Source organism: Treponema parvum (genome assembly GCF_017893965.1).
GTDB lineage: Bacteria > Spirochaetota > Spirochaetia > Treponematales > Treponemataceae > Treponema_D > Treponema_D parvum.
Genome location: NZ_CP054142.1, coordinates 230,687 through 345,315, shown reverse-complemented (window position 1 = coordinate 345,315; position 114,629 = coordinate 230,687). Strand labels below are relative to the sequence as shown.

114 protein-coding genes, 2 tRNA genes and 4 pseudogenes (2 of these 120 running past the window's edge) are annotated in these 114,629 nt (G+C 43.6%); 52 read left to right on the top strand and 68 right to left on the bottom strand.

Going from position 1 to position 114,629, the window contains the following annotated elements:
* The 22 genes from rplB to HRQ91_RS01480 all read right to left on the bottom strand — a co-directional run.
* Positions 1-123 carry the 5' portion of a 50S ribosomal protein L2 gene (rplB, locus tag HRQ91_RS01585; protein ID WP_210117235.1) on the bottom strand. The gene continues 702 nt to the left of window position 1, outside the view, so only the first 123 of its 825 coding nucleotides appear in the window; its start codon is at positions 121-123; its stop codon lies off the left edge, out of view.
* A gap of 31 nt (positions 124-154) precedes the next feature.
* On the bottom strand, positions 155-439 hold the full coding sequence (locus HRQ91_RS01580) for a 50S ribosomal protein L23 (RefSeq protein WP_210117236.1): 285 nt from the start codon (positions 437-439) through the stop codon (positions 155-157).
* On the bottom strand, positions 439-1,080 hold the full coding sequence (gene rplD / locus HRQ91_RS01575) for a 50S ribosomal protein L4 (RefSeq protein ID WP_210117237.1): 642 nt from the start codon (positions 1,078-1,080) through the stop codon (positions 439-441). The genes HRQ91_RS01580 and rplD overlap by 1 nt, the downstream gene beginning before the upstream one ends.
* Positions 1,081-1,098: 18 nt before the next feature.
* The gene (rplC, locus tag HRQ91_RS01570) at positions 1,099-1,719 is read right to left on the bottom strand and encodes a 50S ribosomal protein L3 (RefSeq protein WP_210119963.1); all 621 of its coding nucleotides are present in this window, start codon (positions 1,717-1,719) and stop codon (positions 1,099-1,101) included.
* A gap of 76 nt (positions 1,720-1,795) precedes the next feature.
* Positions 1,796-2,104, bottom strand: coding sequence for a 30S ribosomal protein S10 (gene rpsJ, locus HRQ91_RS01565; protein ID WP_210119962.1), 309 nt, complete (start codon positions 2,102-2,104; stop codon positions 1,796-1,798).
* A gap of 71 nt (positions 2,105-2,175) precedes the next feature.
* On the bottom strand, positions 2,176-3,363 hold the full coding sequence (gene tuf / locus HRQ91_RS01560) for an elongation factor Tu (RefSeq protein ID WP_210117240.1): 1,188 nt from the start codon (positions 3,361-3,363) through the stop codon (positions 2,176-2,178).
* Positions 3,364-3,995: 632 nt separating this feature from the next.
* Positions 3,996-4,466, bottom strand: coding sequence for a 30S ribosomal protein S7 (gene rpsG, locus HRQ91_RS01555; protein WP_210119961.1), 471 nt, complete (start codon positions 4,464-4,466; stop codon positions 3,996-3,998).
* Between the two features lie 12 nt (positions 4,467-4,478).
* Complete coding sequence (gene rpsL / locus HRQ91_RS01550; protein ID WP_210117242.1) at positions 4,479-4,853, bottom strand: 30S ribosomal protein S12; 375 nt, start codon at positions 4,851-4,853, stop codon at positions 4,479-4,481.
* A 418-nt stretch (positions 4,854-5,271) separates the two neighbouring features.
* On the bottom strand, positions 5,272-9,525 hold the full coding sequence (rpoC, locus tag HRQ91_RS01545) for a DNA-directed RNA polymerase subunit beta' (RefSeq protein WP_210119960.1): 4,254 nt from the start codon (positions 9,523-9,525) through the stop codon (positions 5,272-5,274).
* On the bottom strand, positions 9,518-13,078 hold the full coding sequence (rpoB, locus tag HRQ91_RS01540; RefSeq protein ID WP_210119959.1) for a DNA-directed RNA polymerase subunit beta: 3,561 nt from the start codon (positions 13,076-13,078) through the stop codon (positions 9,518-9,520). The genes rpoC and rpoB overlap by 8 nt, the downstream gene beginning before the upstream one ends.
* Positions 13,079-13,366: 288 nt before the next feature.
* Positions 13,367-13,750, bottom strand: coding sequence for a 50S ribosomal protein L7/L12 (rplL, locus tag HRQ91_RS01535; protein ID WP_210117244.1), 384 nt, complete (start codon positions 13,748-13,750; stop codon positions 13,367-13,369).
* A gap of 258 nt (positions 13,751-14,008) precedes the next feature.
* Positions 14,009-14,683, bottom strand: a complete 675-nt coding sequence (gene rplJ, locus HRQ91_RS01530) for a 50S ribosomal protein L10 (RefSeq protein WP_210119958.1) — start codon at positions 14,681-14,683, stop codon at positions 14,009-14,011.
* A 2-nt stretch (positions 14,684-14,685) separates the two neighbouring features.
* Positions 14,686-15,366, bottom strand: a complete 681-nt coding sequence (gene rplA / locus HRQ91_RS01525; protein WP_210117246.1) for a 50S ribosomal protein L1 — start codon at positions 15,364-15,366, stop codon at positions 14,686-14,688.
* Between the two features lies 1 nt (position 15,367).
* Complete coding sequence (gene rplK / locus HRQ91_RS01520) at positions 15,368-15,799, bottom strand: 50S ribosomal protein L11 (protein ID WP_210117247.1); 432 nt, start codon at positions 15,797-15,799, stop codon at positions 15,368-15,370.
* Positions 15,800-15,948: 149 nt separating this feature from the next.
* Positions 15,949-16,506 carry a transcription termination/antitermination protein NusG gene (nusG, locus tag HRQ91_RS01515; RefSeq protein ID WP_210117248.1) on the bottom strand — a complete coding sequence of 186 codons (558 nt, stop codon included), beginning with the start codon at positions 16,504-16,506 and terminating at the stop codon, positions 15,949-15,951.
* A gap of 8 nt (positions 16,507-16,514) precedes the next feature.
* Positions 16,515-16,700, bottom strand: a complete 186-nt coding sequence (gene secE, locus HRQ91_RS01510) for a preprotein translocase subunit SecE (RefSeq protein WP_210119957.1) — start codon at positions 16,698-16,700, stop codon at positions 16,515-16,517.
* A 26-nt stretch (positions 16,701-16,726) separates the two neighbouring features.
* Positions 16,727-16,799, bottom strand: a tRNA-Trp gene (locus HRQ91_RS01505).
* A 54-nt stretch (positions 16,800-16,853) separates the two neighbouring features.
* Positions 16,854-17,030, bottom strand: a complete 177-nt coding sequence (rpmG, locus tag HRQ91_RS01500) for a 50S ribosomal protein L33 (RefSeq protein ID WP_210117250.1) — start codon at positions 17,028-17,030, stop codon at positions 16,854-16,856.
* A gap of 33 nt (positions 17,031-17,063) precedes the next feature.
* Positions 17,064-17,136: transfer RNA gene (locus HRQ91_RS01495), tRNA-Thr, on the bottom strand.
* Positions 17,137-17,243: 107 nt separating this feature from the next.
* Entirely contained in the window at positions 17,244-18,095 is an 852-nt protein-coding gene (locus HRQ91_RS01490; protein ID WP_210119956.1) for a FecR family protein, read from the bottom strand.
* A 15-nt stretch (positions 18,096-18,110) separates the two neighbouring features.
* A complete protein-coding gene (locus HRQ91_RS01485) occupies positions 18,111-19,271 on the bottom strand; it encodes a hypothetical protein (protein WP_210119955.1) in 1,161 nt (386 codons plus the stop codon).
* Positions 19,268-19,729, bottom strand: a complete 462-nt coding sequence (locus tag HRQ91_RS01480; RefSeq protein WP_210119954.1) for a hypothetical protein — start codon at positions 19,727-19,729, stop codon at positions 19,268-19,270. Before HRQ91_RS01480 ends, HRQ91_RS01485 begins: the two co-directional genes overlap by 4 nt.
* A 91-nt stretch (positions 19,730-19,820) precedes the next feature.
* Here HRQ91_RS01480 and HRQ91_RS01475 point away from each other — a divergent pair, with 91 nt between their 5' ends.
* On the top strand, positions 19,821-22,670 hold the full coding sequence (locus HRQ91_RS01475) for a CHASE2 domain-containing protein (protein WP_210119953.1): 2,850 nt from the start codon (positions 19,821-19,823) through the stop codon (positions 22,668-22,670).
* Between the two features lie 91 nt (positions 22,671-22,761).
* Here the strand turns inward: HRQ91_RS01475 and HRQ91_RS01470 are convergent, their stop codons facing one another.
* Positions 22,762-23,790 (bottom strand): glycosyltransferase family 2 protein, encoded by a 1,029-nt coding sequence (locus HRQ91_RS01470; protein ID WP_210119952.1) that lies wholly within the window; start codon positions 23,788-23,790, stop codon positions 22,762-22,764.
* Positions 23,791-24,451: 661 nt separating this feature from the next.
* Between HRQ91_RS01470 and epsC the strand changes: the two genes are divergently transcribed.
* From epsC to radA, 3 genes are all read left to right on the top strand, one after another.
* On the top strand, positions 24,452-25,312 hold the full coding sequence (gene epsC / locus HRQ91_RS01465; protein ID WP_210119951.1) for a serine O-acetyltransferase EpsC: 861 nt from the start codon (positions 24,452-24,454) through the stop codon (positions 25,310-25,312).
* Between the two features lie 108 nt (positions 25,313-25,420).
* Positions 25,421-25,924: a NusG domain II-containing protein gene (locus HRQ91_RS01460; RefSeq protein WP_210119950.1), complete on the top strand. Its 504-nt coding sequence runs from the start codon at positions 25,421-25,423 to the stop codon at positions 25,922-25,924.
* 124 nt (positions 25,925-26,048) lie between these two features.
* On the top strand, positions 26,049-27,404 hold the full coding sequence (radA, locus tag HRQ91_RS01455) for a DNA repair protein RadA (RefSeq protein WP_210119949.1): 1,356 nt from the start codon (positions 26,049-26,051) through the stop codon (positions 27,402-27,404).
* Here the strand turns inward: radA and HRQ91_RS01450 are convergent.
* Both HRQ91_RS01450 and HRQ91_RS01445 read right to left on the bottom strand, forming a co-directional pair.
* Entirely contained in the window at positions 27,390-28,607 is a 1,218-nt protein-coding gene (locus HRQ91_RS01450; protein WP_210119948.1) for a TraB/GumN family protein, read from the bottom strand. The genes radA and HRQ91_RS01450 overlap by 15 nt on opposite strands.
* Positions 28,604-30,019, bottom strand: coding sequence for a tetratricopeptide repeat protein (locus HRQ91_RS01445; RefSeq protein WP_210119947.1), 1,416 nt, complete (start codon positions 30,017-30,019; stop codon positions 28,604-28,606). The genes HRQ91_RS01450 and HRQ91_RS01445 overlap by 4 nt, the downstream gene beginning before the upstream one ends.
* Positions 30,020-30,058: 39 nt before the next feature.
* Between HRQ91_RS01445 and HRQ91_RS01440 the strand changes: the two genes are divergently transcribed.
* The 4 genes from HRQ91_RS01440 (at position 30,059) to ppk1 (ending at position 37,184) form a co-directional block, all read left to right on the top strand.
* Positions 30,059-31,951 carry a hypothetical protein gene (locus HRQ91_RS01440; protein ID WP_210119946.1) on the top strand — a complete coding sequence of 631 codons (1,893 nt, stop codon included), beginning with the start codon at positions 30,059-30,061 and terminating at the stop codon, positions 31,949-31,951.
* A gap of 70 nt (positions 31,952-32,021) precedes the next feature.
* Positions 32,022-33,452 carry an MGH1-like glycoside hydrolase domain-containing protein gene (locus HRQ91_RS01435; RefSeq protein WP_210119945.1) on the top strand — a complete coding sequence of 477 codons (1,431 nt, stop codon included), beginning with the start codon at positions 32,022-32,024 and terminating at the stop codon, positions 33,450-33,452.
* 15 nt (positions 33,453-33,467) lie between these two features.
* Positions 33,468-34,994: a Ppx/GppA phosphatase family protein gene (locus HRQ91_RS01430; protein WP_210119944.1), complete on the top strand. Its 1,527-nt coding sequence runs from the start codon at positions 33,468-33,470 to the stop codon at positions 34,992-34,994.
* Between the two features lie 63 nt (positions 34,995-35,057).
* On the top strand, positions 35,058-37,184 hold the full coding sequence (ppk1, locus tag HRQ91_RS01425) for a polyphosphate kinase 1 (protein ID WP_210119943.1): 2,127 nt from the start codon (positions 35,058-35,060) through the stop codon (positions 37,182-37,184).
* A gap of 151 nt (positions 37,185-37,335) precedes the next feature.
* Here ppk1 and HRQ91_RS01420 read toward each other — a convergent pair whose 3' ends face one another.
* The 3 genes from HRQ91_RS01420 to HRQ91_RS01410 form a co-directional block, all read right to left on the bottom strand.
* Positions 37,336-38,190 carry a methyl-accepting chemotaxis protein gene (locus tag HRQ91_RS01420; RefSeq protein WP_210119942.1) on the bottom strand — a complete coding sequence of 285 codons (855 nt, stop codon included), beginning with the start codon at positions 38,188-38,190 and terminating at the stop codon, positions 37,336-37,338.
* A gap of 7 nt (positions 38,191-38,197) precedes the next feature.
* Positions 38,198-38,956, bottom strand: coding sequence for an oxygen-binding di-iron domain-containing protein (locus HRQ91_RS01415; RefSeq protein ID WP_210120699.1), 759 nt, complete (start codon positions 38,954-38,956; stop codon positions 38,198-38,200).
* Between the two features lie 217 nt (positions 38,957-39,173).
* The gene (locus tag HRQ91_RS01410; RefSeq protein ID WP_210119941.1) at positions 39,174-40,571 is read right to left on the bottom strand and encodes an ATP-dependent 6-phosphofructokinase; all 1,398 of its coding nucleotides are present in this window, start codon (positions 40,569-40,571) and stop codon (positions 39,174-39,176) included.
* A gap of 268 nt (positions 40,572-40,839) precedes the next feature.
* On the opposite strand from HRQ91_RS01410, the gene HRQ91_RS01405 reads away from it, so the two are divergent.
* The 10 genes from HRQ91_RS01405 to HRQ91_RS01360 all read left to right on the top strand — a co-directional run bounded on the left by HRQ91_RS01405 (position 40,840) and on the right by HRQ91_RS01360 (position 49,505).
* Positions 40,840-41,790: a TAXI family TRAP transporter solute-binding subunit gene (locus HRQ91_RS01405; protein ID WP_210119940.1), complete on the top strand. Its 951-nt coding sequence runs from the start codon at positions 40,840-40,842 to the stop codon at positions 41,788-41,790.
* 2 nt (positions 41,791-41,792) lie between these two features.
* Complete coding sequence (locus HRQ91_RS01400) at positions 41,793-43,658, top strand: TRAP transporter permease (RefSeq protein WP_210119939.1); 1,866 nt, start codon at positions 41,793-41,795, stop codon at positions 43,656-43,658.
* On the top strand, positions 43,658-44,671 hold the full coding sequence (locus tag HRQ91_RS01395) for an amidohydrolase family protein (protein ID WP_210119938.1): 1,014 nt from the start codon (positions 43,658-43,660) through the stop codon (positions 44,669-44,671). Before HRQ91_RS01400 ends, HRQ91_RS01395 begins: the two co-directional genes overlap by 1 nt.
* A 20-nt stretch (positions 44,672-44,691) precedes the next feature.
* Complete coding sequence (locus HRQ91_RS01390; RefSeq protein WP_210119937.1) at positions 44,692-45,696, top strand: LacI family DNA-binding transcriptional regulator; 1,005 nt, start codon at positions 44,692-44,694, stop codon at positions 45,694-45,696.
* A gap of 133 nt (positions 45,697-45,829) precedes the next feature.
* Positions 45,830-46,156: a hypothetical protein gene (locus HRQ91_RS01385; RefSeq protein WP_210119936.1), complete on the top strand. Its 327-nt coding sequence runs from the start codon at positions 45,830-45,832 to the stop codon at positions 46,154-46,156.
* Positions 46,157-46,316: 160 nt separating this feature from the next.
* On the top strand, positions 46,317-47,264 hold the full coding sequence (locus HRQ91_RS01380; RefSeq protein WP_210119935.1) for an L-lactate dehydrogenase: 948 nt from the start codon (positions 46,317-46,319) through the stop codon (positions 47,262-47,264).
* Positions 47,248-47,625 (top strand): carboxymuconolactone decarboxylase family protein, encoded by a 378-nt coding sequence (locus tag HRQ91_RS01375; protein WP_246473252.1) that lies wholly within the window; start codon positions 47,248-47,250, stop codon positions 47,623-47,625. The genes HRQ91_RS01380 and HRQ91_RS01375 overlap by 17 nt, the downstream gene beginning before the upstream one ends.
* Positions 47,591-47,701 (top strand): MerR family DNA-binding transcriptional regulator, encoded by a 111-nt coding sequence (locus HRQ91_RS11830; protein ID WP_210119934.1) that lies wholly within the window; start codon positions 47,591-47,593, stop codon positions 47,699-47,701. Before HRQ91_RS01375 ends, HRQ91_RS11830 begins: the two co-directional genes overlap by 35 nt.
* Before the next feature lie 66 nt (positions 47,702-47,767).
* Positions 47,768-48,259, top strand: coding sequence for an aminoacyl-tRNA deacylase (locus tag HRQ91_RS01365; RefSeq protein WP_210119933.1), 492 nt, complete (start codon positions 47,768-47,770; stop codon positions 48,257-48,259).
* Between the two features lie 211 nt (positions 48,260-48,470).
* The gene (locus tag HRQ91_RS01360; RefSeq protein ID WP_210119932.1) at positions 48,471-49,505 is read left to right on the top strand and encodes an NAD(P)H-dependent amine dehydrogenase family protein; all 1,035 of its coding nucleotides are present in this window, start codon (positions 48,471-48,473) and stop codon (positions 49,503-49,505) included.
* A gap of 94 nt (positions 49,506-49,599) precedes the next feature.
* Here the strand turns inward: HRQ91_RS01360 and HRQ91_RS01355 are convergent, their stop codons facing one another.
* From HRQ91_RS01355 to HRQ91_RS01345, 3 genes are all read right to left on the bottom strand, one after another.
* The gene (locus HRQ91_RS01355; RefSeq protein ID WP_210119931.1) at positions 49,600-51,693 is read right to left on the bottom strand and encodes a methyl-accepting chemotaxis protein; all 2,094 of its coding nucleotides are present in this window, start codon (positions 51,691-51,693) and stop codon (positions 49,600-49,602) included.
* A gap of 507 nt (positions 51,694-52,200) precedes the next feature.
* Positions 52,201-52,521, bottom strand: coding sequence for a BrnA antitoxin family protein (locus HRQ91_RS01350; RefSeq protein WP_246473251.1), 321 nt, complete (start codon positions 52,519-52,521; stop codon positions 52,201-52,203).
* A gap of 19 nt (positions 52,522-52,540) precedes the next feature.
* A complete protein-coding gene (locus HRQ91_RS01345; protein ID WP_210119930.1) occupies positions 52,541-53,887 on the bottom strand; it encodes an FAD-dependent oxidoreductase in 1,347 nt (448 codons plus the stop codon).
* Between the two features lie 96 nt (positions 53,888-53,983).
* Between HRQ91_RS01345 and HRQ91_RS01340 the strand changes: the two genes are divergently transcribed.
* The 8 genes from HRQ91_RS01340 (at position 53,984) to HRQ91_RS01305 (ending at position 61,803) form a co-directional block, all read left to right on the top strand.
* The gene (locus tag HRQ91_RS01340) at positions 53,984-54,763 is read left to right on the top strand and encodes an MATE family efflux transporter (protein ID WP_210119929.1); all 780 of its coding nucleotides are present in this window, start codon (positions 53,984-53,986) and stop codon (positions 54,761-54,763) included.
* Between the two features lie 62 nt (positions 54,764-54,825).
* Complete coding sequence (locus HRQ91_RS01335; RefSeq protein ID WP_210119928.1) at positions 54,826-55,278, top strand: NfeD family protein; 453 nt, start codon at positions 54,826-54,828, stop codon at positions 55,276-55,278.
* Positions 55,275-56,195, top strand: a complete 921-nt coding sequence (locus HRQ91_RS01330; RefSeq protein ID WP_210119927.1) for an SPFH domain-containing protein — start codon at positions 55,275-55,277, stop codon at positions 56,193-56,195. Before HRQ91_RS01335 ends, HRQ91_RS01330 begins: the two co-directional genes overlap by 4 nt.
* Positions 56,196-56,204: 9 nt before the next feature.
* Entirely contained in the window at positions 56,205-57,392 is a 1,188-nt protein-coding gene (locus HRQ91_RS01325) for an HD domain-containing protein (protein WP_210119926.1), read from the top strand.
* A gap of 79 nt (positions 57,393-57,471) precedes the next feature.
* Positions 57,472-58,314: a MerR family transcriptional regulator gene (locus tag HRQ91_RS01320; protein ID WP_210119925.1), complete on the top strand. Its 843-nt coding sequence runs from the start codon at positions 57,472-57,474 to the stop codon at positions 58,312-58,314.
* Positions 58,315-58,624: 310 nt separating this feature from the next.
* The gene (locus HRQ91_RS01315) at positions 58,625-59,293 is read left to right on the top strand and encodes a GntR family transcriptional regulator (RefSeq protein WP_210119924.1); all 669 of its coding nucleotides are present in this window, start codon (positions 58,625-58,627) and stop codon (positions 59,291-59,293) included.
* A gap of 40 nt (positions 59,294-59,333) precedes the next feature.
* A complete protein-coding gene (locus tag HRQ91_RS01310) occupies positions 59,334-60,941 on the top strand; it encodes a mannitol dehydrogenase family protein (protein ID WP_210119923.1) in 1,608 nt (535 codons plus the stop codon).
* A 154-nt stretch (positions 60,942-61,095) separates the two neighbouring features.
* Entirely contained in the window at positions 61,096-61,803 is a 708-nt protein-coding gene (locus HRQ91_RS01305; RefSeq protein WP_210119922.1) for an SAM-dependent methyltransferase, read from the top strand.
* Between the two features lie 100 nt (positions 61,804-61,903).
* Here HRQ91_RS01305 and HRQ91_RS01300 read toward each other — a convergent pair whose 3' ends face one another.
* The 9 genes and pseudogenes from HRQ91_RS01300 to HRQ91_RS01265 all read right to left on the bottom strand — a co-directional run bounded on the left by HRQ91_RS01300 (position 61,904) and on the right by HRQ91_RS01265 (position 66,493).
* On the bottom strand, positions 61,904-63,583 hold the full coding sequence (locus HRQ91_RS01300; RefSeq protein WP_210119921.1) for a hypothetical protein: 1,680 nt from the start codon (positions 63,581-63,583) through the stop codon (positions 61,904-61,906).
* 132 nt (positions 63,584-63,715) lie between these two features.
* Positions 63,716-63,955: pseudogene (locus tag HRQ91_RS11825) on the bottom strand (hypothetical protein); the annotation flags it as partial.
* Positions 63,916-64,221, bottom strand: a complete 306-nt coding sequence (locus tag HRQ91_RS11820; protein ID WP_420832851.1) for a hypothetical protein — start codon at positions 64,219-64,221, stop codon at positions 63,916-63,918. The gene HRQ91_RS11820 and the pseudogene HRQ91_RS11825, both read right to left, overlap by 40 nt.
* Before the next feature lie 60 nt (positions 64,222-64,281).
* The gene (locus HRQ91_RS01290; protein ID WP_210119920.1) at positions 64,282-64,692 is read right to left on the bottom strand and encodes a type II toxin-antitoxin system VapC family toxin; all 411 of its coding nucleotides are present in this window, start codon (positions 64,690-64,692) and stop codon (positions 64,282-64,284) included.
* Positions 64,676-64,954: an antitoxin gene (locus HRQ91_RS01285; protein ID WP_210117292.1), complete on the bottom strand. Its 279-nt coding sequence runs from the start codon at positions 64,952-64,954 to the stop codon at positions 64,676-64,678. Before HRQ91_RS01285 ends, HRQ91_RS01290 begins: the two co-directional genes overlap by 17 nt.
* Positions 64,955-64,996: 42 nt before the next feature.
* A pseudogene (locus HRQ91_RS01280) lies at positions 64,997-65,167 on the bottom strand (TfoX/Sxy family protein); the annotation flags it as partial.
* Between the two features lie 38 nt (positions 65,168-65,205).
* Positions 65,206-65,805, bottom strand: a complete 600-nt coding sequence (locus HRQ91_RS01275; protein WP_210119919.1) for a Type 1 glutamine amidotransferase-like domain-containing protein — start codon at positions 65,803-65,805, stop codon at positions 65,206-65,208.
* Between the two features lie 56 nt (positions 65,806-65,861).
* Positions 65,862-66,257 carry a type II toxin-antitoxin system VapC family toxin gene (locus HRQ91_RS01270; RefSeq protein ID WP_210119918.1) on the bottom strand — a complete coding sequence of 132 codons (396 nt, stop codon included), beginning with the start codon at positions 66,255-66,257 and terminating at the stop codon, positions 65,862-65,864.
* A complete protein-coding gene (locus tag HRQ91_RS01265) occupies positions 66,254-66,493 on the bottom strand; it encodes a type II toxin-antitoxin system Phd/YefM family antitoxin (protein WP_210117294.1) in 240 nt (79 codons plus the stop codon). The genes HRQ91_RS01270 and HRQ91_RS01265 overlap by 4 nt, the downstream gene beginning before the upstream one ends.
* Before the next feature lie 550 nt (positions 66,494-67,043).
* Between HRQ91_RS01265 and HRQ91_RS01260 the strand changes: the two genes are divergently transcribed.
* The 5 genes from HRQ91_RS01260 (at position 67,044) to HRQ91_RS01240 (ending at position 69,646) form a co-directional block, all read left to right on the top strand.
* Positions 67,044-67,364 (top strand): type II toxin-antitoxin system Phd/YefM family antitoxin, encoded by a 321-nt coding sequence (locus tag HRQ91_RS01260; protein WP_210119917.1) that lies wholly within the window; start codon positions 67,044-67,046, stop codon positions 67,362-67,364.
* A gap of 3 nt (positions 67,365-67,367) precedes the next feature.
* On the top strand, positions 67,368-67,691 hold the full coding sequence (locus HRQ91_RS01255) for a type II toxin-antitoxin system RelE family toxin (protein WP_210119916.1): 324 nt from the start codon (positions 67,368-67,370) through the stop codon (positions 67,689-67,691).
* Positions 67,692-67,727: 36 nt separating this feature from the next.
* Positions 67,728-67,976: a hypothetical protein gene (locus HRQ91_RS01250; RefSeq protein ID WP_210119915.1), complete on the top strand. Its 249-nt coding sequence runs from the start codon at positions 67,728-67,730 to the stop codon at positions 67,974-67,976.
* 79 nt (positions 67,977-68,055) lie between these two features.
* Positions 68,056-69,249 carry an IS256 family transposase gene (locus HRQ91_RS01245; protein ID WP_210119914.1) on the top strand — a complete coding sequence of 398 codons (1,194 nt, stop codon included), beginning with the start codon at positions 68,056-68,058 and terminating at the stop codon, positions 69,247-69,249.
* Between the two features lie 130 nt (positions 69,250-69,379).
* Positions 69,380-69,646, top strand: coding sequence for a hypothetical protein (locus HRQ91_RS01240; protein ID WP_210119913.1), 267 nt, complete (start codon positions 69,380-69,382; stop codon positions 69,644-69,646).
* A gap of 189 nt (positions 69,647-69,835) precedes the next feature.
* Here HRQ91_RS01240 and HRQ91_RS01235 read toward each other — a convergent pair whose 3' ends face one another.
* The 8 genes from HRQ91_RS01235 to HRQ91_RS01200 form a co-directional block, all read right to left on the bottom strand.
* Positions 69,836-70,156: a TfoX/Sxy family protein gene (locus HRQ91_RS01235; RefSeq protein ID WP_210119912.1), complete on the bottom strand. Its 321-nt coding sequence runs from the start codon at positions 70,154-70,156 to the stop codon at positions 69,836-69,838.
* Positions 70,143-70,784: an alpha/beta hydrolase gene (locus tag HRQ91_RS01230; RefSeq protein WP_210119911.1), complete on the bottom strand. Its 642-nt coding sequence runs from the start codon at positions 70,782-70,784 to the stop codon at positions 70,143-70,145. Before HRQ91_RS01230 ends, HRQ91_RS01235 begins: the two co-directional genes overlap by 14 nt.
* A gap of 25 nt (positions 70,785-70,809) precedes the next feature.
* Positions 70,810-71,091: a type II toxin-antitoxin system YafQ family toxin gene (locus HRQ91_RS01225; RefSeq protein ID WP_210117298.1), complete on the bottom strand. Its 282-nt coding sequence runs from the start codon at positions 71,089-71,091 to the stop codon at positions 70,810-70,812.
* Positions 71,088-71,360, bottom strand: coding sequence for a type II toxin-antitoxin system RelB/DinJ family antitoxin (locus tag HRQ91_RS01220; RefSeq protein WP_210117299.1), 273 nt, complete (start codon positions 71,358-71,360; stop codon positions 71,088-71,090). The genes HRQ91_RS01225 and HRQ91_RS01220 overlap by 4 nt, the downstream gene beginning before the upstream one ends.
* A 371-nt stretch (positions 71,361-71,731) precedes the next feature.
* Complete coding sequence (locus HRQ91_RS01215; RefSeq protein ID WP_210119910.1) at positions 71,732-72,664, bottom strand: ABC transporter substrate-binding protein; 933 nt, start codon at positions 72,662-72,664, stop codon at positions 71,732-71,734.
* A gap of 26 nt (positions 72,665-72,690) precedes the next feature.
* The gene (locus HRQ91_RS01210) at positions 72,691-73,404 is read right to left on the bottom strand and encodes an ABC transporter ATP-binding protein (RefSeq protein ID WP_210117301.1); all 714 of its coding nucleotides are present in this window, start codon (positions 73,402-73,404) and stop codon (positions 72,691-72,693) included.
* Complete coding sequence (locus HRQ91_RS01205; protein WP_210119909.1) at positions 73,391-74,170, bottom strand: ABC transporter permease; 780 nt, start codon at positions 74,168-74,170, stop codon at positions 73,391-73,393. Before HRQ91_RS01205 ends, HRQ91_RS01210 begins: the two co-directional genes overlap by 14 nt.
* On the bottom strand, positions 74,167-74,775 hold the full coding sequence (locus HRQ91_RS01200; protein WP_210119908.1) for a hypothetical protein: 609 nt from the start codon (positions 74,773-74,775) through the stop codon (positions 74,167-74,169). Before HRQ91_RS01200 ends, HRQ91_RS01205 begins: the two co-directional genes overlap by 4 nt.
* A gap of 362 nt (positions 74,776-75,137) precedes the next feature.
* Here HRQ91_RS01200 and HRQ91_RS01195 point away from each other — a divergent pair, with 362 nt between their 5' ends.
* The 3 genes from HRQ91_RS01195 to HRQ91_RS01190 are packed head-to-tail and all read left to right on the top strand — an operon-like array spanning position 75,138 to position 78,745.
* Complete coding sequence (locus tag HRQ91_RS01195; protein WP_210119907.1) at positions 75,138-76,895, top strand: ABC transporter ATP-binding protein; 1,758 nt, start codon at positions 75,138-75,140, stop codon at positions 76,893-76,895.
* Positions 76,888-77,010 carry a hypothetical protein gene (locus HRQ91_RS11780; RefSeq protein WP_275946235.1) on the top strand — a complete coding sequence of 41 codons (123 nt, stop codon included), beginning with the start codon at positions 76,888-76,890 and terminating at the stop codon, positions 77,008-77,010. The genes HRQ91_RS01195 and HRQ91_RS11780 overlap by 8 nt, the downstream gene beginning before the upstream one ends.
* Positions 76,994-78,745, top strand: a complete 1,752-nt coding sequence (locus HRQ91_RS01190; protein ID WP_210119906.1) for an ABC transporter ATP-binding protein — start codon at positions 76,994-76,996, stop codon at positions 78,743-78,745. The genes HRQ91_RS11780 and HRQ91_RS01190 overlap by 17 nt, the downstream gene beginning before the upstream one ends.
* 96 nt (positions 78,746-78,841) lie before the next feature.
* On the opposite strand, the gene HRQ91_RS01185 is transcribed toward HRQ91_RS01190, so the two are convergent.
* From HRQ91_RS01185 to HRQ91_RS01130, 12 genes are all read right to left on the bottom strand, one after another.
* Entirely contained in the window at positions 78,842-80,518 is a 1,677-nt protein-coding gene (locus HRQ91_RS01185; RefSeq protein WP_210119905.1) for a DNA adenine methylase, read from the bottom strand.
* The gene (locus HRQ91_RS01180) at positions 80,505-82,067 is read right to left on the bottom strand and encodes a hypothetical protein (protein ID WP_210119904.1); all 1,563 of its coding nucleotides are present in this window, start codon (positions 82,065-82,067) and stop codon (positions 80,505-80,507) included. The genes HRQ91_RS01185 and HRQ91_RS01180 overlap by 14 nt, the downstream gene beginning before the upstream one ends.
* Before the next feature lie 268 nt (positions 82,068-82,335).
* A complete protein-coding gene (locus HRQ91_RS01175; RefSeq protein ID WP_210119903.1) occupies positions 82,336-82,494 on the bottom strand; it encodes a hypothetical protein in 159 nt (52 codons plus the stop codon).
* Positions 82,495-82,518: 24 nt separating this feature from the next.
* Positions 82,519-83,772, bottom strand: a complete 1,254-nt coding sequence (gene uvsE / locus HRQ91_RS01170) for a UV DNA damage repair endonuclease UvsE (protein WP_210119902.1) — start codon at positions 83,770-83,772, stop codon at positions 82,519-82,521.
* A gap of 128 nt (positions 83,773-83,900) precedes the next feature.
* Positions 83,901-84,203 (bottom strand): BrnA antitoxin family protein, encoded by a 303-nt coding sequence (locus HRQ91_RS01165; RefSeq protein WP_210119901.1) that lies wholly within the window; start codon positions 84,201-84,203, stop codon positions 83,901-83,903.
* Positions 84,181-84,462, bottom strand: a complete 282-nt coding sequence (locus HRQ91_RS01160) for a BrnT family toxin (RefSeq protein WP_210119900.1) — start codon at positions 84,460-84,462, stop codon at positions 84,181-84,183. The genes HRQ91_RS01165 and HRQ91_RS01160 overlap by 23 nt, the downstream gene beginning before the upstream one ends.
* Before the next feature lie 517 nt (positions 84,463-84,979).
* Entirely contained in the window at positions 84,980-86,116 is a 1,137-nt protein-coding gene (locus tag HRQ91_RS01155) for an ABC transporter substrate-binding protein (protein ID WP_210119899.1), read from the bottom strand.
* A 31-nt stretch (positions 86,117-86,147) separates the two neighbouring features.
* A complete protein-coding gene (locus tag HRQ91_RS01150) occupies positions 86,148-86,936 on the bottom strand; it encodes an ABC transporter ATP-binding protein (protein WP_210119898.1) in 789 nt (262 codons plus the stop codon).
* Positions 86,933-87,991 carry a FecCD family ABC transporter permease gene (locus tag HRQ91_RS01145; RefSeq protein WP_210119897.1) on the bottom strand — a complete coding sequence of 353 codons (1,059 nt, stop codon included), beginning with the start codon at positions 87,989-87,991 and terminating at the stop codon, positions 86,933-86,935. Before HRQ91_RS01145 ends, HRQ91_RS01150 begins: the two co-directional genes overlap by 4 nt.
* An 86-nt stretch (positions 87,992-88,077) precedes the next feature.
* The gene (locus HRQ91_RS01140; RefSeq protein WP_210119896.1) at positions 88,078-88,791 is read right to left on the bottom strand and encodes an MmcQ/YjbR family DNA-binding protein; all 714 of its coding nucleotides are present in this window, start codon (positions 88,789-88,791) and stop codon (positions 88,078-88,080) included.
* A gap of 134 nt (positions 88,792-88,925) precedes the next feature.
* Entirely contained in the window at positions 88,926-89,096 is a 171-nt protein-coding gene (locus tag HRQ91_RS01135; RefSeq protein WP_210119895.1) for a hypothetical protein, read from the bottom strand.
* Positions 89,097-89,349: 253 nt separating this feature from the next.
* Positions 89,350-89,862, bottom strand: a complete 513-nt coding sequence (locus HRQ91_RS01130; RefSeq protein ID WP_210119894.1) for a ClbS/DfsB family four-helix bundle protein — start codon at positions 89,860-89,862, stop codon at positions 89,350-89,352.
* A 228-nt stretch (positions 89,863-90,090) separates the two neighbouring features.
* Between HRQ91_RS01130 and HRQ91_RS01125 the strand changes: the two genes are divergently transcribed.
* From HRQ91_RS01125 to HRQ91_RS01100, 7 genes and pseudogenes are all read left to right on the top strand, one after another.
* On the top strand, positions 90,091-90,324 hold the full coding sequence (locus HRQ91_RS01125) for an AbrB/MazE/SpoVT family DNA-binding domain-containing protein (protein WP_210119893.1): 234 nt from the start codon (positions 90,091-90,093) through the stop codon (positions 90,322-90,324).
* Entirely contained in the window at positions 90,318-90,656 is a 339-nt protein-coding gene (gene mazF / locus HRQ91_RS01120) for an endoribonuclease MazF (RefSeq protein ID WP_210119892.1), read from the top strand. The genes HRQ91_RS01125 and mazF overlap by 7 nt, the downstream gene beginning before the upstream one ends.
* Before the next feature lie 12 nt (positions 90,657-90,668).
* A pseudogene (locus HRQ91_RS11815) lies at positions 90,669-90,794 on the top strand (type II toxin-antitoxin system RelB/DinJ family antitoxin); the annotation flags it as partial.
* A pseudogene (locus HRQ91_RS01115) lies at positions 90,790-90,936 on the top strand (Txe/YoeB family addiction module toxin); the annotation flags it as partial. The pseudogenes HRQ91_RS11815 and HRQ91_RS01115, both read left to right, overlap by 5 nt.
* Positions 90,937-91,141: 205 nt before the next feature.
* Complete coding sequence (locus HRQ91_RS01110; protein ID WP_210119891.1) at positions 91,142-92,263, top strand: ABC transporter ATP-binding protein; 1,122 nt, start codon at positions 91,142-91,144, stop codon at positions 92,261-92,263.
* A gap of 89 nt (positions 92,264-92,352) precedes the next feature.
* Entirely contained in the window at positions 92,353-94,026 is a 1,674-nt protein-coding gene (locus HRQ91_RS01105) for an ABC transporter permease (protein ID WP_210119890.1), read from the top strand.
* Positions 94,027-94,133: 107 nt separating this feature from the next.
* Entirely contained in the window at positions 94,134-95,189 is a 1,056-nt protein-coding gene (locus HRQ91_RS01100) for an extracellular solute-binding protein (RefSeq protein ID WP_210119889.1), read from the top strand.
* A 162-nt stretch (positions 95,190-95,351) separates the two neighbouring features.
* Here the strand turns inward: HRQ91_RS01100 and HRQ91_RS01095 are convergent, their stop codons facing one another.
* Both HRQ91_RS01095 and HRQ91_RS01090 read right to left on the bottom strand, forming a co-directional pair.
* Positions 95,352-96,656 carry a sn-glycerol-1-phosphate dehydrogenase gene (locus HRQ91_RS01095; protein WP_210119888.1) on the bottom strand — a complete coding sequence of 435 codons (1,305 nt, stop codon included), beginning with the start codon at positions 96,654-96,656 and terminating at the stop codon, positions 95,352-95,354.
* Between the two features lie 270 nt (positions 96,657-96,926).
* Entirely contained in the window at positions 96,927-97,703 is a 777-nt protein-coding gene (locus HRQ91_RS01090; RefSeq protein ID WP_210119887.1) for an SDR family NAD(P)-dependent oxidoreductase, read from the bottom strand.
* Positions 97,704-97,857: 154 nt separating this feature from the next.
* Between HRQ91_RS01090 and HRQ91_RS01085 the strand changes: the two genes are divergently transcribed.
* Entirely contained in the window at positions 97,858-98,736 is an 879-nt protein-coding gene (locus tag HRQ91_RS01085) for a PfkB family carbohydrate kinase (RefSeq protein ID WP_210119886.1), read from the top strand.
* A 143-nt stretch (positions 98,737-98,879) separates the two neighbouring features.
* Positions 98,880-99,293 carry a large conductance mechanosensitive channel protein MscL gene (mscL, locus tag HRQ91_RS01080; protein ID WP_210119885.1) on the top strand — a complete coding sequence of 138 codons (414 nt, stop codon included), beginning with the start codon at positions 98,880-98,882 and terminating at the stop codon, positions 99,291-99,293.
* Between the two features lie 86 nt (positions 99,294-99,379).
* Here the strand turns inward: mscL and HRQ91_RS01075 are convergent, their stop codons facing one another.
* The 5 genes from HRQ91_RS01075 to HRQ91_RS01055 all read right to left on the bottom strand — a co-directional run bounded on the left by HRQ91_RS01075 (position 99,380) and on the right by HRQ91_RS01055 (position 104,449).
* Positions 99,380-100,846 carry a sulfatase gene (locus tag HRQ91_RS01075; protein ID WP_210119884.1) on the bottom strand — a complete coding sequence of 489 codons (1,467 nt, stop codon included), beginning with the start codon at positions 100,844-100,846 and terminating at the stop codon, positions 99,380-99,382.
* A 22-nt stretch (positions 100,847-100,868) separates the two neighbouring features.
* Positions 100,869-102,374, bottom strand: a complete 1,506-nt coding sequence (locus HRQ91_RS01070; RefSeq protein WP_210119883.1) for a tripartite tricarboxylate transporter permease — start codon at positions 102,372-102,374, stop codon at positions 100,869-100,871.
* Positions 102,375-102,389: 15 nt separating this feature from the next.
* Positions 102,390-102,857, bottom strand: a complete 468-nt coding sequence (locus HRQ91_RS01065; RefSeq protein WP_210119882.1) for a tripartite tricarboxylate transporter TctB family protein — start codon at positions 102,855-102,857, stop codon at positions 102,390-102,392.
* Positions 102,858-103,046: 189 nt separating this feature from the next.
* Positions 103,047-104,015, bottom strand: coding sequence for a tripartite tricarboxylate transporter substrate binding protein (locus HRQ91_RS01060; RefSeq protein ID WP_210119881.1), 969 nt, complete (start codon positions 104,013-104,015; stop codon positions 103,047-103,049).
* Positions 104,016-104,290: 275 nt separating this feature from the next.
* Positions 104,291-104,449 (bottom strand): hypothetical protein, encoded by a 159-nt coding sequence (locus tag HRQ91_RS01055; protein WP_210119880.1) that lies wholly within the window; start codon positions 104,447-104,449, stop codon positions 104,291-104,293.
* A 112-nt stretch (positions 104,450-104,561) separates the two neighbouring features.
* Between HRQ91_RS01055 and HRQ91_RS01050 the strand changes: the two genes are divergently transcribed.
* The 9 genes from HRQ91_RS01050 (at position 104,562) to HRQ91_RS01010 (ending at position 113,627) form a co-directional block, all read left to right on the top strand.
* A complete protein-coding gene (locus HRQ91_RS01050; protein WP_210119879.1) occupies positions 104,562-105,713 on the top strand; it encodes an ABC transporter substrate-binding protein in 1,152 nt (383 codons plus the stop codon).
* 162 nt (positions 105,714-105,875) lie between these two features.
* A complete protein-coding gene (locus HRQ91_RS01045) occupies positions 105,876-106,748 on the top strand; it encodes a branched-chain amino acid ABC transporter permease (RefSeq protein ID WP_210119878.1) in 873 nt (290 codons plus the stop codon).
* A 9-nt stretch (positions 106,749-106,757) separates the two neighbouring features.
* Positions 106,758-107,627, top strand: a complete 870-nt coding sequence (locus HRQ91_RS01040) for a branched-chain amino acid ABC transporter permease (RefSeq protein ID WP_210119877.1) — start codon at positions 106,758-106,760, stop codon at positions 107,625-107,627.
* Complete coding sequence (locus tag HRQ91_RS01035; protein WP_210119876.1) at positions 107,628-108,392, top strand: ABC transporter ATP-binding protein; 765 nt, start codon at positions 107,628-107,630, stop codon at positions 108,390-108,392.
* Entirely contained in the window at positions 108,389-109,102 is a 714-nt protein-coding gene (locus HRQ91_RS01030) for an ABC transporter ATP-binding protein (protein WP_246473250.1), read from the top strand. The genes HRQ91_RS01035 and HRQ91_RS01030 overlap by 4 nt, the downstream gene beginning before the upstream one ends.
* A gap of 69 nt (positions 109,103-109,171) precedes the next feature.
* Entirely contained in the window at positions 109,172-109,540 is a 369-nt protein-coding gene (locus HRQ91_RS01025) for a cupin domain-containing protein (RefSeq protein ID WP_210119875.1), read from the top strand.
* A 19-nt stretch (positions 109,541-109,559) separates the two neighbouring features.
* Positions 109,560-110,912 carry an oxidoreductase gene (locus HRQ91_RS01020; protein ID WP_210119874.1) on the top strand — a complete coding sequence of 451 codons (1,353 nt, stop codon included), beginning with the start codon at positions 109,560-109,562 and terminating at the stop codon, positions 110,910-110,912.
* A gap of 9 nt (positions 110,913-110,921) precedes the next feature.
* Positions 110,922-111,689: a 3-ketoacyl-ACP reductase gene (locus tag HRQ91_RS01015; protein ID WP_210119873.1), complete on the top strand. Its 768-nt coding sequence runs from the start codon at positions 110,922-110,924 to the stop codon at positions 111,687-111,689.
* Positions 111,690-113,627 carry an FAD-dependent oxidoreductase gene (locus HRQ91_RS01010; protein ID WP_210119872.1) on the top strand — a complete coding sequence of 646 codons (1,938 nt, stop codon included), beginning with the start codon at positions 111,690-111,692 and terminating at the stop codon, positions 113,625-113,627.
* Positions 113,628-113,652: 25 nt separating this feature from the next.
* On the opposite strand, the gene HRQ91_RS01005 is transcribed toward HRQ91_RS01010, so the two are convergent.
* A protein-coding gene (locus HRQ91_RS01005) for a GntR family transcriptional regulator (RefSeq protein ID WP_210119871.1) crosses the window boundary here: on the bottom strand, positions 113,653-114,629 show its 3' portion. Its footprint extends 127 nt past the window's final position; the window shows 977 of its 1,104 coding nt (coding positions 128-1,104); the start codon falls outside the window, past its right edge; its stop codon occupies positions 113,653-113,655.

The window sequence follows — 114,629 nt, the reverse complement described above, 5'->3', positions numbered from 1 at the left end:
TCCGTAAGACTTTCTGCCCGACACCAGAGTTTTTTCCGGTTTGTCGGCAGTCAGTTCATCCTTTCGCAGGTCAACACGTGTTCGGGTCCCTGCGGTGACCGGCTTAAAAATTTTCAGAGCCATATCTGATTCCCCTTAATTCGCAGTCTAAGGCTTAAGCGCCTTCGAACACCTTAATCGTCTCGCCGTGTGCTATGCGCACTACGGCTTTTTTATAAGAAGACGTACGCCCGGGTCTGCCCCGAAGACGTTTAATCTTTCCCATCACATTCATCGTCGTACAGCCTATAACTTTTACACTGAAAAGTTTTGAAACCGCATCCTTAACCTGTGTTTTAGTAGCATCGGAACGCACAATAAATACATATTTATCCTGTTCGCGCAATGCATTTGCCTTTTCGGAAATAACAGGCTTTATAATAACGTCTTCGTTAAACATTATTCAGCCTCCTTTTCGTCAGCATTGTAAAACTGTGAAATATTTTTCGCAGCCGTTTCAAGCAAAATGACTTTGCGTCCGTAAAACAAGTCGTGCGCACGCAATCGGTTATAAGAAAGGAAGTATAAATTGGGAATATTGTTTCCGGCCTGCTTTATCTTTGCGTCATCATCTTTAAGGATGATAACAGTCCTTTCATTTTTGGCAAAATTATCAAGAATTTTTACCAAATCCTTTGTCTTTCCGCTTTCTACGGTAAAATCTTCCACCACGGTGAGCCTGTCGCTCTGCGCCTGAAGGCTCAAAATCGACTTCATCGCCAAGCGCTTTGCTTTTTTAGGGATGGAATAGCTGAAATCTCTCGGTTTCGGGCCAAATATAACGCCGCCGCCGACTAAAAGCGGAGATTTTTTATCGCCGCGCCGGGCACGTCCGGTACCTTTTTGTTTATACGGCTTTGCATTGCTGCCGTGCACTTCGGAACGGCCCTTCGTGCAAGCCGTACCCACGCGCTTATTTGCCAGTTCATTATTGATGGCATAGTAAATGACATCCTCATTCACAGGAAGACCGAACACTTTATCATCAAGCATAATAGTGCGCAGCTCTTTACCATCGACAGAATAGACTTTCTTTTCCATAGTTATCTTCCTCCGTCGTTATTTCTTTACCGCGGACTTGACGATCAGCGTACAGTCTTTATTCCCGGGGACTGCCCCGCGAACCATAATAACTTTCAATTCAGGATCAACTTTAATGATCTTAAGATTTTGCACCGTGACTTTTTCGGAACCCATACGGCCGGGGAGCTTCGTGTTCTTAAAACAATGCCCGGGTGTTGTGGAATGCCCTGTACCGCCCGGTTCGCGATGAAATTTGGAACCGTGCGTAGCGCGTCCGCCGTGGAAGCCCCACCGCTTCATTACGCCGGCAAAACCCTTGCCTTTAGAAGTTGCGCTCACGTCAAGAAAACGTGTTTTTTCAAAGAGCTCAAGACCTACGAGGTCTCCTACTTTTACGTCATTGTCAAAATCGCGAAATTCTTTTAAATAACGTTTCGGTGAAATATTTTCAGGAAACTGTCCGGCATATGCCTTGCTGGCCTTTGAAGGCTTAATATCTTCAAGACCCAAAACTACGGCATTGTACCCGTTGGTTTCTTTTGTCTTCGTGGAAACAACCACATTAGGTTCGACGTGGATCACGGTTACTGGTATAAGATTACCGCTTTCGTCAAAAACCTGGGTCATCCCCACTTTTTTTGCAATCAGACCTTTCATTCTGATGTTCTCCTTAAACAATTTACGGCCGTCATCCCAGATCCGGAGGACCGATACCGTTTAAAAGCAATAAAAACTACTGCTTGATTTCCACATCCACACCGGCAGGCAATTCCAGTTTCATCAACGAATCCATAACATCGGACGTCGGTTCAAGAATATCGATAAGGCGCTTGTGTGTACGCATTTCAAACTGCTCACGTGATTTTTTATTTACATGAGGAGAACGCAATACAGTCACCTTATTTATCCTAGTAGGCAGCGGTATGGGGCCTGAGACCTTTGCGCCCGCTTTCTGCACAGTCTGCACGATGGCTTTTGCACTCTGATCGATCAACTCAACATCAAAAGCGCGGAGTTTGACACGAATCTTTCCGTTAGCCATTATTCCTCCAATGGATTTGAAATAGAGCCTGCAGCTTAAAAGCCGCAGGCATTATCTATAACAAAACCGGACTATTCTATTACTTTAGTAACCTGACCGGAAGCGATCGTACGACCGCCTTCACGAATAGCAAGCTTAAGACCTTCATCCATAGCGATCGGGTGAATCAATTCGCCGATAATCTTTACATTATCGCCGGGCTTAACCATATCCGTTCCCGCTTCGAGGGTCACCGTTCCGGTAATATCCGTCGTGCGGAAATAGAACTGAGGCCGATAGCCTGAGAAGAACGGGCTGTGGCGTCCGCCTTCTTCCTTTGACAAAACGTAAATCTGCGCTTCGAATTTCGTGTGAGGATGAATGGAACCGGGCTTCGCAAGTACCTGACCACGTTCCACATCCTTCTTTTCAATACCGCGCAAAAGAACGCCAACATTGTCTCCTGCAATACCCTGATCGAGCGTCTTTTGGAACATTTCGATACCTGTTACGGTTGACTTCTGCGTCGGGCGGATACCTACGATTTCAACTTCGTCGTTCATATTTACAACGCCGCGCTCTACGCGTCCAGTTACAACGGTTCCTCGTCCGGAAATAGTGAAGATGTCTTCGATCGGCATAAGGAACGGTTTTGCTTCGTCACGAATCGGATCATCAAACCACGTGTCCATAGCCGTGAGCAGTTCTTCGATGCAGGCGGTGTTTTCAGCCTTGTCGCTTTCGTTCAAAGCCTTAAACGCGGAACCTTTTATGATCGGAGTTTCCGCGGCAAAGCCGTATTCTTTAAGAGTGTCTTTTACTTCTTCAACTACCAATTCAAGAAGATCCGGATCATCCACCTGATCAACCTTGTTCAGGAAAACAATGATCTTCGGAACGCCTACCTGACGAGCCAACAGCAAGTGTTCGCGCGTCTGGGGCATAACGGAATCGGGAGCGGAAACGACGAGAACAGCTCCGTCCATCTGAGCTGCACCGGTGATCATGTTTTTGATATAGTCGGCGTGTCCGGGACAGTCGATGTGCGCGTAGTGTCGTTTGTCCGACTGATATTCAAGGTGGCGCGTATTGATCGTAATACCGCGCTCTTTTTCTTCCGGAGCGTTATCAATTTCATCATACTTAAGCGCGTGATCACCGTATTTTTTTGCACAATACTGTGTGATTGCTGCAGACAAAGTAGTCTTACCATGGTCAACGTGACCGATGGTTCCAACGTTCATGTGGGGCTTAGTTCTAACGAACTTCTCCTTCGCCATGTTTTTCTCCTTGCCGGACTATCCTCTTTGCCGGCATACATAATTTTATGTGATGCACTTTAAGCCAGAACATGACGGTTTTCTGACGAAAACGCCATATTCGCATACACACTTAAATCGGTTAATGCCTGTGAGATGATTTTAGAGTTGGAAACGGAACAGAAATTAATCTCGCACGACATTCCATCTATTCGGAATATCAATGGCCGGCACCACCTATCACCATCAAACTTAACCGCCTGACGACTGGTCTGGCATCCATGAGCCTGACGTCCACATATTACGGACCTGTCAGAAACCCTTAATGTCATCAATCATCTTTACGGATCCCGCCGACGGCGGAATCAGCACATTAAAGGGTCGTACAAACCTGAAAATTGAAAAAACAATTAACTTTACGGCTGCACCGGGCTTAACACCCGCCTGACTCTCAAAGAACCCTGCTGCAATGTCATAAAATGAAATTTGCAGTGAAATTATTTATACACTTTTTATAATTAAATTGCAATAGCAAAGTTAAAAAATATCAAAAAAAGCACCTTTAAGAGTCAATTTTAAAATTCTCAAAGGTGCCGTATTACAAAAATAACTGAATTTTCAGGCGACGAACTTTTAGTCCTAATCGCCGAAAACTACCATCTGTAATGGGCAAAGGCCTTGTTAGCCTCAGCCATTTTATGAGTGTCTTCTTTTTTCTTAAACGCAGTGCCGGTGTTGTTAAAAGCGTCAAACAATTCAAGAGCTAACGTGTCGGCCATTCCGTGTCCGCTTCTTGAACGGGCAGCCGTGATCACCCAACGCATAGCCAATGCTTCACGTCTGGAATCACGGATTTCTACGGGAACCTGATACGTGGCGCCACCGACGCGGCGAGACTTTACTTCTACAACGGGCTTTACATTGTCTATTGCCTTTAAAAACACTTCCAAAGGCTCCGTTTCGGTCTTTGCCTTTAACTTATCCAAGGCTTCATACACGATTCTCGTACATGAAGCTTTTTTTCCGTCCAACATCATACGGCTTATAAATTTAGAAATAACTACGCTGTTGTATTTTGCATCCGGCAATATCGGACGGTCGATAGTTTTTTTATGTCTTCCCATCTTTACACTCCTTTATGCCTTAGGCTTTTTTGCGCCGTATTTCGAACGGCCGCGCTTGCGATCTTCAACGCCGAGAGCGTCTTTCGCACCGCGGATGATATGATAACGAACGCCCGGCAGATCCTTTACACGACCGCCGCGGATTAAAACCACAGAGTGTTCCTGCAGATTATGTCCGATTCCCGGGATATATGCAGTAACTTCTATTCCATTGCACAAACGAACACGGGCTACCTTGCGGAGAGCCGAATTCGGTTTTTTGGGCGTAACTGTCATAACACGGGTGCATACGCCGCGTTTTTGCGGACAGGACTCAAGCGCGGGAGATTTGGTTCTGTTTGCAGCAGTTCTACGTCCTTGACGAATTAATTGATTAATTGTAGGCATCGGCCTATTCTCCTCTATAATTGTTGCCGGTCAGCACTCCGGGCAAAATTTCAAACCATACAGGCTTTATATATTACAAAATTCACGAAACGTAAGTCAAGCCTTTTGAAAGGCAGGTTCCGCAAATACTTAAGGACATCTCGAAAAACTCACCTTCAGCGATTTCTTCGAGGTTTCGACGAGTTATAATATGCTTTCAGCGAGAACTCCGTTCGCTACGCTCACTTACGAGTTTGCATCGCAAACTCGCTGTGTATGCCGCGGTCGAGCTTTTAGAGCAGAATTCTCTAAGCATAACGCTCGAAGCGTCACGCGGCCGGAACCTCGCCTCCGCACCTCGTTTTCAAAACTTGCCATTCAGTTTACATACTAAAGGGTTGGAAAATTTCGAGTTTAATAAAACCCGAAATTTAGCCTATCAGTCCGCGTCGTCGGCCATCATTGCGCCGGCGGATTCTTCAAGCTGTTCCGCAAGAGCCTTTTCTTCCCTGCGGCGTTCGACAATCTCTTCCATTTGCACGTCAAGATCCTTGTCCGACTCGTCAAACAGCCTTACATTTTTATAATTTCTTATGCCGGTTCCGGCAGGTATCATGTGACCGATGGCCACATTTTCTTTTATACCGTGCAGACCGTCGGTAGCTCCGGAAATTGCCGCATTGGTAAGAACGCGCGTCGTCTCCTGGAAAGAGGCCGCAGATATAAAGGAATCTACGTTCAGCGAAGCCTTGGTTATTCCCTGGAACATAGGCTGGGCAATCGCAGGCTGTCCGCCTTCGGCAACTACGCGGCGGTTTTCATCATGGAATTTGTATTTATCCACCTGCTTGCCAAAGATAAAGTGTGTATCGCCTACGGCCATAACTTCCACCTTTCTGAGCATCTGACGAACGATAATACCGATGTGCTTGTCGTTTATGTCTACGCCCTGCGCGCGGTAAACTTGCTGGATTTCATCCATAAGATAGTTTTGGAGCGCGTTTTCACCGAGTATCGCAAGTATGTCATGCGGACTAGGAGATCCGTCGCACAAAGATTCTCCTGCAACGACGTGGTCGCCGTCGCGGACAAGCATGCGCTTTGTCATGGGAACAAGATGGTCGAATTTTCTGCCGTAGATATCTTCCACTATCACAAGGCGCTTTCCCTTTGTAACGCCGCCGAATTTCACGATTCCTGAAATCTTAGAAAGGACGGCAGGTTCTTTGGGTTTTCGCGCTTCAAACAGCTCCGAAACGCGCGGGAGACCGCCGGTGATATCGTTAGTCTTTGCAACTTCCTTGGCAAGTTTTGCAAGCGTTACGCCGGCTTCGACCTTCTGCTTATCTTCCACTTGAAGAATCGCTCCTGAAGGAAGGTGATAACTTCCCATTTCGTTGCCGGCTTCGTCCGTGATGAGAATGCGCGGCTGTTTTACGTCCAAATGCAGATCGCTTATGCGCCGTTCGACCGAACCGGTTTTCGCGTCGATCTTTTCTTCCAAAGTAGAGCCTATGATAACATCCTCAAAGTGAACGTAACCCGAATACTCGGCGATAATCGGCTCGCTGAAGGCGTCAAATTCGCCTATAACCGCGTTGGCTTTAACTACATCGCCCGGTTTGACATAGATAGTCGAACCGTTGCCGATTTCCACCCTTATGGAATTTGCAACGCCTATATACAGGGCGTCGCCTACGATTATTATGCGTCCCGACTCAGAAGCGGTTATATCCTTGCCTTTACGATTGATTATAGCCGTATCTTTCATGATGAGGCTTCCGTCGGAAACCAGCAGTTTATCGCCTTTTTCCATATCGTAATGCGCTAAAAGATGTGTGGTTTCCATATATCCTTTGCGCGTGAACAGCCAGTTTCCGTCTTTTGTGTCTACGCGGGAACCTTCCACAGCTCCAATGAGGGCGTCGTATTTAAGAGAAATACGGTTGTCTTCGGTAACCTTGGACGCGGTGCCTCCCACGTGGAAGGTGCGCATGGTAAGCTGGGTTCCCGGCTGACCGATGGACTGGGCGGCGATTATACCGACGGCCTCCCCGATTTCAACGATCTTGTTGCGCGCAAGGTTTTTACCATAGCACTTTACGCAAAGACCGTGCTGGGCTTCGCAGGTCAACACGGTGCGGAGCTTGACTTTTTCAACGCCGGCGTCTTCGATTTTCTTTGCCAAATCGTCGTCGATGTACTCGTTGACGTCGCATAAAAGTTCTCCGGTAATAGGATGAACTACGCGCTCAATGGTATAGTGCCCTACGATACGGGAAGAAAGGGTTTCAACGATTTCGTCGCCGTTCTTTATGGCCGCATAATCAATGCCGTTTATTGTTCCGCAGTCGTCCTCGTTTATTACTACATCCTGAGCAACGTCTACCAGACGGCGCGTCATGTAACCGGCATCCGCCGTTTTCAAAGCGGTGTCGGACAAACCTTTTCTGGCTCCGTTCGTAGAAATAAAGAACTCGATAACCGACAAACCTTCGTAGAAATTGGAACGTATGGGAAGCTCGATGATTTCGCCGTTAGGTTTAGCCATAAGGCCGCGCATAGCCGCCAGCTGAGAAATTTGCTTAGGCGAACCGCGCGCGCCCGACTTTGCCATCATGTAGATAGTGTTAAACCCGTCTTTGTCTTTGGCAAGATTTTCCATCATGACCTTTGTCAAAGATTCGTTGGTGCGCTGCCAAATATCGGTAACCTTATTGTATCTTTCCTTGTCCGAAATAAGACCGCTTGAATACTGTCCTACGATCTCTTCAACTTCCCTGTTGGCCTTGTCCATCATATCTTTCTTTTCTTTGGGAATGATAATATCATCCATCGAAAGAGTGGCGCCGTAGAACATTGCATTCCTATACCCTACGGACTTAATCGCATCGAGCATTTGAATGGTAAGCCAGGGCCCGTTGATATGATAAACTTTTTCGATCATCTTTCTTAGCTTTTTGTCGTCCATCTGCTCGTTGACATATTCGACCTCGTCCGGCATCGCTTCGTTAAACGCAAGCCGTCCGGCCGAAGTTTCTATGGTCGTACCGTTATAAGGACGCTTTTCTACGGGAACTTTGATTAACGACTGCCATTCAATGCTTCCGCCTTCGGCGGCAAGTCTTACCTCATCGGCCGACGAAAACCTTTTGCCGCTTCCTTTGCCGGAAGTTTTTATTGAAGTCATATAGTAAATACCCAAAACCATATCCTGAGATGGGTAAACTATCGTATTGCCGTTGGCCGGATCAAGCAGGTTTCTTGCCGAAAGCATGAGCGTCCAGCATTCCATCTGCGCAGCTTGAGTAAGCGGCACGTGGATAGCCATTTGGTCGCCGTCAAAGTCCGCGTTAAATGCCTTACACGCCAGAGGATGCAATTTTATAGCCTTTCCTTCTACAAGAACGGGCTCAAAAGCCTGTATACCCAACCTGTGAAGAGTGGGAGCGCGGTTAAGCATAACCGGATGTTCGCGGACAACTTCGTCAAGAATGGCATAAACTTCAGGCGATTCCTGTTCTACAAGCATCTTAGCCTTTTTGATGTTGAAAACGACGTCCTTGTCCACAAGCTTTTTCATTATAAAAGGTTTAAACAATTCCAAAGCCATCTTTGTAGGAAGACCGCACTGCCAAAGTTTCAATTCTGGACCGACGACGATCACGGAGCGGCCGGAATAGTCGACGCGTTTTCCTAGCAAATTCTGGCGGAAACGCCCCTGCTTTCCCTTTAACATATCGCTTATGGACTTTAGCGGGCGGTTCGAAGCTCCCTTTACGACGCGCTTTCTCTTACTGTTGTCAAACAGAGCGTCCACAGCTTCCTGGAGCATTCGTTTTTCGTTGCGGATAATGATGTCCGGCGCGGAAAGCTGCTGAAGTCTTTTAAGGCGGTTATTGCGATTTATCACGCGACGATACAAGTCGTTTAAGTCGGAAGTTGCAAAACGGCCGCCGTCAAGCTGAACCATAGGGCGAAGCTCGGGCGGAATTACGGGAATAACGTCGAGGATCATCCACGAAGCTTTGTTGTCCGAAGTGCGAAAACTCTCGACTATTTCAATGCGCTTTAAAAGACGCTTGTCGCTTTTTGCACCTTTTTCGATCATCTTTGTGCGGAGTTCCGCGGCGAGGGCGTCAAGATCAAGTCCTTCCAGTAAGGTTTTGATCGCTTCCGCTCCCATTCCGGCCGTAAACGCCTGACCGTAACGCTCCTGAGCTTCAATGTATTCTTCTTCGGTTAAAAGCTGCCTCTTTTTAAGATCCGTGTCGCCCGGATCGATTACTATGTACTTTTCGTAATACAAAACCGACCGCAATGCCGCAACCTGCAGGTCAAGAAGCAATCCCATTCTGCTTGGAACCGAACGATAATACCATATATGGCTCACGGGCGCGGCAAGTTCTATATGCCCCGTACGTTCGCGCCTTACTTTAAAATGCGTAACTTCAACGCCGCAACGGTCGCAAATGACGCCCTTATAGCGAATAGATTTAAATTTTCCGCAATAGCATTCCCATTCCTTTGTAGTACCGAAGATGCGCTCACAGAAAAGGCCGTCTTTTTCAGGGCGGAGCGTGCGGTAATTTATAGTCTCGGGTTTTTTAACTTCACCGTAGGACCATGCACGGATCGTATCGGGGGAAGCAAGCTTTATCTTAAGGCTCGCAAAATCTTGAATATCACGCATTGGTAGTCTCCTTGTCAAAACCGGAAGCCGCTTTGTCGATCAGCTCCTGATCCCGCTCCGTAAGAGCGATCTGTTTACCTTTGGCGTCGTAAATAGTGAAATCCAGCGCCAAACCGCGCATTTCCTGAACCAAAACATTAAAAGATTCCGGAACGCCGGCAGGAGTGGACGGGTCGCCCTTTACGATCGACTCGTAAATTTTCGATCGTCCGTTCATGTCGTCGGATTTGATCGTCATCATTTCCTGCAGAGTGTTGGCGGCGCCGTAAGCTTCAAGAGCCCATACTTCCATTTCACCAAGGCGCTGTCCGCCGAACTGCGCCTTTCCGCCGAGAGGCTGTTGCGTAACAAGAGAATACGGTCCGGTAGAGCGCGCATGCATCTTGTCGTCTACAAGGTGGTGCAGTTTAAGATAATATATGACGCCTACAAAAATAGGATTTACAAACGGTTCTCCCGTGCGCCCGTCGCGAACGATTTGTTTACAATCCTTTGAAAGCCCCGCTTCTTCAAGTTTTTTCGCAATCATTTCCTGCGACGGCGACTGGAATACCGGCAATTCGTAGAACTGATTCAAATACTTTCCGGCAATGCCGAGTTCCGATTCCATAATCTGGCCTATGTTCATACGGGAAGGAACGCCGAGAGGATTCAAGCACACGTCAAGAGGTGTTCCGTCTTCCAAATACGGCATATCTTCAACCGGAAGTATTCTTGAAACGACGCCCTTGTTTCCGTGGCGGCCGGCCATCTTATCGCCTTCGCGGAGTTTGCGCTTGTTCGCGATAAGAACTTTTACAACTTCATCAACGCCGGGACTTAAATCATCCCCTTCGGTACGGCGCAAACGCTGAACGTCTATGACGACCCCTTCCACACCGTGGGGAACGCGGAGCGACGAATCGCGAACTTCTTTTGCCTTTTCGCCGAAAATAGAATTGAGCAATTTGAATTCGGGAGTGGTTTCCGTTTCGCTTTTAGGAGTTACCTTTCCTACGAGAATATCTCCCGAGCGAACCTTCGCTCCCACACGGATAATACCTTCGCTGTCCAAGTTGTCGAGCGTCTTTTCGGCAGTATTCGGAATGTCGCGGATGATTTTTTCAGGACCGAGTTTTGTCTCGCGTATCTCCGTTGAAAACTCTTTTATATGAATGGAAGTGTACATGTCTTCTTTTACGACACGCTGAGAAATCAGAACCGCGTCTTCATAGTTATAACCGTTCCACGGCACAAAGCCGACCAGGAGGTTTCGCCCTAAAGCGAGCTCGCCGTTAAAGGTTGCAGGTCCGTCGGCAAGAATGTCGCCGGCTTTCACTTTTTCACCTACGTCGACCGTCGGTCTTTGATGATTGCACGTATCCTGATTAGTGCGCTGATATTTTAAAAGAGTGTATTCGTCAAGCTCTTTTTCGGAACCTCCGTCGGGTTTAACCTTAATGCAATCGCTTGAAACCCACACGACTTCTCCGGCTCTCTTTGCAGTAACCAGAACTCCCGAATCGTAAGCGCATTTTTGTTCCATACCCGTTCCTACGTACGGAGGTTCGGGGAACAAAAGAGGAACTGCCTGACGCTGCATATTACAGCCCATCAAGGCGCGGTTTGCGTCGTCGTGCTCAAGAAACGGAATAAGCGCGGCCGAAACGGAAATGACCTGACGCGGGGAAACGTCCATATACTGAACGTCTCTCGGCGAACGCTGAGTATAGTTGCCGCGGTGCCGGCAGGAAATAAGTTCCGTGCTGAAGGATCCGTCGGCCTTAAGATTTTCACTCACCTGTCCTATGTAATACTTGTCTTCGTCCATAGCCGACAGATATTCATAGTCCTTAGTAGCCTTTCCGTTTTCTATCTTCCGGTACGGAGCTTCAAGGAATCCGTATTCGTTTATGTGAGTATAAATAGCCAGCGAAACAATCAGACCGATATTCGGACCTTCGGGAGTTTCTATAGGGCACATACGCCCGTAATGCGAATAGTGTACGTCGCGAACTTCAAAGCCGGCACGATCTCGTGAAAGTCCTCCCGGTCCTAAAGCATTTAAACGCCTTTTATGCGTAAGTTCCGCAAGAGGATTTACCTGATCCATAAACTGCGACAACTGGCTCGAACCGAAGAATTCTTTAATGGACGCAACGATCGGTTTAATGGAAATAAGATCCTGCGGCTTCATGGTTTCGGTTTCTTTAAGGCTCATGCGCTCCTTCGCTATGCGCTCCATGCGGCTGAATGCGGTCTTAAGCTGATTTGTCATAAGCTCGCCTACGGAACGGATACGGCGGTTTCCCAAATGGTCTATGTCGTCGATCTGCTCTTCGCCTATGTAGACGTTCAAAAGAAATTTCATCGTCGCAACGATGTCTTGTTTAACGAGCGTATGTTCTTCAACGTTTTCCTTGTAATCGAATTTCTTATTCAGTTTATAGCGGCCTACGCGCCCCAAATCGTAACGGCGCAAAGAAAAGAACATGGAATTCAAATCTTTTTCCGCCGCGTCAACGGTAATAGGTTCGCTCGGCATAAGAACCGAATAAACGGCCGAAAGCGCGTCTTCCTTGGTAGGTTCTTCGTTTTCGGAGCCTTCTTTGGCAAAACGTATGTCTTCGCGTTCAAAACAGTTTATGATTATCTGGGAATTGAGCGACAGATTTTTTTCTTTATTGTTTTTATCGCCGGGATTTTTTCTGGTATCGAATTTAATTACCGAAATCGACTTAACTCCGTGAGCGATAAGCTCGTCTATGTCATGAAGATAGAGGCGAACGCCCGCTCGGTAAAGTTTTTTTTCTTCGCCCGAATCCTTGTCTTTTACTACTACAGGCTCGGCCAGAACCTTATCTACAAGAGCGTCTCTGTCTTCACGGGTGTCTTTAATTTTGACATTTTCCACTTCGTAAAAACAACGAATGATCTCTTCGCGGGTATTGTAACCTAGAGCCCGCAAAAAAATCGTTCCGAGAATTTTCTTTTTGCGGTCGATCTTAGCAAAAATCAGTTCTTTTTTTTGGTCTATTTCAAATTCAAGCCATGAACCGCGGTAGGGAATAATGCGGCTGCCGTAAACGCCCTTGTCGTGGCTGAATATAACGCCGGGAGAGCGGTGAATTTGAGAAACTACTACACGCTCGGCGCCGTTTATGATAAACGTTCCGCGGTCAGTCATGAGCGGAATGTCGCCCATGTATATATCTTTTTGCAAAATCGCGCCGGTCTGCAAAAAATTTAAATTTATCCTGGCTTTTAAAGGAACCGCGTATGTCAGACCCTTTTGCTTGCATTCAAATTCCGAAAATTTGATATTATGCATATCAAGATCGTAAAATTCATATTCGAGAGCCATGTCCCCGTTAGGGCTTTCAATAGGAAAGGTAGATGAAAAAACTTCCTGCAGCCCCTGTTCGTCAAGCGGCTCTTTTTTTTCAACTTTATTTTTCTGCAGGAAACTCTCATAAGATGACAACTGAATGTCGATTAGGTTGGGAACATCCATAAATTTTTGGATGTTTTTTCCAATGTACTGACGGTTAATCGTCCGGCTTTTTGCGAACATCAAAAACCTCGCTAAAAAAACATTGCAATCTTATTTTGCTACATGAAAGAAACTCCTTCACAGCACAAAATCATTGCACAAATATTTTATAATAGACAAATCGGGGCTGCCCTGAAAATTTTCAAGGAGCAGCCCGAAAATCAGTCAAGTTTCGCCGCAAACGGGAAAGACCGCAAACGACAAGAACCTGACCGGCTTTTAAACGGCTCGCAAGGAAGCTTCAAGACTCTTACGCCCTTGCAGGAGCCGAATTCAAGCACGATTTTTATAAGACGGTAATCATTCCGCTTATTTTTTGCTTGCCTTGCCTCCGGCTTCGGTGATCTTTTTGATCATCTCGTCGGCGTCGGCTTTGCTTACGCCTTCCTTAACGGTCTTCGGAGCGCCTTCAACGAGCGCCTTTGCTTCTCCAAGTCCGAGCCCCGTAATTTCACGCACAATCTTGATGACGGGGATTTTCTTTGCAGCGTCAAAAGAATCGAGAGTTACAGTGAACTCAGTCTGCTCTTCTCCGCCGCCTGCAGCAGCCGCACCGCCTGCAGGAGCCGCAGCAACGGCAACCGCCGCCGTTACGCCAAATTTCTCTTCCATAGCCTTTACAAGCTCCGAAGCCTCCAAAACCGTCATGTTTGCGATCGCGTCAAGAATTTGATCGTTTGTTAATGCTGCCATATTGTCTTCTCCAAAAATAAAAATTTTTAGCCGCCGCAAGGCATATTTTACCCCGCTTAAGCATTTTCTCGCCGCTTTAAGGCACTCAAATCGCCGTGCTGCGGCATTTTATAAAGGGCGCTAAAGCTTTTTACAAAAGTTTTACAACACCCCACAGCACGGACAGTCGACAGCGATGAAGCCTGACCGCGCTTAAAAACAAAAACAGAAGCTGAAAGGTCGCCCCTTAGAGCCGCCTCCACAGCCAGGCGCAAACCCTTAGGTCGCGGCCGTTTCCGCTGCAGGAGCTGCGCCTTCCGCTTTGGGAGCTTCGGCCGCAGGAGCTGCATTTTCTGCAGGCTCGGCCTTGGGAGCCGCCGCCTCGGAAGGAGCCGCACCGGAAGCCTCTTCAGGCGCGCCGCTTTTTGCAGCTTCAACAGCCGCTCCCCCGTCCTTTTCTTTTTTTTCTGCATACGCCTTCAATGTGGCGGCCAATTTACGCGCAGGCCCGTTGATCGCAGACATAAGCATTGCGATGAGTTCTTTTTTGCCCGGAATCTTCGAATAGGCTTCCATTTTAGCCACATCGTAGATTTCTTTTCCGATATACCCCGCCTTAACGCTCAAGGCCGGCACTTCTTTGGCAAAATCAAACAAAACTTTCGCGATATCGTTTGAATCCTCTTTAGCCATGGCGATAGCCGTAGGCCCTTTGAGGAATTCCGAAACATTTTCAATTTTAAGACTGTCAAACGCAATCTTTGCAAAATTATTTTTTACGACTTTGAACTGAGAATCTTTTTCACGGAGCTTACCGCGCAACGCTGAAATCTGTTCAACCGTAAGACCGCGATAATCCGTAAAAATAAAATCATTATAGCCTTCAAACGTCTTTTTTGCAGACTCGATCGCCTCAGTCTTTGCAGGCTGAACTTTCTTTGCCCTCATAGCCATAATCACTCTCCTTCCTTATAGTCGACCCATACACCGGGGCTCATAGTCGAACTTACGGAAACGCTCTGAATAAAACCGGCCTTTGCGTCAGAAGGCTTTTTGCGCCAGATTTCGCCTAAAAGCGCCGTGATGTTTTCCGCAAGCTTAGCCGTGTCCATAGAACTCTTACCTACGGCAATGTGAACTACGCCGCCCTTGTCGGCACGGTATTCGGTGCGGCCTTTTTTAAGTTCGCCGATCGCCTGAACGATGTCGTTCGTTACCGTTCCGGTCTTGGGATTAGGCATAAGCCCCTTGCGTCCGAGAACCATACCCAAGCGTCCCACATCTTTCATCATGTCGGGAGTAGCTACGGCAACGTCAAAATCGAGCCAGCCGTCCTTAACCTTATCGATATATTCCTGAGCTCCGGCGTAGGCCGCTCCTGCGTCCAAAGCTTCTTTGGCGCGGTCTTCTTTGCAGAACACAAGAACCTTTTTTTCGGCTTTAAACTGATTGGGGAAAACCAGCGTATCCCGAACTGTCTGACCTTTGCCCAAGCGAAGCGAAACGTGCGCCTCTACCGTTTCATCAAATTTTGCGTATCTCAACTCGCCGACTATCTTACAAGCATCGGAAACCGGATATTTTTTTGTAAGATCGTGCTTTGTAAGTGACGCGCGATATTTTTTTCCGTGTTTCATATCAGTGCTCCACCTCTACACCCATACTGCGGGCAGTACCGGCGATAATTTTTTTTGCCGCTTCGATATCGTTCGCATTGATGTCGGGCATCTTTGTTTTTGCGATCTCTTCAAGATCTTTTTTAGAAAGAGTTCCAACTTTGTCGCGAAGGGGATTACCTGAAGCCTTTTCCAGTTTTAACGCTCTTTTGATCAAAACCGCCGCCGGCGGAGTTTTCAAAATAAACGTAAAAGACTTGTCTTGATAGACGGTGATAACGACGGGAATCACAAGCCCTTTTTCCATGGACTTGGTTCTGTCATTAAATTCCTGTACGAATTTAGGCGCGTTCACACCGTGAGGGCCCAAAGCGGGACCGATCGGCGGAGCGGGCGTCGCAGAACCTGCAGGACACTGCAGTTTAATGACAGCCGTCACCTTTTTTACAGCCATATATAACTCCTTAAATTGGTATGAATGAATTTAAGATCCCTAACGGGATCCGTCCTTCACTCTAGCGAAACACCTATGTCCGACGGACTTGTGTTTCTCCCAAAATTCGGAAAACGGAACTGATTTTATTCCGTTCTTCAATTTTCAAATCAAACTTTTTCCGCCTGCAAAAGACTCACTTCAACCGGCGTAGCGCGCCCGAAGATCTGCACCATGACGCGAAGGCGGTCTTTTTCGGAATTTACTTCTTCAATCGTACCGGTAAAGGTGGCAAAAGGTCCGTCCGTAATTTTCACTTGGTCGCCCACGGCAAAGCTCTGCTTAACGTGAACGGGTTTTTCACCTTTGATTTCGCCGGCTTTTTGAAGCAGATTTTTTGCCTCGTCCCCTGAAATAGGTCTGGGACGCACATCTGGGGGCGTCCCGACAAAGCCGGTCACTCCCTGAACGCGGCGGATTTTGGAACATATGTTTTTCCAGCCGAGATCGGGCAAATCCATTTCCAGCATTATGTAGCCGGGTAAAAATTTATTACTGCGGGAACGTTTTTTACCGTCTTTTATTTCGACGATCTCTTCAACGGGAACTTTTACATTTGTAAGAACTGCAGGATCTATCTCTTTTGCTTCGAGCATGGATCTGAGCGTGCGTTCTATTTTTCCCTCATAGCCGGTATACGTATGAAGTATATACCACTGTTTAGACATTAATACCCCTATCTCATCACAGCGCGGAATGCGGCCGTAAACCCGGCATCAAGCACGCCCAATAATACTGCAATAATAATCGTAGAGATGATCACAACCTTTACAGAAGCGGTAACATCATCACGGCTGGGCCACACAACTTTTTTAAGCTCCGCGACGCACTCACGTAAAAAACCGCCTACCTTTGCTGCCATATTTTTCCTCAAAATAAAAAGAATAACAGGCCAGGAAGGACTCGAACCCTCGACACTCGGTTTTGGAGACCGATGCTCTACCAACTGAACTACTGACCTAGAATATATAATCCGCCTTTTGGAAAATCTCCGCTGTGCGAATAAATTCAATCTCTATCGTATTTTAACTTCTTTGTGCAAGGTGTGTTTACGCGTCGAAGGACAGTATTTCATCAATTCAAGTTTACCCTGCAAGTTTTTACGGTTTTTTGTTGTTGTATAATTGATCCTTTTGCAATCGGTGCACTGCAATCCTATGATCTCTACGGCACCTTTCTTTTTGCTAGCCATAAGCTTCTCCTAAAAAAAATTGATCCTGTGCTCAGCCCTCGTGCGGAATCGAACCGCAGACCTTAACCTTACCATGGTTACGCTCTACCGATTGAGCTACAAGGGCAATCTCTTTGGGGTTGTCTGAAAAATATACAAAAGACGCCCTCTTATGTCAAGGCATAAACCGCGCTGCACCATTACATAAAAAGGCTCTCAATCGAAAACGGGATATTATTCCCTAACGGAGACTGTGATGTTTAAACCTCCCTTAGTGGGAGCGGCGGGCGAAGAAGCCAAAGCGGCGCCTACTGAAGAACCGGCAGAAGAAGTTGTAGCCTTTGTTTCTCCTGACGACGCGGACGTTGTGGACCCGCCCACCGACACGGCGGCCGCGGCGGCGACCTGCGACGGAGGAGTGACTGTTCCCGCAGAAGAAACTTCGGCGCTGGTTCCCTCGCCTACGGCTACGGCCTTTACGCCGTCCGAAGGAGTTATGCTTACGGAACTCATAACGTCGCCGCCGCCTTCCCCTTCAGGCGCATCCGCAACTACGGAACTCTGCTGCTGAGATGGAGGAGTCGGCCACACAGCCCAAGTGCTTTTAGTGCTGTAAACCGTTCCGTCGGAAACCACTCTTCCTTCAGTACCGCGGACGGAAGCCGTTGCAACGGGACTGCGTACCGAAAAGCCCACTCGCTTGTTTTCAGCTGCCCTAACGTTCGCTCTGACGCTTCCCGTGTCGAGGAACATCTGAGATGCTTCGTTTCCGTCTTTTTCCGCAAGCTGTTCGATCGTTATGCGGGAAAGAGGCTCCACTACAAAAACGGAATTTCCGAATTTTATATTCGCTTCGGATTTAAATCCCGTAGAAATGACGTCGCCTTTTTTGATGGAATCTCCGGCCGCCAGAGATTTCCAAGCAGCGCCGTCTTTTACCTGAACTTTGCCGGTTGCGGAAATAACTTTTCCTTCCGTATTCTTGCCGGCGGCCGGAACTGCTTTAGTATCCGCCGCAAAGGCTGTTCCCGCAAAAAATATTCCCAAAACTACGGCAAAAACCGCATTAAAATTCGCTTTTAACATATTTTCCTCCTGGCATTAGAACGACAATGCCGTTTTAAACGTAAATTCAAACGTAGAATTTCCCGACTCCGGAACATACTGAGCTGCGGAACCTGAAAATTGCAAATCGCTTAGAGCCTGCCACAAAACCGTAAATTTCCACTGCGTGCCGTCATAATCGGCGCTCTTTGTCGCAATGAAAAACGAATCCAGAGATCCCGTTACAAGCAGAGAGTCCAGCGGTTTAACCGTAACCATAGGCCCTATTTTTAAAAGATCTTCCCATGTGTGCCCTGCGACGGAAGCAGTAGCGGGCGTAAAAGTTCTAAAGCTCCCCAAAGATCCCTTGTCGCCTGAAGCAAAAATTCCGTTCAAACTGACCGACGACGAATAAAATTCGGGATACATCATTAGAGAAAACTTTGACAGATTGGACGCTTCCCAATCCTTATCCGAATCGAGACGGCTCACCCCGAATGTCGATGATAGAATATAAAAAACCTTGCCTTTTACCGGACCGTTTGAAACCGCCGTAAAATACATACGGTTATAAGAATTTTCCATATCAAACGCGCCTAAAAATTCAAATGACAGAGTCTGCGACTTAAAAATATTCGGGAGTGTAACAGCGGTTTCGAAAACAGCATAAGGATCTTCAAGGACGTAAAAATCTTTTTTTCCTATTCCGTCGGAGGACTGCATGTTGTACAAGGTGGATTTGGCATTTAAAAGCCCCGTATATCCGCCGTAAAAGGTAATTTCCGCAGACGGAGTTTTTAAATTTGCCATTACGCCGTCCGCCGCCTGAGAAAACACCGTAGCCGATGCGTCTGAAAGCGCAAAGCGCCCGAAATCAAAAACCCCTGACTTAAAAATCCCGAAAAGCCTGTCGGGAAATTCTTTTACAAATTCTGCTTTAAACAGCGACAGATCCAGCACGTCGTCCGTCTTGTCGGTCGAATTGACCCACCTATAATTGTAATATCCCTCAGCTATAAAATAATTAAGACCGTCGTCCGACAAGGGGATTCTAAGCCATGCGGAAGTGTTGAAATCGTTTTTAAGACCGTCTTTAAATTTCTTATCTTCGGTAAACGTCGATTTTACTTCATCGGAAACAATAGCCCCGTAATCAATGGAAAACACACTTCCCGCTAAGAACGCAAACAAAGCGGCTGTAAAAATTCTTTTTTTCATAACGAGCCCTCACCTTCCGCTATTTCAGAGCAGCGCATAAAAATTCTAAGAGCTTCACGGCCGGAAACCTTTTTTTCAGGATCATCAGTCCTGGAAAGCAGTTTTCTGGCCTGCAATTCACGGAACGCATAGCGATCGGAATGAGTAAGAGAGTACAACAGTCCGCCTTTTATGTTCCACGCTTTAAGGCATAGAGCCGAAAACTGCTTCAGATTGACAGTGTCTTCGGGAGCCGCGGTTACAGACCAAATTCCTTCCTTTTCAAGCTGCAAAAGAGCTTCTTTTCCGGAAGCGTCGTCGTTTATGAGCCCCCGCCATGCAGCCGCAAAATAAGCGGCCTGTGAAAAAGTAATTTCTTTTGCAGAGATTGTTTCCGTCATTTTTTCGGCGGACTGTGCAAAAAGGGTAAAATATGCGCCGCAAAAAAGAACCGTAAAAAACAGCATAATCCTTTTCATGATCATCGCACTCCATACTAATTTATTCGCTTGCAAATGCAAACACAAAAGCCTCTTTCAGTTTGTACCTTTATGTATTATAGTAAAGAATATGAGTAAACGCAAGAATAGTTCAAATTTTAAATCACCTGATATCATCGTCGCACTTTGTACAATAATAGTAATAGGCTTTTTGACCCTTATCAACGTATTTGAAAAGATCGAATACAGACTTTACGACGTTATGCTTAAATTCAAGCCCGCGCCGCAAATGCAGGACAAGATGATGCTTGTAAACATTGACGACGAATCGCTTGAACAGATGGGCGCATGGCCGTGGACACGCGACGTTCTTGCAGACGCGCTTATAAGAATGAGGGAACTCGGAGCTTACAGCGCAACGTTCGATATCGAATATCTTTCTCCGTCTCAGATGGGAATAAATCCTTCCATAACTACGACTATACCTGAAAATTTTTCCGAAAACCGAAAAGAGCTTTTGTCGCTCATATACGAACTGTCCGATTCCGTTTCTAAGGGGAAAATTTCATTAAAGGAACTCCCCGATATGACGGACATGCTCGTAAACGAATACATAGATCCCCAACTTGAAACGCTTGAAAGGTCGGTCACGGAAGGCGTGTTCCGCGACAACGACGATTATTTTTCCAAAGCGATCCGCTTTTTCGGCAATACGTGGCTTACGATCAACGCGCGAGAAGTGCTTATACAAGTGGATGAAAAGTTGAAAGATTTTGCAAAGGAGCGCTTTCTGCTTTCGGACGTTACGGATCCTGACGGGCTCATAGCCGCAGGGAATAAATATCAGGAAAAAGAAGACGACCAAAAAGCGGGGTTTTCACCCGCTCTGTATGAATTTCTTAAAAACGCCCGCGGAGCAGGTTTTACTAACGTCGTCGTAGACTCCGACGGTTCGAGACGGCGGGTGGAATTGTTGCAGGAAAGAGACGGCAAATACATCGCCCAGCTTCTATTCGCTCCTATGCTCAACATGCTCGACACTCAGAGCCTTGTGCGCACAAAAAGGCATCTGATAATAAAAAACGCTCTTTTACCCGGAGAAACAAAACGGCGCGACATAAAGATTCCCTTGGACAAACACGGCCGCATGCTCATAAACTGGGTAAAGCAGCTTTTTAACGAAAGAGACGGCCACACAGGCGAGCTGGTATATTTTAAAGGCGAACCTGTATATTTTTTGAAATACCTTGACGACTTGGAAAAAAGCTTTACGAACAACCTCCGCACCCTTCTGGATTCTCCCCTTCGCTATGAAAACGGAAAATATTTGGACTATTACGACGGCGCAAAATATCTTTTACAGACATATTCGGAACTTGAACATCTAAAGGCTGAAATCTTTAACGAAACCACAGACGCTTCCGGAAAAGAGCTTACCGCCGAAGATTCTTTAGCCGATCCGAGAATTGAACAGCTTTTTGAAGGACGCAGAATTTTCTTTGAAGAATGCGGACAGTTATTCGACGGCTCATATGAAAAACAGATAATCGACTTTCTTGAAAGCTACCGGACTGAAAAAACAAGCGAAGCGATCGATCAAAACATAGACTGGTTCAAAAACACTTTTGAAGTTTTAAAAACCGATTACGACGAATATCAGCTTACGTTCAAACTTAAAAAAGAAAAATACAACGGAGCTTTTTGTCTCATAGGAAATTCGGCTTCGGGCACTACGGATCTCGGCGTTACGCCGTTCGAGCGGCTGTTCCCGAACGTAGGCACGCACGCAAACATATTCAATACGATAATGACCGGCCAGATGATAACGCCTTTCAGCTGGGGCTACGGATTTGCAATATCGGCGGTCTTGCTTATCATAATAATATTTGCAAGCCGCAAAGCGAAGGCTTTTATGCAGAGCCTCATAGGCATAGGCGGATGCATTATTTTTCCGCTTATCAGTTTTTCAATGTTTTCGTTAAAACTGTATTACATTCCCGTGCTCGCTCCGACTTTGGTCATGACAGCAGGGTACATAGCCATAACCATACAGCGATTTTTGCTTTCAGAAAAAGACAAGCGTTTTTTGCGCAATGCGTTTTCAACCTATCTGTCTGAAAGCGTCGTAAACGAAATCGTAAACGATCCTTCAAAGCTCACCCTCGGCGGCGAAGAAAAAAATCTTACCGCGATTTTTACGGACATAAAGGGTTTTTCTACCATTTCCGAACGGGTAACGCCGACCCAGCTTGTTTCGTTTCTAAACAAATATCTTACGCTGTTCAGCGACATTATCCTTGAGCATCAGGGCACGATAGACAAATACGAAGGAGACGCGATCGTAGGATTTTTCGGAGCGCCGATTTCATTTGAAGACCACGCATGGCGGGCTTGTTATTCCGCAATAAGAATGAAACAGGCGGAAAAAATCTTTAATAAAGAAATGACCGAAGCGGGAATAATCTCTTCCGAAATAAATACCCGCATAGGAATAAACACGGGCGCAATGGTCGTAGGCAATATGGGAACGGACAAAAAAATGAACTATACGATGATGGGAAACGCCGTAAACCTTGCCGCGCGGCTTGAAGGCGTAAACAAAGTGTATCACACTTGGATTTTAGTTTCGGAATCGACTTGGGACGCCGCAAATTCCGGAGAAAATTCGGGCAAGATGATTGCGCGAAGGCTCGACAAGGTGCGCGTAATAGGAATAAATACGCCCGTTCAGCTCTACAACATAGTGGGCTTTACCGAAGAACTTTCTAAAGAAGAAATCGATTCCGTAGAAATTTTCCACAAGGGTTTGGATCTATATCTGGCAAAGGATTTTGCAAACGCAAAGAAATTTTTTGATGAAGCGGATACGATGTTTCCCCAAGACGAAGTTTCAAAAATCTTTTCCGAAAGATGCGAAGAAAAGATCAAAACCGGCGTTCCCGACAACTGGGACGGCGTTATGAGCATGACGAGCAAGTAAGCTAAAAGCAGCCTGCATTGATTGATAATAGTCCTTCCGACCCAGTGTCCCGCAAAGGAGTAAAAAGACGCCTGCATCGATCGACAGGGTGCTATGTGTCAACGGATTCGCCTTTGTAATCGGCAAGCATCGATTCTACTCTTTTTACAAAAGATGAGCCCCAATACTCGCAGAGCGTCGAATAAGCCTTGTCATATAATTCGGGGACGACGCACGCGCGGAGCTGCTTGATATTATTGGCAAGATATGAAATACATACTTTTTGAACGGCGGCTCTGTGGCGATCTTCAGGCGGACTTTCTTTAAAAACCGAATACAAAACCGTAAACGCCGAAGCGACGGAGCAGACTCTTTTCCACCTGTCAAGACTTGAAATAAGAGTTTCCGAAGTTATGCCTGTGTCTATATCGTAGCGATATACTTTTTCGTTTATGCCGACATAGCGCTTTGCGTTCATGCAGATAAAATAATAAAGAAGAAAATCTTCACCGGTAGTGCAGTAAAAATTCGGCAGGAGGGCGTACGCGCTTTTAAGCGCTTCGGATCTGAAAAGTTTTCCACACAAAAAAAACGAATGTCCTCTATTGCAAAGAAAGTCGTCCGCTATTCTCTCCCCCTCAAGAACACCTTCGTGTATCAGCTCTATCTTTTTAAGAACCGAAAGCCGGCGGTTCTCCGGTAAATTTTCATCATGGATGATTTCGGCCTTGCCGTGCACAATATCCGCATCGCAAGACATGGCCGCTTCATAAAGTAAAGAAAGGCTTTGTTCTGTAAGAGCGTCGTCCGCATCCAAAAAACAGCAATACGCCCCGGAAGAATTTTCAAGAGCGGTGCGCCTTGCTTGAAAGGTGCCCTCATTTTTTTCATGTTCAATATAGCGTACGCAAAACTCTTTGCGGGAAGCATGTTTTTTAGAGAATTTTTCAATTATTCCATATATTTCATCTTCAGCGCAGGAAAAATGATCAGATTCTGAAAGTATTCCCTTACTGCCGTCGTTTAAAATCACCAGTTCTATTGACGGATATGTCTGAGCGGCGACGCTTTCAAGGCAGTTAAGAATAGTCTTTTCGGCCTTATAAAAAGGAACGATAACGCTTATTAAAGGCAAATTCAAAATATTTTCCTTAAAATTGCCCAGCGAGTAAATCTTCAGATTTAGGAGCTGGGCAATTCGTGCGCGGGAGCGCACAGTTAAATAAACGAGTTTTCCGAAGGAAAACTCGAAGTTAAAGTACCGCTACGGACGGCGGCAAAATATGTAAAAGCGATACTTTGGCCTTGTCAAAATTCGCCATAAGCTGATGTACACGGAGGTACATCGGTTTATAAAATTGCCCGGCGAAAGTTCCGTAAGCTTTTATGGCCGAACGATGTTCTCGCATAAAGCATAGCATTTTAGATGATATTTTCAAATCTTGATATTCGACCATAATGTAAGTTGAATTCCATTTTTATTCAACCGGTGACGCAAAGACAGCCGATAAGGCCGGACGTGGGCACAAAGCGGCGCCAAGAATGCTTCGAAAACGAAAGCACATGTCACCGGCGCGCTAGGTATGCGGCGCACAAGGGAGGCGCCATGGCGGCACGAGTACGACGCCATAAACGCCGGCAACGTGTCAGCGGTTACGCACAGCCGGCAATATCGTACGGCATCAGTCAGAGCCGATGCGACCTATTGCCTACAAAGGCTCTAAACGTTTAAAATGCATCATGCATGGGCAGCGCCGGGACGCTGTCTGGACGCTGTATTTTAAAATACTCAGAGGTCAATTTTGAATATCGATACTTTAGTGGAAAGAATTCTTGATTCTTACGATAAATACGGCGGCGTAAACCGCACGGAAACCGAAAATTTCCCGAACAGAGAAAACGTTGTTTTTATTCTTCACGACCTGCAGTGGCTTATTTTTCCGGGATTTAATACGGCGGATTTTATCGAAGGCGAAAATTTGTGTTACGCTGCCGGTCTTCGCGTAAACCGCGTAATTTCAATGCTCACGGCGGAAATAAAAAAAGCTATGGTATATGCGGCGGCAAATAAACGCTGCGAAGATTCCAAGCAGCCGCGCTGTTTTGAACTTGCAGAAAAAACCGCTTTGGCTCTTGTAGATGCCATTCCCGACATACGTAAAGCGATAAATCTTGACGCGCAGGCTATTTTAAACGGCGATCCGGCCGCAAAGAGCATCGAAGAAGTTATACTCTCATATCCAGGGCTTGAAGCAATCTTAATTTACCGATTGGCGCACTTCCTGTTCAAAAAAGAAATTCCCATCATTCCCAGAATAATGAGCGAATACGTACACGGGAAAACCGGCATAGACATACATCCCGCGGCGGAAATAGGAGAATCCTTCTTTATAGATCACGGCACAGGAATTGTAGTAGGCGAAACGACCGTAATAGGAAAAAACGTCAAACTTTATCAGGGAGTAACGCTCGGGGCCTTGAGCGTGAGCAAGTCACTGAAAAACAAAAAGCGGCATCCCACGATCGAAGACGACGTAACTATTTATTCGGGAGCGACGATTTTAGGAGGAGAGACAATCATAGGCAAGGGATGCACCATAGGCGGCAATACTTGGGTAACAAAATCCGTTCCGCCGGGGACAACTTTTTTACAGGAAAAATAGAGCCTCCAAGCAAAGCCGCTGCAAGGAAGCTCTATCGTCCAGCTAGGCTGAACGTTGGAGAGAGTTTATCAGCTTATTTACAAGCTAAGTTAAGGATAACCCCTAAATATGCATAAGTCAAGTTTTTTTAAATATATAAGGATTAGGCCTCTCGACGTCGTAATTTTGACAATTTTTGCGGCGGTTTTGTTTTTTTCGATACTCGCACTGCGCAATACACCTGAACGGGATCCCGTTTTAATAATAGATTCGCCATTCGGCCAATATATTTACGAACTTGACAAAGACAGGGAAGTTAAGATCAAGGGTTTGATCGGAATTTCAGTGATAAAAATTGAAAACGGAAAGGCAAAATTTGATTCGTCTCCGTGTCCCAATCAAACCTGCGTAAGCGGCGCTCCGATAAGTAAAAATTTCGAATGGCTGGCCTGCATGCCGAATCAGGTTTTTATTCACATAGAAGACAGGGACGTTCCGCACGCCGGCGGAGCCGGAAGGAAAAATAATTCCGGTTCCTCTTCGAACCGTACTGACGGCAAACTCGGCGCTAATGAAAACAAAAAGGCGGGAGACGTTAAAAGCGCGGACGGCGTAGACGCTATGTCGTTTTGAAGGCGGCCTACTGAAGGCGATCGAGCTATCCATACTAAGGGCGGCGGTGCGGCGCTTTGACTGCGGTGCGAATTCCGTCTATGCGCTGCGGCACGCTCGGAAAAAGTTAAAAGACAGGAGTAATATGGCAAAAAGATCAAATTCAATCATTTTTTGCTGTTCGTCATGCGGGTACATCCATCCCAAATGGCTCGGCCGCTGCCCGGAATGTGGAAGTTGGAACACGCTTGAAGAATATATCGAAAGTCCCTCTTCAATCTCCGCTTCGAACAAAGCGAGCTCTCCGTCGCCTAAAATCAAACCTGTTCCGCTTGAAAACATAAAAACCGAAGACAGAGGGCGGATTTTTACGGGCATAAGCGAATTTGACAGGGTTTTAGGCGGAGGGGCCGCAAAGAGGTCGGCGATTTTAATCGGCGGAGAACCGGGGATAGGAAAATCCACTCTTCTTTTGCAGGCGGCCGCAAAATACGCTGAAAGCTCGGGCGCCAAAACTCTCTATGTCAGCGGAGAGGAATCGGCGTCGCAGATAAAAGACAGAGCCGAAAGGCTCCGCCTAAGAGCTCCTACGGTGGAAATTCTTTGTTCCACAAGGCTTGAAGACATACTTTCCGCCCTTGACAGGACGTCTCCCGTATTCACAATCATAGATTCAATCCAGACCGTAAATTCCCTTGAAGCTGGCGCTATCCCCGGTACTGTAAATCAACTCAAATACTGTGCAAACGAGCTTATCAGCTGGATAAAGGAACGCGACGGCGTAATGATAATGACCGCGCATATCACAAAGGAAGGATCGATTGCGGGGCCGAAATCGCTTGAACACATGGTCGACACCGTGATTTCCTTTGAAGGAATAAACAACGAGTTCCGTTTTTTGCGCGCGCAAAAGAACAGGTTCGGTTCCGTCGACGAACTGGGAATACTTTCCATGACCGAAAAAGGCCTTGAAGCTGCGAGAGACCCTGAATCAATGTTTATTACGAAAAGGCAGGGAGAGCAGCCGGCAGGAGTGGCGACGGCAGCGGTATTTGAAGGCAGCCGAGTGTTTTTGGTTGAAATTCAGGCGTTGACAGTTCCCGCAAAAGCCGCAATCACGCGCGTATACAGCGAAAAGATAGATTCAGCACGGGTAAGCCGGATCGCGGCCGTGCTTGAAAAAAGATTGGGTATAAGATTCTCCGATCAGGACATTTATATAAACGTCGCAGGAGGAATACGGCTTTCCGAAAGCGCCATTGACGCGTCACTCGCGGCAGCGCTTTATTCGGCGCGCACCGACATAGCAGTTCCTGCAAACACCGCTTTATGCGGCGAGCTGAGCCTCGCAGGTGAAATACGCCCGGTAAACCGGCTCCGGCAAAGGATAAGGGCGGCACAGACGTTAGGTTATACAAAAATCTATGCGCCCGAAAAAGAGGAAGGCGCTGTTGTAGCGGCGACCGTAAAAGACATGGTAAAAGCCTTATTTGAAAAATAAGCCGCTCAGGCCCACAAAAGACGCGCCTGCGACAAATGTTCCGACCGAACTTCCCAAGCTCGATAAAAGGAAGACCAAAAGAACCCTTGAAATCCTATTTTTATAAATTCCTTTTAAACTCATTATATCGGTCTGAATACTTTCCATGTCGGAAACTTTGGGCTTTCGGACGATAGCCTGTACGAGGCCAGAAACCATTCCAGCTCCTATAAAAGGCGAAAGCGACGTTATGGGAGCGGCTACGCCTGCGCAAATTACGGTTAGAGGATGTCCGAACGCAAGAGCGGCGCCCAAGGCGGAAAGAAGAGCGTTCCACAGTATCCATGAGCCTACCATAGCTTTACCCGTATCTATGCCGCCGAATAAAAAACCTGCGACTATGAGAGCGACGATAACACAGGGAATTATCCAAGCTAAAACCTTTGCGCTTATCTTTTGTTCCGGAAGCGTTTCAATATCCGCCGTATTGGAAGTTTCCTTCCCTGCCGCAATAGCTTCAAGGTGTTTTTGTACCCCGACAAGATGTCCCGCTCCTATTACGACAAGAATTTTATTGCCGTCGGCAGTCCAAATGTGCGACGCCAAAAAACGATCTCTTTCGTCTATAAGAACTTCTTTTACGACCGGCATAAATTCCGCAAGTTCCGCCATCATTGAATCCATTTCATTCGATTTTTTTAACGATTCTATTTGTTCTGCAGAAACTTTTTCGTTTGAAAACGCGCTTGCCAAAAGAGCCGAAACGAGTTTGCTTTTTCCCCAAAACGAATTTTTAAGCCAGGCACGGCGCAATGTGATGTGTATTGGACGGTCGACCATCGCAACGGGAATATTCATTTCAGAGGCCTTTTCCACCGCAGCTTTCATTTCGTCCCCCGGACGTATACCTATGTTCTGCCCCATTCGGCGCTGAAAAGAAGAAAGAACCAAATTTGCCAAAAGAAGAAATCCTTCTTTCTTTTTTAAAACGCTCACTATGTCCAAGTTGCGCCACGAAGACGGATTTATCATTGCTTCATAACGTTTTTGATCCAATTCCACGGCCACACAATCGGGAGCAATTTTGCTCACGGCATTTTGCACTTCTTCAACGCTTTCGGGTGAAATATGCGCCGTTCCTATCAAAATAAATTCCCGGCCGTTAAGAAAGAGTCTTTTTTCCGTTCTGTTTGTTCCGCTTGCTCCGCTGTCGATTTCACTCATGATTGCATACTCCATTCCGCCAGCCTATATTCAAAAAACAAAGGCGCTTTCATAGCCAAAACTTGAGAATAAAGTTCCGCGGCGGCCGCATCGTTACCCTGCAAGTCGTAAAATAATCCCATATAATACAAAAATCTGCCGCGTTTGGTATTGTTATCTTCTTTTTTTATCTGCAAAAGAGCCGCGTTTTCGGCGTTTATTCCCTTTCCGTCATAAAAAAGGCGGACGACCGTATATTCCACGCTTGATCTATTGAGCTTTTTCATGTGCTTTTCAAGAAAATCCTTGAATTCACCGGTTTTTCCGAGTTTTTTATAGTTGGCGGCGATCATTAAGACATAGGAAATATTGTTTTGATTCATTGAAAGCGCTTTTTCGAACGCTTTTAGAGAGCCTTCGTAATCTTTTTCATGCCAGGCGAGCATACCGAGTGACTCGTATGCATAAAAATATTTAGGATTCGTTTCGACGACTTTTTTATAATCCGAATACGCTTTGCTGAGCTTATTCATTTCGTCGTATAAACTTGCTCTGTACGCATAGGCGAGAAAATAATCGGGTTCAAGCGAAATTGCTTTTGTCCACGCTTCTTCCGCGCCTTTAAGATCGAGCAGCTGTCGTCTATAAGTTCCCAAACTCAGATATATGTCGTAATTTTTGGCGTCATATTTTGCAGCTTCTTCAACATATGCGAGAGCTTCGCGGTAGCGGTCTTCGTCGGCCGATATTTTTCCAAGATACAAAAGCGCCCAAGGATCATGAGCGTTTTTTTCAAGGATGCGTTTAAAAGCGCTTTTTGCATCGTCCGTTTTGGACAAAAAATACGAACTCAGCCCCAGTCCGAACAGGGCGTCTTCGTTTTCGGAGTCGCTTAAAAGCGCCTTGTCGTAAAGAGTCTTTGCAAGATTGTAATTATTTACTTTCATTGCGTCGCTCGCAAGCTCAATGTTTGCCCGAACGTTATTTGGATCGGAAGCTATGATTTTTTTGATATACTCCTGCCGTTTGGAAGTGTTGTTAGACGTCTTTGCTATCATAAGCAAAAGTTCTAAAACTTCAATATTGCCGGGATCCCGCGCTAAAAGATCTTCCGCCAGATGAGACGCTTCGTCTATTCTTCCCGCGGATAACAAAAGCGAAGACTTTAATATTGAAATTTGTATATTATTTTCAAGCGACGGAGGAATGGTTTCAAAGAGCTTTAACGCTTCATCCGCCGAGCCGGCCTTTAATGCGGCTTTAAGTTTTTCTGCAAAGACAACTCCGTCGGATTTTTTTGCAGCTCCGCCGGCACCCGTTGCGGAAGCATCGCCGGCAGTATTTGCCGTAAGACATCCCGCACATAAAAATACGACAGTAAGAGCTAAAACAAGTCTTATTTTTAACTGTTCCTTTTTAATTTTTTCTTTCATCTGTTGAATTTCCTTGTTTCATTAAGTAAACTACGAACAATGTATTCACATCCTATAAAAAAAATCATAGGTCTCCTTGTCCTTTATACCGCTATTATTATCGGTATTTTTATCGTTCAATTTAAAAGCGAATCCGTTTTTTCGGAAAATATAGGAGCTCTCAGGTTCACATTCGCCCAAACGGGAACGCAGCAAAATCCAGTTTTAAAAAACAGCCTGCAAGCGCTGTTCAAGGGGCTGCTCATCTATTTTAACGATAAGGATCCGGTTACTGTACGAGAGGCCGGCTCAGATTCGGTAAAAAACATTACACTAATTTCATGGAGCAAGGCAAGTCCCCTTTCTTTCGCCCTTTACTTTACCGAAAATGTTTCGCTCCTGTTTTCCGTTACGGGAACGGGCGACGACGCCGGCATGACTATACAGGCGGATCTTCCGCGCAATATTGAGTCCGTAACGTTAAATTACAAACCCGCCGGCGGATACAACTTTTCAAGAGAATCCGGAGCCGGCGCGTACGGCGTAAAAATAGAAGCAAAAGGCAATAAGTATGTTTTAAGTGCATCGAATATTGGTGAAAATAAAATTTCGCTTAACAAAGGTCAATCGGCGGTAACTTACGCCGTAGTTAAGGACAAAAAGATCTTCTCCTTCGATTCCGTAGGAAAAACGGCGGCGGCAAGTTCGGCAGCTTATTTACAAAACATCAAAAAGCTTGAAAACAATATAATCACGCTTTTTAGAGATTCCGTACAGAACAATTCTCCTCTGCCTCTTACGGAACAGAGCGTCGTCGCATACGTTGCGGTTATGGCAAAAAACGGTCAATACAACGCAGCGATCGACGGCGTTCCCGACCTGTTCAAAAGAGGACAAAAACGCACATATGTTTCAGCCCCGTACTTTAACACGCTCGAAAGGATGTTCGCGACGCTTCAAATGCAGTTTGACAACACTTCCCGCATGGTAAGCGAGGCCGTTAAAGCAAATAGCTGTGAAATATTCTCTCTTCTCAATTTAAGCAACTTTATAATAAAGAATAACAAATTTCAGGATATCCGAGATCTTCTTTCCGTTCCTTCCACCGTTCTGTCTTCCGCAAACGGATCGTCCGCCGTCAGCACTTCTCAAGCGGCGGGAATTATTTACGTTTACATGAGCTTGATAGATAAATTTCCGGCCTTAGCCGACATGCTCGAAAATTCGATCGAACCGTGCCTTTCAATAATCGAACAATCCTGTTCATTGCAGACGCAGGCCAACGGAGAAAAACTCGTCGTATCAGAAAACGGGATTCCCCTTAAACCCGCAGGCGCCGTAAACATCGGTTCCGTCTTGCTCGGTTACGGAACTATGACAAACAACCGTTCTGTAATCGACACGGGATATTCGCTTATAAATTCTTCTTTTGAAGACATTGCGGCGACGGATCTGTACACATATTCGGAAATATATCCGATCCTTGTAAAAGACAATCCGTATTATCCGCATTTTATCTATCTGGGCGAAAACGACTCTCGAACCGTCTGGGCATGGACTTGTGCCGAAAACATTACATACAAAAAAGACGAAGACGGCACGTTTCTTATAGACATTGTTTTTCCGGAAGGACTCACGCATTACGTAATATTCGGCGGTATTCCGGATTTCAGAAAAATTCAAATATACGGTATGGATTTCCGAACCGATCCCAGATTTGAAACGTACAATTCTTCAGGTTACGTTCATTTAAAAGATACCGACATCCTGCTTCTTAAATCGCGGCACAGAAACAACTTGGAAAACGTCAGTATTTTTTACAATAATCCCGTACAAATCGTCCAACCGACGGCGGCAGAGAGAGTGAGCGCGGAAAACACCGAAGGGCAAAACGCAAAACCCGCAGACTCTTTTGAAAATTCGGAAGTCAAAGCGAATGAGGCTTCTTATTAAAAATTAAAAATTTAATACCGTTTTCGCTTTTTTTGTGATATACTTAAAGGTAGCTTTTAGAGGAGTACCTGTGAACAGACGTGATTTTCCCAAAATCCATTTTTACGATCAGGATTTTGTAGATATTTATGATAAATCTTGGTCTTGGCTTAACGATTATTGGATAAACCCGGCGACGGAAGAAAAAGATCCGGAAGGTTATTTTATTTATCCCCAGGGAAATTCCTTAATTATCGAACAATTCGAATCCATTTTTTCTTCATTTTTTTTGGTTTATTCGAACCGCAATTATCCTGCAAATCAAAACATAGATTATTTTTACGCCCGCCAGGAAGAAAACGGCGCCATTCGATGGAAGTACGATATAAGGACAAACAAACCCGTTACGGACGAGCAAAACCCTGAAGGCATAGGGATGCCTCTGTTTGCGTGGGCGGAATTTAACCTGTACCATAAATCGGCAAACAAGAGGCGTATCCGCGAAATTATGCCCGTCCTTCAAAAGTATATGGACTGGATAATCGGCGCTTTTAAAAAAGAAAACGGGCTTTTTTCCGTTCCGGCGGTTGCAGGCGGTATGTTTAACTCTCCCCGAGGGGGAGTTTTTTACCCTGTAGACTTTAATGCCGCAATGGCAATAAACGCCGCATACATGTCAGCTTTGGGCGATATCTTAAACGACAAGGATTTGAGCTTTCAGTACAAGCGCATGTATTTTTCGCTAAAGACGCGCATTAATTCAATGATGTGGGATAACGTTACCTTATTTTACCATGATCTGGACAGCGAAGAGCACCGCCTTCCTCAAAAGACCATCGCCGGTTTTTGGCCGCTTTTAGCCGAAATGCCCAATGCGGATAAGGCAAACGCTCTTATTTCGCATTTAAACGATCCTAAAACGTTCGGAACAAGCCACCCGTTTCCGTCGCTTTCGGCCGACAGTCCGGACTTTAAAGAATCCGGAGAAGGATTTTGCGGCAGCGTATTCCCTCCGCTGAATTTTATGATAATAAAGGGGCTTGAAAAATACCAAAGATACGACATGGCGCGCGAATGCGCGATCCGCCACCTTTACTATATTTTGGAAGCTCTTCTTCCGAACGATCAAAAAGAAAAAGGCGACGTGTTTGAAGCGTATCTGCCGTGCAAGGAAGGCAAGGCTGTTTTGACCGGTCATCCCGATTTTCCGCGCGCGCGTTACATGCCGTACGTAGGACTTTCTACCATAGCTTTGATGATAGAAAACATCATAGGGCTTTCGATAAGCCTGCCCAGAAAGACCGTAGACTGGATAATTCCGAATCTTGAAATAATGGGCATTGAAAAGCTTTCGCTCAAGAGAAATTTGATCACGATACTCAGCAACAAAAGTCTTCGCGGATGGGAAATTCAAATGGAGAGTGAAAAATTGTATTACTTTACCATAAATATTCTTGACCAAAAAAAGAAAACGTTGCCTATACCTTCGGGTAAGTGTTCAATGCTTATAGACAAGCTGTAGCTTTAAGGAGCAAATATGACATCCCTTGAAGCGGTAATAGAAATCGGCTCTACAGGGATAAGGCTCCTTGTTGCCGAAATAACCGACAGCGGGCAAAGAAACACATTGGACCGTTCCGAAATGCCGGTGTCGCTGGGGCACGATGTTTTTACATCCGGTTCGGTAAGCAGCGAAACGCTTTTACGCTGCATTCAAATTCTTTTAAGATTCCGTGAACAGCTTGTAAGCTGGAACATACAGCCGGATAAAACTTCCGTCATTGCAACTAACGCCGTAAGAGAAGCTAAAAACAGAGACCCCTTCGTAGACCGTATTCAGATAAGAACGGGATTCCATGTTCAGATAATAGACGGAATTGAAAATAATCGTCTTACGTATCTTGCCGTAACGGACTGCCTAAAGGGAAATGCCGCCGTAAATCTTAAAAAAGACGCGATAATTATTGAAGTGGGCGGAGGTTCTACCGAACTCATGCTCATTGAAAAAGGAAAAATGGCGGGCGCGCACAGCATGCGCATCGGAACGGTGATAGTAGGGCAGCAACTTCGTTCCATGCTGGGCACTATGGAAGATGCGTACCGCTACATAGAAGAATTTATATTTAACACAAAGGGTTCACTGGATACCGAGCTCGCTCTGCAAAAAATAAAGCAATTTATAGCCGTAGGCTCGGACGCCCGCATCGCAGCCGCAAATATCGGAGAAAAAATTTCGCCTTCCGTGTGGGAATTGGACAGACAGGTGTTCGACGATTTTGTTGACAAGCTTCAAACATGCACGATAGACGAATGCGCCGCGCAGCTTAGAATTTCTTACAGCGACGCGCAATCGTTGCAGATAAGCCTTTTGATATACAAGCTGTTTTTAAAATTCACAAATGTAAAAAAAATTCTCGTCGCGGAAACAAGCATACGCGAAGGTCTTATCATTTCAAAAACGGTTCCCGACACGTCCTTGCAGCAGGATTTTTATTCGCAGATTACGGCGTCGGCAAAAAATCTTCTCAGAAAATACAGGGGAGACGAACGGCACGCAGATTTTGTGCGAAAGATAAGTCTGAAATTTTATGACGCGCTTAAAGAGGAAATAGCTCTTCCCGACAAAGCCCGGCTTCTTTTGGAAATTTCAGCCATACTGCACGACATCGGCATGTTCATACGCGCTGAAAACCACAACCTGCATTCCCAATACATAATCGCAAATTCCGAAATTTTCGGTTTGGGAAGAGAAGATATAACTATAATCTCTTTGATCGCGCTCTACCACCGTGAAAATAAAAAGCCTCAGGACGATAAATATTTTCAAATGCTGCCGAGTTCCGAGCGCATGACGATCTTAAAACTTACGGCGATTTTGCGCATCGCGGACGCCTTGGACAGGAGCCATATGCAAAAATTTACCGATTTTTCCATAAAGACGGACGACGATACAATCACTATAATAACGTCCGGCGATCATAATACCACGCTTGAAAACGTTGCGCTCGCCCAAAAAGCGGATATGTTCGAATCTTTTTTCGGATATAAGATAATTATGATGTAAAATAATCAAAGGGCGACCTGTAAAAACCGCAATTTTTAGAAATTGCTAAACGGAAAACGATTTATGAAAAAAAAGCATAAAATTCCATTTTTTAACCGCGAACTTTCCTGGATAGAATTCAACGCAAGGGTTCTAAAAGAAGCGTGCAGAAAAGATATTCCCGTCATGGAAAAACTTCAGTTTTTAGCCATAGTCTCTTCAAACTTTAACGATTTTTTTCAAATAAGAGTGGCGGCAATAAAGCGGCTTTTAAAAGAAGCTCCCGACATAAAAGACAGCTCCGGTCTCAATCCCAGGGAACTTCTTAAAAAAATTTCACTACGGTGCCACGAAATTGTTCACGTGCAGCATGACTGTCTTGTAAACGACGTTCTTCCGAGCCTTAAACAAAACGGAATCGAATACGTTCCTCCGTCGGATTTTACTACTTATCAAAAAGCTTTTACAAAACATCTTTTTAACACGCAGATATTCCCTCTTTTAACGCCCTTACGCATAGACACGGAAAATTTTCCGAGCATAAGAAATTTGCAGCTGCACGCGGCTTTTTTGCTTAAACGCATGGAAGGTATTCCGCCTTTGGAAAATATGCCGCAGCAGGAAACGAGCGAACCTTTTATTTCCATCGTGCAAATTCCAAGCGTAATACAGCGCGTAATTCCCTTCGGCGGCAACGATAAGAAAAAATCTTTTTGTCTCTTGGATGATCTTGTGCTTCAATACGGAACTCAGCTGTTCCCCGGTTTTACAGTGGAACAGACCATGCTGTTTAAAATAACCCGCGACGCCGATCTTTCAGTAAACAGCGCGGACAACGATTTTATAGACGCTGTGGAAGAGGCAATCGCTCAAAGACAGTCTTCGTTTGCGGTAAGACTGCTTTGCACACAGTCAAGCCGCGACATTTTAAAAGTCCTTTCGGAAAAACTTGAAATAGAAGAAGACGATATATACCAGGTCGGAGGAATTATGGATCCTTCAACCTTGCTGGATATAACTAAAATAGAAAACACGGAAAAATTACACTACCCTGTGTGGCACCATTTTCATTCGGCCGACCTGCCTGCACAAGGCGCCTACTGGGATACTATAAAACAAAAAGATATCCTGCTGCATTTTCCGTATCAGTCGTATAATCCTGTCATAAAATTCATTTCGGATGCGGCGGACGATCCGGATGTACTTGCAATCAAGATGACTTTGTATCGGGCGGGTCATGAATCGCCTATAATAGACGCGCTCAAAAGAGCTGCCAACAACGGCAAGCAGGTAACCTGCTTTGTAGAACTTATGGCCCGCTTTGACGAAGAGCGCAATATTGCATGGGCTGAACAGCTTGAAAAGGCAAATGTGACTGTAATCTACGGAATAGTAAATTACAAGGTTCATTCGAAAATCCTCATGGTCATGCGCAGGGAAAATTCCGCAATAGTGCGATACGTTTATCTTTCAACGGGGAATTTCAATCCGAAAACCGCGCGCCAATATTCGGATTTGGGAATTTTGACGGCAAATCCTGAAATTGCCAACGACGCCACGCAATTTTTTAACATAGTTTCAGGGTACTCAGCTATACAAACCATGAACCACATGTCGATGGCGCCTATAAACCTAAAAACAAATATTCTGGCAATGATTCAAAGAGAAATCGATCGTTCTACGCCTGAAAATCCGGGCCTTATAATTGCAAAAATGAACAGTTTATCCCACGAAGAAGTCATAAAAGCCCTGTACAAAGCAAGTCAGGCGGGAGTAAAAATTCTTCTTAATGTACGGGGGATTTGTATGCTTGTGCCCGGCGTAAACAAGATAAGCGAAAACATTACGGTGGTTTCCATAGTGGACAGATATTTGGAGCATTCGCGCATATTCTATTTTAGAAATTCCGGCGCTGAAGAGATTTATATTTCAAGCGCAGATTGGATGCCTAGGAACCTCGACCGTCGTATAGAGCTGATGTTTCCCGTAACCGACAGAACATTGTTTAAAAACATATTCGAAATTTTAAACTTGTATTTTACGGATAACACTCATTCGCACACATTGCTTTCTTCGGGTAAATGGGTGGAAACGAAAAACGGCACTATTTTAAAACATGCGCAAAAAGAATTGTATTTAAAATATAAAAAGACAGCCGACACAAATACGAAAATTCCTGAAATAGAATTCAAGGCGCGAAGAAAAAATTAAATCTTCTTTAAAATGCGGCATTGCAGAAAATTTCGATTTTCGAAAATACCGCATTCGTGCGCTTTTGCGCACAGCTATAATCAGCGACGTTTGCGCGGCAAACTCGCCGTTTAACGAGGCGGCGCCATATAGCCGCCGAAATTAAACACTTTTATTTCTTTTTTATCTGAAACATCTTATCCAAAAAGCGGTGCACGGAATCTATCGCGCCCAAAATCGTATGAGTGTCTTTCATGGAACCGTTTACTTTTTCAAGTGCCGCGAGGCCTGCAGTGAGCGCCTGAGATTCTTCGCGCACGGCAGCCGTGATTTCAGAGAGGGTTTGTCCCGAAGTATTGATTGCGTTGTCGTTATTCGTAAAATTGGTCAAAACGGAATTCAACGAAACATTAAAACGCAAGATAAGAGAAGTAAATTGATTCATTTGCGTGTTTATTTTTTCCACGGTTTTTTCAAAGGCTTCCGTGCTTTCGGTTATCTGCTTTGCAAAATCCCCCGTCTGAGAAGCCAGGCTATGTACTTCGTTTGCGATAATCTTAAAACCCGCGCCGAAAGCCCCGGCATGTGCCGCTTCTATCGAAGCGTTTATTGCAAGAACGTTAGTTTTGTCAACTACATTTTGTATATCGCCGGTTATTTTTGCAATCTTTTTTGTCTGCTCTTCCAAATCTTTAAAGGAAGAGGAAAGAACTTCCGCGTCCTTTGAAGTGGATTCTATTTCCTGAATGCGGTCGCTTATGTCTTTTTTTAGAGCGTTGTTGGCGTTTAATATGCCGCCCATCATGGAATTTATCTGTTCTATATTGTTGGCGGTGCCCTTGCTCGAAGCCTGCATCTGCTCAAACGTGCTGACTATGGATTCCAAGCCGCCGCTCACAACCTCTATTGCGTAATTGAGAACTCCCAAAGAATTCATGGTGACGGCGGAAGTAGTAATTCCCTTATTGAATCCTATGGAAATGTTCTGCAACAAGTCTTCGTAATTTTGTATAATCTGTTCATCCATAAAAGCATCAATCCATTAAATCTATACCGCATTTGAGAACAGAAAGCCAGTCCAAAAACTCATTTATGGCGTCATCCTTATATATGGCGCCGTGCTGAGGAACAAGCATTTGCGGATCAAGCCGGCGCACTCTGTCGCACCAGTTTTTTACGACGGAATTCGACGCCATATAACGCTTATGAAATCCTTCGATCAAAGGAATATGAGAAACAAAATCTTCCACAAAAACGGTTTCGTGTCCTTCGTCAAATACGGCGGCTCCAATGTCTCCCGTAAATAAAATACGGGATTTTTTGTCGTAAAGATTAAAATTTCCCGGAGAATGCATAAAATGCGCAGGAATAAAATCGTATGACGCGCCGTTTTCGGTAGTTAAAGTCATTCCCTCATCATTTATAGGAATAATTCTCTCGGAATCCACTATACCAAAATGAGGAAGGAAACGCACCCAAAGAGACGAGATATACACTTTGGCGTGCGTAATGCCGAGCCACAAAGCTATTCCCGAAGAAACGTCGGGATCTTGGTGTGAATAAAAAATCGTATGTATATTATCCAAAGATATGTATCTGCTTATGGACGCAATTACACTTGCAAAAATGTGAACTCCGCCCGGATCAAGCACAATTCCCTTGCCGTGATCAATGATCAGATACTGCATAGTCTGTATTTCATCATTGTGATTGTTTTTGTCTATACCGAGCCATATGAATTTATGCGTTTCATCTTCATATAAAATACGGCCGTTGGCATCTTCGCTGTCTATCATCGTTAATTGCTTGTGTCAAAGTCGGTACGCGCACCTGCATAAAACCGTCCGCGTCTTCCTTCAACAGCACCTCCTTTCCTTAAAATTATTGCATAACCGGCATTATTTGTATACACAAACCGGTTACCTAAAAACTACGGGGCTAAAACCGGAGCGCCGCCGGTATAAACAAGTGCAAATCGTTCCGGCATACCAAAGCGCTTTCTACCCAGATCTATTCCCCCTTGGACATTCCTTCCATACTCATCTTTTCCATACGCTCAAGAGCGGATTTCATATTATTCACCATGAGTATGGGCTGCCCCGTTGCGTCCAGAGTATCGCGCCACATGGAGCCTTCGGGGTCTACTCTCTTTCTCTGCTTTGTTACCATTTTTATCGGCAAATGCACGTATTTGTCGTGAACAAGCCCTACTACCATCTTTGTTTTTCCGGCCATCGCCGCATGAACGGCATTGTTACCGAGTCGTTCGCAATAGATAGAATCGTTAGCATTTGTTACGGCGGCGCGGATCTGATAGCTGGGATCAATATACTTGAGATTTATGTGGATTTTTTTATTTGCAAAATATGAATTTATTTTATCCCTAAGGAATGTGCCGAAATCCGCCAGTTTCTTATTGCCCGAATCGTCTTTTTGGTTGGTCGCATTTAAAAGCTCTTGTCCCGCGCCTTCGGCAACCACGATCACCGCATGATGACGCCGTTCAAGACGTTTTTCAAGATTCATCAAAAATCCGTTGGGACCGTCAAGGTCGAAAGGTATTTCGGGAATAAGACAGAAATTTGTTTCATGGCTCGCAAGAGACGTCGCCATGGCAATAAAACCCGACTCCCTTCCCATGAGTTTTAAAAGGCCTATACCGTTTATTTGGGAATGCGCTTCCATGTGAATACTGCTCACCGCTTCTCTTGCCTTTTCGACGGCCGTTTCAAACCCGAACGAACGGTCTATAAATTCAATATCGTTGTCAACCGTCTTCGGAACTCCTATTACTGCAACTTTAAGACCGCGTTTTTCAATTTCGCAGGCAATATCGTAAGCACCGCGAAGCGTTCCGTCGCCGCCTATAACATAAAGCTGATTTATGTTCAGGCGCTCTATACAGTCTACAATATCTATTACACGGTTTCCGCCGCCCCGGCTGGTTCCCAAAAACGAACCGCCTATCTTATGGATTGTATCAACGTTTTCAGGAGTAAGGGGTATCGTGTTAAAAGCGTATTCGCTTAAAAAGCCCTTGTAGCCGAACTGAAAACCCATAATGCGACGCACTCCGTAGCGCATGTAAAGACAACGGACGACGGCGCGTATGACGTCATTCAATCCAGGACAAAGACCTCCGCAAGTGCATATAGCCGCATTTACGTGAACAGGATCAAAATAAATTTTTTCACGCGGGCCCGCTTTTTGCATAAGGTTATTCGAAGTAAGATCGTCTTCGACTTTGGAATCATAAAAAATATTTATATTCTGCCGTACAAAGGCGGAATCCTTTACATAGTTCGCTCTAAAATCGCCGTGCGTATGCGAAAGTTCGATCGGCGAAGGAACTTTGCATTGTCCCAACTGTTCAATTGTAAAATCATTAAAATGTATGATATCGGCCATCACTGTCTCCTTGGGAAATTTCAACAACAGGATACCCCTATTGCCCCAAATTTTCAATCGTTTGATGGAAATTTGACATAGTTTGGCGGAAATTTTATATCGGTCGACCGGAATTTTAGCATATCGACTTATATTTTATGGAATTCCGGCAAAAATTCTTAATTTTAGAATTGACAATTTTTAAAATGAGGGTATAAAATAAAGTATGTTATGCAAACGTTTGCATAACCCATTCCGGCCATCAGCCAAAATTTTCAGGAGAAAGATTATGAAAAAAAGAACAATTACGGTATTGTTGACAGCACTTTTTACACTCGCTGCCTTTGCAAACGGGAAACCCGACTCAGGTTCAGGTACGCCGAAATTCATCACAGTCGGTACTGGAGCGACAGGGGGAGCATTTTATCCCATAGGCGTAGCGGTTGCCTCCGTTATAACAAACAATTTGGATATTGACGCTACGGCGCAGGTTACCGGAGGCGCATTGGAAAATATCGAACTCGTACAAAACAAGACTATCGATCTTGGAATTACTATGGGAAATTCCGCACAGGAAGCCTATGAAAAAAACGGATATACAAATATAAACGCCTTATTCGGCGGGCTTTCAAAAGGTTTTTTCCAGATAGTGGTTATGAATGACAGCCCCATCAAGACAATGATGGATTTGATCGGACGAAAAGTATGCATGGGGCCTGCCGGTAACGGCGCGATTTCGGTTGCGGAAACCATATGGGGCGCACACGGCTTCAGCATTACCGATGTAAAAGCGACCTATCTTTCATATGACGACGGCATAAGACAGCTTACCGACGGAAACTGCGATGCGGTTGTAGTTCAGGCGGCAATTCCCTCAGCGGCCATACAAGAGCTGGCGGCGTCTTCAAAAGCATATCGTCTGATTCCTGTATCTGAAAACGTCGCAAAGACGCTTTCAGATAAGTACCAATACTTCGGTTACGGGAAATTGCCAAAAGCAATATATCAAAACAACCCTTCGGACACTATGACAATGTATATAATAAACATGATGATCGTCCGCGCAGACTTACCCGAAGATACGGTTTATAATATTACAAAGTCTTTGTTCGAAAATATTGAAACCATAAAAGCTTCTCACAAAGCTGCCAGCGGTATTACGCTAAAGGACGCTGCAAGAACCTCCGTTCCCCTGCATCCGGGTGCACAAAAATATTTTAATGAAATAAAAGTGAAATAATTATGTTTGACGATAAACTTAGAACAAAGCTCTGCCGTTACGTATTTATCGTTGCGGCGCTATTATACCTTTACACATCGGGCTTCGGTTCCTTTTCAGAAATGACGCATCGCGCTCTGCTTGTTGCGGTATGCGGTTTTTCAGTGTTTTTAAAAAAACCGTTTAAAATCGGTAAGGATAAAAAGCAAAACTTCTTTACAAGAATGCTTGACTGGCTGTTTTCCATAGGATTTACAACTGCATGCATATACATCATGTGTATCTGGAATTCCAGAACCAGCAAAATCGGAGGAGCCCCGCAAATCGACATATGGATGGGAATTTTAATGATTGTGCTGTTGCTCATTGCCTCTTACAAGACAACAGGCTTGCCGCTAGTGATTACCTGTATTGTATTTTTGCTATACGCAAAATTCGGTCCGTATTTACCCCGTGTAATTGCACATAGAGGAGAATCTTGGAGCCGGATAGCTCAATTTATGTATGTGTCCACAGGAAGTATTTTCGGTATTCCCGTAAGTATCGCCGCTACATACATAATAAGTTTTGTCATTTTTGGGGCTTTTTTGGAACGTTTCGGAGCAGGACAATGGTTTGTAGACATTTCCTACGCCGCAACGGGAAACTATCGCGGCGGCCCTGCAAAGACAAGCGTCATATCCAGCGCATTAATGGGCATGATCTCAGGTTCTCCTGCGGCAAACGTCGTCACCACCGGGGCTTTTACAATTCCGCTGATGAAACGCATGGGGTACAAGGATTATGAAGCGGCCGCAGTAGAATCTGTCGCGTCCACAGGGGGAATGTTTACTCCGCCTATAATGGGCGCTGCGGCATTTTTAATGGCGGAGTATTTGAATATCTCATATGCAAGCGTAGCGAAAGCTGCAATCCTTCCGGCTATCTTATACTACATATCAATCTTTTTAGTCGTTGACGCTATTGCGGTAAAAAGCAATCTTCTTGGAATTCCAAAAAATGAGCTTCCGAACGCAAAAAGCATCATGAAAGAAAGAGGACAACTTTGTCTTCCTATTGTTCTCGTAATCGCAGGTATAATAATCGGATGGAGCGCGATGAAAGTCGCCTTCTGGGGCACAGTCTCCGTGCTTTTGGTCGCCTGTATAAAAAGAGAAACCCGCCCGACTTTAAAAGGTATTCTTGAAGCCTTGGAAAGCAGCATAAAAAATGTCTCGGGTATTGTAATCTCTTGCGCGTCTGCAGGTATAATAGTCGGCGTAATTTCTATGACCGGCCTTGCTACAAAATTAAGTTATACTTTGATCAATATTGCGCATGGGAACATTTATATAGCAGCCGTCCTTGTCGCCTTTATTACAATAATTCTCGGCTGCGGCATGCCGCCTACGCCTACATACATAATCTTAGCCACAGTCTTAGTCGGTCCTCTTACAAAGATGGGAGCTTCCGCTATCTCTGCTCATATGTTTATATTTATGTTCGCTTCAATAGGAGCTCTTACTCCTCCGGTAGCTATTACAGCGTATACGGCGGCGGCAATTGCAAAATCAGATCCGAATAAGACCGGTTACCGCGCATTCCGCATGGGGCTTGTGGCCTACATAATCCCGTTCATTTTTCTTTTGAATCCTGCTTTGCTCCTTACAGGAAGCTTACCGATTGTAGTTATGGCTGTAATATCGTCAATCATAGGAATTTTTGCACTTACAGGCGCAATTGAAGGGTATATATTCCGCTCATGGATAACAGTGTCCAGAATACTTCTTGCTTTAGCCGCCGTACTCCTGTTGATTCCCGGAAGTATTACCGATATTATCGGAGCGATACTTATGCTTATCGCCTTTTTTCTGAGCAGAATCGCAGATACTAAAAAGAGGACATCCTGATGCGCTGTATAGATATGTTTAATCATTATCTTCCGAAGTGCTTTTACGAAAAAATAACGGCTTTGGGCGGTAACGCCCACATGATGACACGCGCTTCCCGTATGCCCGCAATGAGCGACCTGTCTTACCGCCTGCGTCTTATGGACACGTTTGAAGGTTATCAACAAATTCCGTGCATAGTAAGTCCGAGCGTAGAACAACTGGTGCCTGAAAACAAGACTGCAGAGCTGGCAAGAAGCGCGAACGAATCATTCTATGAACTTTGTCAAAAGTATCCGGATAAATTTCCGTCCTTTGTCGCCGTTCTGCCGTTGGACAATATGGATAAAGCGGCAAAGGAAGCCGAGTATGCAGTTACGCAGTTAGGCGCCGCAGGCGCGCAGATCTTTACAAACCAAGGCGGATCAGCGATCGACAGCGACGAATTCTACAAATTATATAAGGTTCTAGACGAATTGGAAGCAGCTTTATGGGTACATCCGGCTCGGACACAAAGTCAACCCTACTATAAAAATGAAACGGAAGAACGTTACGAATTATGGTGGACGATGATGTGGCCTATTGAAACAACTATGGCGGCATCGCGTCTTGTTTACTCAGGTATAAATCAAAGGTGTCCTCGCCTAAAAGTAATCCTACATCATGCAGGAGGAATGCTTCCCATGATGGAAGGCAGACTGGAAAACGGACTAAAGCTGTACGGAACTCGTACCGCACAGGACAAAAAGGATTTAACGGAATCCCCGATTAAAGAAAAATGTCAAATCGATGAATTCCGCAAACTTTACGCCGATTGCGCGACATTCGGCAGTAAGGCGGCGATACAATGCGGAATAAATTTCTTCGGGGCGGAACACATGGTATTTGCCAGCGACATGCCGTTTGATCCCGAAGACGGATTCGGGTATGTAAGAAGAACGTTAAACGACATAGCGAATCTGCCGATAAGTGAAAAAGAAAAAGACGCTCTTCGCTATACGAACGCACTTAAGATTTTAAAGCGTATTTTTTAAAAGGACGGTACGATGACACGATGAATAGAGCAAAAGACGTTGCCCAACTATGCGGCGTTTCCATAAGTACGGTATCCCGCGTGCTTTCAGGAAAAACTTACGTAAAAGAAAGCACGCGTAAAAGAATATTGGAAGCAGTAGAAAAAACCGGTTACAGACCGAATATCATGGCGCAAAACCTTAAACTGGGAAAAAACAGCGTCATTGCCATAATAGTACCGTCCATCGACAACCTTATTTATCCCCCGCTTGTCCGCGGCATTGAAGATGTAGTAAACGAACAAAACTATATAGTTACGATTTGTAACACGGATGAAGACGAAGAAAAAGAAACACATTTTATTAACAGGTTTCTTAACAGGGGGCTGGCAGGCCTGATAGTTGCGACGCTTCGTAAAAAAAGCACACAGATAAAAAAATTTAAAGATGAAAATTTTCCTATTGTGCTTACAAACCGCGCATATGACAAATCGTTCGATACTGTCATCGTAGACAATCATCAAGCGACTTACAAAATGATCAATGTGCTGATTTCCGGCGGCTGCAAACACATTGCCTACGCTTCGGCGGACCCCGATCTTTTTTTGTATGAGCAGCGTTTTTGCGGCTATAAAGACGCATTGCAGGACGCTCACATCCCGTTCAAAAAAGAATATATAATGGAAGACAACGGGGATCCCAACTCTCTTTACGGAAAAACCAAAAACCTGCTTAAAAATCACCCTGAAATTGACGCTGTCGCAGCTTCCAATGACTTTAGGGCATTCGTCATATCGCAAGCGGTGACGGATATGGGACTGCGCATCCCTCAGGATATTTCTGTGACGGGGTTCGACGGCATTGAAGTGGGCAAATACATGACGCCGTCTTTGACGACAGTATATCAGCCGCTGCGGGAAATGGGCGCATGCGCGGCAAAGAGGCTGCTTGAACAGATAAATCACAAAGAGCAGACGGGCTCGTTTCTTCCGCCCGAAACGATAGTTTTACCCACTGAGATCATATTGCGCCAGTCAACCAGATAAGAGTTCAGTTCCGCGAGCAGAAGAATTGCGCATTGCCTTATCGCAGCGCCTATTTTCGCTGAACATCGGCATATTTTACCGCGGAGCTGATAGGCGCATTTATTGCAGAATCGGAGCGGTTTGCCATTTCCCCTTGAAGCTAAGCTGCGACGCTTCAGTATACGACTGGATCGCCGATTGCGCAGGAACTTTTTCAGCCGCGCTTTTACGCAGGGGCCTTACGCGGCTCAAATCGATTGCGCTTTATGTGCTGCTTGTTCTTGTATGCGCTTACGGTCTTTATGCGTTTATTTCGCGCAGAGTGTGGCGCTACCTCATCCTGCAGCAGCAATTTTTCTTTTTGGATATGGGAAAAGGTTATGTTCTTTTCTTTACGGACAACCTTGCGATCGTTGTGCTGTTTGCCGCCTCGGCGCATTACGGGGAAAAGCGGCTGCAAGGAAGGAAAAAAGATTCCTAAATTCCTTTATCAACCGGCGTAAAGAGCGCACGGGTACATCGTCCTTCAATCATGAGCTTTCCGGGCCTAGGGCAACTCATTTTAATGGAAGTTTGTGCGAACCATTTCCCTTGTCTAAAAACACGCATATCAGTATGTTTTAGGCGGAGGTACTACCCTTATGGATGAAAAGAAACGCAAAGTTACCGTAGTGGGAGCGGGCGCTGTGGGTTCGACTTTTGCCTACGCACTGGCGCAAAGCGGTTACGCGGACGAAATTGCGATAACCGATATGAATAAAAATTTTGCCGAAGGACAAGCGCTCGATCTTGTTCAAGGTTTGCCTTTTTTGTCGCAGGTCGACATACACACGGGATACAAGGCCGACTATGCCGACAGCGACATTGTCGTGGTTACGGCGGGAGCGAAACAGCAGAGCGGCGAAACCCGTATTGATTTATTAAAACGCAATGCCGCTATTATAACCGGCATTGCAAAAGACATTGCCGAAAGCGGCTGCAAGGGCGTCATGCTTATTGTGAGCAACCCTGTGGATATTTTAACGCGGGCGGCGCTTTCGGCTTCGGGTTGGGAACGCGGCAGAGTTATAGGCTCCGGAACGGTTTTGGATACCGCCCGTTTTCGCTACACGCTCAGCAAAGAATGCGGCGTCGATGCCCGCAATATTCACGGCTACATTTTGGGCGAACACGGCGACAGTGAATTTGCCGCATGGTCAATGACATCCGTCGGAGGAAGGCGCATAGACGAATATTGCTCAGGCGGCGTATGCAGCTCAGGCCCGTATTTCGACAAAGCAAAAATTCTTGAAGAGGTCAGAAATTCAGCATATCACATTATTGACTACAAAGGTTCAACTTATTATGCCGTCGGCTTGGCTCTCACAAGGATAGCCGGCGCCATTTTGCGAAACGAGCGCAGCATTTTGTCCGTTTCGATGACGCTTGACGGAGAGTTCGGACTTAAAGACGTTTGTTTGAGCGTGCCGTGCGTCGTAGGCAGGAACGGCGCCGAACGGGTTATCGAAGGCGTTCTCCCCCCTGAAGAACAGTCTGCATTGGAAGCAAGCGCAAAGCGGCTCAAAGAAGTCTTTGCCGATATGGGGTAGCAAAAACCGTTCCTGTTTTACCGCCGGCAGAGAGAGGCTTGGAAAACTCGCTCCGAAATTTGCAGAACTGAACGACGATGTATTGTTCGGACAAGTATGGTCAAGGGAAGATCGGCTGTCAGCGCGGGACCGCAGCATGATCACGATAGCCGCGCTTTTTTCGGCAGGGCTGTACCCGCAGCTTAAAAGTCATCTTTCTTTAGGAAAAGAGCACGGCGTTACTAAACAGGAAGCGGTGGAACTGGTTACGCAGCTGGCCTTTTATTGCGGATGGCCTAAAGCGTGGAGCGCTTTTCCTCTGATCGCAGAAGTGTACGGCGAAGCGTTTGGGAACGACGCCGTCGGCTTTGCGGTATTATGAAAAAGAAGGACTGTTGCCCTTTGTTAAGCGGGCGAGCAGCGGAAAGCGGGTTCGATCGAAGCGCTTTCCCGATTAGGTGAAAAAGATATTCCGGGCGGTTTACGTTCGGCTTACAAAAAAATCAAAAACGGACACTTGTAATATGAAAAAGACGAACGCAATGAGAATTCTTGACGGCCTTAAAATTCCTTATGAAGTAAAAAGCTATGACGACGACGGAGAGCACTATCTGGAACAAGGAGCCGCAGAGCGAATTTCGGAAAAATTGGGGCTTGACGCAAGGTGCGTATTTAAGACGATAGTAATGCGTACGGACACAAAGGAAATCTGTATATTCTGTCAGAACGCATTGCATCAAATAAATTTGAAAAAAGCGCGAGCCGCTTGCGGGGCCTCGGAGGTTTTTCCCGTAAAGTCGGAAGAGCTGCTTTCGCTTACAGGCTATGTGCGGGGCGGCTGCACTCCGCTCGGAATGCGTAAAAAATACCGCACGTTTATAGATAAATCCGCGCTTGATTGCAAAAAGATCTGCATTTCCGCAGGAATTCGCGGCGAACAGATTATCCTTTCTCCACATGACCTGATAAGAGTCGCCGATGCGCAATGCGTCGACTTGATTTTGGAAAGTTCCTGATTTTCGGCTTGACACGGCACGAGCCTAAAACCGTACCTCTAAGTTTTTCTTTATTCGGTACGGCAGGCAAAGCACATCTGCTAAATTTTTCTTGACCTTATACTTAGTATAAACTTTACAATAATATCCGACGGGCGGCGTTATGAATAAGAGCGCCGAAAGTCGGCCTCTGTAACAGTCCGCCTGAACAAAAGTTCTTATGGGGGTAAGTATGGGTCAACAGAAAATTCGTGTAGTACAGTACGGATGCGGCAAGATGAGCAAGTGGACGCTGCGCTACTTGTATGAAAACGGCGCCGAAATCGTCGGCGCGATCGACGTCAATCCCGCCGTCGTCGGAAAAGACGTAGGCGAATATGCGGGCTTGGGATTCCCGATCGGAGTGGTTATCAGCGACGATGCCGACAAAGTGCTTGACGAATGCGACGCGGACATCGCCGTTATGACGCTGTTCAGCTTTATGCGCGACATGTATCCGCACATGGAAAAATGCGCGAAGCGCGGCATAAACATAATCACAACCTGTGAAGAAGCGATTTATCCGTGGACAACCGCCTCTGCAATCACAAATAAACTCGATAAATTGGCAAAAGAAAACGGATGCACGATAGTCGGCGCGGGAATGCAGGATATCTATTGGATAAACATGATTGCCTGTGTGACAGGCGGCGTTCATACAATCAAAAAGATTGAAGGCGCCGTAAGCTATAACGTGGAAGATTACGGACTCGCCCTTGCAAAAGCGCACGGAGTCGGATTGACCACTGCCGAATTCGAAGCGCAGATAGCGCATCCTGAAACGCTCGAACCGTCGTACGTGTGGAATTCGAACGAATGTCTGTGCAACAAGATGGGATGGACGATCAAATCGCAGTCGCAAAAATGCGTGCCGTATTTTTATGATACCGATCTGTATTCCGATACGCTCGGAAAGACGATACCGAAAGGCAACTGCATCGGCATGAGCGCAGTCGTAACGACTGAAACATTCCAGGGACCGATCATTGAAACTCAGTGCATCGGCAAAGTGTACGGAAAAGACGACGGCGACATGTGCGACTGGAAAATATTCGGCGAACCCGACACGACATTCTTTGTCAAAAAACCTGCGACGGTTGAACACACATGCGCAACGATCGTAAACAGAATTCCGAGCGTGCTGGAAGCGCCGCCCGGCTATATAACGGTAGATCTGCTTCGTCCGCTTGAATATCTGTCCTACCCGATGCATCTGTATGTAAACTGAATGTCGGCCGTATTTTGAAATCAGTGCGGCGGTTTTCCACCAATGCGGAAACCGCCGCGGTCAGCCACGCACCCGACCGGCGCGTGCAGGTTACTTACACCTTAAACTTTCCAACTTCTTCCGCCAGGCTCTGAATGCTCTCCTTGTTTTTTTGGGTGGCCGTGTTTACTTCCTGCACGGCGTTGTTTATCTGAATGGCCCCTGCAGCCATCTCGTTCATGCTCTCCGTGATAACTCTTGTCAGCTCTTCCAGTTTTCTCATCTCCTGAGCGACCCCTTCCCCTCCTTTAAGCATCTCCTCAGAGCCCTGTTTTACCTCTATCGTTACGGTATTTATGTCTCTGATTGCGGTAAGTATTTCCTTACTGCCGTTTTCCTGTTCTTGCATGGCTTCCGTTACGCGGTCGCTCATCGATTTTGCCTGCTCGGCAAGGCTAAAAATAGTATTGAACTTTTCTTCCGCCGTCTTAGACGAGTTAGACAGAGCTTCAATTTCACCTGAGAGATTTTTAAGAGTGTTGGTTATCGTTTTACCGTGTTCTGCAGAATCTTCGGCTAGCTTTCTTATTTCGTCTGCGACGACTGCAAAGCCCTTTCCTGCATCCCCTGCGTGAGCGGCTTCGATCGCGGCGTTCATCGCAAGTAAATTTGTCTGTGAAGCTATGTTTTGAATAACAGTACTCGCTTCAATTAAGCTGCCGGATTCTTCTGCGATCTTTTGAGTTATGCTGTTTGCACTGACGACGGTGCTTTTACCGTCGGCCGTAGCGTCGGCAAGAGTTTTAATTACGCTGTCGTTTTTTTCAAGCGTCTGTCCTATGGACGCTATGTTGCCTACCATCTGTTCTATTGCAGAAGAAGACTCTGTTACGCTTGCAGCCTGATTTTCGATACTTGAGTTCAATTGATTTATCGTGCGGACTATTTCTTCGATCGTAGCGGCGGTTTCCGTAACGCTTGCGGATTGTGTCAGAGCCTGCTGTTTTACGCCGTCGATGTTAGCGCTGATTTCGTGTACCGCGCTTGCAGTTTCAGTCATGTCGGCAGCCAGAGTATTACCTATCTCTTCCATAACGCTGCTGTTTTTGCCTACCGTTTTAATTGATGAGCCGATTTTAGCTATGGTTTGATTAAAATATTCAGCCATGTCGGTAATTTCATCGTTACCGATTACGCCTAGGCGCACCGTTAAATCTCCTTCGCCCTGAGCAATGTCTTTTAAGGCTCCTACGGCGACGGATATCGGTTTTACGATTTTACGGGCGACAAAATACACGACAATCAGTGCGATAACCAAGACAATTACACCGATAGTTATAAGCGAAACGCACAATGCGTTTACGGCACCCATAAACTCTTCTTCAGGAGCGTTAATGATAATTGTCCAATCGGTTGTCTTCATCGTAGCGTAAGAAGCGATCTTACGAACGCCGTTATATTCATAAAAGCCGACCGACGGGTCATCGATTTCTATCGCCGTTTTTTCGAAGTCTGCAAGGGATTTATAACTTGCGTCGGTTTTTGCCATCCCCAGTACATTCTCCATACTTTGTACTCGATTAAAATCTTTCACTGCAACGGTAGTTCCCGTAAGGCCTAGAATGAAACAAAAACCCGTTTTACCTACGACGATATCTTCAACTTCTTTAGAAAGATTGGATGCTTCGACGGTAGCAAGCAAAACGTCCGTTATTTTATGATCGTTATTGTAGATGGGAACTGCAAACACGATGATAAATACCCCGTCCAAGCGGGAAACGAGCGGCTCTGAAACAAAGTTTTTTCCTTGAGATGCTGCAATAAAAAAATCTCGTTGAGAAACATCCAGTATTTGTCCATCGGCTGTGTGCCGTTTTCCGTTCATGTCGGCTAAATCCATCCTGTGAATTTTGTCGTTGAACGCCGCTTCCTTTTTTAAATATGCTGTTTTTTCCCTGTACGAAACGCCGGGATCCAGCAGAATGGGGGAACGGGATACTCCTTCGAAAAATTGAAAAAAAGCGTTCACTCGCCCGTCGACAATTTCAGCCGTATCGGTTGCCTTATCGATAAGATGTGTTTCCACCTTTTCAATGACCGCTTTGCGGGCCGAAAGGACTGCGAGTAAAATTTCAACCGCCGATGACAGGGCGATTAAAAGTCCGAAAACAATGATGAGTTTGTAACGTAAGGAAAATCTCTTTTTCATATAAAGCCTCCAAAACAAGAATTCCTAATATTTGTAAATGATTGTTATTTAAATTTGCGTATGCGTATTTCGCCTTGATCGTCTGATAAGTGACGATATTGAATGGGTTTTTCTTTTGTATTTACAGAGCTTGTACTAAAAGATTTCCGTTCGGTGATAGAAAGGCAAGAATTGATAAGGTCTTTGTTTTTTGATAAAAGCTCCTGATATTTTGCAAGAAGATTGCTGTATTTATAAGCTAGGTTCTGATAACTTTGTAATAAGCGGTTACAAGAAGAAATTAAATCGTCATAATTCTTTACCGTACTATCTACAGTAACGGGCTCATTTTTCGGGGGGGGGGGGGGGTAAATAGTCTACATAATAACGCATAAAATTTCAATGATATTCTCCTATTTTCTATAATAATATAATCACATGATTTGTAATATGAAAAGGAAAATCTTTTTATTTTTCATTAAGATTTTTAGTTTATAAAACATAAAAGCGTTTCGGCGCGATCTGTTTTTATGCAGGGCTCGCCATTCCATAGCAACAATGCGGTGCATGTACAACGCGAATATTACAATTGTTAAACGGTGTAACTATATCTCTCAGCGTACTACTTAATACTTCATTTATCATGGTTTGATATTTTACATTATTTTTCTTTGCCGACGCTTTAAAAAATGCAACACTTTCGCTGTCCAGCGTTATCGTAATTTTTACTTTTCCGAATTTTCTTATTAATCGATCAGGCGGCGGTAAAAAATCGTCTATCCTTTCCGATAAAGATATCGATTCTGCTACTTCTTCAGGAGCATCAGCGTATTTTATTTTCTTCTTCATATCTTATTCTCCCGCTATCCTAGAGCGAAAACAGGTCGTTTAAACCTTCCGACATCGTCGGATGCGTGTAGATAAAATCGCGAAGCGCCGTATACGGCAGATTGTTGTCCATGGAGAGCTTTATCGCATTGATGATTTCATGGGATTCCGCGCAAAAGAGCGCGGCGCCTAAAATCAAACCGGTTTTATTGTCGATGAGCGCTTTGAGCATGCCTTCGCTCTTTTTCAAAACTTTCGCTTTCGGGACAGCCGCCGCTTTCATTTTCACAACGCGGTAATCGAGTTTTTTTGCGTCCGCTTCTTTTTCCCCGATCCCTGCTTTGGAATACGGCGGGTCGATAAAAACTGAATACGTAAAAGCGCCCCTGTTTTTAGTCGTACGATCTTTTGCTCCGTACATATCCGATAAAATTATCCGCGAATCATCGAGCGAAATATACGTAAACTGCAGATTACCGCATACGTCTCCCGCCGCCCAGATATTCGGAGCGGAAGTCCGCAAATGCTCGTCCGCCGCGATCGCACCTTTTTCAGTGAGTGTAATGCCCGCTTTTTCCGCGTGCAGCGCATCGACATTCGGCCTCCGGCCGACCGCCAAAAGCACGGCGTCTCCTGCAAGGCTGCATTTTTTCCCGTCTTTTATATAAGTGAGATTTGCGCCGTCGATGCGTTCCGTTTGCGCAGCGGTGATAATCTTAACGCCTTTGCTTTCAAGCGCGCTCCTGATACTCTGTGCAATGTCTTCGTCTTCTCTAGGAAGAAATGTATCTTCCCGCTGCACGATCGTTACCTTTGAACCGAAGTTCGCATACATCGAAGAAAATTCCAAACCGATATATCCGCCGCCGATGACGGTCAACCGCTCCGGAAGTTCGGTTAAGTCCATGATACTTTCAGAAACGTAGACATGAGGATTGTTTTCCGTCCGTAAAGCGGGCGGGATAAACGGATACGAACCCGTGTCTATGACGAACTTTTTTGCTTCAAGCGGCCGTATTTTTCCGTCGGGACCGGTCACTTCGACGGAAGCAGCATTTAAAAATGAAGCCGTGCCGTCGATGACGTCCACCCCCGCTTCGATCAGTTTATTGTAATTGGCTGTCCGCAGCGCGCCGGTCAGCATATTTTTATTTTCAACCGCAGTTTTATAGTATTGCCTTTGCAGCGCAAAATTTTCTTCGGGAGCAAGAGCCGCCTCGGTGATCAGCCGTTTCGAGGGAATACAGCCGACGTTAATGCACGTGCCGCCGTACATAGCCGAATCTTTTTCAACGAGGGCGACGCTCTCTCCTTTTTTCGATAATGCTGCGGCAAGCGTCTTTCCGGCTTTACCGAAGCCGATGATAAGTGTATCGTATATTTTCATAATGGAAACATTATATGTGTTTTAATGAAAAATAAACAGCGTTGCGGCCGGCAAAACGCGCCGTAAAAGCAGTGCAAAAGCGGAACGCTGTACGGCATGGCGGATTTGTTCATTATAGGGCAGTTTGAAGGCGTGGCAAGCACAACGGCGGTGTCGATCGGAAGCCAGGTAATGCATATGCTGACGGTTATAATCGTGGGGCTTGCGATGGGAACAACGGTCAGTATCGGACAATCCGTCGGAGCCAAAAATAAAAAGCAGGCGGCATTGAACATCAGCAATTCCGTGTCGCTTTTCATGGCGCTGTCGGTTCTGCTGACGGCCGTACTGCTTTTGCTTGTAAAACCGATTGTTTCGGCTATGTCGACGCCGGAAGAAGCTGCTTCAGGTACGACGGCATATCTTACAATCTGCTTTATCGGTATTCCCTTTATTACGGCGTATAATATTATCAACTCCATATTCCGTGTAATGGACGATTCTAAAAGCCCCATGTGCTTTATTGCCGTTGCCTGTGTTGTCAATATTGCGCTTGATTATCTTTTTATGGGCGTTTTTCAATTGGGACCGGCGGGAGGACAATATCTGCGAGGATATATATGGGACTGCATTTTTGCGGGAATCCATTTCAGCTTCAGCGGTTATTTTTGCGCCTGCGGAAAATCGGGATTGTCATTCCTGCATAACATCATCGCAATTTTGTTGGTGCGGGTTCCCGGCGTATATCTAACTTCAAAACTCTTCCCGACTACACTATTGCCGATGGGACTTGCCACCGCAACAGGATCTCTTGTATCGGTGATCGTCTGTGTGATCGCTTTTATTGTAATTAACAGCGAGGAAAATAGCCGGGCGTATAATATAAAAGGCTTGTAATGCGTGGGGAGCATGCGGCGCGACGCATACACAAACAACATTTTTTATGCTACACTTAAAACATGCCGTTGCTCGTTTTAAATAATTTACCGTGGTTTTGGCTCATCGTAGTTGTTCTCTGCATTGTGATAGAATCGCTTACTATGGCGCTCACGACGATTTGGTTTGCCTGCGGAGCTTTTGCGATGATTTTTTTGTCGCTCGCGCCGCTTCCGTTTAAGTGGCAGCTTTTTATTTTCGTTGCGGTTTCGCTTTTGCTGCTCGTTTTTACGCGGCCTCTTGCGGCAAAGAAATTTGCTAAAAAAACACCGACTAATGCGGACAGGCTTATCGGTAAAAAAATCCTTGTCGTGCAGCGCATAACGGAATTTGAAAAGGGCGCAATAAAAGCAGGAGACGTAGTGTGGACTGCGAGGTCGGAAAACGGAGATATTATTGAAGAAGGCGCCGAATGTAAAATCGTGCGGTTTGAAGGCAATACCGCAGTTGTGAAAAAAATTGGAGGAGAAACATGAATTTTTATGTTGTCATAGCGTTGGTTATTGTGGTGATGATTCTTATCATCACGAATATTCAAATCGTTCCGCAGGCGAGAGCCTTTGTGCTTGAGCGGCTCGGCACTTATATTACGACTTGGCAGACCGGGCTCCATGTAAAGACGCCGTTTATAGACCGCGTCGCAAACAGGGTGTCTCTTAAAGAGCGTGTGCTCGATTTTCCGCCGCAGCCTGTCATTACAAAAGACAACGTTACGATGAAAATAGACACCGTCGTTTACATGCAGATTACAGATGCGAAGCTCTACACCTACGGCGTTGAAAACCCCATGCTTGCGATCGAAAACTTAAGCGCGACTACGCTGCGCAATATCATCGGAGAATTGGACTTGGATGCGACGCTTACGAGCCGCGACGTCATCAACACGAAGATGCGTTCTATACTCGATGAAGCGACCGATCCGTGGGGTATAAAAGTAAACCGCGTTGAGGTAAAGAACATCATGCCGCCTGAAGCGATCCGCGAAGCGATGGAAAAGCAGATGAGGGCGGAACGCGAACGCCGGGAAAAGATCTTGATCGCAGAAGGGCAAAAACAATCCGAAATTCTTGTTGCCGAAGGCCAAAAACAGGCGCGCATCCTTGAAGCCGAGGCGCAAAAGCAGGCTACGATTCTTCACGCGGAAGCTGAAAAAGAAGCGCAGATACGCAAAGCCGAAGGCGAAGCTCAGGCTATCCGCGAAGTGCAGCAGGCTACTGCCGCCGGTTTGCAGATGATAAAAGACGTTCACATAGACGAAGCCGTCGTCAAACTGCGCAGCCTTGAAGCGCTTGAAAAAGCGGCGAATGGACAGGCTACAAAGATCATAGTTCCTGCGGATTTTCAAAATCTTGCGGGCGTTGTGTCGGCCGTGAGCGAAATAGGCAAAAAGTAAAAATGCAATATGTACGCGCCTAAGACGGAGCCGCTGTCGATCAGAGCTTATCACCGTATATTATCGCCCGAATCGCCTGATTTTATTGACGATTACATACGGCTTCCGATCTTACAGCGGCTTTCAGGTGTAGGACTTTTATGCGGCACCGATTGGACGCCTCTTTACCGAAACAGATTTTATTATTCCCGGCTTGATCACAGTGTCGGCGTGGCTCTTATACTTTGGCATTTTACACACGACAAAATACAGACGCTGGCCGGCCTTTTACATGACGTTTCAACGCCGGCTTTCAGCCATGTTGCGGATTTCAGAAACGGCGACGCGCTCACACAGGAATCGACTGAAAGCATAAATGCCGAAATGATAAAAAGCGATAAAGAACTATGCGGCCGCCTTCATGCCGACGGCATTCCGCCCGACAGCGTAGCCGACTATCACATTTATCCTTTGGCGGACAATAAACTGCCGCGCCTTTCTGCGGACAGACTCGAATACATGTTTCCTTCAGGCGCCGCTCTTGAAGGAAGCTGGAATCTTTTTGAAATTGCAAAAACGTACAACGATATCGTTCCCTGCGTAAATGAAGACGGAGAAGCCGAGCTTGGATTTAAGACAAAAGAAATTGCGGAAACATATTGCAAAAAATTCTGCCGCACGGGGCATCTTTTGCAGCTGAACGAAAACAAACTCGCTCTGCAACTTCTTGCAAAAATTGTCGATGAGGCGATAGAGATAGGCTTGCTTAAGGAAAGCGATTGCTACGAAAAAACGGAACGCGAGATTATTTTGCGTCTTGATTCGTGCCTTGATCCCGGCCTCGATTCCTATGCGAAAAAAAACGCCGGACAGCCGCCGCAATTCGCTGCCGACAAAACCTTGCACGCTGCCTTCATCCGTGAAGCCGGAGATTTTTCGCACAGGTTTTCCCGTATGGAAGAATTTATGAAACTCTACCGCACGTTCCGGACGATGACGCGCATCAAACATACTGAAAAAGAGCTCCCAAATCATTTTTGCGTGTCCCTTGACGTAAAAAAACGATATATAGACCCGCTTGTTTTATGCGGCGGATCGGGAACCGGCGGCACGTGCAATGCAAAACGCCTTAGCTGCATTTCAAAAAAAGCGGCAAAGCTCATAGAAAACTTTCTTTTATGGCGCGACACAAAATACGGGTGCGTCAAATATGTTTAACCGCGAGTTTTCAAAAAAACTCGCATATAGCGTGCGCGCATGCGCATAATTTCGGCCGCTGAATTTTAAGGAGGCGATTATGGAAAATTATTTGACGATCGGGCAAATGGCAAGGCTTAATCGCATTTCCGAACAGACGCTGCGCCTTTATGAAAAAAAAGGACTTTTAGTTCCTGCGGCAAGGGACGAATTGACCGGCTACCGCTTTTACGATATACGCCAAAGCGCCGTTTTGGACATGATCCGCTATATGAAGGCGCTCGGAATGAATCTTAAAGAGATCAAGATGCAGCTCAACGAAAAAGATATGTACTGTATGCATGAGATCCTGTTGCAGCGGCAAAATCAGATAGACAGAGCTATAGCGGATTTGAAATGCCAGCGGCGCGCGGTGCAGCGCACGCTTGAAAGTTTTGAGCGTTACAGTTATGCGCCGCCCGACGGAACGATCATTCTTGAGTATATCGGAAAGCGTTTTCTGTACATCGTCGACTCGGGAATAAACGTATACGACCACGATTTGGGCACTTACGAAAAGATGCTGCGGGATTTGAAAAACGAATTGGAAACGCACTGTCTTCCGCAGACATATTTTTACAATGCCGGAACTGTTTTACGAAAAGAAAATTTATTGAAAAAAAATTTTTATTCGTCGGAAGTGTTTGTCTTTGTCGACCGGCAATTCGTTCCCGAAGAATTTATCACTGTGTTAAATCCCGGCATGTATCTGTGCATCTATTGCGACAATTTTTATAAAGAAAAGGACTATATAAACCGCCTTCTTGAAGAAATACGCAAACGGCGTTACGTCATTTCAGGGGACTATCTTTGTGAAGAGATTTCCGACATCGCTATGGCATGGAAAAGCGAGCGGGACTTGTTTTTACGCCTGCAAATTCCTATTGCGTTCGAGGCCGGATAAGAAAGCTATGCCGGCACGGCCTTAACCGCCGCCTGCAGGGCAGCCGGTTCGTTCCGGCGTACCCGACGGAACAGTTGTCGCGGAAATCCCGCGGCAATTTTACACCTGTAAGCCCGCGGCAAATGCTGCCCACCACCATTCGTCAGGCGACCGCAGCGCCTTGCAACAAGCACAAAGCATGCGGGTGCAAAGTTCACGTACAAACGGCAGAACGCCGCACGCGCGCTGCAAAAATGTACGCGCATAAAAAAATAAAAAACTTGCATTCTGATATATTAGTATGTTATTATAGTCTGTAAGAGAAACGCTTATGCAAATGAAACGACTTACCGCCTCGGATCAGATATATGAGATATTGCGCTCGCAGATCCTTTTTTTGGAATTGAAACCCGGCGGAGATCTGAATATGCAAAAACTCCTTACACAGACGGGCATGAGCCGTTCTCCTCTACGAGATGCGCTTTTAAGACTGCAAAAAGATAATCTTGTCGAAATTTTCCCGCAAAGGGGATCCCGCATATCAAAAATTAACCTTAAGCAGGTGGAAGTCGAACGTTTTATGCGCTTAACGATGGAACTTGCCGTAGTCCCGTCGTTTGCGGAAATTTGCGCGAAGGAACATCTGTTTAAAATGCGCACGGCGATCGAATCCCAAAAAATCGCGCTGGAAAACAAAGATTACGCAGGATTTTTAAATAACGACGATTCGTTTCACAAAATAATATTTACCGAAACAGGAATGGAGCGACTGTGGAATATTTCACAGAATCAGTCGGGCAATTACAGACGCATACGCTTTTTGTCGGGCAATATTCCCGGAGTTTTAAATAAAATTTTAGACGAACACGAAATGATAATGGAAGCTTTTTCAAAAAAAGACGGCGAAAAAGCTCTGGAGCTTGAAAAAGCGCATCTTACCAAACTGCTCACGGAATTGGATATTATGACAAAAAAATATCCCGACTATTTTGAAGCCTAATTGTTCTGATTTTAATCAATACTTTAAGGAGGAGAATTTAATGACTTTATCTAAAGAAAGCATCAAAGACCGAAGCTTATGGGAAGCAAAAAAATATTTTGTGCCCGCCTTTGATCACGAAAAAATGATTTCTGCAACGAAAAAAGCGCCCGTATGGGTGCATTTCGGAGCGGGAAATATTTTCCGCGGATTTTCCGCCGTTTTAATGCAAACCTTGCTTGACAAGGGCGAAACGGAAAAAGGAATTATCGTAGGCGAAGGCTTCGACTACGACATCATAGACAAAATCTACACGCCCTACGACAATATTTCGCTGTTGGTAACGCTCAACGCCGACGGCAGCATAAGCAAAAAGATCGTAGCGTCGATAGCCGAAGCGTGGAAATGCGATTCTTCATTTAAAAAAGAATGGGATTCTTTCAAAGAAGTTTTTGCCAATCCGTCTTTGCAAATGGTAACATTTACAATTACTGAAAAAGGCTATGCGCTGGGTCAAGGAAATAATTTTTTTCCGTTTGTTGCCGCAGATTTTGAAGCGGGGCCTGAAGGTAAGCTCAACAGCATGATGAGCAAGATAACCGCACTTGTCTATCATCGCTTTAAAACATGCAAAGCGCCCGTCGCCTTAGTCAGCACGGACAACTGTTCGCACAACGGCGAAAAACTGCAAAACGCAGTTTTAGCCGTCGCAAAAAAATGGATTGAAAAGAAATTTTGCGAAAAAGAATTTATCACTTACCTTGAAAAAAACGTTTCTTTTCCCTGGTCGATGATCGATAAGATAACTCCGCGTCCGGACGCTTCCGTAAAAGCTATGCTTGAAAAAGACGGGTTTGACGATACGGAAGTCGTAGTTACGGGCAAAAATACTTATATCGCGCCCTTCGTAAATGCCGAAAAACCCGAATATCTTGTCATCGAAGACAATTTTCCGAACGGACGGCCGCCGCTTGAAAAAGCCGGCGTATATTTTACGGATAGAGACACCGTAAACAAAGTTGAAAAAATGAAGGTCTGCACCTGTTTAAATCCTCTGCACACCTGCCTTGCAGTTTACGGATGCCTTTTAGGCTATACCCTCATCGCCGACGAAATGAAAGATCCCGTGCTCAACAAGATGGTCAACATCATAGGCTATAAAGAAGGAATGCCCGTAGTCGTGAATCCCAAAATTCTCGATCCTAAGAAGTTTATAAAAGAAGTTCTCGAAGAGCGCATTCCAAATCCGTTTATGCCCGACACGCCCCAGCGCATCGCGACGGATACGAGCCAAAAACTGTCCATACGTTTCGGAGAAACCATAAAGGCGTATCTTGCGGATAAAAAACTTAACGTAAAAGACTTAAAACTTATTCCGCTTGTTTTTGCAGGCTGGCTGCGCTACCTTCTTGCAGTGGACGACGAAGGAAAGCCTTTTACCCCTTCCAGCGACCCGCGCCTTGAATCCTCGCAAAAATATCTGGAAGGCATAAAGCTTTCAAGCAAAGGCCCGTTTGACAAAGCTCTCAAGCCCTTGCTGAGCGACGAAACCTTATTCGGCGTAGACCTTTACAAGGCCGGTTTGGCTGACACCGTAACCGGATATTTTGCGGAACTTGTGGCAGGTCCGGGAGCTGTCAGAAAAACCCTTGAAAAATATGTAAAATAAGTTTCCCGCCTGAATTTAGCCTTGTTGAATTTAAGGCTGAATTTAGGCCGGATCGCAAAAACTGCACATGTGCCGTCTGATGCAGCGGGTTTGCCCCGCAGTACCGGGCGGTGCTGCGGCAATGCGCCGGGAGAAATCAAAAAATCAAAGCAAAATGGAAAGCGCACTTTATCTTATTCCCGTAACATTGGGGCAAACGCCTTACGAAAAAGTTTTACCGCCTTATAATCACGACATAATAACAGGCATAAAGCATTTTATAGTCGAAAACGTACGCTCCGCCTGCAAATTTCTTTCAAGGGTGGACAAGTGCGTCCGCACAGAAAACCTTGTCTTTTATGAGCTCAGCGAACACACCCGTAAAAATTCGATTCAAGACTATCTTGATCCTCTTGTAAACGGGCAGCCTATGGGGCTCATAAGCGAAGCAGGCTGTCCCGGCGTTGCGGATCCCGGTGCGGATATTATAGAAATCGCTCATAAAAAAGGCTTAAAAGTCGTTCCGCTTGTAGGGCCGTCGTCAATTCTTATGGCGCTTATGGCCAGCGGTTTTAGCGGGCAAAATTTTGCATTTAACGGATATTTGCCCGTTAAGACGCCCGAGCGGGAAGCTAAGCTTAGGCAGCTTGAAAACCGCGCGCGCAAAGAAGGTCAAACTCAGATATTTATTGAAACCCCGTACCGCAACAGACAGATGATGCAGTCCATTCTTGCCGTGTGCTCCCCTTCTACAAAGGTTTGTGTCGCAGCGGGAATTACCTGCCCTGAAGAATATGTAAAAACAAAAACCGCAGCCGAATGGAAAAAAACAAAACTTCCTGAAATAGACAGAGTGCCGGCAGTTTTTCTCTTATACAAATAACTTTCAGATCACTGTAAACCGTTCGATCTATAATAATGGCGCAGCCGCACGGGACGTGCGGCCTGCAAATAATGCCGACAGTTTTTGAAAAAAACCGATATTAAAAACCGCTTCCTTTGACGGTGGTTGAAAAACCTATCCCGTCAAACGAGTAAACGCTTTCAAAGCTTTCTCTTTCAAGGTCTATTACGACTACGCGGTCTTTTTGCACAATACTTCCAACTTCATCAGGTCTTGTATTATTTTTGTTTTCATCGTAAATGGCGCCGTCGTCCGCTATCCAAATCTTCTTTGATTTTAAAGCGAGTATTTTCTGCGGCCCGAAAAAGCCCTTGTTTTCATCGCTGGGCCACTGTCCGTATAAGTCTTTTATAACGAAATATGTAGTGTCATTATCAGGATCATACGTATTGAGATTATAAGCCATTTTAAAGTCAGCAAAAGACTTAGTTATATCATACGTCCAACCCAAGGCGCCTTTATTGCCAAAACTTTCGTCACGCGAAGGAGCGTCGTTAGCGTCCAATTTAACTTTTAACAGCGCCCCGGAGGACACGTCATTCGTTTGGGATGAGAGTGAATAAATCGGTCCACTAGGATAAGAATACAGAATGTACATTTCGTCTTCGTGTATGCGCACGTCCGTAACCTTTCGTGATCCTGAGAAATAACCTGAGGGATTAATAGTAGTAGAAGGATCGCCGGGTTTTTTGTCAATAACATTAAGCCCGTAGCCGCCTGTTCCGAGCGGGATGTTAGCGGTAGGTATGGGAGGCTGCGTAGTATTTGCCATAGATATAATCTCGCCATCCGAGTCATAGGTTTGACTGATCTTATATTTTTTGATCTCAATTTGGTTACTACCTTCATCATACTTTACCGTATAAAAAAGCCTTGAATCGCCAGGCGGCGTGAGTGTGTTGTCAAACTTGGCCCTTGAAACCGCCATAAATTCGTCGCCAGAAATCTTTATCTCCGCAGACGAAATTGTTTTCACTACCAGATGTCCGTCACCATTCCTAGCAGAAGAAAGATCACAAAAATATACGGTATTTAATGTGTCAGTGTTGGTCGCTTTTCGAGCTATAAATAAAACATTGTCATCGGCGCAGTAAATACGTTTTATAGGTCGTTGAGCTAGATCAAATAATTCTATTTCATCATCCAATTCAACCGGATTGTACCCTGACGCGGCGGATAAAAAGCTGTTATAGGTATATAAATTTCTTGCCGCATCAAATTCCATTACATAAAAAATACCGGGAATTTTGACTGATGGCAGACCGTACAGCGTCCTTGCAGCCGTATCTGCAATATAGAAATCCATATCATTGCTATTAGAATTCCACAGAACGATCGGCGGGGTCGTATACATGGGAAAGGCCGCGTTCGTGGTTTTTCCCGCCAAAACTCGGGCTGTAATGCTGCCGTACGCCAAGCGGGCTCTGCCGTCGTATGCGGATCCTCTTATTGTATAGGTTCCTTCTTCTATATCTGAAAAAGTAACCGAAGATCCGGCTGCTGCGGTTTGCTCCGCTACCACGGCGCCGTCTTTGATTAAAGTTACGGTATAGGTTTTAATATCATCCGTGTTTACCGCAAGCCTTGAAGCTCCTGCGGCGCTCCTTCCCGTCTGCGGCGAAGCTTCCGGCAAAACAACTCTCAGAGATCCTTTCCCCGAGTTGTTTTCAATTCCCAGAGCTTGAAACAAATTGCTGCACGATGTAAAAAGCAAAAAAACGGCCGACGCAAAAACCGTAATAATAGCAGGCTTTTTCATAAAATACCTCCAAACAATATTTTACGCCTTTACGCCTGCAAAACACATCAAAAACGGCGCTAGTTGCCAAACCACGACGCAGACAAAGGCTTTCTATCGGTATACTGATAAATTATAGCCCAAATACAAATTTTTTTCAATTATTACGTTGGCTGCTTCTTCGCATCGGACTGCAATGTCAGTATCATAATCATATTCCGACAATAACATATTCATCACCTCCCGTGATTTTCGTTGCAGGTATTCTCTTAAAATGTCATTTTGTATGCACTCTTTTATTGCGTTTTCAAAGCCGCGTTCTCTGTCGAGCGCAGTATGGCGGCGCACGGCTCCTACAAACATACTGTATTCTTCCAACGGTCTGCAAGCACGATGATTTTGTTATCGATCAGGCACGACACATCGTTAGAGAGCTTTGTATACATCGCCTGTTCAAGTTTGAGCGGCTTCAGTTCGGTTGAGCTGTCGAGGTGTGTGCCGTGCAGGAAGTAAACACGGCCACCCAAAAAAATAAGGAGAGCATTCAGAGATTGGCGGAAGAAGTTGGAAAGTTTAAGGTGTAAGTAACCTGCACGCGCCGGTCGGGTGCGGCAATTGGCCGCGCCGAGGAACAAAAATTTCAGCAACGTTACACACATGGCGCGCGGCTTACCGAAGCGCGGATATTCCTTATTTTCCTTATCATATAACGGCAGATGTTAATTTTTTTTCGAACTTTTCCAGTTTTCCAATTTCAATAGCGGAATATTCTTAAAATGCTTTGTGTTGTTCGTTACTAAAATCAAGTCATTGTAAATTGCCGTAGCTGCAATACATAAATCCATATCTTCTATTCGTATTGCTTTTGCATACATTTTTGCTTTTATATCCGCAAAAATTTCCATAACACCGACATTTAATTCTTCAATGGGATAGATTTCACGAATGCGATTTACTTTTATCATATTTTTTTGTTCATTCTGTGAATGTTTTGCGCCGAATACAAGCTCTGCATAAGAAATCATCGAAATGGAAATAGGAATATTTTTGTTTTCCTCGAATTTAGACAATACGGTCTTGTCGCCTCGCAGTGCAAATATTATGATGTCGGTATCAATCAAATATGCCATCTAAAGCCTCAAATCTTGGTGAATTGCGACGGGATGTTCTTATGTCGTCAATAATTTCTTCTGCGCTTCTTGCATCTTCCCATGAGCCTGAAAGTTTTAAAAATTCTTCCGTGGCATTTTTTGTTTTTACAGGAACGGAAGTAAAATAATTTTGTAAAATATTAACGACTTGCTGACTGATTGAACGGTTATCGCGTTTTGCAGCAAATTTTAATCTGTCGTATAAGCGGTCATCCATATCACGGACCTGTAATATTGCCATACCATACCCCTGTGTATAGTATATGACGATCTGCATGAAATATCAAGCAAAATTCATTATTTCTTTTTTCATTTTCGACGCCGGCAGTTCATCATACATCGCGTTAAGCAAGCCCGTTATAAATACTTTGTCCTCAACTCCGTCTACTAAAAGCATTTCTTTTGCGCCCGGGTACGGCAATTCATAAGAAGCGTTCGGCATATACGTAAGCGCCGCAGGAACCGTAAAAATTATCAGGAGAGGTAGTTTAATTATACCTTGATTATGTTTCTTTTATCATCTTCAATAATGACCGCTTGGGAGTTGTTGATTGCGCATATTTCGAGCGTCGGAAAGGCTTGCATGATTTGCTCAGTAGCTTTTTTGAACGGCGCGGTAAGATAATGCGGCAGGATATAAAAATCGATAAGCTTTAGTCCCGCATAGTCGCTTTGCGAATAATCTTCCGGAATCGGATCCATTTTCTCAATATAAGAAATTGTCGGTGCGCATACGATAGCCCCTGCCGACTCTCCGATAAATAATTTCCCTTTTTCCAGCTGCCGTTTTAAAAGTTTATCCGTTCCGGTTTTTCTTAAGCAGTCGATGAGGAAAAACGAATTACCTCCGGTAAAATAAATAACATCGGCATCGTCAAACAGCGTTTTTATTTTTGAAAATTCTTCGGTCGAAATATCGGTTTCCGTCAGCAAGGCGCCCGCTTTTTTGAATAATTTACGCGCCGAACCGACATATCCCGTATACCCTTCGTGCAGCGATGCGGTAGGAATAAAAACAACTTTTTTCCCCGCAATTTGCTCTTCAACGGCGGAGCCGACACTTGAAAAATGTGAACATAAAAATAAACGCATGGTTTGCAGTCTCCTTTGTATAAGGCTCCCCATAATATCATAAGTAGCAGCGGTTGTCAGGATAAAGTTTTCAGGCCGTATTTTTTATAATTTGCAACCTGAGTGTCAACGGATAAAAAACAGTAATCGGATTTTATCGATTGCCAAATCATAATGCGATTAAACGGATCTTTGTGTTCTATCGGTAATTTGTAAAAACTGATTAACTCATCATTTTTTAGTAGCCTGCATTTTAAAAAACTGTTTTTTACTTCTTCATAGAATTCTTCCGGTTTCATTCCTTTTAAGGATAATTTTCCCATATTATATTTTATTGCGATTTCCCATAAACTGGCCTGACTGTAAAAAACCTCATTTTCATCCGCCAATAGTTTTGGATAAACGGAAGGAGATATTTTACTTGTATCGATAAAAGCCCATAATAAATAATGCGTATCCAATAGAATTTTCATATATTAATAAGCTCTTCATCGGACATAGCCCAATTCTCGCTGAATTCGACTTTTACCTTTCCTTCCAGTGTACCGAGTTTTCGTGCTTTTATTTTTTTATATTCTTCGATCGGAACAATTACAGCTATGGTTTCCTGTTTTCGACCGAACGCAATACCGACTTCGCTTCCCGATTCCACTTCTTTTAAAAGCGCAGAGAAATTCGCTCGTACTTTTGCTACCGGTAATGTTTTCATACAAATATAATACCGTTTATGTACAACATAGTCAAGTTGTACATATATATTAGATACTCTCCCGGTAAATTCAAAACAATGCTGGTCGATACGGCAGAAAAGTTGGAATCGCCGCTCGGATTTATTGCATTGCTCATTCAGTTACTGCGTTACATGGGTCGTCTTACAAAAGATCGGTACCTTATAACCTTGTCCAGCAAGCAAAACCAACGCATAGCGATCCCGGCTGTTTCTAGGCAGAATACTTTCTTTCTTTTTCTGTACATCGCTTCGCACAGCAGAAAAAACATGAATAAATTCGAAAAAATGTCACAAACACAGATTAAGCAAATGTTAGGATGACTGCCTTTCGGACAGCAAAGCGAATCCCTCTCCTACGAAGAGCATAGGATATTAACCCCTCCGCACGAATAAAACTGTATATATTAACGTCTTATTTTAAGCGTTATAAATAAATAGAAAATTTTTTATTAATAAATATGCCAACAAATATACCAACATACTTGTCAATACTTGTCTTTTGTGTTATATTATTAATGGAGATTTATCTATGAATGCAGTAAATTCAATTAATATATTAGATTCCATAATTCCTATAAGTCGTTTTAATAAAGGTGAGGCGAATAAAATATTTACAGAAGTTAAAAATAACGGAATAAAAATCGTTGTAAAAAATAATACTCCGGAATGTGTTTTGATAAGTCCTAAAGACTATCAAGCGCTAATCGAGCAATATGAAGACGCTTTATTGATGGCTGAGGCAAACAATAGATTATCAAATAATGTAGTGTATATTTCACATAATGATATTCTAAGCGATTTAAACATAAATGAACAAGACCTAGAAAACATTGATGTCGAATTGGAGTAATCAATGTGGAAAATATTATACCATCCAGAGGCAAAACAAGAACTAAAAAAATTAGATGGATCACAACAAAAAATAGTATTAAAAGCAATAATCAAGGTTGCACAAAATCCTGAGTCTAATATGAAAGGCGGTTATGGTAAACCGCTTGGAAATAAAGGTGGAAATAATTTAAGTGGATTATTCAAGATTAAACTAAAAGGGTTAGGATTAAGAATAGTTTATAAGTTAGAACAAGAGGCTTTAGATAATATAATGAAAATCATTGTGATTTCCGTGCGAGAAGACAATGAAGTATATGAAATTGCAGCAAAAAGGGAGTCAAGATAAGCAGCGGGAGAAAAACAATGAAAAATAAAACAAATTATGATTTACGAGTTGCATGGAAAAATACCTCAAAATAGCAGTTTTATTTATTCTGAAGATATTCTGACGAGTACTGTCTTTGGAAATATAAGATATTTTAATTCAAGTTCGTTAATTAATGATTTCCTCTCAAAAGCAACTGATTTAAAAGGTAATAGTTTTAATTACCATTTTTCAGATAATATCCAAATAAATTTTTGGAAGAAATTTTCAAATAAAACAAAAGCTCAGATTGATACTGTACAATAAAGTTCGCAATTTGGGGTAGAAAAAAGCCATTGAAAATTCCAGAATGTTGGTTAGCACACTAACAAAAAAGGAACAAACAATGGCCAAGAAGAACGATACTGCATTTTTTGAAAAAAAACTACTGGATTTTGTAACGTCAACAGATCCTATGTTGGAAATGCTCCAGTGGGTAATGGACAAGTTCATGGAGATTGAAGTTGCGCATAAGACCGGAGCTGAAAAAGGGATTCACGCGCAAAGCCGCACCGGTTACAGATGCGGCTACAGAATCCGCCGCTTTGATACACGGCTCGGGACAGTTTATCTTTCGGTTCCCAAAATACGACAGGGCGGCTATATCCCGTTCTTTGTGACGGAGAAGAAACGCAGCGAACAGGCGCTCATTCAGGTCGTGCAGGAATGCTGGCTGAACGGAGTATCAACGCGCAAGATTGAGCATATAGCGAAGAAACTCGGAATTGAAAGCCTGAGCGCCTCTGAGGTCAGCCGGATAAACAGTTCTCTTGACCAGATGGTCGATGAGTTCCGTAAGCGCAGGCTGGAAGCAGAGTATCCGGTAATCTGGGTAGACGCTCTTTATGAAAAGATTCGTGACAACCACAGAATTACCAACAAGGCCGTGATGGTAATTAAGGCGGTAAATCTTGAAGGGCAGCAGGAAATTCTTGCTGTGGAGCCTATGGAAAATGAATCTGAAGAGACATATTCAGCTCTTTTCAGAAAGCTCCGGGAACGCGGACTTGAGAAAGTCTGGCTGTGCGTTTCCGATGCACACAAGGGGCTTCAGGCGGCGATACGCAAAACCATGCCTGAAACTACATGGCAGAGGTGTAAGGTTCATTTCATGCGGAATATACTTGCATATGTTCGGCAGAAAGACAAGGAAAAAGTTGGTGCAAGGCTGAAGCTTATCCGGAAAGTTCCTGATGAAAAATCGGCAAGAGCACTGAAGGATGATTTCTGCGAGGAATATGAAAAATCATTTCCCAAGGCAGTAGAATGTCTTGAAGAAGGATTTGAAGATTCCGTTCAATTTTACGCTTTTGAGGAACTGGACAGTCGTAAGATTTCAAGCACTAGCACGCTTGAACGGCTTAACCGTGAAATCCGGCGAAGGTCATCTGTTGTCGGCATTTTTCCGTCAACGAATGCTTATATAAGGCTGATAACAAGCTATCTGCTTGAGTATTCAGAGGACTGGCAGACTGAGCGTTGCTACATAAATGCCACTTCAATAAAAGTTCAAAAGGAAATTCTGTTTAACGCAGCATGATGGATTTATGACTTTTTTCAAAAACAAAATTGCGAACTAAAATTGACACAATCCTCAGATTAATGAACCTGATTTAGTTTTAGAAGATAAGAATAGTATTTTAATAATAGAATGTAAGTACCATTCTCCTTTGGATGAAAATTTTTCAGAAAGTGAGAATGATTACACAAATCAACTTTTGCGATATTCGACAATCATAGAAGATTATTATTCCGAGAAAAAAAACAAAAATATCATTTTTCTAACATTGAAAGATTATGATGTTGAAACTTGTTTGGAAAAAACTCGGAAAAAATTATCACCTGAAATTGGTTTATATTGGCTCTGCTGGGAAGAATTGTTTTTATGTTTAAAAAAATACAAAGATAAAACATTAAAAAGTATAAAACTTATGTAAACTCACATAACACCTGCTTCAACATGACATTACTTTTGACACAGCAATACGTGTTAAACAGATGTTAGGTGGATTACCCGTTGATTTAATTTACATTACTGAAAAAATAATTGAATTTTAGACTTTAATGCTGCATTTTGCTTATGGAAAGAAAGAGAGATTTCTGTTTTTATACCTACCCCACACTTTTTATCTTTTCTTTTTCATTTTCGGTACCGGCAGTTCATCATACATCGCGTTAAACAAGCCCGTTATAAATGCTTTGTCCTCAACTCCGTCTACTAAAAGCATTTCTTTTGCGCCCGGGTACGGCAATTCGTAAGAAGCGTTCGGCATATACATAACTGCCGACGGTACCGCTTTTACGAGCAATCGATCATCGTATATACCGCCGACGATTTTACCCCGATAATAGATAATAAATTCTCCCATCATCGCCCGACAGTTTATATCTTCCAGTTCGGACAGTTGGTCTAAAATAAAATCCAAATATTCTTTACTCGACGGCATAATTTTCTCCATCACTTTCCGTCCTTTTGGAAATAAAGCGCTGTATCCAATTATCAAGAAAGTGCATTTGCTCTTTCGTATGAAACCGATGTTCCCCGTCTTTCATAACAGTAAGCGTTGCACCGATTCGATGTGCAAATTCGGAAATTATTTTAAAAGATGTCAAATTGTCTTTTGCGCCGTAGAGAATATGTGTCGGCGCCGTCCAATGGACAGGATGTTCCCTTGCATAGCAAAGATATTCCCACGAAAGTTTTTCCCCAAATGGTGTATCGAATTCGCCTTTATCGCGGAGTTCGTTTTCGTTTACATTTGCCTTCGTCATCATGTTTATAATCAGGTTTTCCATGTTCACAACGGGAGAAATAAAATACGCTTTTTCTATCGGCATATCCGATAAAGCGTGCATGGCAAAAAACGCGCCGATACTGTCCGCTATGATCGTCACGGATTTACAGTTTTTAAAAACGGAATCAAAATACGGCGGGAATTCTTTTTTTGCTTCCCACGGAGATTGGGACCTGTAATCAAAACCGATAACATCGCCGTCTGCAAAAAGCGCTTGATAATGCGAGGCTTCTTTTGCGCTCCCGCCTTTTCCGTGTATGTATATGATTGCGTTTTTCATAATTACGCACCATTCAGGCTGACTTTTATTTTCTAAATAACTCAGAATGTGAACCGGCTCTATGCAACATAAGAACAAGGACGTCATTTAGATGCTCATACACAAGAAGCCAATCAGGATCTATGTGGCACTCCCTTGTTCCCTTATACTTTCCCGACAAGGCATGATCTCTATACTTTGCTTCAAGAGGTTTCCCATGCACAAGTAAATCGATAACGCCAAACAACTTATTTAAGTTTCGATTTTGTTTTTCTGCACGTTTAATATCTTTTTTGAATTGAGTTGTAAATTTTACTTCATATTTCATACTTCCAGTGCTTTTCTTAAATCGCTTATATTTGAATATCCTTTTACACTGTCATCATAAGCAATCTTTCTTCCTTCTGTTATTGCCGATTCCGTAAGATTGTTCGGAATATCCAATCTTAAAGTGAAAGGAATGCCATTTTCCCTGAGTGCCGTTCGCAAAAACATATTTACAGCCGCCGTCATAGTAAGCCCAAGCTCAGAAAAAAGCGCTTCCGCACGGTCTTTAATATCTTTATCGGTTCTAATATTGAGATTTGTAGTTGTCACTTGTTAGCCCCCGTTTATATATACATTATGCTTGTTTTTCTGTCTGTTGTCAACATGTTGTCATCATTTAATAATATGATATAAAGATGATAGACGCAATTCCTTTTTTACATGCTATAGACGAAGTGCTATATAGTAATCGGTAACTTTGCGTTTGTATTTTGAGAAAACCGTGCTACAATAAAAATCCACACCATTATTTTAAAAACAAGCGCGGTACCGTCAGAAAATTCACCGCCGTTACACTCCATTAAGCCTTCATAGCTAGACGAATGGGAAATTTCGAGTTTTGTCAAACTCGAAATCGAACCTAAAAGGCCGAATTTCACTGCCGTCGGAAATTCTGATGATACCGCTTGAAGCTTCGTATTTTATTTTATAAAAAGTTTTTTTACGTCAAACTTATTGTCAATCATTCCGGAAGCGTACATAAAGTCAGCAGTTTTTTGCCAGCCTTCCATATCCGCCTGCGTAAGTTCCGTTGAAAAATCGTAAGCTGAAGACATGTCTTTTACAGCCTGCTCCGTAAGTCCAAGATATTTTGCCGTTGTTGCAAACGCTTGGTCTTTGTTTTTTGCTATGTAGTCTGCAATTTTTTTCTGTGCCGAAGCCACTTTTTTTATCACATCAGGATTTTGCTTATAAAATTTTTCCGTTGTTGCAACTGCAATAATTGCGGCAATGTATCCGTCGCCGTCCGTAATCTTATGGTAGCCCTGAGCACCCGCATTATAGGCTGCGGCGCCGGCAAGAAGCGCTACATCGATGCTGCCGCCGTCCAAAGCGGCTTTTGCAGCGGGAATTCCCATGCTCACATAGCTGACATCCGTGATTTTCATTCCTGCAGAAGCCAGATATGCCGTTAAAAATTCGTGAAGATTTGTTCCGGCGGGACCTGCAATCTTTTTTCCTCTAAGCGATTCAGGGGAATTGAGCGAAGCGTCCTTTGAATACAGACAGAACGCTTTAGGCGCACGGCTGTACATGTTAAGAACTTTGATATCCGCGCCGTTTGCTGCAGAAAGTATTACGGAAGAACCGCCTACAGCGTACAAAACCTGTACGTCACCTGAAGCAAGAGCCTGGGTCTGTTCCGCGCCGGAAGTGATTTCCGCGTATTCCACCGGAGTCCCCTTAAACTCATTTGCAAAAATCTTCTGATCTTTTTCAATGATTGAAGGAATATTAAGCGGAGAAGTTACATAAGTGAACGTAAGCTTCTTTAATTCTTTTGCCTTGGCAAAAACTACTGACGACGTTGCCATTAATACTGCCGCCGACAACACAATGATAAGTTTTTTCATATAAACTCCTATAAAAAATTTATTTATTAATTAAAATCTAACTGCGCCATAACCTGCCGCTTAAGATTTAAAAAATACTCGTCCATGAGATTTCTATTCTCTTTTTCAAAATCAATATCAAATTCGCGCTTAACCCTGCCCTTTTCTATTATGGCAATCTTATCTGCCAAAGTTATAGCTTCGTCTATGCTGTGGGTCACAAACAGAAGGCTCTTGTTTTCCTTTTTTTCTATTGAAATCAGCTCTTTTTGCATTTGCTCACGCGTAAAATAATCCAAGGCGGCAAACGGCTCGTCAAGCATTATAAAATCGGCCTTATAGGCAAGCGCTCTTGCTATCGCAACCCGTTGCTGCATTCCCCCTGAAAGTTGGAAAGGATACGCTTTAATAAAATCCTTGAGCCCTACCATTTCTATAAGCCTGAATACTTCTTCTTTTTTGTATTCCGATTTTTTTAGACCGAACTTTGTGTTTCCAAGCACGTTGAGCCATGGCATTAACCTTGGCTCTTGAAAAACAAATGTTGTCTTAAAATCCTTTTTAAACTCAATTTCTCCGGAATCCGCGGTTTCAAGCCCGCCGACAAGCCTTAGGAGCGTTGTTTTACCGCAGCCGCTTTTTCCGAGCAGTACGGTTATCTTGTTTTCCGGAATCTGCAAATTTATATCGTTGAGAACATCAATTTTTTTTGAATCGACAGTAAATGATTTTTTTATGTGTTTTAAATTAATTCCAGCCATTTTCTGCCTTTCCCTTTAGAACTTTGTTTAAGACGATTCCGAAAACCTTGTCCGTAAGATATCCGACAAGTCCAATTACGACGATGCCCACTATCACTCTGTCCGTTCTGGACATTGTCTGAGAAAACAAAATCATATGGCCGAGCCCTGTAGAGGCTGCAACCATTTCCGCGCCGATTATCGCTCTCCACGCGTAACCGAGCCCGACTCTCATTCCCACTAAAATGTCGGAAATTGCGTTTGGAAGAATGATTTTTGAAAAACATTCCAAGCGTGAATATCCGAATGATTTTCCGACTTCTATCAATTTTTTGTCGCAGCCGGTAAAGCCTTTAACGATATTCATATATATGGGAAAAAACGAGGCAAGGATGATTATTATTGTCTTGGTAGTTTCTCCGATTCCGCACCACAAAATAAGAAGAGGAATCATGCTGATCGGAGGAACGTTTTTAAAAAATTGAATTAAGTATTCAAAAAAATGTTTTGAAAACGGAACTACTGAACTTATCATCCCCAAAACAAAGGCGATTATAAACGCCAGCGAAAATCCCCTTGCCACTCGCGAAAGGCTTATCCCGATATCAATAAAGATGTCTCCCGATTTTATCATTGCGACAAGGCTTCTAAAGCATTTTTCAGGCGAAGGAAGAATATAAGGGCTTATTATTCCAAGTTTGCATATAAAATACCAAAGGAGCACAATTGAAAAAATAGTGAGTACCGCAGGAATAAATTTTAAAGAATCGGCTTTTATTTTTTTCATAAAACGCCGTCTCCGTTGTTGCAGCCGTTTTTGCAGTAGAGCATTTCAATTAACCTATAACCGGACACATCCTCTTTTTCAAAAAAATTTTGTATTTCTTCGCTTCCGGTTATGCTTTTTGTCTTTACTTTAAGAGGAGAAAAAAAGCCCGGAGGAATGGGACTTTCGCTGAGAATTGTTTTTTTTAAACCGCAGTCAAGCTTTTGAGCAAAATCATTCCACGTAATAAAGATTGTATTTTGCAGATTGAGCGCATTACCGTATTCCGCTAAAGATTCGCACGGCGTGGTTATAAATATTTTTCCTTTATCCGCATAGTTTTGCGATATTTCTTTTGCGCAGTGAATCAAAATCGGTTCTATCGAAGGATATCTGACATCCAAGTTCGGAAAGGAATTTTTTACTAATTGAACGGCAGGAGGGCAGCGCATATCTATTACGGTTTTATTTGCAGACGAAACCCTTTGTTTGTATTTATTGATAACTTTCTTTATCCAGTCGGTTTTACACTCGACAATTTCAAAACCCTTAGCCGAGATAAAGTTGTTTAATTCACTCTTGTCGTACATGTTTTTAGAAACGGGATTTATAAATACAAAGTTCATAAAGTTTATCTGTGCTAACAGAGAGTAGCAAAAACTAATTACCTAGTCAATTATCCGGATTATAAAATTCTTTTATCATAAGTAACTTAACACATTGCATAAATTCCTTTGTAGATACATAATAAGTTAGCAATAGCTAACGATGAAAAGAGGAAGGTTTAACTTCGGCGGTTATATGGCGCCGCCTCGTTAAACGACGAGTTTCGGGTAAAACCGAAACGTCGCGAATTAACGTATGCGCTATAGAGCGCATGAATTCAACAGTCTCCAAAATTGATATTTTGTTCGACTGTTGAATTTTAAGGAAGATTTAACTTCGGCGGCTATATGGCGCCGCCGTCTGTGGCGGTAGGGGAAAATTTATGGTTCAAAAAAAGAAATCTGCTTTCAGTTGGATTTTGGATTTTGCAAGTTCGAAAAAACGGCTTTATATCTGTTCCGTTTTTCTTGCAATAATCGGCGTTATGTTCAGCGTTATTCCGTATGTGATTTTAGGCGGAATAGTTGTCAAATTGCTTGAAGGCGGCACTGATTGGAGCTTCTACCTAAAGCGCTGCGGTTTTATGGCTTTATGCTGGGTTTTGCGCGGACTTTTTCACAGCTTCAGCACGTCATGCTCGCATACTGCAACTTTTAACGTGCTTGCAAGGACGAGAGCGCTTTGCCTTGATAAAATTGCTCGTATGCCGCTCGGAGATGTTCTTGATAAATCAAGCGGAAGCATAAAAAACACAATCTGCGAACGCATAGATCAAATGGAAACTACTCTCGCTCACGTTACGCCCGAATTTACGGCGAACATCCTAGGTTCCATTGCGGTTTTCGTTCTGATTTTCAATATCAACTGGAAACTCGGACTTTCATCCCTTGTTACAATTCCGCTAGGCTTTTTGTTTTACTCGTTTATGACAATCGACTACAAGCCGAAATTTGAACGAACCGTAAAAAGCACAAAGGCTTTAAACGATACCGCCGTTGAATACATAAACGGAATTGAAGTGATTAAAGCCTTCGGAAAAGCCGACAGTTCATACGAAAAATTTGCTCTTGCCGCAAAAGAAGGAAGCGCGTGTTTTGTGGACTGGCAAAAATCCGTAAACGTTTGGTTCTCTCTTGCGATGTCGATTTTTCCTGCAACGCTCGTTTCCGTTTTGCCTTTAGGCGCAATTTTGATAATCAACGAAACGCTTGAACCTTATCAACTGATTTATGGAATTATTTTAAGTATTTGTTCCGTTCAGCCTTTGTTAACCGTAGCGACATATACGGATGATCTTGCGCAGATAGGCGTTATCGTAGGCGAAGTTGCCGATATTTTGCAAAGCGAAGAACTTACACGGCCTGCAGTTTTGGTAAGCGATGATAAACAGTCGCTCAAAAGCAAAGAGTTAAACGTAACCCTTGAAGACGTTCATTTTGCCTACAAAGAAAAAGAAGTATTACATGGAATCAGCATGGAAATTCCTTCCGGGAAAGTTACCGCCTTTGTGGGGCCGAGCGGTTCCGGAAAATCAACCGTGGCAAAACTCATAGCAAGTTTGTGGGACGTTAAAAAAGGTTCTATAAAAATCGGCGGCGTTGATGTTAAAAAGATTCCGCTTGAAGAGGTGAACAAGCTTGTGGCGTATGTAAACCAAGACAACTTTCTTTTTGACAGAACCGTACGTGAAAATATACGAATCGGGAAACCCGGTGCAAGCGACGCGGAAGTTGAAGAAATTACTAAAAAGGCGGGCTGTTACGATTTTATAGTGAGCCTTGAAAACGGCTTTGAAACAATGTGCGGAACATCCGGCGGGCACTTGAGCGGCGGAGAAAAACAGCGCATCTGTATTGCACGGGCAATGCTTAAAGACGCTCCGATCGTAATTCTTGACGAAGCGACGGCGTACACGGATCCTGAAAGCGAAGCGGTTATTCAAGCCTCCGTAGCATCCCTTGTAAAAGGCAAAACTCTGATCGTAATTGCCCACAGGCTTTCCACGATTTGCGAATCCGACAGAATCTATGTAATAAATGACGGGAATATAGAAAACTTCGGCACGCATGCAGAGCTTCTGAACAAATGCGCTCTGTATAAAACTATGTGGCAAAGTCACATAGGCGTAAAAGATGAATAGGGTTTGGGCGGATTTATGGCACATCCGTGTGCGACAAGAACGCAGTGAAGCAAAAGCCGCCCGTAAAGTTTTGAAGATACGTATTTTTGGAGAATTTTATGATAAAGATTTTTAGAAACTTTTTTAATTTTTGCGGAAAGCAAAATAAAAAGAAAATGGTCGCTTCCATGTGGCTGGGCGTTTTAAAGTCCGTGTTTGAGGCGCTTAGAATTCCCGCCGTTTACATAATGCTCAGAGCCCTTCTTTCAAACAGCGTTACCTACACCGTTGTTTTTGAATGCCTTGGCGTAATGATTTTAAGTATTGCAGGCTCTGCGATAATTCAGAGCCGAATAACAATGCTGCAATGCCAGGCTGGCTACGGAACTTGCGCCGACAAACGAATGGAAATTGCAGAACATCTGCGCTACGTGCCTATGGGCTACTTTAATAAAAACTCGCTCGGCACAATAACAAGCATTACGACAAACACCCTTGAACTATTGGCAAGCATGGCGACCAGAGTTGTTATGATAAGCACTCAAGGCTATCTTTCCACGGCGGTAGTTACTCTTATGGTTTTATTGTGGAATTGGAAAATCGGACTTATTCTTTTGTGCGGAATTGTTTTTTTTATTATTGTAAACTCATATATGCAAAAAAAGGCAAGTCTTTTGGCAAACAGAAAATATACTTCCGATTCGAATCTTGTCGCAAAAGCAATCGAATATATCCTCGGAATTGCGGAAGTCAAGGCGTACAACATGACAGGTTCTTCAAGGAAAGAACTTAACGACGCAAATAACGAAAACAAGGACGTAAATATAAAGTTGGAACTTACCTTTGTTCCGCTAATGTGTTTGCAGGGCATGATTATAAAACTTACAGGCGTTGCAATGATTTTGGCATCTCTTGGATTTTATTTTGCAGGAACGATGAAACTTGTCGACTCGCTTTGTATGATAATATGTTCTTTTATAATTTATTCTCATCTCGATTCTGCAGGAAGTTTTTCTGCGCTTTTAAAGAATGTGAATCTCTGTATGGAAAGGGTAAACGAGGTCTTAAAAACGCCTACAATGGATTTGGAAGGAAAGCAGGGGCAGGGCGAAGATTCTACGATAAGCGACGACAGGAGCATTTTTATCAAAGATATTTCGTTCAGTTATGAAAATAAAAAAATCATAGATGACATAAGCTTAAAAATTCCTCTCGGAACTTCAACCGCATTTGTAGGCTCTTCAGGAAGCGGAAAAACGACGCTTTGCCATTTGATAAGCAGATTTTGGGACGTGGACGAAGGTGCGATTTATCTTAAAGGCAAAAATATAAAAGATTACAAATACGACGATCTGATGAAAAATTTCAGTTTCGTATTCCAGAACGTATATCTTTTTAAAGACACGGTTGCAAACAACATTGCATTCGGACAAAACGACGCGTCTCGAGAGAAAATAATAGAAGCGGCTAAAAAAGCCTGCTGCCACGAATTTATAACAAATCTTCCTGACGGCTACGACACTGTAATCGGAGAAGGAGGCGCAAGTTTGAGCGGAGGCGAAAAACAGCGCATTTCGATTGCACGGGCAATAATGAAAGACAGCCCTATAATAATTTTGGACGAAGCGACGGCAAATGTCGACCCTGAAAACGAAGCGGATTTAATACACGCAATCGAAGAACTTACAAAGCGTAAAACGATAATAATGATTGCTCACCGACTGAAAACTGTGCGCAATGCGGACAATATCGTCGTCATAGACGGCGGCAAAATAGCCGAAATGGGAAAACACGACAAGCTTATGCAAAAAGGCGGAATCTATGCTCGCTTTGTAGAAAGCCGCCAAAAAGCCGCAGGCTGGAAACTTTGAGGAATTGTGTGACGTTGATGTCCCTGTTTTAATTAAACTGTGCCGTTTACACAGAAAATTTTACAGGGTCAAAATTTTACAAGGCCTAGCAAATAATTAGATAGCAAATCTCAGCTCAGCCAAACCGGCCACTTGTTCTATTTTGCCGTCAATGTGCGTATATAATTCAGGATATTTACTCTTGATTTCTCTGATTGTTGACAGCCATTTATAAAAAATAAGCTTATTTTTCTTATGTGCAAGTTTTTTCAATGTATTTGGAATTAGTTTAATAAATTTTATATTTTTATCATTATCACCGTTCAGTTTTGAAATGATTTCAGCCAACTCTTCTTCCTTATCATCACAAACACAAAGCTCTAAGCGAGAATGTAATAGTGACAAGGCCTGATTTGACAGTTCATTAATATTATCGGGCTGTTCAATAGTGAAGAAACTGTTTGTTTTTATAACAATCTGTTGATCATTGATTACAAATAACAAAGATTCTTTATCAAAAGAATTACAAACTTCTTTTAATTTTCGTTCATTAAAAGTCTGCTTAAATAACAACATCGCTTTTTTTCTAATAAAGATAGAATCTAATTGTTCTTCTGTTGTTTTAGAAGCTTTTTTTGCAGTATTGATGCAAAGGATAAATTCAATGTTCGTGTTTTGTCTTTTGTTACTCTGTTTTCCACCTCTGTATGTTGTGTACTCATTTGTAACAATAGATACTTTTCCCTTGCTCATACAGATTCTCTGCATTTCTTCAAAAGGAATAATTCCATCGGTACTGTAACTTATAAGAATAGATTTTGCTTTAATTTTAGAAATTAAGTTTTCAAAAGCTAAAGCTGCTTCTTCCTTATAGCAATAATGAGAACGTGTATTTATCCAATCATGTCTAATAGCGGCTTTTTCCCTTAATTCGCCTTTTTCATTTAGCTCCAATTCTGCAGGAATATGGTCCCATTTTGCGATTGTATTAAGCATATGGTAATTACTACCGTATTGGTGCTGATTATAAGGGGGGTCTAAATAGACGATATCTACTTCTTCAAGTTTTTCAACAAGTTTATTTGCATCTTCTTGAAAAACATGAACAGGGAAATCGGAATCAATCAATACCGGTCCATTCAATTTAATTTCACCAAGGATGCGTGTTAATGCATCTTTATTATGACCGCCAAATCCTTTGTGACATGCTTTAAATACTCCGGAAGTATTGTTGTGAGTCGCGGCCTCATAAATAAGTTCAGCTAAAAGAATATTTCTTATCTGTAATTTTTTTTCCGAATTGTCATTAAGCGGAAAGTTTGATTCGATATAATTACGAATTTTATCAATATTTAATGCATTTTGATGTGTGTAAAAAAGTCTCTCCGTTTTATAATCCGCTGCATCGATATCATCTTTTTTAGGAGCATAATATTTGGCTATATACTGTTCATTTTCTCTTGGGGCGGGTAATGTATTAATTCTATCCAATAAAGCGTGAAAGTTTTCTTCGGAGCCGAAAAGAGTAACAATGTCTTTCTTGTTAGTTTTAAGATAACAGTTTGCAATAATATACGAATAATATTCCCAGTCGTTGGTGTAAATTTCAAAATTAAGCATTTTTGCCAATCTGGAAACAACACCGCTCCCTGCAAAAGCATCAAAAAACTTTAAACCCGGTTTTATTTCAATTCCGGTTTGTTGTATTGCTTTTAGTATCAATCCTAAGAGTTTTCTTTTATTGCCAATGTACGCAATTATTTGCCGGGTTAGATAATCATTAGCTAGATTCATTGCTAAAATCCTTTATAGAAATAACTGGAATTTTAATACCAAATTGAGATTCATAAAAGCCAGAAGAGGCATTTTCACAAAAAACATATTTACTCAACAAAACTTTAGTTTTAGTTGTATCATGGTCTCCAAAAGATGTTAGATTAAATTCTGCTTCAACTTCAAACATAATATGCTTAAATCGAGATGCATTTTTTTCTATATAATTAGAATATTCGATAATTGTTCTATTACCTTTTTTTTCGATTCTTTCCGCGTCTTCAAGAAAGACACATATTAAATCTGGATATTTTGTTCCATTATAAATAATTAAACATGTTTTCTCTTTACCCGTTACAATTGAATCATCCGTTGTTATCCGGTGATAATCTTTGATTTTTAATAATCCATCATGACTTAAATCAAGAAATTTTTTTATCGTATTACTTTCTTCACCCTTACTGATTCTACTAACAATATGTTTACCTTGATTTATTACGTTCTTCATTCTGTCTTTGGCTTTTTCACATAATTCATTTTCAAGTTCTTTATTAAATGTAATGTTAGGGTTGAAATTTTGAGAATCGATTAGCGTTTGATGTTTTGTAATAACTATGGAATTTAAATCAAGTTGTGTTCCATCATCAAAAAAAAGAGTATTATCCTCTATTTTGTTAAATGTATATTGGTAGCTTGTTGGCACTTCTAGTTTTTCTAATATCAAGTCCCGTAAATCATCTTTTTTTACAAGAATAACATCATCTAAGATTATTTGTTGATTAATCCATTCAAATACTAACTGAGGTTCGCCATTTCCATCAAAATCAATTCCATCTTTAAATACATCATTATAATCAAAATTATAGAATTTACTTTTGATTATACAAAAATAAACATTTGATTGTTCAATCATTAAATTATGAAGAAGGATCTTATATCGTAAATTCTTAAAATTGTAATAATTAGGTTTAATAACATCAAACCAATTATTACCCATGTTATAGATTGTATATCTATTTAAAGTAGACTTTCTTCCAATATCACCACGCCCAGTTTGTTGAAGTCTATTAGCTGGAAAATCTGCTGTTTTACAATTTAGTTTTTTTGCTAAAAGCGCTTTCCAGGAATTATCAGGTTTCTTTTCTCTAATATCTACAATATCATTTATTTTTGCATTTATTCGCTTCAGACAAAAAAACACCGAAAGTATCCTAAAAGTATTTCCATCTGGGATGTTTCCGATGTAACAATAATCATCTCGTATATCAATTTGTAAATTATAAAGCTTAGGAATTATTTTCTTGAGTTCTGGAGGAATTTCTTTAGTAAACTTATTAGTCTTACCTTCCTGACTTTCGCTGGAATCAAAAATTAATGAAAAATTGCCTGCATACCCTGATTGAAACGATTTTCTATCTTTATAATCAGTATGGAAAATATCTCTATAATTATTCCAAAAGTAATTACATACAGTTGTATTACTGAATTCTTGGGATTTATTACGTTTATCTTGCAAATATAAAAATGGACGTAATGATACATTATCTTTCTTTACAATAAGTTTATGCATAATTTCCTCCCATAAAAAGTCAACAAACAAGGTGATTTTCTAATCTGTTTAATTTATGGCCGCAAGGGCTTTTTCAGCAAGAGTCAGAGGCTTATATGTGCCCATCATCTTTTTGAATCAAAGTCCTGTCTTTCTGTGAGCAACGCCCACACGATTTATGCCATCTTCCTCGCAGCTACAACAATCGATTTGCCGCTGCATTTGGTCGGAGGCAAAAGCGACAGACCCACTAAAACGATACCTCCTTATTAAGCCAGCTTGTTAATTCTCATAAAACAGAATCTATAAGGTTTACAAGATCTTCACAATGTTTTTTTGCAAGGTTTTCCATTGAAAGTTTTTCTTCCGGGGTGCTGTTGCCTGTATTGAACATTCCGATTGAATATTTTGCGTGAGTATGCCCTGTTACAATTAAAATATTTTTCATATTTACCTCCGATTTTATTTTTTATTAGAATATATCCTTAAAATACAAACTTTCCAGCAGATACTTTTGATTGTATTCGTTAGCCAGCGACCACAGCGTTTTTTTGAGCTGCCTGCATTTGCTTCCCCCGGCAACTTTATCGATTTGCCTTGTAACCTTATCGCAGGTCTTTTTATCCGAAATTTTATTAAAATAACCCCAGATGTGCTCCGCGGCGTTTACAATCTGACCGGAAGAGGCTTGATGCGAAAGCGCCTTATCAATTAAATCATAAAATTCCAAAACCGGATAAGTATTTTTATCCTTTAACAATTCTCTTATTTCGTTATAAATTAAAGGAGAATGCTCCAGTACAAGATATTTATATCGAGCCCACTCTTTTTCAAGTTCCACGATGTTAGACTTTTGCACGGCATTTATAGCCTTTACCGCCGAAAGATTTTTGTCTTTGACTTCAAGCATGATGTCTATTTTATCGCCGCCGACTTCTTTGTAAAAGTCGGTAAATATTTTTGCATTGATAGTTTGAGAATGTGAACCCGGCTTTTTATCCTCGGCCTGCTCGGAATAATGAATTTTTTGCCTGCCGTCTTTTGCGGTCCAAGTTTTGCTCACTTTTTCAATCCAGTATTTATCGGTCTCTTCGCCGCTTGGATTCGTCGCGTTATGTAAATTGTCGTAAATGACAGGAATCTTCAAAGCAAGCCCTAAATCCAAGACCTCTTCTATATTGAATATTTTGTCGTCATTTTCTATGACCAGTCTGTTTTTGATTCGCTCATCCAATTTTTTATAGTTTTCTGCAAAGCGGTTGAGCGCTTCTTTCTTGTTGCCGTATGCTCCTCCTATATGAAGAATCATTTTGCCGCTCTGATCAAGGCCGAGGCTGTCTAAAAATCTTGCATGATACAAAAGGTCTTCCGCCGCTTTTTTTACAACTTCTTCGCCGGGGGAATTAAGCACCGTGTACTGCCCCGGATGCATAGAAAGCCGGATTCCGTTATCCTTAGCCTTTTTTCCCAGAAGAAAAAGCTCGTTTTCATATATCTCCCACCATTTTACCTGATTAACTGGATGAGAGCCGAACGGAATGATGTCCGACGTGATTCTCATCATCTTGATGCCGTTTTCAATGTTATAATCGAGCATTCTGTCTAAAGAGGTCAGATTTACACTGATAATCTCTTTCAGCGTTTTTTCATCGGCATTTTCTTTGCGGCAGGTTTTATAATTTACACCTTCCACGCCGACAGTCAAACAGGCGTAGCCAATGGCCATATACTTCTCCATTTTTATATCATTGAAAGCTCTTACTTCGCCATCATAATTTTATCTTTTGTATCAATAAAATGTAGACAATTTTTGTAAAACTGTGTGTCAAATAAAATCACGGACGATTTTATTTCTTATCCAAAAACAGCTTTCCTTAGAATATCATTGATTCTTGTCTGATACCCTGTTCCCATTTCTTTTAAAGCCATCAAAACATCTGTATCAATTCGTAAACTAACGGCGGTTTTCTTTACGGAAACTTTATAAATATCGTTCCCGTTTGGATGAACTTCATACCAAGGCTTGTATTTTTTCATTTGCACATCAGTTACCTCTGGACATTCCTCAGTAACTACTGGTTTAGCGGAATTTATAATTTTCTTATCTTCTTCGGTAAGTGGATTTTTAATTAAATCATCTAATGTCATAGTTTTCATAATACAATTTCTCCTCTTTTGGTGTTGCCCTTCGTGCAGAAATAATCCGAATCTTATTGTCGTTGCGTTCTGTATAAACTACGAACAATATCCGTTCCACACAACCAATAACATTGAATCTTTCCTCAGTCTCATCAGAATGATTTTTATCAATAATTTCAATTCTTTTAGAATCTAAAAAAACTCTCGCCGCATATTCAAAAGAAATACCGTCATGAATTTCTTTATTTATGCGACTTTCATCCCACTCAAATATCATTTATACATCCTGTGTACATTATGTTATGTATATACAATATTTGTCAAGAAAAACAGACTCGCTCAAACGGATCTTATAAAATCTTTTTGTCATTATTTTTGTGAAAATTCTTATCGCAATATACTATTCTGTTCTAACAACTACTTGCCCAAAGAAAAACTGCTAATCTGAATATAAATATACTGTTCTGGATGATTTTTCTGAATTGGACCTTGCAAAAAATGCCCCTGCCTGTTTTTGTACATTGTAGTCAAGATAAATCGCTATTTCACAGACCAACCATAAGCCGCTCTCCCAACAAACTCTCCAGAATACGCAAAACCTTTTATTACATCATCCCGCAGAACAACAAGATAAGGATAGCGTCGCTTAGTTTAGCGTCACAATCGTAGTCATACCATAACTTCAATTTAGGTACCGGAAATCCATCGTACTTAAAATAAACCGGAGGTATTTCAACCTCCGGCACACAAAAAGCAAACCGTTCAAGAATTCCAATTTCCGGACGTCCTTGTAATTAAAAATACTGTCTCTTTGACGCCGCGCGGGGATGCAAAATCCAGTCCACGTCTTCGTCGGAAAGATTCATTCCGTAAAACCGTTTATAATAATCTTTGATTTTTTGATTCATGTCTATGTCGCCGAAAAGATCGGGGCGGGCGTTTTTTGCAACCCACCACATCGCAAGCGGCGTATCCGTAGTTGGCGGACACCAGCGGTGCATGCCAAACGGGAATTTAAATACCTGCCGGTTTTTTACGGCGTTTATTCCGCTCCAGTCATGTCCGGGCGCGGCCGTGTTGTTGTAAAGATCGTCGGGCGTTTTATCGGAAAAGGTTAGGATAAAAATCTGATCGGGCTGCCAGCTGTATACCTGTTCCATATTCAGCGCGCCTTTAGCCGCAGTGCCGCCCAAATTTATTCCGCCTACCAATGTTGCCCAATACTGACCGAACGATTTTTTACCCATAGCCGCCAACACGCTGTCGGTATAGTTGCTTATGAACAATATTTTCTTTTGTTCGGAAAGAGGATTTGTGGCGATGCGAGCCTTAATTTCTTTTTCTACGTTTTCACCGTAGGCGATAATTTCCTCTGCGGGGCTTTTTGTTTGAAACACTTGAGACATCGTATCCATCCACGACTTTAAAGTTAAAAGCGGACTTGCATCTCCTCCGGTTGCGGGGTGTACTAAAGCTACCGCCGCAATGCCCGCTTGGCGAAGCGGATCGGCAACCGCCACATCCATATAAAAGACGACATCGGGTTTAAGCTTTACCAGCTCTTCCAAATTCACTTTTCCGCCGTTATAAAACGAATACGAAATATTCTGAAAATTCGGCGCATACTTTGAAAATATGCTGTGCTTGGCCCCGTTGACGGAATCCGGAGAAACTCCGACTATGTTGCTCGTCTTGCCTTGCTGAAAAACCGTCAAAACGGTCGGCGCGGGCAATGGCCCTAAAACGACTATTCGCTCAATTTTATTGGGAACTTCAACCGAATTTCCTTTAAAATCTACAACCGTGTGAGTGCCTGTTTCGACACTCACCTTATTCTCGGCCGCTTTAGCCGATTCATCTTTTTGGCCGGATGCGTACATTCCGCCCAATACCACAGAAAAAAATAATATAGCTGCAAATATTTTTTTCATATTCCACACTCCTTGCTGTAATATATTTCAGTCACAATAAAGAGACTGCCGTTACCGCATGATAATTCACTCCCAAATAGGAAGCCTGTAAAATATCCACGTGAACCCTAAAAATGTCCTCCATCGTCTTTGAAGTGATGACTTCATCCGATGGGCCGAATAAGCTTTCGCCGTCGCGTGACAGAACCAGCGACAGGTCGGATATCCGCAGGGCGTGCGCGGGATAATGGGTGTTAAAGACACAGCATAATCCGTCCTCTTTTGACAAGCGGCGGACGGTTTCCAAAATAATAAGCTGGTTCCTAAAATCCAGATTCGATTCGGGTTCGTCCAACACCAGCATCTTAGGCCGGCTGCACAGCGCACGGGCAATAAGCACCATCTGCAGTTCTCCGCCGCTTAAACGGTTGCAGTGTTTGGTTCTCAAATGCGTAATTCCCACGGCGGCCATCGCTTCTTCACAAAACTGCCGGTCTTTTTCTCCGGGCGTGCCGAATAATCCCGTGTGAACGCTGCGTCCCAATAAAATCATTTCTTCTACGGTAAAGGCAAAAGGCATGTATTTTGCTTGCGGAACGTATGCAATCTGCCGCCAAAGCTCCTTCTCGGAAATCTCCGCAATATTTTGGCCGTCGACGTAACTACCGCCTGACTGCCACGGGAGCATGCCCATCATACAGCGCAGCAGGGTCGTTTTCCCGACTCCGTTGGGGCCGAGGATTGACAGCACGCAGCGGCCTTTTATAGAAAAGTTTATGTTTTGTAAAATCGGAGCTGCGCCTTTAAACGAAAAGGTTCCGCTGCGGACTTCAAATTTCAATTCCAGCCGCCTCCTGTCCGCTTGAGCAGGATGATAAAAAAAGGCGCGCCCACTATGGCCGTAAGAACGGAAAGAGGTATTTCGGACTGAGTTGCGCTCCGGGCAAAAGTATCCAGCAGCAGCATAAATACCGCGCCGATACTGGCGCTTGCGGGAATAACTCTCTGATTGTCGCTTCCGAACAGCATGCGGCATATGTGCGGCACCACCAAGCCTACCCAACCGATCTGCCCGCACATGGAAACGCTGGATGCGATTATCGCCGCCGATGCGATGATAATCAGCAGCCGTATTTTGCGCAGATTGACGCCCATGGATTTAGCTTCGTCTTCGGATAAGGTCAGCACATTGCACTTCCAGCGCGCAAGAATTAAAATCAGCGTTCCCGCAAAAATAATCGGAGCGCCTACGGCCAAGCCCTTCCATGTTGCGTTATTCAGACTGCCCAATAGCCAATAGGTAATCGTAGGCAGTTTTTCTTCCGAGTCCGCCGTATACTTAATCAAAGAAACCATCGCCTGAAACAGCGCGGACACCATGACGCCGGCCAGCACCAGCATAACCATGGATTGATGCCTCTTCATTTTTCCCGCTTGATACGTAAGATACAAAGCCAGAAGACCGAACGTCATTGCGCTCAACTGCACTATGAGCAATCGCTGATCCAAAAGCAGGGCCAGCGCCGCGCCGAAGCTCGCTCCCGAAGCTATCCCCAGAGTGTCGGGGGAAACCAGCGGATTCGACAATAGCGCCTGCAGTCCTGCTCCGGCCGTTGCCAGCGCACAGCCGCACAAAAGCCCCAAGAGAATGCGGGGAAGCCTGATGCCGATAATGATTTGCGCTTCGACATCATCCTTTGCCAGCGCTACGCTTTTATTGACAAGAAGTTGAACTACGGCTCGAACCGTGTCGCTCGCCGGAACGGAATATCTTCCGATAGATAAGCTTACGATCATTGCGATGATCGGCAAAGCGAACAAAAAAAGACCGAATAAAACGGGAGATTCGCGGCGAGGAATATGTTCGTCTGTTTTATAGTTCGGAAGTATCGGCATTGCTAAAAGTTAGCATAAGCTAACAACAAATGCTGTTGCCGCCGCAACAAAAGCGATAAAAACTATTTCGGCCGCTCGAATTTTATTCACTTTGCCAGTAAATAGCTTTTATCTATTCTATGACAAATTTCTTCCATAGGAACGGAACCGTTCAAAACGACGGTATACCAATGCTTTTTATTCATGTGCCAGCCGGGAAAATAGCGTTCGCCATCAATCAGTTTTTCCAATGCCGCCGGTTCGCTTCTAAGATCGATGATCTCGGCCGTTTCATCGGACTCAATACCAAGTTTGCGTTTAGATACTGTCAACAGGGCTCCATACCATTTTTGATTATCTTTTCGTCTCCATACCGCATTGGCAGGGAATTTTTCCCATAAATATTCCGGATCATCACCGTATTTTTTGCGGACATAGTCAATGAGTTTGACAGTCTGCTCAGCTTTAAAAATCGCCGTTTCATAGCATTTGTCGGCAATATTTTGAAGGACATATGCAACGGCCGCTCTGACTTCACCCACAAACGTACCGGCGATATCCATTTTATAGAGCACATATTCCTCTTCTGTGACATATTCGGTCAGCCTCGTATCGGGAACGGCTCCTTCACCGACAGCAACTTCCAGCTGAAATTCTCCGTTCAGAATATCGACCCTGTACTTGTATGCAGAGTTTTCTTTTTTAAAACCGTATGCCGCAAGCTTTTCGAGAATTACTTTTTTATGCAGAAAAATATCTTCAAACATTCTATGAACGAGCGCCTTCCTGTTAAAAAACTTCGATTTCTCCCGTGTATTCATGCGCTTTTTGTATCAAGGAGCCCTTGGCGCCTAAGGTAAAGGCAATATCGCTGCTTCGGATTGCCAACAATTTGTTCCCGACTTTTATATCCAGTATCTGCATTAAAGACGGCGAAAGGCGAACTCCGTATTTTTCAGCGCAAGCCCATTTCACCGAGAAGCCACAAGACTTTTGCTTTTATATACGCTGAATACCGGTCGTCGAGTTTAGCTGCGACATCATCGATTGTCGTTTCCCAAGCTTTTTTGTCCTTCGTTATCCTTCTTAATTCTGTGAGTGTTTTTTTATCTGCTTTGTTTAGCATTCGTTATTATACCCCGTAAATATATTCTCAGAGCGATGTTTTTTTATCACTTTACCGCTACTCCGCTTTTCTTAAGCCACGCCGCTGAACAAAACGGAGCAGAACACATTTTACGTTTTTATTATACAAGTTGAAGTTCGGTGTAAGTCAAGCCTCCGCGGTTATCAAAAGAATAAACGCCATTTTGCGGAAAGTCGTTGTGAACGGAAAAAGATCTACGGCACAGATTAATTATTATGCGCTGCCGAGCGGTTTACGTTTCTCTGTGTTTTTTCAGCGCTTTTTTTAAGCACTTTATCGCCCAATCGTAATGGCTAGACGTTGCGGAAACACAGTAGCTGCCGAGCGTCGTCGTGCCCGTCCAATCGAAGGCGCCCTTTGAAAAAAGTTTGTCATCTGAAAACGTTTCGATAAGCGACATGACGTCTTTATGCGTCTTTTTTAGCATTTGTTCCGCGTCGACATACGGCGTTCCCCGATGCTTTTTCCAAAACCCAACGTTCATTGCAGGATAGGTTTTCCAATTATAGGGCTCAGGCAAAAATGCGACGGATTTCCCGCTCGCATTCGACTTTATCCAATTGAGTAAAAGACAGTGCCATTCATAAAGATGAACCAACACATCGCGCACGTTTTTATCGCGCTCGTTCGGGAAAATGTCGGCGCACTTTTCTTCTTCGCTCATTCCGCCGATCAGTTCCCACAGCTTTGCAAATTGCGCGTTCGCCGCCAAAATTAAATCGGATTTGGTTTTAGGTCTGGGCATATTTTTCTCCTATAAAGCTATGTTTGCCGCAAAGCAAATTCGGCATAAAAAACGCCAGCGATATTTCAGACGGCGCTTTTTATCATTATTTATTATAATTACATACTTAGTTATAAATAATACAGATTAATACGTATACCATATTTCCTCACATAAAAATCTAACCCAAATGCATATCCTTGACAACAAGTATATACAATATATATACTTGTTGTCAAGGAGTATCGTGTGCAGACTATAGTTCATAAATGGGGTAACAGTTTAGGTTTCAGAATTCCTTCGCTTTGGGCTAAAGATAATGATATAAAAAACGGCAGTAAAGTTGAAGTGATTATAGAAAAAGGAAAGATCGTTATTCTTCCGCAGAAAAAATCTCTTGATTATATGCTGGCTCTGGTAAATGAAGAGAATATACATTCGGAAGTTTCTACCGGATATGCCGTTGGTAAAGAAGAATGGTAAATTCAAATTATGTTCCTGAAAAAGGAGATCTGGTCTGGCTTGATTTTGATCCTCAAACAGGACATGAGCAGAAAGGCCGCCGTCCTGCAATTTGTATTTCTCATAAAAGCTATAATCAAAAAATCGGACTTGCTTTATTCTGTCCGATTACGAGCCGTATAAAGGGGTATCCTTTTGAGATCGTGTTGAATCAACATTCTATAAACGGATGCATATTAAGCGATCAGATAAAAAACCTTGATTGGAAACAAAGAAGTTGCGATTTCATAGAAAAAGCAGCAGATGAAGAAATTGATTCCGTAGTTCAAAATATAAAATTGATGATTGAATGACAGGGGCGACGGCCGCTCGAAATATCAACAGATCCGTTCTACAGTGAAAGTAACATGACGCACTTACGCTGCGGCATTGAAGCTCTGAACGCCGGAAAAGGGGTAGAACATGAGCTTATCGAAGCAGAGAAACTTTGACGGTATAGGAAAACCTGAACTCCTAAAGGGCGACTTGAGCGGGTTTTGGAGCCGCCGTATTGATGAAGTGAACAGGCTTGTGTATCGAGCGAGCAAAAATACTTTAGAAATTCTTTCCTGCCGTGGACATTATGAGGATTAATTGAAATGCGATTACATCACACCATTTATTGTCGCCTCTGTTAAAAATCTACTTGACGCAAGGTTTTTTAAGCTTATATACTTAAATGATATCAGTTCAAATAATTAAAGTATCGCAAGCCGGAATACGAGCAGATCGTATTCCCTACAAATTTATCTTCCACAGATTCTACGGAATTATAAAACACTAAAACAAGAGGTAAAGAATGAGCGTAGCTATTACTATCAAAGACGCGGTAAAAAAATACGGGGACGCCGTTATAATAAAAAATCTCGACTTGAAGATACGGCAAGGAGAGTTTTTTACACTGCTCGGCCCGTCCGGATGCGGCAAGACGACTCTTTTAAGAATGATCGCAGGTTTTAATTCCATCGAAGGCGGAGACTTTTATTTTAACGATAAAAGAATAAACGATATGGATCCGGGCAAAAGGAATATCGGAATGGTCTTTCAAAACTACGCGATTTTCCCTCACCTTACGGTGCGTAAAAACGTCGAATTCGGCCTTACGAATAAGCCCCAGTTTACAAAACAACAAATTCCGTCCCAAGCTGAAAAATTCATGAAACTCATGCAGATAGATCAACTTGCAGACAGAATGCCCGAACGGCTTTCAGGCGGTCAGCAGCAGAGAGTCGCTCTTGCGCGCGCCCTCTGCATAGAACCCGACGTGCTTTTGATGGACGAACCTCTTTCAAACTTGGACGCAAAGCTGCGCATAGAAATGCGGACGGTAATCAAAAACATCCAACACAGCGTGGGAATTACGACGGTCTACGTCACCCACGATCAAGAAGAAGCCATGGCCGTTTCCGACAGGATAGCCGTAATGAATAACGGAGTTATCCAGCACATAGGAAAACCCAAAGATCTTTATCAGCGGCCTGCAAATATCTTTGTTGCAACATTCATAGGACGATCAAATCTTCTAAACGGAAAGCTTGAAATCGAAAACGATAAAGCGTATTTTGTCACCAAGTGCGGATATAAGGCTGAAATGAAAAACATAGATCCAAAAGAAAAGCGCGAGCAAAATATCATTATTTCCGCACGGCCTGAAGAATTGCTTCTCACATCCGACAACAGCGCTTACGGGATAAAAGGAACCGTAGACGACTGCGTGTTCCTCGGCCTTAACACTCATTACTTTGTACATCTTTCCACAGGCGAAGAAGTCGTGATAATCCAAGAATCCACAATTGATTCAACCATTGAGCCAGGAACGGAAATAAAACTCTCCGTCAACACTCAAAAAGTAAATCTTTTTAACGAAGACGGCAGCAAAAACATTCTTCAAGGCGTTAATAACGATCTGGAAAACCAATAAGGAATTAAACAGCGCGCAATGTGCGCACGAAAACGGCAGGGCGGAAATCGAAATCTCCTCGCATGCCGCTTTGTAAGGACGGGAGTCATATGGCTAATACAAAAAATATCGGAACTGTTAAACACAAAAAAATGGAAATTTGGACGTTGCTGTCCATAGGCATCCTTTGCGTATTCGGTCTTTATCTTGTTTATCCTTTGTACGGACTTCTAAAAGAATCTATAAGAAATCCGCAAGGAGGATATACTTTTTCGTATTTTAAAAAATTCTTTAATACTCCTTACTATATGATTACAATCTGGCACAGTTTTCACAGCTCGATAGTGATCGCATTTGTCTCGCTGTTGATCGGTATTCCGCTTTCGTATTTTTACTCCTTTTACAAACTTAAAGGCGCAAAAGTTCTCTTTGTAACAAGCATTCTTTGCTGTATGTCGGCTCCTTTCCTCGGAGCTTATGCCTGGGTAATGCTTTTGGGACGCGGCGGAGTCATAACGAGTTTTTTGAGGAATATAGGAATCGACATAGGTTCCATTTACGGATTTAAAGGAATAGTGCTTGCGCAGTCTTTAAAACTTTTTCCTCTAGTGTTTATTTACATGAACGGAGCTTTTAAGAGCATTGATAATTCTCTTATGGAAGCGTCCGCAAACATGGGCTGTACGGGATTTGCACGATTCAGAAAAATCGTAATAGCTCTTTCCATGCCTACGGTTCTTGCCGCCGCTCTTATCGTTTTTATGAGGGCTTTCGCGGACTTCGGAACCCCACAGATAATCGGCGAAGGCTACGAAACCATGCCCGTTCTGATATATGATCAGTATTTGGGTGAAAACGGACAGGATTACAACTTTGCAGCCGCGATGTCCGTAATTGCGATCGGAGTGACGGCTTTGGTATTCTTTGTTCAAAAATGGACTACAAATAAATTCAGATTTTCCATAAACGCTCTTCATTCGGTAGATAAAAAGGACCCTAGAGGTATCGCGGGATTTTTTATGTACCTTTACAGCTACGTAATCATTTTTCTTGCAGTCCTTCCTCAGGCGTTTATAATCTATCTTTCTTTTAGAAACAGCAAAGGTTCCGTTTTTCTTCCGGGATTTTCATTGGGAAATTACCAACAGGCGGTAAAAAAACTTTTAGTACGATCCATACAGAATACGGCAATTCTCGGCGTGGGCTCTTTAGCGATAATAATTTTGATCGCCATTATCATCGCATACCTTGTTGTAAGGCGCGGCAATTTTATCAATAATACGATCGACACCATTTCCATGATGCCTTATATTATGCCCGGCTCCGTAATAGGTATTGCCATGCTGCTCGCCTTCGGAAAAAAACCTTTTGCGCTTACGGGAACTCTTGCCATAATGATAATATCTTTGGTAGTAAGGAGGATGCCTTATACTATTCGTTCCACAACGGCAAACCTAATGCAGATTCCCATGTCCATAGAAGACGCCGCAATAAGTTTGGGCGCAAGCAAAATGAAGACATTTTTTAAAGTAACGGTACCCATGATGTCAAATGGAATTCTTGCGGGAGCTATCTTAAGCTGGGTTTCCATAGTAACGGAGGTAAGTTCCGCCATCATCTTATACAACAATAAAACGATTACGCTTACGATGTCTTCGTACGTGGCGATAGAACGGGGCAACTACGGATTGGCTTCGGCGTTTGCAGCCATACTTACGGTCATAACAGGTATTTCGCTGATGTTCTATCTTGCTATAAGCAAGTCGGAAGACGTAAACCTCTGACGAAAAGCGAGTTAAAAGGAACTACTGATTAAATGCGCTCCTCGCTTTAATCAGCACTTCTCTAACATATTGGTTTAAATTAATTTTCATCACAGGAGGTTTATACGATGAAAAAATTATTAACTGTCATATTGACATTATTCTTTGCGGGTGCGCTTGTTTTCGCCGCGGGTGACAAAGATACTTCTTCACAGAAGGATTCTTCAGGGCTTGGGACAAAGCTCGTTCTTTACTCTTCAATGACGGAATTCGATCTTGAAGCTCTTCTTTCATGTTTTAATGAAAAGTATCCCAACATCAATGTCGAAGTTGTGAGCGGAGCCGCAGGTGAATTTGTTGCAAGGATCAAGGCCGAAGCCAATAATCCCCAGGGAGACGTTACTTGGGGCGGGCTGTGCGATTCCGACGGAGACAGATATTCGGATCTTTTCGAGCACTGGGTTTCCGATGAAACAAAATATGCGATGGAAGGTTATTCTACCCCGAACGGATTTTATTCTATGGATCACCTTTCAACCGTGTGTTTTTGCGTTAACACCGAATTGGAAGCAAAACTCGGTATGAAGATCACTTCTTATGCGGACCTTCTTGACCCGAGACTCAAAGGAAAGATAGTCCTTTCCAACCCGAACAGCTCTTCCGCCGCATGGAATAACTTATGCAATATTTTTTCCGTATTCGGCTATGACACTCCGGAAGCATGGAATTATATGGAAAAACTTATGGCCAACTTAATCGTCGTAAAATCATCGTCCGTATGCTTCAATTCCGTACATGACGGAGAATACGTCGTCGGTCTTACATACGAAGACGGCGCCGTAAAACTTTTGCAAAACGGAGCTAAAAACATCCGCGTTCAGTACCCCGACGAAGGAACTTCCGCCGCCGCATACGGTGTTGCGGTCATTAAAAACGCGCCTCACATGGCGGCTGCCAAAGCCTTTGCGGATTTTATCTGCTCGGCGGAAGGACAAACCGCAGTTGCAAAATACATGGAAGGTACCTTACGCCTTACAAACCGCAACTACAAGATTCCTTCAGGCGCATGGCTTAAGGCTTCTTCCGATATAAAATGGGTAAACCGCCCCGTAAAAAAAGTAACCGACGGCAAAACCGCGATGCTCGACAAATGGAACACCCTTTGGGCTAGAATAAGCAAATAAACCAAAGACCCGGACGCCTCCGGGTCTTTTTTATAGCGCATGCGCTCGACATTTAAAGATGTAAGTCCCGCCGCTTGAATGCATAGCTTTGCCGCTTAAATATGTAAGTTTTGACGCTTCAGTTTCTGTCGCCGATTGATTCCCGAATAACCGGCGCTTTTATCATCTCCAAGAAGAAAAATAACCGCTCGCAGGATCCGTGACGATCGATATGAATTTATCCAAAAGCCCCGTTTCATAAAGGAGGTCGCATACCGTGTATCTGTTCCTCATCATCTGCGCTACGCGCATTCCGTAAATGTGATCTTCTTTGGAAAGCCCGATCATCACAGGCTCGGTAGGGCAATCCACTTCCGAAAACATTTTTTTCAGTTTATCAAACGGGATGATCTGGTCTTTTATTTTTTCTTTTATGAGATCCCATTTTTCAATTATCTCCTGCTGGCGCTTTTTAAGACTTTCGCCTTCAAGAAATTTCTTTGAACAAATTTCAATCTGCCTGTCCTGCACCGAAGGAACTTTTACCGCCTGCCTTATCGAAGCCTGCCTTTCTTCCCATGTCTGAGGGATATAGGATAAAACTTGCTTTTTTACGTCTTCCTTTGAAAGTTTAAGGATCTCTTCCATGCAGGCGGTGCTTGAAAGGGTTCCTATGGCAACTTTAAATCCGTGGGAAGCGGCTTTTCCGTCGACTTCGCAGCTGTCATTCATTTCCCAAACGTGGCTTTGCAAGTGATCGTATCCGCTTGCAGGTCTTGAATCAAAGTATTCCTGCATCGCAAATCCCGTATGAATAAGACCGTCAAACACCGCCCCTATCGCCGAAGGTTCTCTTGTCTTTAAAGCTTTCGGGGAGGAAAGTTTTTCCTTAAGCGAGGGCTGTACCATTTCCCATACTTTGCGGTCGATTTTTTCTATACCTAGAATGTCCGCAATAAACCAGTCGGCGCCGGCCGGCACCTTTGCCGCAAGATCGCCGTAACCCGATGCGATCATAGGCATGGGCGCGCAGGACAAAATGTCGGGATCCGCAATAACGAGCAGCGGAGCAGGACAAGAAAGCGTTACTTTAAGTCCCTTATCAGTAATCGAAGCCCCGTTGCTTGTAAAACCATCTACGGAAGGAGCCGTGGCAACGCACATGTATTGCCTTTCTCCCGCGACATAAGAAGCTCTTTTGCATAAATCATTTATGGTTCCCGCGCCGACGGCCACGGCAATATAATCATTGTCTTTTAAAAGAAGATCGCGGACAATGTCCACGTGTTTGTCGTCCGCATAAACTTCGGATCCGTCAAAAACATGCGCATCGCATCCGCCGAATTTTTTTACGACATAGTCGCCTGCGACTTTTTTCGTATTCGTATCTTCTATTACCAACGGTTTTTTACCGGGAAATGTTTCTGCAAAAGCCCTTGAGACTTCGTTAAGCGCTCCGCGCTGCAGCATCAGTTTTGAAATAATCATAACAACTCCTTACAAAACGGTATGCGAGGAAATTTCGATTTCCGAGCGTGCCGTTTTCGTGCGCTTTTTGCGCACAGTTAAATGAAACGAGTTTACCGCAGGGAAACTCGAAATTAAAAGCGTCGCGCGCATACAGCGACGGCTTTTAAACAACTCCTTACAAAACGGTATGCGAGGAAATTTCGATTTACAAAAAAGTTTTTATACGTGCGCATAAGCGCACAATTCAATAATCGAGTTTTCGAAGGAAAACTCGCTGTTTAAGTACCGTCACTGTTTTGAAGTTAGGCCGCCGTCCACAAAGAGAATCTGCCCCGTAATAAATTCGGCCGCGTCGCTGCAAAAAAACAAGGCGGCATAGGCCAAATCTTTTGTCGTACAGATTCTACCCAATGGAATCCTGTTTATCAAATTCTTATAAAAAACAGGATCGTCCAGTTGAAAAGAATTTATGGCCGTCCGCGTAAAAGTGGGCGCTATCGCGTTAACCGTTATTCCGTACTTTCCCCATTCGCAAGCCAACTGTTTTGTGTACATGTTCACGGCGCCCTTTGACGCACAATATGCGATGTAATCCTGATCCGTACCGATCAACGACTTTACCGACGACACGGAAAGGATTCTTCCGTACCGCCGCCTGATCATATGCTTTCCCACGGCGGAAGTTACCAAATGCAATCCTCTTAAATTTATTCCAAGAACATAGTCCCAAGTCTCGTCATCGTATTCTTCCGCCTTTTTAAGCTTATTTACGCCCGCCGCGTTTACCAAAATATCTATACGCCCGGTTTTCAAAGCAGCTTCTTCCACCATGTTCACGCAGCTTTTTGCATCAAGTAAATCGACCTTTACAAAAAAATACTTTTTATGCTTTCTTTTCGCGATCTCCGGTAAAGGATTTTCAGCTTTTTTTTCCTTTGTGCCGGCAAGGATAATATCGGCGCCGTTTTCCATAAGAGCTTGAGCAATGGGAAGTCCTATTCCGCCTCCGCCGACAATTAAAGCCGTCTTTCCTTCAAATGAAAAAACATTTTTAAAATCGTCCATTTCATCCTCCGGGACCCATTCATTATACCCGCAAAAAAAATTTTTGAATACGGGCACGCGCAAATAACTGGCCTGCACCGCCGCTTCGGCGGCAACAATACGGCAACGAAATGGTCGCCTTATAGCGACTGTTATGTTATAATGATTGAATAATATGAAATTTATCTGTTTCGGAGAAATACTTTTTGACATATTCAAAGATTCGGCGCGAATCGGAGGCGCCCCGTTAAATGTGGCTGCGCATTTTCAAAAACTCGGCGCAACGGGAACTATCGTCAGCGCGGTAGGAGATGACGAACTGGGGCGGTCGGCGTTGAACACGGTTAAAAAATTCGGAATAGGCTCCGAGCATATTCATATAAGCGAATTTCCTACCGGGAAGGCTGAAGTTTTTCTTGTTGACGGAATAGCCGACTACGCTTTTAACGAGCCGTGCGCTTGGGACGACATAAAAATTTCCGATGAGCTAAAAGGGCCGTTCGACGTTTTATGTTACGGAACTCTTGCACAACGCAGCGAACAAAACCGAAAAGCCCTTTGCCGAATATGGAACACTCTCGACGTCCCCGTAAGATTTTTCGACGTAAATATCCGTAAAAATTTTTACAGCAAGGAAATAATCGATCAAGGGCTTCGTCACGCCACAGTCCTTAAAATTAATGATGACGAAATTCACGTTATAGCAAACGCCGTAGACATCGGTAAAAAGAGTTTCGATGAAACGATAGAGGAGCTTTTTCGCCGATACCCGCTCGATATAATCTTAGTAACTCTCGGAAAAAAAGGTTCGGTTTGCTGTACAAAGGATGGAAAAATTTTCCGGCAGGACTGTAAAGACATAACCGTCGTAGATACGGTCGGCGCCGGAGACAGTTTGTCCGCCGGTTTTCTGTACATGATTCTTAAAGGCGCTTCTTTACAACAGGCGCTGGCCTTCGGATCAACCCTTGCGGATTATGTCTGCGCGCATCAGGGCGCAATTCCCGAATACGACGAAGAGCTTTTAAATAAATTTAAAGAATTCGGTATTTAACCCCGAAAAAAGCCTTGCAAAATATCAAAATAACAATAGAATAGCGAAAAAGAAAAATCATCTAAATGCGGTGATTTTATCTTTAAAAATTTACGTCGTAAATTAAACTTCATGTTTGCATGCCGGCCTGCGGGAGAAAAAAAATGGAAGCAAAAAAAATAGGTACAAATGTTAAAAACACCCTTACGGATTTTAAAAAATTCATCAGCAAAGGAAACATCATCGATTTATCTTTAGGCGTCGTGATAGGTACCGCCTTCGGAAAAATCACTACATCTTTAGTAAACGACGTCATTATGCCCATCATCGGTATAATTATCGGAGGAATAAATTTTCAAGACCTGGTATTTAAATACGGCGACGCCGTTATCGGTTACGGCAAATTCATTCAAAGCATTATTGACTTTTTAATCATAGCCGCCTGTGTGTTTGTCTTCACTAAGATATTCAGCAAATTTAAAGCAAAAGAAGAAGCAAAGCCCGCATCTCCGGCTCCGAATATCGTATTGCTCGAGTCTATAAGAGACGAACTGATAAAATTGAACGAAAAAAAGTAAATAGCAGAATTTAAGCGGCACGCCGTGCGCCGCCTAAGTTCGGTCAATAAGGCTTAAATCTTGCAGTACGGTCTTTATGCGAGGGGTTATTCCTTTATGGGTAACCCCAAACGGATATATTGATCGGCCGGAGCGCATGCCCATTTCATCAACCTTACAAGTTTTTTTTGCATTTCAGCTTCAAGTTTATCGTCTTTTAAAGGGAAATTTTGTTCCCAATCGTTTTCATAGTCGAACAAAAGCGACTCCCTGATAAACTTTGTCGATTTAAAATGTCCTATGGGAAAATAGGCCGGTATTTTATAAACGGGAAAATCCGTGTATTCAAGGAAACGCCCCATTTCTATTTCGTCTCGTTTCGTCTGTCCCATAAATTTCAGCAGCGTCATCGGCATCGAGCAATAATTATATAAGGGTCTGTTGTCTTCTCGCACGGACGCCTTAAAATATGTATGTTTCCCGTCAAAAACATTCACGGCTCCGCCGAACCAACCGTATATTATTTCCTTTCTTGTTTTTGCCTTTTCAAGACCGAGCAGAGACGTGCCAAGCATGGTCTTGGGAGCCGGTACGTTAAAATAATCAAGCAGCGTCGCCGGAATATCTATCGTCTGCGAAAGGTTGCTTATGCGGCTCTTTGCGCCTTCGCCCTTAGGCTTTTTCATCATAAAAGGTATGTTGGAAAGCTGGTTATAACCGTGCATAAAATTCTTGCCGGTAAAGCCGTGTTCGCCCAGCAGGTGTCCGTGATCCGTCGTTAATATTATGAGGGTTTCGTCATAAAGACCCAAATCCTTCAGTTTTGTTATCAATTTGCCGAACCAGTGATCCGCCATCGTAATGCAGGCGGAATAACGCTTTTTAAGATGCTCTATTGCTTCGGGCGGTTCGGTCACCTCATCATATGAAGAGCAATTAAAGCGAGGGCCGGAATACGTGTCGTCATAAGCGTCAAGATATTTTTGAGGAGTTTCAAACGGTTCATGAGGATCAAATACTTCTACCTGCAAAAAATAATCGTCTTCATCTTTATTTTTTTCAAGCCAGTCGCAAGCAGCCATAAAAGTCCGCGGAGTCGGATAGTCCGTCTCTTTTACAAAGGCGGTACGGTTCCTTTCGTATTGTGTAAAAACCTTCCCGTAATGTTCACCGACGGTAGGCGCCGAAACGGTAGATATCCACGGGTCGTACTCCTGCCCTCTTATATAATCCCATGTGCTGTATTCTTGAAGATAGTTTTCACCGCCGCGATCCATATAATGACAGTGGTCGGTTACAATATGGCAAAATATCCCGTTTTTCTTTAAAAGATCCGGTATCGTTATATCATATGCTTCTACCGGTCCCCAGCACCTTTCCAAAAAGTCGGGTCTCCCCGTCAAAAGATCGTGTCTTGCCGGCATACAAGGCGCCGAGCTGATAAAGTGCCGGTCAAAAACACAGGCCTCCTTTGAAAAAGCACTTATATTGGGACTTAAAACTTGACTTTTATCGTTATAGCATGTCAAATAATTTCTGTTCAGACTGTCCATCAAGACCAATATCGCTTTCACACTTTTCTCCTTTTTCTATACCTTATTCGCCTTGATCGATATCCGCTTTGGCGGCATTCAGGACATCGTTCCTCTCTTTTGCTCTTTTGTTATATCTTGCATTAAGGATTGGGATAATTACTGCAAGAATTAAAAACACCGTCCCCGCTCTAAAAACATTGTTTACCAAAATCGAACTTAAAGATCCGAAGGCCATGACAGATCTGCGGAAATTCAATTCAATTATCGAACCCAATATAAAGCCCAGAATCAGAGGTCCTAAAGGATATTTGTTTTTTTCCAAAACATAACCCAGAATACCGAAAAAAAGCATCCCCCAGCAGTCAAACGAACGGTTATTCACACTGCTTACGCCGACAACGCAAAATACGATTATAAGCGGATAAAGAAAATACTTTGGAATTGCCAGTATCTTAACAAATCCCTTTATGGCAAAAGACTCTATAACCAGCATAAGAACATTCGCAACAAATATTCCTATAATGATATTTCTGATAAGCTCCGGATTGGCGCCGAACAAAAGAGGTCCGACTTCGACACCGTGTAAGGTAAGCCCGCCCATGATGATCGCAGTGACGGCATTTCCCGGTATGCCGAGAGCAAGCATGGGAATAAGAGCTCCGCCTGAAACGGCATTGTTCGACGACTCGGACGCAGCAAGCCCTTCCATACTGCCCTTGCCGAATTTTTCAGGTTCTTTGGAAGTTCTTTTTGCCTGCGAATATGAAATTAGAGCCGCTTCAGGGCCGCTCAAACCCGGAAGTATGCCGATTATCGTTCCGATCGCACTTGACCTTAAAAAAGTCCTTGCAAGATATTTCATTTCTTTAAGCTTAGGAAAAAAGCCGCCCTTTTTAGAAAATTCTATTGCTTTACGGTTTTTTTGAGAAATATTTCCTACTTGTGAGAGCATCTCAGAAATTGCGAAGACGCCGATTATCACGGTAATGACATTAAAACCGTTGTCCAGATCATGATTTCCGAAAGTGAATCTGGCTCTGCCGTCTATGGGGCTGGTGCCGAAAAATGAAAACAAAATGCCCAACAAGGTAGCGATAAGACCTTTTATAGGATTTCCGTCTATCAGCATACTTACAAGGCTCAATGAAAATACGGTGATCCCGAAATAATCGAAGGGGCTGAAAGCGATGGTTATCTTTGCAAGCAGCGGCGACAAAAACAGCAACATGACGGAACTGAATATTCCGCCTATAAACGACGAGATTATCGCCAGACCCAGCGCGATTCCCGCTCTGCCCGACTGCGCCATGGGATAACCGTCAAAGGTAGTCATAATGGAAGAAGGCGTTCCCGGTATTCTTAAAAGTATTGCGGATATCAGCCCGCCTGAAACGCCGCCTACATAAACGGCAATAAGCACATTGATCGCCAGCGTAGGATCCATGCCGAATGTGAGGGGAATAAGCAGCGCCACGGCGACGCTTGAAGTAAGCCCCGGAATCGCTCCGAATATTATCCCATAGAAAACCGCAAAGGACATACATACTATATTGATAATAAAATTCACAACCGTCTCCTTATTCTAAAACAAGAGGCCTTTCGGCAGGATAACATGCATCAGACCGACAAATATAAAACGAACGAAAAAGGCGGCCGCTACGGAAAAAAGAACCCTGAAAATTATACCCTTTTTTGTTCCAATGGCCGCATTGGTTTTATAATACAAAAAATTAGTGGTAAAACACAAAAACAGTATTGTTGAGACCGTAAATCCCAGTATCTGCAAGAGCGCCAGATACAATACCAAACTCAACAGAATTACGCCTCTTTCTTTTAAAAACAAACTTGCAAATTCGAATTTTGTCTTATCCTTTTTTAAAATTTTCCAAACCGCATAACACAAGACGGCAATCAAAAGCAAAATAATAATATACTTCGGGAAAAGCCCCGGACCGCCTGAAGTATCAAAGGATGCAACTCCGTATGACATCGATTCTTTTAAAAACAAGATTGAAAAAACGGCAATTATGCCGAGAAAAATATATTCCATCGTTTTGCTACCTCTTGTGCACACCCGTTTTAGTTGCGACGGCAACCGCCGCGCCAATATATGATGCGTTGACAGCTGCCGTATGTGCGCAAATTTACCGAACGGTGCAGTCGAAATCTGTCCTTGCTTAATTTTTCCGATTTTGACTGCACATCAATTACGGCATAAAAAACAGTTTTTCAGTAAATATTATTTTATAAACGCCGCATTTTTTCTGACATCGGCTTCGTAATTTTCAAGGAAAGATTTATAATCCGCCGTATTTTTATATGATACCTTAGTGTAGATCTTTTTCATTTCCTCTTTAAATGCCGCATCTTCACAAATCTTTTTGACTGCGGAATTCATGGAATCAATTACGGCCTGCGGAGTTCCTTTCGGCGCCCATACGCCTATAACCTCTTCCAAAAGAGTATTAAATCCGGATTCCTTTAAAATTTGAACATCGGGAAGGAATGCGCTTCTTTCAGGCCCCCAAACGCCTATCGCTTTAAATTCGTTTGAATTGATATACGGGATGGTCTTTGCAGTTGAATCGAAATAAGCGTCAACTCGGCCGCTCATAAGTTCGGGGGCTTTTACGGAAACGCCGCCTATATCGATTATGCTGAATTTCACGCCCAATTCCTGCTGCATCGCAAGAACACCCATAAACAAAGATGTCCCCATAGGCGCTCCGAATTTTACTTTGCCGGGGTTGGCTTTCGCATCGGCAATAAGTTCCGAAAACGAATTATACGGGGAATCTTTTTTTACTACTAAAACTTGTTCCGATGAGGCAAAGGCCGCAACAACTTCAAAATCTCTAAATGTAAAATCCAAATTCTGCAAAACTCTTTGAACCGCAAAACCCGGAACCGCAATAAGAAAATTGTAACCGTCCGCTTTGGAATTCAAAACCTGCCTTGCGCCGACGGAACCTCCGGATCCTGTCACGCTGTTCAACACAACATCGACGGAGTATTCCTTGTCAAGAAAACGCACAAAGGACTGAGCTATCGTTCCCGTAGATCCGCCAAGCGGAAACGGGACAATAAACTGAATCGCATTTACAGGATAATCGGCTTCAGCACGTCCCTTATTTTCACTTACTCCCGACGCAAACACTAAAGCCGAACAAAGCAAAACACAAAACGCCAAACATAGATTTTTTTTCATATCGTTCTCCTTGTAAAGCGGCATGCGAGGAAATTTTGATTTCCGAATATGCCGCTTTTGCGCGCACTTTACGCACAGCTATAAAATCCGAGTTTTCAAAAGAAAACTCAAAGTCTAAGTACCGCCGCGGACGGCGGCAAAATACACACAAGCGATATTTTGGCTTTGCCAAAATTTACCATAAACCAATGTACAGGAGGTACGTCGGTTTATAATTGCGCTTATTCAGCAGCGTCTTTTAAACACTCCTTGATTATTTAGACCATAATAGAACCTTATAACACAAATTCAAATAAAACAACTATTTTTTTATTTTTTTTGTTCTTTCGATCATAAAACAAACATAAAACCTCGTATAAAGCTGTTTTTTCCAAAAATACGGTTACATAGCTGTTTTCCGGTGATTTTTTACGGATTTTATCGGAAATTTTCATTTTAAGAATTGACAATTTACAAAATGAGGGTATAAAATGAACTATGCTTTGCAAACGTTTGCAAAGATCTATTCCGGCTATCATTGGCCGAATTTTTTTTAGGAGAAGAAAAATGAAAAAAATCCTTGCAATCTTATTTGCCCTTACGGCTGCGACGGCAACCTTTGCCGCCGGCGCTAAAGAACAAGGCGCGTCCTCAGGAACCGTCACAATCGGTATTCTTCAAGACACGACAGGCGCAACTGCGACGCTCGGTAAATCCGTTCAAAAAGGAGTTGAGGATGCCATTGCGGACATTAACGCTTCAGGCGGTATTGCCGGTAAAAAGGTAAAGTATATCGAATACGATACGGCGGCAAACGTGGACACGGCTATCGCAGCCTATATCAGAGCGGTAACCGTCGATCAGGTAGACTTTCTTTTCGGTCCGCCCATCGCAAATATTGTATCCGGAATTAAAGCAACCACGGCTTCTTACGGCGTTCCTATGATCACCTTTGCCGTTGATCCTAAATGTTATACGGATAACAATGGTAAAATCTACGAGTATCTTTTCTGTGCGCAGCCTTCAACCGTCGTCCAAGGGCAAATCATGGCTGAATTTGCCATTCAAAACGGCTTAAAAAAATTCGGCGTTTTTTATACTCAGGACAACTCGTATTCCGTGTCTTTGCTTAACCCGTTTGTGGACACCGCAAAGTCGAAAGGCGCTACGCTTGAAAATAAAAACATCATCGGGTATAACTCTTCCGAAACCGATATAAAAACACTCATCCAACCTATCATTAAAGCGGGCGTCGACGCCATCTATTGTCCCAATTACACGGCTCCGCTCGTTCTTATAAAAAAGGCTTGCGACGAACTCGGTTATAAGGGAGCTATCATTTCAGGGTTGGACGGCGCTCCCGCATTCAATAAACAAGTAGGCTCGGATTGTTCCAACGTTTACTATATAAACAATATTGACGTATACGAAGCTGCAACCGCAAAAGCCATTGCGGATAGATGTTCCGACGTCGGAGCCCCGAATAAGTACTTCCTCGGATACGATTCCATGCGTATGGCTGCAAAAGTGATGGCACAGGTGGGAACAAAGGGAGCCGATGTCGCTAAGGCGCTTTCTACGGCTCAGTACGAGGGGCTTACCGGCACAATAAAGATGGATCCTGCAACACACATGCCCGTACTCGGAACTCCCATGTTCATGTATAAATACGACGGAATAAAACCCGTAATGCTTCAAAAATATCCTGCGTCAAAATAAAATCCGCGTTTTGCAATTTTGCAGACAAGGATAGTAAAACCGGCCGGGAAATAACGTTACACCGATCCCCGGTTGGAAAAAGAAAGGCGAAGTCTAACCGGCATTGACCGGCGCGGCAATCGGTTGGACTTCCGCCATAAATAGTTTTTTGAGGAAAATATTATGTCGTTTCAGGTCATGACCAACGGTATTTCAACCGGAACAGTGTACGCTTTAATTGCCATAGGATTTGCGCTGGTATTCAACATACTTAAGTTTTCAAATTTCTCTTACGGCGCTACTATGACTGCTTCGGCTTTTATCGCCTACTTTCTTGTAGCATCCAAGGGAGTAGGCCTTGTTCCTTCTCTTATATGTTCCGCCTTGGCCGGCGCCGTTATCAGCGTCATAGGCGAATTCATAGGTTTTAGAACTCTTTTAAAAAATCACTCGCCGTCAACGTATTTTTTTGTGTCATCAATCACACTCGGCACCTTATATGAAGGCATTGTAACTCTTAAAACTGGAACAAATTTTTATGTGTACCCGAATTTTTTCAAAGAAGCTTCCATAAACATATTAAACGCCGTAGTTTCCAAGGAAAACATTTTAATGCTGGTAATAAGCGCGGGCGCACTCGTAGCGCTTGCCCTTGTAATTCAAAAGACCCGCATAGGAAGAGCTATTCGCGCCGTATCTTTTGACCGCAACACTTCGGAACTTATGGGTATAAATGCAACCCTCATCATTCAAATTGTCTTTGTTATTTCCGGTATATTCGGCGGGCTGGCAGGCTGCTTTCTCGGAATTAAATATACGCTTACTTCAACTCTTGGCTCCCTTGTCGTAAAAGGTTTTATCGCCTCCGTCATCGGCGGACTTGGAAGTCTTACGGGAGCCGTAATAGGTGCAATGCTTTTAGGAATAATGGAAGCCGTGTTTCTCAGCACGATCGGTTCCGGTTGGGCGACCATCGCATCCTTTGCCGTAATGCTTGTCTTTTTGCTCATAAGGCCTCAAGGCATTGCCGGCAGCAATATTCAGGAAAAAGCGTAAGGGGGAATTATGCGATTGTTTCTTTATGTTCTTACACAGGTATGTATCACGCTTGTATCCGTCTGCGGAATCAATATACTCACCGGACTTACAGGCATGTTTTCCCTAGGGTCGGCGGCATTTATGGCCATAGGCGCATATGTTTCGGGGCTTTTAGTCCTGAGGCTCGGCATCAGCATGTACTTTGCGTTTGTCATTGCCATAGCCTTTTCCGTGTGCGTAGGCTTTATAATAGGCTATCCCGTGGTAAGACTGAGAAGAGATTATATTTCCCTCGTCACCCTAGGCTTCGGCGAATCGATAGCTCAGCTCATACTGCAGCTTAGTCAGTATACCGGCGGGGCGTTCGGGCTCATAGGAGTCCCCAGGAAGGTGAACGTGTGGTTTACCCTTGCAGCTGCAATAGCCGCAATCAGCGTTACGGCATGGTTTAAAAACAGTAAGTACGGCAGGCAATGCATTGCAATAAAGAGCGATGAACTTGCGGCAAAGGCTATGGGTATAAACGCACCCAAAGTGAAAATGATCGCCTTTCTTTTATCATGCGCCATGACCGCTTTTGCAGGCTGCTTGTATGCTTTTTATGTAGGATATGTAGGGCCAACAGACTTCGGATGGAAAAAATCAGCGGACTGGGTGATCATGGTATTCTTCGGCGGAGTCAACAGCCTTACAGGATCGATTTTCGGAGGAGCCTTTTTAACATTTTTGCCGCAATACATGCAAAGTCTGAACAAATACAGGTATATTGTTTACGCCATCCTTGTGCTGCTCATACTGAATTTTAAACCCAATGGGATTTTCGGAGAATGGGAACTCAGTCGCAAGAATCTAAAAAGACTCTTCGCAAAATCCGCAAAAAATAAGGAAAGAAATTAAATGGCATTACTTGAAATAAAACACATAAGTAAGAATTTCGGCGGAGTTAAGGCCATCATAGATTTTTCCCTAAAAGCCGATCCCGGCCAGATTCACGGCATTATCGGTCCTAACGGCGCAGGAAAAACAACCGTCTTCAATACCATTTCAGGCGTGTATCAAGCCGACGGCGGACAGGTAATCCTTGACGGGCAGGATATAACAAAACTTCCTCAATACAAAATAACAAGACTTGGGATAGGCAGAACCTTTCAAAACATAAGAATTTTTAAAGGTCTGACTATTGAAGAAAACGTTTTGTGCGCCTTTGATCCTCAAAGCAAGTATTCCATCATCGGAGGACTTCTTCCTACTCCCGCCAGATTCAAAGAAGAAAAAAGAGGCCGTCAGCTTGCTCAAAAATACCTTGAAGTAGTCGGAATGGCGGACAAAAAAAATGAAAAACCTGAAAACCTTTCTTACGGCAGCCAAAGAAAGATCGAAATTGCCAGAGCTCTCATGTGCGAGCCAAAGGTTCTTCTTCTTGACGAACCGGCGGCCGGTCTTACTCCGACCGAAGTCGGTGAACTTACCGCGCTCATAAAAAAGATTTCTCTTGATTTTGGATTCGCAATATTACTCATAGAACACAGGCTGGATCTTGTCATGTCGATATCCGATCTTATACACGTGCAAAACTTCGGACAGACCATCGCCGTTGGAACCGCCGATGAAGTCAGGCACGATCCGGCGGTGATTGAAGCATACTTGGGGGCGGAAGAATGAATGATCACGTAATGCTGAACGTAGAAGGACTTTTTGTAAACTACGGCCACGTAGAAGCTTTAAAAGACGTAAGCATAAAAGTAAAAAAGGGTCAGATCTGTTCTATTATCGGAGCAAACGGAGCCGGAAAGTCTACGCTGTTAAAATCCATAAGCGGCCTTGTAAAGCCGTTGCGCGGTTCCGTTTATTTTGAAAATGAAAAGCTCCCCAAAAGAGCTTACAAAATCGTGAGCAAGGGTATTATACACGTTCCTGAAGGTCGAAAGACATTTTCCGGGCTAACGATAGAAGACAATCTTCTTATAGGCGCATATCTTTCGGACAAAAAGATCATAAAAGAAGACTTACAAAAGCAATATGAGCTTTTTCCCATCTTAAAAGAACGCAAACACCAGTTTGCGGGAACCCTTTCCGGCGGAGAGCAGCAAATGCTTGCCGTATGCAGAGGTTTGATGTCGCATCCGAAAATCCTTCTTCTGGATGAGCCTTCAATGGGTCTTGCACCCATAATAGTAAATCAAATTTACGACTTGATCGTAAAGATACGGGATTCGGGAATAACCGTTCTGTTAGTCGAACAAAACGCAAAAAAAGCTCTTTCTATCTGCGACTATGCCTACGTGCTTGAAAACGGAAAAATAAAACTTTCGGGCATGGGTAAAGAACTTTTAAACTCCGACGAAGTCAGAAAAGCGTATCTCGGAGGATAAAGTGCAGCGTTCGTTTATGCGCCGCAGATCGTCATACAATGCGGCGGCCGAAACCGATGAGGTGTAAAGATGGAAATAAAGAATTTTGAAGACATCCCCTTTATGGAATTTCCTACGGGAAGAAGGACGCATGTAATGATCGGCCAAAACGGTGCAATAAAGGGACAAAAATTTTGTCAAGGCTTTGTTGAAATCTTTCCGGGAGGATCAATTCCCGAACACAATCATAAAACAGTTGAATCGTATACGATTCTCGAAGGCGAAGGCGAAATTACAGTCGACGGAGTAACGCTGCCAATCAAAAAGGGGCAATACGTCTTTATGGAAGCATGGCAAAAACACAGCCTTGTCAATACCGGAAAAGAAAAAATGATTATGATGTTCGTTTATGCGCCGCAGATAGTCGTGGATCACTGGGATAAAGAAATAAGATCCTGATCAAACAAGGATAAAAAGTATGGAACATGAAAAATTTCATTATAAATCCCTCGAAGAGATAAAAGCAAAATGTAAGGAACTCGGCATCGATCTTCCTTTTGCGAATAACACGAAAATCTTAGGCGAACCTCTCAAAGTCAAAAACATAACGCTGCATAACAGACTGGGCATAGCGCCGATGGAAGGCGCCGATTCCACTCCCGACGGGAGGCCTACCGATTATACTGAACGACGATACACAAACGAAGCCGTCGGAGGCGTCGCCGTCATATGGTACGAAGCGATCTCAATTGTAGAAGAAGGACGCTCTTCAAAAACACAGCTTCTTCTTACGGAAAAAACGCTTGACGATTTTAAAAAGATGAATGAAAAAGTAAAGGAGGCTGGGCTTAAAGCAAACGGATTTTACCCGTATCTTGTAATGCAGGCCAATCATTCAGGACGTTATTCAAATCCCAACAATAAACCTTCTCCTCTCATCGCACAACGCAACGCTTGGCTTGAGTCCTTTAGAGCGGCGAACGACGATTGTATAGTTTCCGACGATTATCTTAAACAGCTTGAAGAAAAATTCGGAAAATCCGCGCTGTTGGCAAAAAAAGCGGGCTTTGACGCAGTGGACATTAAATCCTGCCACGGATACCTTTTTCAGGAAGTAATTGCAGCGTATGACCGTCCCGGAGAATACGGAGGTTCTTACGAAAACCGCTCAAGGCTCCTTAAAAATTCAATCAAAGCGGCAAAGGTGTATGAAGACGATACTTTTATGATCACGTCCAGGATAGGGATTTATGACGGATATCCCTCAGGATCAAGAGGATTCGGACAAAGAGCCGACGGATCTATGGATCTGACGGAGCCCAAACGGCTTATAAAGGAACTTCACAAAGACCTCGGCCTAAACCTCGTAAACATAACTATGGGCAATCCCTATGCGACAACCCATGTTACGCGCCCTTTCGACGCCGGTAAATATCTTCCGGACGAGCATCCGTTTGAAGGCCTTTACCGCATTCTCCTTGCCACACATGAAATAAAAAAAACCGTCCCCGATATGGCCGTCTTAGGTTCGGCTCCCACTTATCTCAGAGAATATTCCGATCTTTACGCAGCGGGAGCGGTAGAACAAGGAATTTGCGACGGATTTCTTTTCGGCAGAATGGCATTTGCGGATCCCGATTTTGCAAATGAAATCGTAAAAAAAGGAAGAATTGATCCCAAAAGAGTCTGTCTTACATGCGGCAAGTGCGGAGACCTCATCCGATCCCACAAGCCCACAGGCTGCGTCATAAGGGATAGCAAGACATATATGCCCTTCTACAAAGAATTTATCGAAGAAAAAAAATCACTCCCTACCAATTTCAGGGGATAAAGGAGTTTTATGAAAAAAACGGCAGTAATAACCGGAGCAAGCCGCGGAATCGGCTTCGGCATTGCAAGAAAGCTCGGCAAAGACGGCTTTAATATTGTTATCGTTGCAACCGGTTCTAAAGAAAAAAATCAGGAAAACATGGATACTCTCACGGCGGATAAAACAAAATGGGCATATGTCAGGGCTAACATAGCCGACCGTGACGACCGGCTTAGGATAGTAAGAGAGGCCGTCGACGCCTTCGGCAGAATAGACGTTCTTGTAAACAATGCAGGCGTAGCGCCTCTTGTAAGATCCGATCTGCTTGAAATGACGGAAGAAAGTTTTGACAGAGTTATCGGCATAAACACAAAAGGCACTATGTTCCTCACGCAGGCCGTCGCAAAGCAAATGTTAAAGCAGAAAATTCTTGGAAAAAAAAGAGGAACTATCATAAACATATCTTCGTGTTCTGCAGAAGTTTCTTCAATATCGCGCGGAGAATACTGCGTCTCTAAGGCCGGAGTGAGCATGCTCACTACATTATACGCAGACAGACTTGCAAAAGAGGGTATCCTGGTTCATGAAATACGGCCGGGAGTGATAGCTACGGATATGACTTTAGCAGTTACCGAAAAATATGACAAACTCATAGCGGACGGTCTTTTCCCTATCGCGCGATGGGGCAGCCCGGAAGATATCGCCGCGGCAGTTTCGGCATTTGCCGACGACCATTTTCTTTACACAACCGGAAACTACGTGGATGTCGACGGAGGCTTTCACATAAAGAGGCTTTAAATGAAAGCATGCGGAACAATTTCAAACCTTAAAGCGTATCGCGTCGAAACTGTAATATTGGGAAGCGGGGCTGCAGGATTTAATGCGGCAGACCTTTTACATAAAGGCGGCGCAAAAGACATAGTTTTGGTAACGGAAAGCATAAGGGCGGGAACAAGCAGGAATACGGGATCTGACAAGCAAACATATTACAAGCTGTCCCTTGCAGGATCCGACCCGGACAGTATAAGAGCTCTCGCCGACGATCTTTTTAAAGGAAGATGCGTCGACGGCGATATCGCTCTTTGCGAAGCATCTCTATCCGCTCCTTCCTTTCTTCGCCTTGCGGACATGGGCGTTCCGTTTCCGCAAAACAGATACGGCGAATACATCGGTTACAAGACCGATCACGACCCGTTTAGACGAGCGACTTCCGCAGGACCGTACACTTCAAAGTTTATGACCGAATGTCTTGAAAAAGCCGTTCTTGCCGACGGTATTGAAATAGCCGACGGCCTTCAGTGCGTAAGGATTCTCGTAAAAGACAATCAAGTCAAAGGCATAGTCGTCTTAAGCCGAAAGACAGCCGAACTTTCCGTAATATTTTGCCGTTCCCTTGTGCTTGCCACGGGAGGGCCCGCAGGAATTTATTCTATGAGCGTATATCCCGAAAGCCAATTCGGCGCCACGGGAATAGCTTTTGAAGCGGGTTGCAGGGGAAAAAATCTTACGGAATGGCAATACGGACTCGCATCTGTAAAACCCAGATGGAACGTTTCAGGTTCCTATATGCAAGTCTTACCGAGGTTCGTATCGGTAGATAAAAACGATAAAGAATATGACTTTTTATCCGACTATCCGTATTCAAGACCCGAAATGCTTTCAAGGGTCTTTTTAAAAGGTTATCAATGGCCTTTTGACATAAGAAAACTTGAAAAAGGATCTTCGATCATAGATATGCTTTGCCACCTCGAAATTGAAAAGGGCAGAAAGGTATACCTGGATTACACTCACAATCCCGACGGCAAAGAAATTCCGTGGAAAGAACTTTCCGAAGAAGCGAGAAGCTACCTTGAATCTTCCGGAGCGACGGAGGATACTCCCATTAAGCGGCTCAGAAAGCTAAACGAACCGGCCTACAATTTTTATCTTGATAAGGGCGTAGACCTTGAAAAAGAATATCTTGAAATTTCTTTATCGGCGCAGCACAATAACGGGGGCCTTTCGATTGACGCCTGGTGGCAGTCTAATGTCGAAGGAATATTTCCTGTAGGCGAATGCGCAGCCAGTCACGGCGTCTACAGGCCCGGCGGAAGCGCATTAAATGCCGGCCAGTGCGGTTCAAGACGAGCGGCTGCATGGATATTGGCAAAAAGAACCGGCAATTGGGAATGCGACACAAAAGGTCTTGACGATCAAATTCGCGGCGTTTCCGTCTTGCTTTCGGACGCCTTGAGCGGTTCATCCGACGCCCGGGAAGCTTACGAAAACGCCAAGCAAAGAATGAGCCTTTCAGGTTCGGCGATAAGGAGCGCCGATGCAATCCGCGAAGCGCTAAAATTTGTCTGCCTTTCCCTTGAAAATTTCAAGACATTTAAAGTCGACCGAAAGTCTCAAATATGGATATTATTCGAATTCAGGAACGCTCTTTTAACGCAAAAAGTATACCTTGCTTCAATGCTTGACTATATTGAAAACGGCGGTAAAAGCAGGGGGGCGTCTCTTTATACCGATCCCCGCGGCCAAATTCATCCTGTAAACCTTGACGACAGATTTATTTACAATCTCGAAGATGAAAGGGAACCTTCCGTAATACAAGAGGCAGGTCTCGTTTTAGGAACCGACGATAAAGCAATCAAGGTCGTATTTTCAAGGCGGCCTCCCCGGCCAATACCTAAAAACGACGATTTTTTTGAAAACGTCTGGGCCCGCTACAGAAGCGACAAATGCGTGTTTTAGGGCTCCTGCCTGCGTACTGAACGTTTTACGTTATGTTCCTTACGGAAGTACCTTTATAAATTTTGGGGTTTAAAAGACAGGAATAGTCTTTTGCCTTATAGTTAGGATTTTTTATCATTTCGATAATGGTTGTACCGAGCAAACGGCCTATTTCAGTTCCGGGGTGCAGAGAACAAGTTATGCTTTCACTTTCATAATCGTTAGCCGAATAGTCGAAACACACGACCGAATAGTTTTCTGGAATTGAAAGTTTATGTTTTGCAAGAACTATTTTAATCGCTTTGTAGATCATTATATTGCAGCATACTATTGCGCTGCAGCGGGGTATGGATTTCAGAAAATTCCAAATTATCCTTTCAAAGCCTGTTCCTCTTTCAATATTGTCGGAAATCAAAAATTTTACATATTTATCGTCAAAAACCGCATTATATTTTAAAATGGCTTTTATATACCCTTGATATTTCATTATACCCTGGTAATTATCGTATAAAAATATGCCGCATATATATCTGTGTCCGTTGTCCACCAGTTCTTTTACAAGCAAGTCAGCGCATTCCATATCGTCTATAATTATCTTGGGATAATTAGTGCCGGAATAATAATTATTGTAGAATATGAACGGAATGTTTTTAGCGTATAGCGAAGCATAGACATCCAAGTTGGGGTTCACTATATTCGCTTTTACTCCGTCTATTATCATGCCGTCGAATCCCGTTTTACAAAACTCAAGGCAATTCCTCTCGTTTGCGATCTTGTTGTCGGTATAAAACAATCTTATGTCTGCGTTGTGGGTGTTTAGCATGGATTTTGCAGCCTTTATCAGTGCGGAATTGGCTTCCCGGTCATATCCTTGTATTATCAAAGAAATTAAATATCTATCCCCTTTTTTATTGTCTTCAAAGGATATGGCCTTAGCTCTGTCAAAATAAGTGCCTCCTCCTCTTATCGAATAGACAAGTCCCTTATCCGCCAACACCTTAATGGCCCGTCTGACGGTTTCAC

What these genes read in the sequence shown, in the direction of transcription:
- HRQ91_RS01390 (WP_210119937.1), top strand. Translation starts at nt 44,692, where the DNA reads ATGAATAGAGCAAAAGACGTTGCCCAACTATGCGGCGTTTCCATAAGT.
- HRQ91_RS01040 (WP_210119877.1), top strand. Translation starts at nt 106,758, where the DNA reads ATGCGATTGTTTCTTTATGTTCTTACACAGGTATGTATCACGCTTGTA.
- uvsE (WP_210119902.1), bottom strand. Translation starts at nt 83,772, where the DNA reads ATGGCCATTGGCTACGCCTGTTTGACTGTCGGCGTGGAAGGTGTAAAT.
- HRQ91_RS01480 (WP_210119954.1), bottom strand. Translation starts at nt 19,729, where the DNA reads ATGAAAAGGATTATGCTGTTTTTTACGGTTCTTTTTTGCGGCGCATAT.
- mazF (WP_210119892.1), top strand. Translation starts at nt 90,318, where the DNA reads ATGGTAAATTCAAATTATGTTCCTGAAAAAGGAGATCTGGTCTGGCTT.
- rpoB (WP_210119959.1), bottom strand. Translation starts at nt 13,078, where the DNA reads ATGTTCGCAAAAAGCCGGACGATTAACCGTCAGTACATTGGAAAAAAC.
- HRQ91_RS01225 (WP_210117298.1), bottom strand. Translation starts at nt 71,091, where the DNA reads ATGAAATATGAAGTAAAATTTACAACTCAATTCAAAAAAGATATTAAA.
- HRQ91_RS01145 (WP_210119897.1), bottom strand. Translation starts at nt 87,991, where the DNA reads ATGCCGATACTTCCGAACTATAAAACAGACGAACATATTCCTCGCCGC.
- HRQ91_RS01175 (WP_210119903.1), bottom strand. Translation starts at nt 82,494, where the DNA reads ATGAAAAATATTTTAATTGTAACAGGGCATACTCACGCAAAATATTCA.
- HRQ91_RS01395 (WP_210119938.1), top strand. Translation starts at nt 43,658, where the DNA reads ATGCGCTGTATAGATATGTTTAATCATTATCTTCCGAAGTGCTTTTAC.
- HRQ91_RS01055 (WP_210119880.1), bottom strand. Translation starts at nt 104,449, where the DNA reads ATGAAAATTTCCGATAAAATCCGTAAAAAATCACCGGAAAACAGCTAT.
- HRQ91_RS01130 (WP_210119894.1), bottom strand. Translation starts at nt 89,862, where the DNA reads ATGCCCAGACCTAAAACCAAATCCGATTTAATTTTGGCGGCGAACGCG.
- HRQ91_RS01320 (WP_210119925.1), top strand. Translation starts at nt 57,472, where the DNA reads ATGGAAAATTATTTGACGATCGGGCAAATGGCAAGGCTTAATCGCATT.
- HRQ91_RS01380 (WP_210119935.1), top strand. Translation starts at nt 46,317, where the DNA reads ATGGATGAAAAGAAACGCAAAGTTACCGTAGTGGGAGCGGGCGCTGTG.
- HRQ91_RS01100 (WP_210119889.1), top strand. Translation starts at nt 94,134, where the DNA reads ATGAAAAAATTATTAACTGTCATATTGACATTATTCTTTGCGGGTGCG.
- HRQ91_RS01365 (WP_210119933.1), top strand. Translation starts at nt 47,768, where the DNA reads ATGAAAAAGACGAACGCAATGAGAATTCTTGACGGCCTTAAAATTCCT.
- rpmG (WP_210117250.1), bottom strand. Translation starts at nt 17,030, where the DNA reads ATGGCTAGCAAAAAGAAAGGTGCCGTAGAGATCATAGGATTGCAGTGC.
- HRQ91_RS01230 (WP_210119911.1), bottom strand. Translation starts at nt 70,784, where the DNA reads ATGAAAAACGCAATCATATACATACACGGAAAAGGCGGGAGCGCAAAA.
- rplD (WP_210117237.1), bottom strand. Translation starts at nt 1,080, where the DNA reads ATGGAAAAGAAAGTCTATTCTGTCGATGGTAAAGAGCTGCGCACTATT.
- HRQ91_RS01155 (WP_210119899.1), bottom strand. Translation starts at nt 86,116, where the DNA reads ATGAAAAAAATATTTGCAGCTATATTATTTTTTTCTGTGGTATTGGGC.
- HRQ91_RS01350 (WP_246473251.1), bottom strand. Translation starts at nt 52,521, where the DNA reads ATGAAGAAGAAAATAAAATACGCTGATGCTCCTGAAGAAGTAGCAGAA.
- HRQ91_RS01265 (WP_210117294.1), bottom strand. Translation starts at nt 66,493, where the DNA reads ATGAAAACATTACCGGTAGCAAAAGTACGAGCGAATTTCTCTGCGCTT.
- HRQ91_RS01330 (WP_210119927.1), top strand. Translation starts at nt 55,275, where the DNA reads ATGAATTTTTATGTTGTCATAGCGTTGGTTATTGTGGTGATGATTCTT.
- HRQ91_RS01250 (WP_210119915.1), top strand. Translation starts at nt 67,728, where the DNA reads ATGATTTACGAGTTGCATGGAAAAATACCTCAAAATAGCAGTTTTATT.
- HRQ91_RS01215 (WP_210119910.1), bottom strand. Translation starts at nt 72,664, where the DNA reads ATGAAAAAACTTATCATTGTGTTGTCGGCGGCAGTATTAATGGCAACG.
- HRQ91_RS01400 (WP_210119939.1), top strand. Translation starts at nt 41,793, where the DNA reads ATGTTTGACGATAAACTTAGAACAAAGCTCTGCCGTTACGTATTTATC.
- rplC (WP_210119963.1), bottom strand. Translation starts at nt 1,719, where the DNA reads ATGAAAGGTCTGATTGCAAAAAAAGTGGGGATGACCCAGGTTTTTGAC.
- HRQ91_RS01200 (WP_210119908.1), bottom strand. Translation starts at nt 74,775, where the DNA reads ATGAACTTTGTATTTATAAATCCCGTTTCTAAAAACATGTACGACAAG.
- HRQ91_RS01105 (WP_210119890.1), top strand. Translation starts at nt 92,353, where the DNA reads ATGGCTAATACAAAAAATATCGGAACTGTTAAACACAAAAAAATGGAA.
- HRQ91_RS01025 (WP_210119875.1), top strand. Translation starts at nt 109,172, where the DNA reads ATGGAAATAAAGAATTTTGAAGACATCCCCTTTATGGAATTTCCTACG.
- HRQ91_RS01300 (WP_210119921.1), bottom strand. Translation starts at nt 63,583, where the DNA reads ATGAAAAAGCCTGCTATTATTACGGTTTTTGCGTCGGCCGTTTTTTTG.
- HRQ91_RS01095 (WP_210119888.1), bottom strand. Translation starts at nt 96,656, where the DNA reads ATGATTATTTCAAAACTGATGCTGCAGCGCGGAGCGCTTAACGAAGTC.
- HRQ91_RS01245 (WP_210119914.1), top strand. Translation starts at nt 68,056, where the DNA reads ATGGCCAAGAAGAACGATACTGCATTTTTTGAAAAAAAACTACTGGAT.
- HRQ91_RS01030 (WP_246473250.1), top strand. Translation starts at nt 108,389, where the DNA reads ATGAATGATCACGTAATGCTGAACGTAGAAGGACTTTTTGTAAACTAC.
- HRQ91_RS01185 (WP_210119905.1), bottom strand. Translation starts at nt 80,518, where the DNA reads ATGAATCTAGCTAATGATTATCTAACCCGGCAAATAATTGCGTACATT.
- HRQ91_RS01475 (WP_210119953.1), top strand. Translation starts at nt 19,821, where the DNA reads ATGAGTAAACGCAAGAATAGTTCAAATTTTAAATCACCTGATATCATC.
- HRQ91_RS01305 (WP_210119922.1), top strand. Translation starts at nt 61,096, where the DNA reads ATGGAAAGCGCACTTTATCTTATTCCCGTAACATTGGGGCAAACGCCT.
- HRQ91_RS01270 (WP_210119918.1), bottom strand. Translation starts at nt 66,257, where the DNA reads ATGAAAATTCTATTGGATACGCATTATTTATTATGGGCTTTTATCGAT.
- HRQ91_RS01460 (WP_210119950.1), top strand. Translation starts at nt 25,421, where the DNA reads ATGCATAAGTCAAGTTTTTTTAAATATATAAGGATTAGGCCTCTCGAC.
- HRQ91_RS01420 (WP_210119942.1), bottom strand. Translation starts at nt 38,190, where the DNA reads ATGGATGAACAGATTATACAAAATTACGAAGACTTGTTGCAGAACATT.
- HRQ91_RS11820 (WP_420832851.1), bottom strand. Translation starts at nt 64,221, where the DNA reads ATGTGTGTAACGTTGCTGAAATTTTTGTTCCTCGGCGCGGCCAATTGC.
- HRQ91_RS01405 (WP_210119940.1), top strand. Translation starts at nt 40,840, where the DNA reads ATGAAAAAAAGAACAATTACGGTATTGTTGACAGCACTTTTTACACTC.
- HRQ91_RS01160 (WP_210119900.1), bottom strand. Translation starts at nt 84,462, where the DNA reads ATGATATTTGAGTGGGATGAAAGTCGCATAAATAAAGAAATTCATGAC.
- HRQ91_RS01210 (WP_210117301.1), bottom strand. Translation starts at nt 73,404, where the DNA reads ATGGCTGGAATTAATTTAAAACACATAAAAAAATCATTTACTGTCGAT.
- HRQ91_RS11780 (WP_275946235.1), top strand. Translation starts at nt 76,888, where the DNA reads ATGAATAGGGTTTGGGCGGATTTATGGCACATCCGTGTGCGACAAGAA.
- HRQ91_RS01090 (WP_210119887.1), bottom strand. Translation starts at nt 97,703, where the DNA reads ATGGACGATTTTAAAAATGTTTTTTCATTTGAAGGAAAGACGGCTTTA.
- rplK (WP_210117247.1), bottom strand. Translation starts at nt 15,799, where the DNA reads ATGGCTGTAAAAAAGGTGACGGCTGTCATTAAACTGCAGTGTCCTGCA.
- HRQ91_RS01325 (WP_210119926.1), top strand. Translation starts at nt 56,205, where the DNA reads ATGTACGCGCCTAAGACGGAGCCGCTGTCGATCAGAGCTTATCACCGT.
- HRQ91_RS01140 (WP_210119896.1), bottom strand. Translation starts at nt 88,791, where the DNA reads ATGAATACACGGGAGAAATCGAAGTTTTTTAACAGGAAGGCGCTCGTT.
- mscL (WP_210119885.1), top strand. Translation starts at nt 98,880, where the DNA reads ATGGAAGCAAAAAAAATAGGTACAAATGTTAAAAACACCCTTACGGAT.
- HRQ91_RS01345 (WP_210119930.1), bottom strand. Translation starts at nt 53,887, where the DNA reads ATGAAAATATACGATACACTTATCATCGGCTTCGGTAAAGCCGGAAAG.
- rpsL (WP_210117242.1), bottom strand. Translation starts at nt 4,853, where the DNA reads ATGCCTACAATTAATCAATTAATTCGTCAAGGACGTAGAACTGCTGCA.
- nusG (WP_210117248.1), bottom strand. Translation starts at nt 16,506, where the DNA reads ATGTCTAAACAGTGGTATATACTTCATACGTATACCGGCTATGAGGGA.
- HRQ91_RS01135 (WP_210119895.1), bottom strand. Translation starts at nt 89,096, where the DNA reads ATGCTAAACAAAGCAGATAAAAAAACACTCACAGAATTAAGAAGGATA.
- HRQ91_RS01065 (WP_210119882.1), bottom strand. Translation starts at nt 102,857, where the DNA reads ATGGAATATATTTTTCTCGGCATAATTGCCGTTTTTTCAATCTTGTTT.
- HRQ91_RS01440 (WP_210119946.1), top strand. Translation starts at nt 30,059, where the DNA reads ATGTATTCACATCCTATAAAAAAAATCATAGGTCTCCTTGTCCTTTAT.
- HRQ91_RS01235 (WP_210119912.1), bottom strand. Translation starts at nt 70,156, where the DNA reads ATGCCGTCGAGTAAAGAATATTTGGATTTTATTTTAGACCAACTGTCC.
- HRQ91_RS01190 (WP_210119906.1), top strand. Translation starts at nt 76,994, where the DNA reads ATGATAAAGATTTTTAGAAACTTTTTTAATTTTTGCGGAAAGCAAAAT.
- HRQ91_RS01085 (WP_210119886.1), top strand. Translation starts at nt 97,858, where the DNA reads ATGAAATTTATCTGTTTCGGAGAAATACTTTTTGACATATTCAAAGAT.
- HRQ91_RS01580 (WP_210117236.1), bottom strand. Translation starts at nt 439, where the DNA reads ATGTTTAACGAAGACGTTATTATAAAGCCTGTTATTTCCGAAAAGGCA.
- rpsJ (WP_210119962.1), bottom strand. Translation starts at nt 2,104, where the DNA reads ATGGCTAACGGAAAGATTCGTGTCAAACTCCGCGCTTTTGATGTTGAG.
- HRQ91_RS01340 (WP_210119929.1), top strand. Translation starts at nt 53,984, where the DNA reads ATGGCGGATTTGTTCATTATAGGGCAGTTTGAAGGCGTGGCAAGCACA.
- HRQ91_RS01290 (WP_210119920.1), bottom strand. Translation starts at nt 64,692, where the DNA reads ATGGCATATTTGATTGATACCGACATCATAATATTTGCACTGCGAGGC.
- HRQ91_RS01035 (WP_210119876.1), top strand. Translation starts at nt 107,628, where the DNA reads ATGGCATTACTTGAAATAAAACACATAAGTAAGAATTTCGGCGGAGTT.
- HRQ91_RS01285 (WP_210117292.1), bottom strand. Translation starts at nt 64,954, where the DNA reads ATGGCAATATTACAGGTCCGTGATATGGATGACCGCTTATACGACAGA.
- HRQ91_RS01045 (WP_210119878.1), top strand. Translation starts at nt 105,876, where the DNA reads ATGTCGTTTCAGGTCATGACCAACGGTATTTCAACCGGAACAGTGTAC.
- HRQ91_RS01165 (WP_210119901.1), bottom strand. Translation starts at nt 84,203, where the DNA reads ATGAAAACTATGACATTAGATGATTTAATTAAAAATCCACTTACCGAA.
- HRQ91_RS01060 (WP_210119881.1), bottom strand. Translation starts at nt 104,015, where the DNA reads ATGAAAAAAAATCTATGTTTGGCGTTTTGTGTTTTGCTTTGTTCGGCT.
- HRQ91_RS01410 (WP_210119941.1), bottom strand. Translation starts at nt 40,571, where the DNA reads ATGGCCGATATCATACATTTTAATGATTTTACAATTGAACAGTTGGGA.
- tuf (WP_210117240.1), bottom strand. Translation starts at nt 3,363, where the DNA reads ATGGCGAAGGAGAAGTTCGTTAGAACTAAGCCCCACATGAACGTTGGA.
- HRQ91_RS01255 (WP_210119916.1), top strand. Translation starts at nt 67,368, where the DNA reads ATGTGGAAAATATTATACCATCCAGAGGCAAAACAAGAACTAAAAAAA.
- HRQ91_RS01010 (WP_210119872.1), top strand. Translation starts at nt 111,690, where the DNA reads ATGAAAGCATGCGGAACAATTTCAAACCTTAAAGCGTATCGCGTCGAA.
- HRQ91_RS01260 (WP_210119917.1), top strand. Translation starts at nt 67,044, where the DNA reads ATGAATGCAGTAAATTCAATTAATATATTAGATTCCATAATTCCTATA.
- HRQ91_RS01050 (WP_210119879.1), top strand. Translation starts at nt 104,562, where the DNA reads ATGAAAAAAATCCTTGCAATCTTATTTGCCCTTACGGCTGCGACGGCA.
- radA (WP_210119949.1), top strand. Translation starts at nt 26,049, where the DNA reads ATGGCAAAAAGATCAAATTCAATCATTTTTTGCTGTTCGTCATGCGGG.
- HRQ91_RS01180 (WP_210119904.1), bottom strand. Translation starts at nt 82,067, where the DNA reads ATGCATAAACTTATTGTAAAGAAAGATAATGTATCATTACGTCCATTT.
- rpsG (WP_210119961.1), bottom strand. Translation starts at nt 4,466, where the DNA reads ATGGGAAGACATAAAAAAACTATCGACCGTCCGATATTGCCGGATGCA.
- rplJ (WP_210119958.1), bottom strand. Translation starts at nt 14,683, where the DNA reads ATGGCTATGAGGGCAAAGAAAGTTCAGCCTGCAAAGACTGAGGCGATC.
- HRQ91_RS01335 (WP_210119928.1), top strand. Translation starts at nt 54,826, where the DNA reads ATGCCGTTGCTCGTTTTAAATAATTTACCGTGGTTTTGGCTCATCGTA.
- HRQ91_RS01430 (WP_210119944.1), top strand. Translation starts at nt 33,468, where the DNA reads ATGACATCCCTTGAAGCGGTAATAGAAATCGGCTCTACAGGGATAAGG.
- rplA (WP_210117246.1), bottom strand. Translation starts at nt 15,366, where the DNA reads ATGAAACACGGAAAAAAATATCGCGCGTCACTTACAAAGCACGATCTT.
- HRQ91_RS01485 (WP_210119955.1), bottom strand. Translation starts at nt 19,271, where the DNA reads ATGAAAAAAAGAATTTTTACAGCCGCTTTGTTTGCGTTCTTAGCGGGA.
- secE (WP_210119957.1), bottom strand. Translation starts at nt 16,700, where the DNA reads ATGGCAGCAAAGGTAGGCGGTTTTTTACGTGAGTGCGTCGCGGAGCTT.
- HRQ91_RS01015 (WP_210119873.1), top strand. Translation starts at nt 110,922, where the DNA reads ATGAAAAAAACGGCAGTAATAACCGGAGCAAGCCGCGGAATCGGCTTC.
- HRQ91_RS01445 (WP_210119947.1), bottom strand. Translation starts at nt 30,019, where the DNA reads ATGAAAGAAAAAATTAAAAAGGAACAGTTAAAAATAAGACTTGTTTTA.
- HRQ91_RS01315 (WP_210119924.1), top strand. Translation starts at nt 58,625, where the DNA reads ATGCAAATGAAACGACTTACCGCCTCGGATCAGATATATGAGATATTG.
- HRQ91_RS01310 (WP_210119923.1), top strand. Translation starts at nt 59,334, where the DNA reads ATGACTTTATCTAAAGAAAGCATCAAAGACCGAAGCTTATGGGAAGCA.
- HRQ91_RS01450 (WP_210119948.1), bottom strand. Translation starts at nt 28,607, where the DNA reads ATGAGTGAAATCGACAGCGGAGCAAGCGGAACAAACAGAACGGAAAAA.
- HRQ91_RS01355 (WP_210119931.1), bottom strand. Translation starts at nt 51,693, where the DNA reads ATGAAAAAGAGATTTTCCTTACGTTACAAACTCATCATTGTTTTCGGA.
- HRQ91_RS01490 (WP_210119956.1), bottom strand. Translation starts at nt 18,095, where the DNA reads ATGTTAAAAGCGAATTTTAATGCGGTTTTTGCCGTAGTTTTGGGAATA.
- ppk1 (WP_210119943.1), top strand. Translation starts at nt 35,058, where the DNA reads ATGAAAAAAAAGCATAAAATTCCATTTTTTAACCGCGAACTTTCCTGG.
- rplL (WP_210117244.1), bottom strand. Translation starts at nt 13,750, where the DNA reads ATGGCAGCATTAACAAACGATCAAATTCTTGACGCGATCGCAAACATG.
- HRQ91_RS01020 (WP_210119874.1), top strand. Translation starts at nt 109,560, where the DNA reads ATGGAACATGAAAAATTTCATTATAAATCCCTCGAAGAGATAAAAGCA.
- HRQ91_RS01195 (WP_210119907.1), top strand. Translation starts at nt 75,138, where the DNA reads ATGGTTCAAAAAAAGAAATCTGCTTTCAGTTGGATTTTGGATTTTGCA.
- HRQ91_RS01360 (WP_210119932.1), top strand. Translation starts at nt 48,471, where the DNA reads ATGGGTCAACAGAAAATTCGTGTAGTACAGTACGGATGCGGCAAGATG.
- rpoC (WP_210119960.1), bottom strand. Translation starts at nt 9,525, where the DNA reads ATGCGTGATATTCAAGATTTTGCGAGCCTTAAGATAAAGCTTGCTTCC.
- HRQ91_RS01205 (WP_210119909.1), bottom strand. Translation starts at nt 74,170, where the DNA reads ATGAAAAAAATAAAAGCCGATTCTTTAAAATTTATTCCTGCGGTACTC.
- HRQ91_RS01275 (WP_210119919.1), bottom strand. Translation starts at nt 65,805, where the DNA reads ATGCGTTTATTTTTATGTTCACATTTTTCAAGTGTCGGCTCCGCCGTT.
- HRQ91_RS01110 (WP_210119891.1), top strand. Translation starts at nt 91,142, where the DNA reads ATGAGCGTAGCTATTACTATCAAAGACGCGGTAAAAAAATACGGGGAC.